The organism is Spiroplasma endosymbiont of Dromius quadrimaculatus (assembly GCF_964031155.1).
Classification (GTDB): Bacteria; Bacillota_I; Bacilli_A; order Mycoplasmatales; family Nriv7; genus Nriv7.
In genome coordinates this window covers 403,700-519,042 of the sequence record NZ_OZ035010.1, presented here as the reverse complement: position 1 = coordinate 519,042, position 115,343 = coordinate 403,700, and the positions used below count along the sequence as shown (strand labels likewise).

Annotated in this window: 130 protein-coding genes, 8 tRNA genes and 2 pseudogenes (2 of these 140 running past the window's edge); 23 read left to right on the top strand and 117 right to left on the bottom strand. The window is 25.9% G+C overall.

Annotated elements, in window-relative coordinates:
- Nucleotides 1-651, bottom strand: partial view of a hypothetical protein gene (locus AAHM88_RS03020; RefSeq protein WP_342263217.1) — the 5' portion only. 63 nt of this gene lie to the left of the window's left edge; the window shows 651 of its 714 coding nt (coding positions 1-651); the start codon lies at nucleotides 649-651; the stop codon falls past the left edge of the window.
- Between the two features lie 27 nt (nucleotides 652-678).
- The gene (locus AAHM88_RS03015; RefSeq protein WP_342263216.1) at nucleotides 679-1,335 is read right to left on the bottom strand and encodes a hypothetical protein; all 657 of its coding nucleotides are present in this window, start codon (nucleotides 1,333-1,335) and stop codon (nucleotides 679-681) included.
- 89 nt (nucleotides 1,336-1,424) lie between these two features.
- On the opposite strand from AAHM88_RS03015, the gene AAHM88_RS03010 reads away from it, so the two are divergent.
- The gene (locus AAHM88_RS03010; protein ID WP_338968526.1) at nucleotides 1,425-1,976 is read left to right on the top strand and encodes an inorganic diphosphatase; all 552 of its coding nucleotides are present in this window, start codon (nucleotides 1,425-1,427) and stop codon (nucleotides 1,974-1,976) included.
- A gap of 3 nt (nucleotides 1,977-1,979) precedes the next feature.
- Here the strand turns inward: AAHM88_RS03010 and AAHM88_RS03005 are convergent, their stop codons facing one another.
- The 11 genes from AAHM88_RS03005 to AAHM88_RS02955 all read right to left on the bottom strand — a co-directional run bounded on the left by AAHM88_RS03005 (nucleotide 1,980) and on the right by AAHM88_RS02955 (nucleotide 11,206).
- Nucleotides 1,980-2,720: a pseudouridine synthase gene (locus AAHM88_RS03005; RefSeq protein WP_342263215.1), complete on the bottom strand. Its 741-nt coding sequence runs from the start codon at nucleotides 2,718-2,720 to the stop codon at nucleotides 1,980-1,982.
- 11 nt (nucleotides 2,721-2,731) lie between these two features.
- The gene (scpB, locus tag AAHM88_RS03000; protein ID WP_342263214.1) at nucleotides 2,732-3,286 is read right to left on the bottom strand and encodes an SMC-Scp complex subunit ScpB; all 555 of its coding nucleotides are present in this window, start codon (nucleotides 3,284-3,286) and stop codon (nucleotides 2,732-2,734) included.
- Entirely contained in the window at nucleotides 3,270-4,037 is a 768-nt protein-coding gene (locus AAHM88_RS02995; RefSeq protein WP_342263213.1) for a segregation and condensation protein A, read from the bottom strand. The genes scpB and AAHM88_RS02995 overlap by 17 nt, the downstream gene beginning before the upstream one ends.
- A 29-nt stretch (nucleotides 4,038-4,066) precedes the next feature.
- The gene (locus AAHM88_RS02990; protein WP_342263212.1) at nucleotides 4,067-5,371 is read right to left on the bottom strand and encodes a thymidine phosphorylase; all 1,305 of its coding nucleotides are present in this window, start codon (nucleotides 5,369-5,371) and stop codon (nucleotides 4,067-4,069) included.
- A complete protein-coding gene (locus tag AAHM88_RS02985) occupies nucleotides 5,371-6,120 on the bottom strand; it encodes a lysophospholipid acyltransferase family protein (RefSeq protein ID WP_342263211.1) in 750 nt (249 codons plus the stop codon). Before AAHM88_RS02985 ends, AAHM88_RS02990 begins: the two co-directional genes overlap by 1 nt.
- On the bottom strand, nucleotides 6,113-6,598 hold the full coding sequence (locus tag AAHM88_RS02980; RefSeq protein ID WP_342189426.1) for a dihydrofolate reductase: 486 nt from the start codon (nucleotides 6,596-6,598) through the stop codon (nucleotides 6,113-6,115). Before AAHM88_RS02980 ends, AAHM88_RS02985 begins: the two co-directional genes overlap by 8 nt.
- Before the next feature lie 2 nt (nucleotides 6,599-6,600).
- Nucleotides 6,601-7,470 carry a thymidylate synthase gene (gene thyA / locus AAHM88_RS02975; RefSeq protein WP_338968514.1) on the bottom strand — a complete coding sequence of 290 codons (870 nt, stop codon included), beginning with the start codon at nucleotides 7,468-7,470 and terminating at the stop codon, nucleotides 6,601-6,603.
- Between the two features lie 153 nt (nucleotides 7,471-7,623).
- Nucleotides 7,624-8,664 carry a hypothetical protein gene (locus AAHM88_RS02970; RefSeq protein ID WP_342263210.1) on the bottom strand — a complete coding sequence of 347 codons (1,041 nt, stop codon included), beginning with the start codon at nucleotides 8,662-8,664 and terminating at the stop codon, nucleotides 7,624-7,626.
- Nucleotides 8,665-8,737: 73 nt separating this feature from the next.
- Complete coding sequence (locus tag AAHM88_RS02965; protein ID WP_342263209.1) at nucleotides 8,738-8,965, bottom strand: ankyrin repeat domain-containing protein; 228 nt, start codon at nucleotides 8,963-8,965, stop codon at nucleotides 8,738-8,740.
- A gap of 349 nt (nucleotides 8,966-9,314) precedes the next feature.
- Nucleotides 9,315-9,767 (bottom strand): hypothetical protein, encoded by a 453-nt coding sequence (locus AAHM88_RS02960; protein WP_342263208.1) that lies wholly within the window; start codon nucleotides 9,765-9,767, stop codon nucleotides 9,315-9,317.
- 347 nt (nucleotides 9,768-10,114) lie between these two features.
- Entirely contained in the window at nucleotides 10,115-11,206 is a 1,092-nt protein-coding gene (locus AAHM88_RS02955) for a DDE-type integrase/transposase/recombinase (protein WP_342262409.1), read from the bottom strand.
- Between the two features lie 235 nt (nucleotides 11,207-11,441).
- Here AAHM88_RS02955 and AAHM88_RS02950 point away from each other — a divergent pair, with 235 nt between their 5' ends.
- Nucleotides 11,442-12,368: an ETX/MTX2 family pore-forming toxin gene (locus tag AAHM88_RS02950; protein ID WP_342262408.1), complete on the top strand. Its 927-nt coding sequence runs from the start codon at nucleotides 11,442-11,444 to the stop codon at nucleotides 12,366-12,368.
- Between the two features lie 258 nt (nucleotides 12,369-12,626).
- Here AAHM88_RS02950 and AAHM88_RS02945 read toward each other — a convergent pair whose 3' ends face one another.
- The 17 genes from AAHM88_RS02945 to AAHM88_RS02865 form a co-directional block, all read right to left on the bottom strand.
- Nucleotides 12,627-13,139, bottom strand: coding sequence for a hypothetical protein (locus AAHM88_RS02945; RefSeq protein WP_342262407.1), 513 nt, complete (start codon nucleotides 13,137-13,139; stop codon nucleotides 12,627-12,629).
- 46 nt (nucleotides 13,140-13,185) lie between these two features.
- Entirely contained in the window at nucleotides 13,186-15,375 is a 2,190-nt protein-coding gene (locus AAHM88_RS02940; protein WP_342262475.1) for a hypothetical protein, read from the bottom strand.
- 265 nt (nucleotides 15,376-15,640) lie between these two features.
- Nucleotides 15,641-16,033, bottom strand: a complete 393-nt coding sequence (locus AAHM88_RS02935; RefSeq protein ID WP_342262405.1) for a hypothetical protein — start codon at nucleotides 16,031-16,033, stop codon at nucleotides 15,641-15,643.
- A gap of 21 nt (nucleotides 16,034-16,054) precedes the next feature.
- On the bottom strand, nucleotides 16,055-16,303 hold the full coding sequence (locus tag AAHM88_RS02930) for a hypothetical protein (RefSeq protein WP_338968164.1): 249 nt from the start codon (nucleotides 16,301-16,303) through the stop codon (nucleotides 16,055-16,057).
- A 128-nt stretch (nucleotides 16,304-16,431) separates the two neighbouring features.
- Entirely contained in the window at nucleotides 16,432-16,689 is a 258-nt protein-coding gene (locus tag AAHM88_RS02925; protein WP_342263207.1) for a hypothetical protein, read from the bottom strand.
- A gap of 6 nt (nucleotides 16,690-16,695) precedes the next feature.
- A complete protein-coding gene (locus tag AAHM88_RS02920) occupies nucleotides 16,696-17,679 on the bottom strand; it encodes a hypothetical protein (RefSeq protein ID WP_342189963.1) in 984 nt (327 codons plus the stop codon).
- Nucleotides 17,680-17,702: 23 nt separating this feature from the next.
- Nucleotides 17,703-17,939 (bottom strand): hypothetical protein, encoded by a 237-nt coding sequence (locus tag AAHM88_RS02915; RefSeq protein WP_342189962.1) that lies wholly within the window; start codon nucleotides 17,937-17,939, stop codon nucleotides 17,703-17,705.
- A 48-nt stretch (nucleotides 17,940-17,987) separates the two neighbouring features.
- Nucleotides 17,988-18,218, bottom strand: coding sequence for a hypothetical protein (locus tag AAHM88_RS02910; RefSeq protein ID WP_342262403.1), 231 nt, complete (start codon nucleotides 18,216-18,218; stop codon nucleotides 17,988-17,990).
- A 3-nt stretch (nucleotides 18,219-18,221) separates the two neighbouring features.
- The gene (locus tag AAHM88_RS02905; protein WP_338982040.1) at nucleotides 18,222-18,383 is read right to left on the bottom strand and encodes a hypothetical protein; all 162 of its coding nucleotides are present in this window, start codon (nucleotides 18,381-18,383) and stop codon (nucleotides 18,222-18,224) included.
- Complete coding sequence (locus tag AAHM88_RS02900) at nucleotides 18,383-18,604, bottom strand: hypothetical protein (RefSeq protein WP_342262402.1); 222 nt, start codon at nucleotides 18,602-18,604, stop codon at nucleotides 18,383-18,385. Before AAHM88_RS02900 ends, AAHM88_RS02905 begins: the two co-directional genes overlap by 1 nt.
- A gap of 2 nt (nucleotides 18,605-18,606) precedes the next feature.
- Complete coding sequence (locus tag AAHM88_RS02895) at nucleotides 18,607-18,933, bottom strand: hypothetical protein (protein ID WP_342189958.1); 327 nt, start codon at nucleotides 18,931-18,933, stop codon at nucleotides 18,607-18,609.
- A 262-nt stretch (nucleotides 18,934-19,195) separates the two neighbouring features.
- On the bottom strand, nucleotides 19,196-19,333 hold the full coding sequence (locus tag AAHM88_RS02890; RefSeq protein ID WP_342263206.1) for a hypothetical protein: 138 nt from the start codon (nucleotides 19,331-19,333) through the stop codon (nucleotides 19,196-19,198).
- Nucleotides 19,334-19,504: 171 nt separating this feature from the next.
- A complete protein-coding gene (locus AAHM88_RS02885) occupies nucleotides 19,505-19,717 on the bottom strand; it encodes a hypothetical protein (protein ID WP_342263205.1) in 213 nt (70 codons plus the stop codon).
- Nucleotides 19,690-21,051 (bottom strand): hypothetical protein, encoded by a 1,362-nt coding sequence (locus AAHM88_RS02880; protein ID WP_342263204.1) that lies wholly within the window; start codon nucleotides 21,049-21,051, stop codon nucleotides 19,690-19,692. The genes AAHM88_RS02885 and AAHM88_RS02880 overlap by 28 nt, the downstream gene beginning before the upstream one ends.
- A 315-nt stretch (nucleotides 21,052-21,366) precedes the next feature.
- The gene (locus tag AAHM88_RS02875; protein WP_342263203.1) at nucleotides 21,367-21,696 is read right to left on the bottom strand and encodes a single-stranded DNA-binding protein; all 330 of its coding nucleotides are present in this window, start codon (nucleotides 21,694-21,696) and stop codon (nucleotides 21,367-21,369) included.
- Nucleotides 21,697-21,772: 76 nt separating this feature from the next.
- Nucleotides 21,773-22,117 (bottom strand): holo-ACP synthase, encoded by a 345-nt coding sequence (locus AAHM88_RS02870; protein WP_342263202.1) that lies wholly within the window; start codon nucleotides 22,115-22,117, stop codon nucleotides 21,773-21,775.
- Between the two features lie 373 nt (nucleotides 22,118-22,490).
- On the bottom strand, nucleotides 22,491-23,594 hold the full coding sequence (locus AAHM88_RS02865) for a DNA alkylation repair protein (protein WP_342263201.1): 1,104 nt from the start codon (nucleotides 23,592-23,594) through the stop codon (nucleotides 22,491-22,493).
- Between the two features lie 168 nt (nucleotides 23,595-23,762).
- Here AAHM88_RS02865 and rnhC point away from each other — a divergent pair, with 168 nt between their 5' ends.
- Both rnhC and AAHM88_RS02855 read left to right on the top strand, forming a co-directional pair.
- Nucleotides 23,763-24,635 carry a ribonuclease HIII gene (rnhC, locus tag AAHM88_RS02860; protein ID WP_342263200.1) on the top strand — a complete coding sequence of 291 codons (873 nt, stop codon included), beginning with the start codon at nucleotides 23,763-23,765 and terminating at the stop codon, nucleotides 24,633-24,635.
- A 38-nt stretch (nucleotides 24,636-24,673) separates the two neighbouring features.
- Nucleotides 24,674-25,192 carry a ferritin-like domain-containing protein gene (locus AAHM88_RS02855; RefSeq protein WP_342263199.1) on the top strand — a complete coding sequence of 173 codons (519 nt, stop codon included), beginning with the start codon at nucleotides 24,674-24,676 and terminating at the stop codon, nucleotides 25,190-25,192.
- Between the two features lie 31 nt (nucleotides 25,193-25,223).
- On the opposite strand, the pseudogene AAHM88_RS02850 reads toward AAHM88_RS02855, so the two are convergent.
- From AAHM88_RS02850 to AAHM88_RS02815, 8 genes and pseudogenes are all read right to left on the bottom strand, one after another.
- Nucleotides 25,224-25,707: pseudogene (locus AAHM88_RS02850) on the bottom strand (deoxycytidylate deaminase).
- Nucleotides 25,708-27,078 (bottom strand): hypothetical protein, encoded by a 1,371-nt coding sequence (locus AAHM88_RS02845; RefSeq protein ID WP_342263198.1) that lies wholly within the window; start codon nucleotides 27,076-27,078, stop codon nucleotides 25,708-25,710.
- A 49-nt stretch (nucleotides 27,079-27,127) separates the two neighbouring features.
- Nucleotides 27,128-28,054, bottom strand: coding sequence for an RluA family pseudouridine synthase (locus AAHM88_RS02840; RefSeq protein WP_342263197.1), 927 nt, complete (start codon nucleotides 28,052-28,054; stop codon nucleotides 27,128-27,130).
- Nucleotide 28,055: 1 nt separating this feature from the next.
- On the bottom strand, nucleotides 28,056-28,601 hold the full coding sequence (lspA, locus tag AAHM88_RS02835) for a signal peptidase II (protein ID WP_342263196.1): 546 nt from the start codon (nucleotides 28,599-28,601) through the stop codon (nucleotides 28,056-28,058).
- The gene (gene ileS / locus AAHM88_RS02830) at nucleotides 28,601-31,342 is read right to left on the bottom strand and encodes an isoleucine--tRNA ligase (RefSeq protein WP_342263195.1); all 2,742 of its coding nucleotides are present in this window, start codon (nucleotides 31,340-31,342) and stop codon (nucleotides 28,601-28,603) included. The genes lspA and ileS overlap by 1 nt, the downstream gene beginning before the upstream one ends.
- 266 nt (nucleotides 31,343-31,608) lie before the next feature.
- Complete coding sequence (locus AAHM88_RS02825; protein WP_342263194.1) at nucleotides 31,609-32,211, bottom strand: deoxynucleoside kinase; 603 nt, start codon at nucleotides 32,209-32,211, stop codon at nucleotides 31,609-31,611.
- 22 nt (nucleotides 32,212-32,233) lie between these two features.
- Nucleotides 32,234-32,587: a hypothetical protein gene (locus tag AAHM88_RS02820; RefSeq protein ID WP_342263193.1), complete on the bottom strand. Its 354-nt coding sequence runs from the start codon at nucleotides 32,585-32,587 to the stop codon at nucleotides 32,234-32,236.
- A 279-nt stretch (nucleotides 32,588-32,866) separates the two neighbouring features.
- Nucleotides 32,867-34,249: an Mbov_0401 family ICE element transposase-like protein gene (locus AAHM88_RS02815; protein ID WP_342263192.1), complete on the bottom strand. Its 1,383-nt coding sequence runs from the start codon at nucleotides 34,247-34,249 to the stop codon at nucleotides 32,867-32,869.
- A gap of 326 nt (nucleotides 34,250-34,575) precedes the next feature.
- On the opposite strand from AAHM88_RS02815, the gene AAHM88_RS02810 reads away from it, so the two are divergent.
- The gene (locus tag AAHM88_RS02810; RefSeq protein ID WP_342263191.1) at nucleotides 34,576-38,454 is read left to right on the top strand and encodes a hypothetical protein; all 3,879 of its coding nucleotides are present in this window, start codon (nucleotides 34,576-34,578) and stop codon (nucleotides 38,452-38,454) included.
- 348 nt (nucleotides 38,455-38,802) lie between these two features.
- Here the strand turns inward: AAHM88_RS02810 and AAHM88_RS02805 are convergent, their stop codons facing one another.
- The 41 genes from AAHM88_RS02805 to AAHM88_RS02605 all read right to left on the bottom strand — a co-directional run bounded on the left by AAHM88_RS02805 (nucleotide 38,803) and on the right by AAHM88_RS02605 (nucleotide 73,263).
- Nucleotides 38,803-39,330, bottom strand: a complete 528-nt coding sequence (locus AAHM88_RS02805) for a hypothetical protein (RefSeq protein ID WP_342263190.1) — start codon at nucleotides 39,328-39,330, stop codon at nucleotides 38,803-38,805.
- A gap of 51 nt (nucleotides 39,331-39,381) precedes the next feature.
- Nucleotides 39,382-41,274, bottom strand: coding sequence for a hypothetical protein (locus AAHM88_RS02800; protein WP_342263189.1), 1,893 nt, complete (start codon nucleotides 41,272-41,274; stop codon nucleotides 39,382-39,384).
- Between the two features lie 15 nt (nucleotides 41,275-41,289).
- Complete coding sequence (locus AAHM88_RS02795; RefSeq protein ID WP_342263188.1) at nucleotides 41,290-41,472, bottom strand: hypothetical protein; 183 nt, start codon at nucleotides 41,470-41,472, stop codon at nucleotides 41,290-41,292.
- 67 nt (nucleotides 41,473-41,539) lie between these two features.
- On the bottom strand, nucleotides 41,540-42,160 hold the full coding sequence (locus tag AAHM88_RS02790; RefSeq protein ID WP_342263187.1) for a hypothetical protein: 621 nt from the start codon (nucleotides 42,158-42,160) through the stop codon (nucleotides 41,540-41,542).
- Nucleotides 42,161-42,163: 3 nt separating this feature from the next.
- The gene (locus AAHM88_RS02785) at nucleotides 42,164-42,412 is read right to left on the bottom strand and encodes a hypothetical protein (RefSeq protein WP_215826579.1); all 249 of its coding nucleotides are present in this window, start codon (nucleotides 42,410-42,412) and stop codon (nucleotides 42,164-42,166) included.
- Nucleotides 42,413-42,414: 2 nt separating this feature from the next.
- Nucleotides 42,415-42,798 (bottom strand): hypothetical protein, encoded by a 384-nt coding sequence (locus tag AAHM88_RS02780; RefSeq protein WP_342263186.1) that lies wholly within the window; start codon nucleotides 42,796-42,798, stop codon nucleotides 42,415-42,417.
- A gap of 231 nt (nucleotides 42,799-43,029) precedes the next feature.
- Nucleotides 43,030-44,010 carry a hypothetical protein gene (locus AAHM88_RS02775; RefSeq protein WP_342263185.1) on the bottom strand — a complete coding sequence of 327 codons (981 nt, stop codon included), beginning with the start codon at nucleotides 44,008-44,010 and terminating at the stop codon, nucleotides 43,030-43,032.
- A gap of 24 nt (nucleotides 44,011-44,034) precedes the next feature.
- Nucleotides 44,035-44,277, bottom strand: a complete 243-nt coding sequence (locus AAHM88_RS02770; RefSeq protein WP_342263184.1) for a hypothetical protein — start codon at nucleotides 44,275-44,277, stop codon at nucleotides 44,035-44,037.
- Nucleotides 44,278-44,296: 19 nt separating this feature from the next.
- The gene (locus AAHM88_RS02765) at nucleotides 44,297-44,431 is read right to left on the bottom strand and encodes a hypothetical protein (RefSeq protein ID WP_338968593.1); all 135 of its coding nucleotides are present in this window, start codon (nucleotides 44,429-44,431) and stop codon (nucleotides 44,297-44,299) included.
- Nucleotides 44,432-44,442: 11 nt separating this feature from the next.
- Entirely contained in the window at nucleotides 44,443-44,673 is a 231-nt protein-coding gene (locus tag AAHM88_RS02760; protein ID WP_342263183.1) for a hypothetical protein, read from the bottom strand.
- A gap of 3 nt (nucleotides 44,674-44,676) precedes the next feature.
- A complete protein-coding gene (locus AAHM88_RS02755; protein WP_338982040.1) occupies nucleotides 44,677-44,838 on the bottom strand; it encodes a hypothetical protein in 162 nt (53 codons plus the stop codon).
- Nucleotides 44,838-45,059 carry a hypothetical protein gene (locus AAHM88_RS02750; RefSeq protein ID WP_342262239.1) on the bottom strand — a complete coding sequence of 74 codons (222 nt, stop codon included), beginning with the start codon at nucleotides 45,057-45,059 and terminating at the stop codon, nucleotides 44,838-44,840. Before AAHM88_RS02750 ends, AAHM88_RS02755 begins: the two co-directional genes overlap by 1 nt.
- Nucleotides 45,060-45,061: 2 nt before the next feature.
- Complete coding sequence (locus AAHM88_RS02745; RefSeq protein ID WP_338982362.1) at nucleotides 45,062-45,388, bottom strand: hypothetical protein; 327 nt, start codon at nucleotides 45,386-45,388, stop codon at nucleotides 45,062-45,064.
- A 606-nt stretch (nucleotides 45,389-45,994) separates the two neighbouring features.
- On the bottom strand, nucleotides 45,995-46,912 hold the full coding sequence (locus tag AAHM88_RS02740; RefSeq protein WP_342263182.1) for an ankyrin repeat domain-containing protein: 918 nt from the start codon (nucleotides 46,910-46,912) through the stop codon (nucleotides 45,995-45,997).
- 53 nt (nucleotides 46,913-46,965) lie between these two features.
- Nucleotides 46,966-47,259 (bottom strand): hypothetical protein, encoded by a 294-nt coding sequence (locus AAHM88_RS02735; protein ID WP_342263181.1) that lies wholly within the window; start codon nucleotides 47,257-47,259, stop codon nucleotides 46,966-46,968.
- A 138-nt stretch (nucleotides 47,260-47,397) separates the two neighbouring features.
- A complete protein-coding gene (locus tag AAHM88_RS02730) occupies nucleotides 47,398-47,802 on the bottom strand; it encodes a hypothetical protein (RefSeq protein ID WP_342263180.1) in 405 nt (134 codons plus the stop codon).
- 101 nt (nucleotides 47,803-47,903) lie between these two features.
- Nucleotides 47,904-48,284, bottom strand: a complete 381-nt coding sequence (locus tag AAHM88_RS02725) for a cell division protein SepF (protein ID WP_342263179.1) — start codon at nucleotides 48,282-48,284, stop codon at nucleotides 47,904-47,906.
- Nucleotides 48,284-49,468, bottom strand: coding sequence for a cell division protein FtsZ (gene ftsZ, locus AAHM88_RS02720; protein WP_342263178.1), 1,185 nt, complete (start codon nucleotides 49,466-49,468; stop codon nucleotides 48,284-48,286). The genes AAHM88_RS02725 and ftsZ overlap by 1 nt, the downstream gene beginning before the upstream one ends.
- A gap of 42 nt (nucleotides 49,469-49,510) precedes the next feature.
- Nucleotides 49,511-50,743 carry a hypothetical protein gene (locus AAHM88_RS02715; RefSeq protein WP_342263177.1) on the bottom strand — a complete coding sequence of 411 codons (1,233 nt, stop codon included), beginning with the start codon at nucleotides 50,741-50,743 and terminating at the stop codon, nucleotides 49,511-49,513.
- A 14-nt stretch (nucleotides 50,744-50,757) separates the two neighbouring features.
- Nucleotides 50,758-51,687, bottom strand: coding sequence for a 16S rRNA (cytosine(1402)-N(4))-methyltransferase RsmH (gene rsmH, locus AAHM88_RS02710; protein WP_342263176.1), 930 nt, complete (start codon nucleotides 51,685-51,687; stop codon nucleotides 50,758-50,760).
- Entirely contained in the window at nucleotides 51,687-52,127 is a 441-nt protein-coding gene (gene mraZ / locus AAHM88_RS02705) for a division/cell wall cluster transcriptional repressor MraZ (RefSeq protein ID WP_342189441.1), read from the bottom strand. Before mraZ ends, rsmH begins: the two co-directional genes overlap by 1 nt.
- Nucleotides 52,128-52,280: 153 nt before the next feature.
- The gene (gene rpmF / locus AAHM88_RS02700; protein ID WP_338967155.1) at nucleotides 52,281-52,460 is read right to left on the bottom strand and encodes a 50S ribosomal protein L32; all 180 of its coding nucleotides are present in this window, start codon (nucleotides 52,458-52,460) and stop codon (nucleotides 52,281-52,283) included.
- Nucleotides 52,460-52,975: a hypothetical protein gene (locus AAHM88_RS02695; RefSeq protein WP_342263175.1), complete on the bottom strand. Its 516-nt coding sequence runs from the start codon at nucleotides 52,973-52,975 to the stop codon at nucleotides 52,460-52,462. Before AAHM88_RS02695 ends, rpmF begins: the two co-directional genes overlap by 1 nt.
- Nucleotides 52,944-54,533 (bottom strand): MATE family efflux transporter, encoded by a 1,590-nt coding sequence (locus AAHM88_RS02690; RefSeq protein ID WP_342263174.1) that lies wholly within the window; start codon nucleotides 54,531-54,533, stop codon nucleotides 52,944-52,946. The genes AAHM88_RS02695 and AAHM88_RS02690 overlap by 32 nt, the downstream gene beginning before the upstream one ends.
- 30 nt (nucleotides 54,534-54,563) lie before the next feature.
- Nucleotides 54,564-56,975, bottom strand: a complete 2,412-nt coding sequence (gene pheT, locus AAHM88_RS02685) for a phenylalanine--tRNA ligase subunit beta (protein ID WP_342263173.1) — start codon at nucleotides 56,973-56,975, stop codon at nucleotides 54,564-54,566.
- A gap of 20 nt (nucleotides 56,976-56,995) precedes the next feature.
- The gene (gene pheS / locus AAHM88_RS02680) at nucleotides 56,996-58,033 is read right to left on the bottom strand and encodes a phenylalanine--tRNA ligase subunit alpha (RefSeq protein ID WP_342263172.1); all 1,038 of its coding nucleotides are present in this window, start codon (nucleotides 58,031-58,033) and stop codon (nucleotides 56,996-56,998) included.
- Between the two features lie 156 nt (nucleotides 58,034-58,189).
- The gene (locus AAHM88_RS02675; protein ID WP_342263171.1) at nucleotides 58,190-59,614 is read right to left on the bottom strand and encodes an MFS transporter; all 1,425 of its coding nucleotides are present in this window, start codon (nucleotides 59,612-59,614) and stop codon (nucleotides 58,190-58,192) included.
- Nucleotides 59,615-59,641: 27 nt separating this feature from the next.
- A complete protein-coding gene (locus AAHM88_RS02670) occupies nucleotides 59,642-60,721 on the bottom strand; it encodes an NAD(P)/FAD-dependent oxidoreductase (protein ID WP_342263170.1) in 1,080 nt (359 codons plus the stop codon).
- Nucleotides 60,722-60,982: 261 nt separating this feature from the next.
- The gene (locus AAHM88_RS02665; protein WP_342263169.1) at nucleotides 60,983-61,729 is read right to left on the bottom strand and encodes an RNA methyltransferase; all 747 of its coding nucleotides are present in this window, start codon (nucleotides 61,727-61,729) and stop codon (nucleotides 60,983-60,985) included.
- A 24-nt stretch (nucleotides 61,730-61,753) separates the two neighbouring features.
- A tRNA-Leu gene (locus AAHM88_RS02660) sits at nucleotides 61,754-61,836 on the bottom strand.
- A 94-nt stretch (nucleotides 61,837-61,930) separates the two neighbouring features.
- Nucleotides 61,931-63,235 carry a hemolysin family protein gene (locus AAHM88_RS02655; protein ID WP_342263168.1) on the bottom strand — a complete coding sequence of 435 codons (1,305 nt, stop codon included), beginning with the start codon at nucleotides 63,233-63,235 and terminating at the stop codon, nucleotides 61,931-61,933.
- Nucleotides 63,236-63,344: 109 nt separating this feature from the next.
- A complete protein-coding gene (locus AAHM88_RS02650; protein ID WP_342263167.1) occupies nucleotides 63,345-64,040 on the bottom strand; it encodes a hypothetical protein in 696 nt (231 codons plus the stop codon).
- 45 nt (nucleotides 64,041-64,085) lie between these two features.
- Nucleotides 64,086-65,579 carry a VWA domain-containing protein gene (locus AAHM88_RS02645; protein ID WP_342263166.1) on the bottom strand — a complete coding sequence of 498 codons (1,494 nt, stop codon included), beginning with the start codon at nucleotides 65,577-65,579 and terminating at the stop codon, nucleotides 64,086-64,088.
- An 18-nt stretch (nucleotides 65,580-65,597) separates the two neighbouring features.
- Entirely contained in the window at nucleotides 65,598-67,097 is a 1,500-nt protein-coding gene (locus tag AAHM88_RS02640; protein WP_342263165.1) for an AAA family ATPase, read from the bottom strand.
- Nucleotides 67,098-67,114: 17 nt separating this feature from the next.
- A complete protein-coding gene (locus tag AAHM88_RS02635) occupies nucleotides 67,115-67,774 on the bottom strand; it encodes a hypothetical protein (protein WP_215826709.1) in 660 nt (219 codons plus the stop codon).
- On the bottom strand, nucleotides 67,774-68,868 hold the full coding sequence (locus AAHM88_RS02630; RefSeq protein ID WP_342263164.1) for a hypothetical protein: 1,095 nt from the start codon (nucleotides 68,866-68,868) through the stop codon (nucleotides 67,774-67,776). Before AAHM88_RS02630 ends, AAHM88_RS02635 begins: the two co-directional genes overlap by 1 nt.
- A complete protein-coding gene (locus AAHM88_RS02625; protein ID WP_342263163.1) occupies nucleotides 68,868-69,401 on the bottom strand; it encodes a hypothetical protein in 534 nt (177 codons plus the stop codon). The genes AAHM88_RS02630 and AAHM88_RS02625 overlap by 1 nt, the downstream gene beginning before the upstream one ends.
- Nucleotides 69,402-69,461: 60 nt before the next feature.
- Complete coding sequence (locus tag AAHM88_RS02620) at nucleotides 69,462-70,073, bottom strand: LPXTG cell wall anchor domain-containing protein (RefSeq protein ID WP_342263162.1); 612 nt, start codon at nucleotides 70,071-70,073, stop codon at nucleotides 69,462-69,464.
- A 47-nt stretch (nucleotides 70,074-70,120) separates the two neighbouring features.
- Nucleotides 70,121-71,650 carry a hypothetical protein gene (locus tag AAHM88_RS02615; RefSeq protein WP_342263161.1) on the bottom strand — a complete coding sequence of 510 codons (1,530 nt, stop codon included), beginning with the start codon at nucleotides 71,648-71,650 and terminating at the stop codon, nucleotides 70,121-70,123.
- A gap of 263 nt (nucleotides 71,651-71,913) precedes the next feature.
- Nucleotides 71,914-72,804 (bottom strand): SPFH domain-containing protein, encoded by an 891-nt coding sequence (locus AAHM88_RS02610; RefSeq protein WP_342263160.1) that lies wholly within the window; start codon nucleotides 72,802-72,804, stop codon nucleotides 71,914-71,916.
- A complete protein-coding gene (locus AAHM88_RS02605; protein WP_342263159.1) occupies nucleotides 72,805-73,263 on the bottom strand; it encodes an NfeD family protein in 459 nt (152 codons plus the stop codon).
- Between the two features lie 200 nt (nucleotides 73,264-73,463).
- Here AAHM88_RS02605 and AAHM88_RS02600 point away from each other — a divergent pair, with 200 nt between their 5' ends.
- Entirely contained in the window at nucleotides 73,464-74,108 is a 645-nt protein-coding gene (locus AAHM88_RS02600; RefSeq protein WP_342263158.1) for a hypothetical protein, read from the top strand.
- 31 nt (nucleotides 74,109-74,139) lie between these two features.
- On the opposite strand, the gene AAHM88_RS02595 is transcribed toward AAHM88_RS02600, so the two are convergent.
- From AAHM88_RS02595 to AAHM88_RS02585, 3 genes are all read right to left on the bottom strand, one after another.
- Nucleotides 74,140-74,658, bottom strand: a complete 519-nt coding sequence (locus AAHM88_RS02595; RefSeq protein WP_342263157.1) for a tRNA (cytidine(34)-2'-O)-methyltransferase — start codon at nucleotides 74,656-74,658, stop codon at nucleotides 74,140-74,142.
- Entirely contained in the window at nucleotides 74,648-75,094 is a 447-nt protein-coding gene (locus AAHM88_RS02590; RefSeq protein ID WP_342263322.1) for a non-canonical purine NTP pyrophosphatase, read from the bottom strand. The genes AAHM88_RS02595 and AAHM88_RS02590 overlap by 11 nt, the downstream gene beginning before the upstream one ends.
- A 171-nt stretch (nucleotides 75,095-75,265) precedes the next feature.
- The gene (locus AAHM88_RS02585; RefSeq protein WP_342263156.1) at nucleotides 75,266-75,802 is read right to left on the bottom strand and encodes a cob(I)yrinic acid a,c-diamide adenosyltransferase; all 537 of its coding nucleotides are present in this window, start codon (nucleotides 75,800-75,802) and stop codon (nucleotides 75,266-75,268) included.
- A gap of 113 nt (nucleotides 75,803-75,915) precedes the next feature.
- Between AAHM88_RS02585 and AAHM88_RS02580 the strand changes: the two genes are divergently transcribed.
- Entirely contained in the window at nucleotides 75,916-76,647 is a 732-nt protein-coding gene (locus AAHM88_RS02580) for a phosphotransferase (RefSeq protein ID WP_342263321.1), read from the top strand.
- Between the two features lie 3 nt (nucleotides 76,648-76,650).
- On the opposite strand, the gene AAHM88_RS02575 is transcribed toward AAHM88_RS02580, so the two are convergent.
- Together AAHM88_RS02575 and AAHM88_RS02570 are read right to left on the bottom strand one after the other, a co-directional pair.
- Nucleotides 76,651-77,070 (bottom strand): DxFTY motif-containing membrane protein, encoded by a 420-nt coding sequence (locus AAHM88_RS02575; protein ID WP_342263155.1) that lies wholly within the window; start codon nucleotides 77,068-77,070, stop codon nucleotides 76,651-76,653.
- A 69-nt stretch (nucleotides 77,071-77,139) separates the two neighbouring features.
- Nucleotides 77,140-77,213: transfer RNA gene (locus tag AAHM88_RS02570), tRNA-Gly, on the bottom strand.
- A 366-nt stretch (nucleotides 77,214-77,579) separates the two neighbouring features.
- Between AAHM88_RS02570 and AAHM88_RS02565 the strand changes: the two genes are divergently transcribed.
- The 12 genes from AAHM88_RS02565 to AAHM88_RS02510 all read left to right on the top strand — a co-directional run bounded on the left by AAHM88_RS02565 (nucleotide 77,580) and on the right by AAHM88_RS02510 (nucleotide 85,161).
- Nucleotides 77,580-77,882, top strand: coding sequence for a hypothetical protein (locus AAHM88_RS02565; RefSeq protein ID WP_342262680.1), 303 nt, complete (start codon nucleotides 77,580-77,582; stop codon nucleotides 77,880-77,882).
- 132 nt (nucleotides 77,883-78,014) lie between these two features.
- On the top strand, nucleotides 78,015-78,857 hold the full coding sequence (locus tag AAHM88_RS02560; RefSeq protein WP_342263154.1) for a rolling circle replication-associated protein: 843 nt from the start codon (nucleotides 78,015-78,017) through the stop codon (nucleotides 78,855-78,857).
- A 10-nt stretch (nucleotides 78,858-78,867) separates the two neighbouring features.
- Entirely contained in the window at nucleotides 78,868-79,230 is a 363-nt protein-coding gene (locus tag AAHM88_RS02555) for a hypothetical protein (RefSeq protein WP_342262683.1), read from the top strand.
- On the top strand, nucleotides 79,230-79,454 hold the full coding sequence (locus tag AAHM88_RS02550) for a hypothetical protein (protein ID WP_338966809.1): 225 nt from the start codon (nucleotides 79,230-79,232) through the stop codon (nucleotides 79,452-79,454). Before AAHM88_RS02555 ends, AAHM88_RS02550 begins: the two co-directional genes overlap by 1 nt.
- Before the next feature lie 160 nt (nucleotides 79,455-79,614).
- Nucleotides 79,615-79,848, top strand: coding sequence for a hypothetical protein (locus tag AAHM88_RS02545; RefSeq protein ID WP_338966808.1), 234 nt, complete (start codon nucleotides 79,615-79,617; stop codon nucleotides 79,846-79,848).
- Between the two features lie 42 nt (nucleotides 79,849-79,890).
- Nucleotides 79,891-80,130, top strand: coding sequence for a hypothetical protein (locus AAHM88_RS02540; RefSeq protein WP_338966925.1), 240 nt, complete (start codon nucleotides 79,891-79,893; stop codon nucleotides 80,128-80,130).
- A gap of 30 nt (nucleotides 80,131-80,160) precedes the next feature.
- Nucleotides 80,161-81,156, top strand: coding sequence for a hypothetical protein (locus AAHM88_RS02535; protein WP_342262684.1), 996 nt, complete (start codon nucleotides 80,161-80,163; stop codon nucleotides 81,154-81,156).
- Nucleotides 81,157-81,194: 38 nt separating this feature from the next.
- The gene (locus tag AAHM88_RS02530) at nucleotides 81,195-81,428 is read left to right on the top strand and encodes a hypothetical protein (protein WP_338966805.1); all 234 of its coding nucleotides are present in this window, start codon (nucleotides 81,195-81,197) and stop codon (nucleotides 81,426-81,428) included.
- Entirely contained in the window at nucleotides 81,428-81,673 is a 246-nt protein-coding gene (locus AAHM88_RS02525) for a hypothetical protein (RefSeq protein WP_342189582.1), read from the top strand. Before AAHM88_RS02530 ends, AAHM88_RS02525 begins: the two co-directional genes overlap by 1 nt.
- A 36-nt stretch (nucleotides 81,674-81,709) precedes the next feature.
- On the top strand, nucleotides 81,710-83,530 hold the full coding sequence (locus AAHM88_RS02520; RefSeq protein ID WP_342263153.1) for a hypothetical protein: 1,821 nt from the start codon (nucleotides 81,710-81,712) through the stop codon (nucleotides 83,528-83,530).
- Between the two features lie 56 nt (nucleotides 83,531-83,586).
- Complete coding sequence (locus AAHM88_RS02515) at nucleotides 83,587-84,012, top strand: hypothetical protein (RefSeq protein WP_342263152.1); 426 nt, start codon at nucleotides 83,587-83,589, stop codon at nucleotides 84,010-84,012.
- A 69-nt stretch (nucleotides 84,013-84,081) separates the two neighbouring features.
- Nucleotides 84,082-85,161 carry an integrase core domain-containing protein gene (locus AAHM88_RS02510; protein ID WP_342263151.1) on the top strand — a complete coding sequence of 360 codons (1,080 nt, stop codon included), beginning with the start codon at nucleotides 84,082-84,084 and terminating at the stop codon, nucleotides 85,159-85,161.
- Nucleotides 85,162-85,324: 163 nt separating this feature from the next.
- Here AAHM88_RS02510 and AAHM88_RS02505 read toward each other — a convergent pair whose 3' ends face one another.
- Complete coding sequence (locus AAHM88_RS02505) at nucleotides 85,325-87,460, bottom strand: hypothetical protein (protein ID WP_342263150.1); 2,136 nt, start codon at nucleotides 87,458-87,460, stop codon at nucleotides 85,325-85,327.
- A 242-nt stretch (nucleotides 87,461-87,702) separates the two neighbouring features.
- Here AAHM88_RS02505 and AAHM88_RS02500 point away from each other — a divergent pair, with 242 nt between their 5' ends.
- Nucleotides 87,703-87,861 (top strand): hypothetical protein, encoded by a 159-nt coding sequence (locus AAHM88_RS02500; protein ID WP_342263149.1) that lies wholly within the window; start codon nucleotides 87,703-87,705, stop codon nucleotides 87,859-87,861.
- 285 nt (nucleotides 87,862-88,146) lie between these two features.
- Here the strand turns inward: AAHM88_RS02500 and AAHM88_RS02495 are convergent, their stop codons facing one another.
- From AAHM88_RS02495 to AAHM88_RS02440, 12 genes and pseudogenes are all read right to left on the bottom strand, one after another.
- Nucleotides 88,147-89,085 (bottom strand): formate/nitrite transporter family protein, encoded by a 939-nt coding sequence (locus AAHM88_RS02495; RefSeq protein ID WP_342189454.1) that lies wholly within the window; start codon nucleotides 89,083-89,085, stop codon nucleotides 88,147-88,149.
- Between the two features lie 134 nt (nucleotides 89,086-89,219).
- Nucleotides 89,220-89,308 (bottom strand) — tRNA-Leu (locus AAHM88_RS02490).
- A 5-nt stretch (nucleotides 89,309-89,313) separates the two neighbouring features.
- Nucleotides 89,314-89,389 (bottom strand) — tRNA-Lys (locus AAHM88_RS02485).
- 10 nt (nucleotides 89,390-89,399) lie between these two features.
- A tRNA-Gln gene (locus AAHM88_RS02480) sits at nucleotides 89,400-89,474 on the bottom strand.
- Between the two features lie 6 nt (nucleotides 89,475-89,480).
- Nucleotides 89,481-89,564: transfer RNA gene (locus AAHM88_RS02475), tRNA-Tyr, on the bottom strand.
- Between the two features lie 10 nt (nucleotides 89,565-89,574).
- Nucleotides 89,575-89,650 (bottom strand) — tRNA-Thr (locus tag AAHM88_RS02470).
- Between the two features lie 3 nt (nucleotides 89,651-89,653).
- Nucleotides 89,654-89,729: transfer RNA gene (locus AAHM88_RS02465), tRNA-Val, on the bottom strand.
- Nucleotides 89,730-89,858: 129 nt separating this feature from the next.
- A pseudogene (locus AAHM88_RS02460) lies at nucleotides 89,859-91,107 on the bottom strand (glucose-6-phosphate isomerase).
- Nucleotides 91,108-91,110: 3 nt separating this feature from the next.
- Nucleotides 91,111-91,515 (bottom strand): S1 RNA-binding domain-containing protein, encoded by a 405-nt coding sequence (locus AAHM88_RS02455; protein WP_342263147.1) that lies wholly within the window; start codon nucleotides 91,513-91,515, stop codon nucleotides 91,111-91,113.
- 135 nt (nucleotides 91,516-91,650) lie between these two features.
- Nucleotides 91,651-92,214, bottom strand: coding sequence for a 5-formyltetrahydrofolate cyclo-ligase (locus tag AAHM88_RS02450; protein WP_342263146.1), 564 nt, complete (start codon nucleotides 92,212-92,214; stop codon nucleotides 91,651-91,653).
- Nucleotides 92,215-92,236: 22 nt separating this feature from the next.
- On the bottom strand, nucleotides 92,237-92,650 hold the full coding sequence (locus AAHM88_RS02445; protein ID WP_342263320.1) for an iron-sulfur cluster assembly scaffold protein: 414 nt from the start codon (nucleotides 92,648-92,650) through the stop codon (nucleotides 92,237-92,239).
- The gene (locus AAHM88_RS02440; RefSeq protein WP_342263145.1) at nucleotides 92,637-93,857 is read right to left on the bottom strand and encodes an aminotransferase class V-fold PLP-dependent enzyme; all 1,221 of its coding nucleotides are present in this window, start codon (nucleotides 93,855-93,857) and stop codon (nucleotides 92,637-92,639) included. Before AAHM88_RS02440 ends, AAHM88_RS02445 begins: the two co-directional genes overlap by 14 nt.
- Before the next feature lie 273 nt (nucleotides 93,858-94,130).
- On the opposite strand from AAHM88_RS02440, the gene AAHM88_RS02435 reads away from it, so the two are divergent.
- Genes AAHM88_RS02435 through AAHM88_RS02425 form a run of 3 tightly spaced genes read left to right on the top strand, consistent with a single transcriptional unit; the run spans nucleotide 94,131 to nucleotide 98,088 of the window.
- The gene (locus AAHM88_RS02435; RefSeq protein WP_342263144.1) at nucleotides 94,131-96,128 is read left to right on the top strand and encodes a hypothetical protein; all 1,998 of its coding nucleotides are present in this window, start codon (nucleotides 94,131-94,133) and stop codon (nucleotides 96,126-96,128) included.
- Between the two features lies 1 nt (nucleotide 96,129).
- Nucleotides 96,130-97,614, top strand: a complete 1,485-nt coding sequence (locus tag AAHM88_RS02430; protein WP_342263143.1) for a hypothetical protein — start codon at nucleotides 96,130-96,132, stop codon at nucleotides 97,612-97,614.
- A 57-nt stretch (nucleotides 97,615-97,671) separates the two neighbouring features.
- Nucleotides 97,672-98,088 carry an HIT family protein gene (locus AAHM88_RS02425; RefSeq protein WP_342263142.1) on the top strand — a complete coding sequence of 139 codons (417 nt, stop codon included), beginning with the start codon at nucleotides 97,672-97,674 and terminating at the stop codon, nucleotides 98,086-98,088.
- Between the two features lie 50 nt (nucleotides 98,089-98,138).
- Here the strand turns inward: AAHM88_RS02425 and AAHM88_RS02420 are convergent, their stop codons facing one another.
- The 20 genes from AAHM88_RS02420 to AAHM88_RS02330 form a co-directional block, all read right to left on the bottom strand.
- Entirely contained in the window at nucleotides 98,139-99,086 is a 948-nt protein-coding gene (locus AAHM88_RS02420) for a 3'-5' exoribonuclease YhaM family protein (protein WP_342263141.1), read from the bottom strand.
- Complete coding sequence (locus tag AAHM88_RS02415) at nucleotides 99,079-100,773, bottom strand: phospho-sugar mutase (RefSeq protein ID WP_342263140.1); 1,695 nt, start codon at nucleotides 100,771-100,773, stop codon at nucleotides 99,079-99,081. The genes AAHM88_RS02420 and AAHM88_RS02415 overlap by 8 nt, the downstream gene beginning before the upstream one ends.
- A 163-nt stretch (nucleotides 100,774-100,936) precedes the next feature.
- The gene (locus AAHM88_RS02410; protein ID WP_342263139.1) at nucleotides 100,937-101,101 is read right to left on the bottom strand and encodes a hypothetical protein; all 165 of its coding nucleotides are present in this window, start codon (nucleotides 101,099-101,101) and stop codon (nucleotides 100,937-100,939) included.
- Nucleotides 101,095-102,039, bottom strand: coding sequence for an alkaline phosphatase (locus AAHM88_RS02405; RefSeq protein WP_342263138.1), 945 nt, complete (start codon nucleotides 102,037-102,039; stop codon nucleotides 101,095-101,097). Before AAHM88_RS02405 ends, AAHM88_RS02410 begins: the two co-directional genes overlap by 7 nt.
- Nucleotides 102,029-102,859, bottom strand: a complete 831-nt coding sequence (locus tag AAHM88_RS02400; RefSeq protein WP_342263137.1) for a hypothetical protein — start codon at nucleotides 102,857-102,859, stop codon at nucleotides 102,029-102,031. Before AAHM88_RS02400 ends, AAHM88_RS02405 begins: the two co-directional genes overlap by 11 nt.
- Nucleotides 102,860-103,010: 151 nt before the next feature.
- Nucleotides 103,011-103,946, bottom strand: a complete 936-nt coding sequence (locus AAHM88_RS02395; RefSeq protein ID WP_342263136.1) for a hypothetical protein — start codon at nucleotides 103,944-103,946, stop codon at nucleotides 103,011-103,013.
- A gap of 101 nt (nucleotides 103,947-104,047) precedes the next feature.
- Nucleotides 104,048-105,778, bottom strand: a complete 1,731-nt coding sequence (locus AAHM88_RS02390; RefSeq protein WP_342263135.1) for a hypothetical protein — start codon at nucleotides 105,776-105,778, stop codon at nucleotides 104,048-104,050.
- Nucleotides 105,779-105,868: 90 nt separating this feature from the next.
- Complete coding sequence (locus tag AAHM88_RS02385; protein ID WP_342263134.1) at nucleotides 105,869-106,957, bottom strand: Mbov_0401 family ICE element transposase-like protein; 1,089 nt, start codon at nucleotides 106,955-106,957, stop codon at nucleotides 105,869-105,871.
- A gap of 14 nt (nucleotides 106,958-106,971) precedes the next feature.
- Complete coding sequence (locus tag AAHM88_RS02380; protein ID WP_342263133.1) at nucleotides 106,972-107,292, bottom strand: hypothetical protein; 321 nt, start codon at nucleotides 107,290-107,292, stop codon at nucleotides 106,972-106,974.
- 370 nt (nucleotides 107,293-107,662) lie between these two features.
- Nucleotides 107,663-109,729 carry a VirD4-like conjugal transfer protein, CD1115 family gene (locus AAHM88_RS02375; RefSeq protein ID WP_342263132.1) on the bottom strand — a complete coding sequence of 689 codons (2,067 nt, stop codon included), beginning with the start codon at nucleotides 109,727-109,729 and terminating at the stop codon, nucleotides 107,663-107,665.
- A gap of 4 nt (nucleotides 109,730-109,733) precedes the next feature.
- On the bottom strand, nucleotides 109,734-110,486 hold the full coding sequence (locus AAHM88_RS02370) for a plasmid recombination protein (protein ID WP_342263131.1): 753 nt from the start codon (nucleotides 110,484-110,486) through the stop codon (nucleotides 109,734-109,736).
- Nucleotides 110,474-110,914 carry a hypothetical protein gene (locus tag AAHM88_RS02365; protein WP_342263130.1) on the bottom strand — a complete coding sequence of 147 codons (441 nt, stop codon included), beginning with the start codon at nucleotides 110,912-110,914 and terminating at the stop codon, nucleotides 110,474-110,476. The genes AAHM88_RS02370 and AAHM88_RS02365 overlap by 13 nt, the downstream gene beginning before the upstream one ends.
- 131 nt (nucleotides 110,915-111,045) lie before the next feature.
- Nucleotides 111,046-111,435 (bottom strand): hypothetical protein, encoded by a 390-nt coding sequence (locus tag AAHM88_RS02360; protein ID WP_342263129.1) that lies wholly within the window; start codon nucleotides 111,433-111,435, stop codon nucleotides 111,046-111,048.
- A 17-nt stretch (nucleotides 111,436-111,452) separates the two neighbouring features.
- Nucleotides 111,453-111,773 carry a hypothetical protein gene (locus tag AAHM88_RS02355; RefSeq protein WP_342263128.1) on the bottom strand — a complete coding sequence of 107 codons (321 nt, stop codon included), beginning with the start codon at nucleotides 111,771-111,773 and terminating at the stop codon, nucleotides 111,453-111,455.
- A 24-nt stretch (nucleotides 111,774-111,797) separates the two neighbouring features.
- Nucleotides 111,798-111,956 (bottom strand): hypothetical protein, encoded by a 159-nt coding sequence (locus AAHM88_RS02350; protein ID WP_342263127.1) that lies wholly within the window; start codon nucleotides 111,954-111,956, stop codon nucleotides 111,798-111,800.
- Nucleotides 111,957-111,959: 3 nt separating this feature from the next.
- Nucleotides 111,960-112,109, bottom strand: coding sequence for a DNA methyltransferase (locus AAHM88_RS07455; RefSeq protein ID WP_425289537.1), 150 nt, complete (start codon nucleotides 112,107-112,109; stop codon nucleotides 111,960-111,962).
- Between the two features lie 60 nt (nucleotides 112,110-112,169).
- The gene (locus AAHM88_RS02345; RefSeq protein WP_342263126.1) at nucleotides 112,170-112,325 is read right to left on the bottom strand and encodes a hypothetical protein; all 156 of its coding nucleotides are present in this window, start codon (nucleotides 112,323-112,325) and stop codon (nucleotides 112,170-112,172) included.
- A gap of 173 nt (nucleotides 112,326-112,498) precedes the next feature.
- Nucleotides 112,499-112,699 carry a hypothetical protein gene (locus tag AAHM88_RS02340; RefSeq protein WP_342263125.1) on the bottom strand — a complete coding sequence of 67 codons (201 nt, stop codon included), beginning with the start codon at nucleotides 112,697-112,699 and terminating at the stop codon, nucleotides 112,499-112,501.
- 148 nt (nucleotides 112,700-112,847) lie between these two features.
- Nucleotides 112,848-113,618 carry a hypothetical protein gene (locus tag AAHM88_RS02335; RefSeq protein WP_342263124.1) on the bottom strand — a complete coding sequence of 257 codons (771 nt, stop codon included), beginning with the start codon at nucleotides 113,616-113,618 and terminating at the stop codon, nucleotides 112,848-112,850.
- A 74-nt stretch (nucleotides 113,619-113,692) separates the two neighbouring features.
- A protein-coding gene (locus AAHM88_RS02330; RefSeq protein WP_342263123.1) for a helicase HerA domain-containing protein crosses the window boundary here: on the bottom strand, nucleotides 113,693-115,343 show its 3' portion. The gene runs 170 nt beyond the window's last position; the window shows 1,651 of its 1,821 coding nt (coding positions 171-1,821); its start codon lies beyond the right edge, outside the window; the stop codon is at nucleotides 113,693-113,695.

Sequence of the window (115,343 nt, the reverse complement as noted above, 5' to 3'; positions counted from 1 at the left end):
TATTAACAATATCAATCATTTAAAACTAATTTTTTGTTTTTTAAACCTTGTTACTAACTGATTAAATTGCTCATCAGTAATTACTGCTGAATTGGATAATAATTCTACTAACGGTTTTTTACTAGGCATTAACGCCTCGGGATGCTTTTTTAAATCTTCTTGATAGATTTTAATTACTTGCTGGGCCAATTCCGTTTCTGAAGAAATTTTAGTTTGTAAATTTTTAACAGAATTTTCTAATGCTAAAATTATTTCTTGATATTTACTTTCACTAGTACCATTTAGATGCTGTCCAAACTTATGATGATAATTATGGTCTTGTAAAATTTGCTGTAAATTAACATTATCATTTAAATCACAATCATACTTACTACGAATATCGGTTAAATATTGATTAATTTCATATCTAACTTCAAAATTAATAAAATCTTTTGAATGGTCTTGATGTAGTTGTGGACTTAATAGTTCTCATTCTTGATTAATATTATCAAGAAATTCTTGAAAATATTCTTTATCAATATGACTAAAACGCGTAATATAATCTTGCAATAACTCTTCTTCTTGCAATAATGCTTGATCTAACTCAATCTCACGATTAATTTGCTCTCGTAAGAGCGAAAATCGTTCCATCCTTGTTTGTTCAATTTTCACTACTACCGCCTCATTTCTCTAATATAATTATAATAATAAAATATAATAACTTGCGTTAGCATTTTTTTCAATTAATGGTCAAGTTGCTGTTACGATTAAACTATAAACTAAAGCTTCCAAACAAAATTTTATTAAATTAAATGGTAAAAAAACTACAAATAATTGATTTCGTAAAGATGCCATCCCATATAATTCCAAAATAAAAGCTCAATTTAAAAAAGTCATTCAAAATGAATTAATGATGGCTGCTAAAAAAATACTAATAATTCAAACAATAATTGTTAAAAATTTACCAGAACTATTTTTTGTTCATCCACAAAATTGAATAATAAAAAATAATGGTATTTGGACAATTAAAAATATTGAATAAAATCCTCCTGTTGCTAACATTAACGCTAAATAAGCAATTGGACCACTAACACTAGTAATTAGCATTAACATTCAAGGAATTAAAAATACTAAAAAATAAGTATAAATAATTCCTAAAAACGGAAAAGCAATAATAATAAAAACATCAATAAACTCTAATTTTAAGTAAGGCAAAAATAAAGGCGGAATAAATTTACTAATATAACCGACTAATAAACAAATAGCTAAAAAATTAGCAATTAAAACTAGCTTTTTAATTGTTAATTGACTATCATTTTTAAATGTTACTCATAACAATCTTGTTGTCTTTCTCATTAATTTATTACTCCTTAATTAATTACCGTTATTTCAACATATTTATTGTATAATATTTTTACAAATAAAGAAAAGGAGAAAATTTATTAATGGAAAATAATATCGTTCCTGTAATTATTGAAATTACTACTGGTAGTAGTAACAAATATGAATATAATTTTGAAACTAAAAGAATTATTTTAGATCGTGTTTTATATGGTGCTAATGTTTATCCTGCCGAATATGGTTGTATTGAAAATACTTTAGACTGAGATGGTGATCCGCTTGATGTTATTGCTTTAGCAACATATCCAACAATTGCTGGATGTCAAGCCAATGTTAGAATTCTTGGAGCCTTAGAAATGATTGATGGTGGTGAAATTGATACTAAGCTATTTGGTGTTTTAGCCGATGATCCGCATTTTAATCATCTTAAATCTTTAAAAGATGTTCCTGAACATACTTTAGCAAAAATTAAAAATTTCTTTATCCAATATAAACAGTTACAAAAAAAAGCAGTTATTGTTAAAGAATGAAAAGATGAACAATGAGCTTTAAAAGAGTTAGCTCATTGTCGTGAACTATATACTAAATATAACGAACTTCTAATTAATGAAGGAAAAGAAAAATTACTAGAAAAATTTAAAGAAATACAAAAATAATCCTTACGGATTATTTTTTTTCGCCATTATTTCTAATTGCTTAACTTCATCATTTGTTAATAACCGATAATGACCTTCACTAATACCACTAAGGGTTAATATTCCCACAGCAACCCGTTTTAATGCTAAAACTTTACCATTTATTGCTTTAATCATTTTCCGAATTTGTTGATTGTGACCATCTTGAATTGTTATTGCTAACATATAAGTTTGTTGCTTACTATTTACTCTTAATAATTTAACTTGTACTGCTTTAGCTAAAAAATCATCATCAATTAAAACACCATTTAATAAATTATTAATCATTGTGGAAGTAATTTTACCTTTAACCGCTACTTCATAAACTTTATTAATGCCGTGGGTTGGATGCATAATTAAATTAGCAAAATTACCATCATTAGTTAATAATAACAACCCACTAGTATAATAATCTAATCTGCCAATCGGATAAATCCGCACAGTAATATCTTGTAAATAATCAAAGACGGTTTTTCTTCCGAGGGGGTCATCCAAAGAAGTAATACAGCCAATTGGTTTATTAAAAGCTAAATAAATATTTTCTTGTTCTGCTGGCAATAATTGACCATTAACAGTAATTTTAGCATTTACTTCAACTTTAAATCCTAATTCCGTAATAATTTGTTCATTAACTGCAACTTTGCCTGCTAAAATTAATTGTTCTGCTTTTCGCCGCGAACAATAACCACGCATAGCGATTATTTTTTGTAATCGTTCTTTTTTCATTATCATTATCCTTAATTAATAAACAAATTAGTGTCTTCATCTTTATCAAAAAAAGATTCTGGTAATGGTGGTAATTTATCTAACGAAGATAAATTAAAATAATCTAAAAAATATTGACTCACACCATATAATATTGGTCGCCCCGGAGCATCACTTCTTCCCAATTCAACAATTAATTCTCGGGCTTTTAATTTAGCAACCATAAAATCACTGCTAACACCACGAATACTTTCAATTTCACTTTTTACTATTGGACCTTTATAAGCAATAATTGCTAGCGTTTCTAATGCAGCCGTTGATAATTTACTAGTTTGCTCAATAACTAATGATTCATAAATATTAAAATGTTCTTGTTTTGTCATAAACTTAAAAACATTATTATTATTCATTAATGCTATGCCTCGCGATTCATCCGCTTCTAACTGCTGTTGGATAGTTATTAACATTTCATTAACAAGATTAAGACTAAGATTTAACTTTTTAGCAATTTTTTGATTACTAATGCCTTCTTCACCAGCAATAAAAATTAATCCTTCCATTAAAGCATAATTATTCACTTTCTTCATTAAATTCACCTCGATATTTTAATGTAATGGGAGCAAACATATCTGCTTGTTCAATGTATATTTGCTGACTACGAACTAAATCCAAAATGGCACTAAAACTAACAACAAGCAAATTATTTGTAATATTATCATTTTCAACAAAAATATCATAAAGATTATAACTTTTTTGGGGATTTTGTTTTAAAAAATTAAAAATTTCTAATGCCCGCTTTTGTGGTGATATTTGTTGTTTAGCCACGCGTGTTGTTATTGGCATATTTAATTGATACCTTTTATACACTTCTTGTAATTGAAAACTTAACTGCTCTAAGTTAAAATCTCAATTAGTTTCCTTCGCTAACGATGCATATTGTTGAGAATTAGAAACAATTGCTGGTCTCGTAAAAACTTGCTGACGAACAATTTCTTGTTCTTTAAAAAAACCAGTTGTTTCTTTAATAGTTTGATATTCTAATAATTTTTGAATTAATTCTTGACGATTATCGGCTTCATAATCACTATTATCTTCTTCTAAATTAGTCTGTTGTAATAATCGCCGTGATTTTAATTCCAAAAGATATGCTGCCATTGTTAAATATTCACTAGCAATATCTAAATTTAATGTTTCCATTTTATTTAAATAATCTAAATATTGCGTTGTAATCATACTAACATCAACAGTAAAGATATCAAGATTTTTTTCTTTAATTAAATGTAAAAGTAAATCTAATGGTCCTTGAAAATTATCAATGTTAATCAGATATTTACTCATATTTAGTTATCCACCTTATCTTAATTATCTTATTGCATTATTTCATAAATAATATTATTAATTAGCGGTAAAGATTGTTCAATTGTAAATAATTCTTTTGCCATTGCTGTAAACTCACTGACATTATTAATATTAGTATATAAAGTTAATACCGTTTCATTAGCATTAACCTTTTCTTGGGTTTTTTTATTAATAAAAATTCCAGCCATATAATCAATTGATGAAGAATTTGTTTCTCTTCCTGCTCCTAAATGCATTGCTAAATTACCTAAACCATAACAGTTATGAAAATTAACAAATCCTGAAACTGATGCCTTAATTTCAATAACAAATTTAACAGCATCTTTTCAAACAAAATTAGTAACAAAATCAATATCACCAGATTGCTGTTTAATAAATTGTTTAAAAATATTCAATGGCGCTAATGATTTTAGTTGCTCAATACATTTTTGTTTTGCTTCATCAAAATTACTACAAATTTCTGCTTGTAATAAACTAATTGCACTTAGAGAGGTTACAAGTTCTAACAATGCTGAATCTTGATTTTTACCTTGTAAAAATTCATACGCTTCATAAACTTCACAAATGTTACCAATCATTCTTCCTAATGGTTGATTCATATCACTAATAATAATAGCAGTTTTAACCTTTAATTCTTGAGCAATTTGTAACATTAGTCTTGCTAATTTTTTAGCATCATTTAAATTACTCATAAAAGCACCATTACCACACTTAACATCTAAAACAAGACCATCACTACCCATAGCAATTTTCTTAGCCATAATACTGGCTGCTATTAAAGGAATGGAATCAACAGTTCCCGTAGTATCTCTTAAAGCATAAACTTTCTTATCAGCCGGAGTAAAATCTTGTGTTTGACTAATAATACTCATTCCGCATTCATTAATTACTTTTAAAAAATCATTTCATTGCAAATTAACATTAAAATTAGGAATCGCTTCTAACTTATCAATCGTTCCACCAGTTTGTTCTAATCCTCTTCCAGAAATCTTTGCTACCTTAATGCCAAAACTTGCTAACAAAGGAGCATAAAGTAAACTTATTTTATCACCAACACCACCTGTAGAATGTTTATCAGCTTTAAAACCACTAATTGATGATAAATCTAATGAATCACCAGAATTAATTAATGATTTTGTTAAATCAAATGTTTCTTGATTATTTAAACCATTAAATCAAACAGTCATTAAAAAAGCACTCATTTGATAATCAGGAATATCACCCTTAGTAAAACCACTAATAATAAAATCAATTTCTTTTGTTGTTAATTGTTGATTTTGTTTTTTCTTATTAATTAAATCTAACATTCACATTATTTTTTTTCATCCTTATTTTTTAAATTAAAATTATTAATAACTTTTTGAATATTACTTTGCATATTTCTTGCTAAATTATCAGTAGTAATATTAATAAAATTAGCAGGGTCTAATGGTTTTTGAATCACAAGATAAATTTTTTTCTTTCCTTGAGATTTTTTATTAAAAACTTCATACGAATTAATAATAGCAACTGGAATAATTGGAACATATGCTTGATATGCGATTCTAAGTGCTGCTGGTTTAAATTCTTGTACTGTTGAACTATTACTTCTCGTTCCTTCTGGAAAAATAACCATTGTTCGTGGGACACGAATTAACATTTTCGCATCACTAAAAACTTCTAATGCTTGCCTTGGATTATTACGATCTAAAAATAACACATCAATTAATTGTACAAAGCGTTTAAATATTTTATGTTCTTGTAATTCTTGCTTAGCAATGAATGCTAAGGGAGCAAATTTACTAAAATCATTAATTAAAAGTAATAATAAAGCATCAAAATTTGATTGATGATTGCCAATCATCACACACCCCTTATTATTAACTCAATTTTCTAATCCTTGGGGATAAACTTTAACATTATATAACCATGCAAAATATCGCGCTCGCTTTTGCAATCATTTATAACGATATTCTTCTGATACTGAATTAGGATCACGAAGCACTTTCTTTGTCATTTTTTTTGCTTTTCTTAAAGTTTGTAGCAAATATGGCAATGTAATTATTACTCTTCATTTATTCATTAGTAACTTTCCTTTCATAAATTAATCCAACAAATTTATCATATTGTTTCTTACTAATTTCTTTAAATTGATGGAAATCAATTTCTGGAAAATAAGTATCGCCTCCATATGAATCATTAATAAGTGAAACAAATAATTTGCTGGCATAGGGGATTGCGATTTGATAAATCAAAGCCCCCCCACAAACATATAAGTCATCACCACTATGCTCATATTGTTTTAAAATCCCTTCTAAATCATTACTCACAATTACATCAGGATGATTAAATTCATAATTAGGATTTCAACTAACAACAATAGTTTTTCTTTGTGATAAAGGTTTAACTTTTAAACTAGCAAAAGTTTTTCTTCCCATTAAAATTGTTTTTCCGATAGTAATTTCTTTAAAATATTGTAATTCTTGATTTAAACACCACGGCAATTTATTATCTTTACCAATAACACCATTCTTATCCATTGCTCATACCAAAATTACCATAATTAAACTGCCACTTGTCCTTTTATCGCCGGATGCGATTCATAATCTAATAATGAAAAATCTTCATATTTAAAATCAAAAATTGAAGTTACTGAACGATTAATTATTAATTTGCCTAATTTTTTTGGAGGTCTTGTTAATTGTTCATTTATTTGTTCTAAATGATTAGTATAAATATGCGCATCACCAATTGTATGCACAAAATCACCAACTTCATACCCACAAACAGATGCTAGCATATAAGTTAATAAAGCATAACTAGCAATATTAAAAGGAACACCTAAAAATACATCAGCACTTCTTTGATATAACTGACAAGATAATTTATTGTCAGCACTAACATAAAATTGAAATAATGTATGACAAGGCGGTAATGCCATTTCTTCAATTTCCTCAGGATTTCAACTAGATAAAATATGTCTTCGTGAATGGGGATTATCTTTTAATTGCTTTTCTAAATTTTTTAATTGATCCATACCATTAAAATTTCGCCATTGTTTACCATAAACTGGACCTAAATCACCATATTTTTTAGCAAATTGCTCATCATTTTTAATTTTAGAAATAAAATCTTGTAATTGCTCACCTTTAAAATCAGGTGAATTTTGATATTTTTTATATGGTCACTCATTTCAAATATTAACATTATTTTGAACTAGTGTTCTAATATTAGTATCACCTTTAATAAATCATAATAATTCATAAATAACAGCTTTTAAATATACTTTTTTTGTTGTTAATAGTGGAAACCCTTTTTGTAAATCAAACCGCATTTGATAACCAAAAAAACTAATTGTATCAATAAGGGTACGATTAGGTTTATTTTGACCTTTTTCTAATATCTGACGACATAAACTTAAATACTGCTCCATTGTTTCACCTCACGATAATTTCTATTCTGTTTTTAATTTTAACATAAAATCTAATAACAAACTATTACGCTTAATAAAAAGTAAAAAGCTAAGGTAATTTAAAATTACCTTAGCTACTATGATTTCTTAGTTATAAAATTTTATTTTTAACAATTACAGGGCAGTAAATTCATCGTCTGGCTTTTCATCTAAAGTTTTACAATTCCCAATGTTATATTTTTGTTTAAATTCTTCAACCACACGATTTAATATACTTGCTAATTGCGAATTACCATATTCTTTATTTCCATTGTCTAATGTTCTAAAATTCCCATTACTATCAAACTGATCTTGATAAAGATTGCACTCATTTCTTTTTGCGACCACTTGTTCTATTTCCCGATTAAGAGTCATTTTCAAATCGTCCATTTCTAAATTAGACTTTGCTCCTTGTTCATTTTTTGCTTGTCAATTTACTGGTTTCATTGCTGGCTTTACAGACACAGGTGGCGCCTGACGCTTAGTAGCAATTCCTTCTTTATTCTTGGTCAATACTGTAGCAACTTTATCATAAGGATTTCAATTATTTCGTTGCGCATTTGGTTGTTTAGAATCATTAACAATCGCATTACGAAGTTCATCACTATCTAACATATTTAATGGTTTCATTGCTGGTTTTGGGGGCACAGGTGGCGCTTGGCGTTTAACTATCGTACATTGTTCGTTTTTGCCCATACCTTTATCTAATTCATCGGGCACAGCTCTTTGTTCTACCTTTGGTTCTGAAAATAAACGATGATTATTTTCTCTTATTTGCATAAAGTCAATAAAACTATTAAAATTATAATTTTTAAATTGAAAATATATTCCATATTCATTATCAAACATAAAATGCATATAGTGCTCTTTAAGACTTTTAATAGCAACGGCTTCAAAATTATAATTTGTTAATTTTTGATACGCTACTTTAAACCCAACAACATCATTAAGTTTAGTTAACCGAATTAAGTTTTCAATTGATTGATTGGTAGCAGAATCATTTTTAAACCGTTTATTAATTTGAGCACACAAAAGATTAATATAAGCATATTGTTTTACTTCTTGACAAGCATTGGTAACTTTTCATAATTGAAAATCTTTCATTTTTAATAAAACATCAAATTTAATATATTCATTGATGCGTTTTGTTATTTCCGCACTAATTTTTTCATTCATAAATATTCTCTCCCTTTATTTTTTAATAAATTACTATTTATTTACTATTTAGATAATTAAAATTTCTTAATTTTTAGATATTTAAATTTGTCCCGTTTGCTAATAAAAGATTAATTATATCTAAATTTTTTCTTATTCTAGGAAAATAAAGTGCCGACCTACCAGCATTATCTTTGATATTAACATCAGCACCCTTTTTTAAGATTAATTCAACCATTTCAATATTATTTTCAAGCACCGCTAGCATTAAAGGTGTGTCATTATTAACAGTTTTATTTTCAATATTAGCGCCACTTGCCAATAATAATTTTGCATCCCTGACAACAATTAAACATTATTGGAATATGAAGCAGGGTATTACCATTATCATTTTTAATATCCGCCCCTAAATCTAATAAAGTTGTTAGACAAGTAAATGCTTCTTCATTATTTTTATTAACATCATAATTTAAAAATATCCTATCAATTATTCTAATATCTACTTTTTCTGACAGGTTAACAAAAATATCATTAAGTTTTAATGAGCAAAATAGTTCGGTATCACTTTACATATAGTTGATGGCATTCTTATTAAATTATTATTTTTACGCATTATAAATATTTTTTCAAGTTCCATTAAATCGTTTCCATTCATTAATTATTATTGTTCTTTAACTATTGTCTTCTCTTTGGAGAAATTGATCAAAACTCTCACCTTGTAAATAGATTTTTTTTATAAAATTTAACATTTTCCTTGTTTTACTCATTAAAAAATCAACATTAAATTTTTTTCTTGAAAAAATTTGATGATAATTTCCGACATAATATTCAATAGCATTATTAACAAAATTATAATTTGTTATTGCTTCATACTTTTCTTTAAATCCTAAAATATTATTAGTTTTAACTAATTTAGAAAGACCTCTTATTCGCTTATAGATCTGAAAGTCAAGTAATTTCTCACCAGAAATTCAACAATAAATATCTTCCACTATATTTATTTCATTTCCGCTTTCATTTAATAATATTCAAACTTTAAAAATCTTCATTTTTGATAAAATATCAAATTTAATATATTCATTAATACACTTTACTTTTTTTTCTTGTTGAATTCTCGCTAACAAATATTCTCATTCCTTTTATTTAATTTTAAGATGTTATTTTAGAAACATATCAATATTTTATTCTTGTAAAACATTAGCTTCCCCTTCTAAATTAAGAAAGGCTTCAAAACTCTCACCTTGTAAATACAATTTTTTTATTAAACATATCATTTTACTCGTTGGAAAAACAATATTTTAATTTCCGGTTCCAAAAATATTACAATAATTTTTGATATCATATTTGATGGCAACATTTTCAAAATTATAATTTGTTAATTTTTGATATTTTTTTTTAAATCCTAAAATATCATTAGTTTTAACTAAGTTAACAAGTTTATTTACAATATGTACTATAGCACAGACATATGTTAGTTTCAAGAGGTTTTTAAAAGTTTGTTTAGAAAATTGAATGGGATGTCTTTTATTGTTCAATGATTCCTTTGAAAGTTATAAAAGTAATAATATTCATTTAAATATCTTTGTAATTCATTAGTATTAAATCTTTTGATATCATCTAACAATAATAAATTATTATAATTCTTATGAAATCTTTCTATCTTACCATTACTTTGGGGTGACCTTATTGGAGTAGTTTCGTGTATTATTTTATTATCTTTTAAATATTTACTAAAGGGTCTTTCTTTTATCTTATATTCATTTTTATTACTTCAATTAGTAGTGGTAAATTCTGGAGCATTATCAGTTCTAATTCTATTAACTTCTATTCCAAACTTCTTAAAATCATATATTGCTCTTTGCACAGCATTAATGGCGTTGTTAGTTCCTAAACTATCATAAACATAACCAAATACCATTCTTGTCTTTTCATCAATAAAGTCATAGACATACATATTTTTTTCTACCGGATATTTTGACTTGGGAAAGTGTTTAGCATCCATTTGTATTAATCCGATTTCTTTTACTTCATAACGGTTATAATAGCGTTTGTTTTCCTTAATTTTTTGTCTAATTTTATCATAGCGAGGGTCAGATTTAATTCAGCGATAAAATGTTCTAATATTTCTTGGTAAATCATATTTATGGGCGTCATGTTCGCCTCTAAGGAGATTATTATATAATGACCAAACACCACCAGCTTTAATGTTTTTGTATTTGTAAAATAAATCACATATTTTTTTACGACTTTCAATGTTAAATTGATAATGTGGGTTCAACGGTTTTGTTGATTTAATTATTAAATTACTAAAATTATTTTCATAGTAACCAGTAATAATTTTTTTAGCTCAACGATAAAAAGTTATGTCAATATTGTGAAAGTGTTTTTTAATTAATGATTTTAAAGTATTTTTTTCGGTATAAAATTGTTTGCATAGGTTTAAATAATTATTAATTCGTTTTTTAGTTTTATGATAGTTTTTATCTCGGTAAAAACCCTTTAATCAGCATTGTAAGCGTGCTTCTAAATCTGATAATTGATTTTCGGCGATAATATATTTCATTGTTTACAAACCTGCTTTCTATTTAATTATTTTTGTTGATTTAATCTCATTATAAATTAGTTGTTACTTGATTAAATTTTTTCATATTTTAATGCCGTAAAAATTAGAAATTTTTGTTTGTTAGTGTATAATCAAATTCCAAGGTAAGTAGATTTTAGAATAAGATTTGGAGAAAGGAGAAAGTGATATAAATTTTTATTAATTAGTAAAAATTCACGAAAGGAATTTAATTAATATGAAAAAATTATTAAGAATTTTAGGAATCATAATAATAACTGGAAGCGGAATGTCTGGTGTTGTCGCTAATAGTCCTTATATAATAACTGTACCGAAAAATAATGTTTTAAGTAGTAATTTAAAATTCGAAATATTACCACCAACAAGTGTAGAAAATATTATTCAAACTTTTATGAATGGTACACAGGAAGCTTTTGAGCAAAATTTTAGTTATTGAGTTGATACAGCAAAAGACAAAGTTTCTGAATATTATAATAATTTTTTAATAAATAGAACTGGGAGTTTATATACAAAAAATATGACAGCAATATCTGATAATGTAGTTCAAACATTTGAAAATAATTATATAAATAACACTAGTTCTTCTCAAACTTTTCAAACTCAATCTTATTCAAAAACTATTGGAAACACAAATTCTTTTACTATTTCTTTAAATGAATCAGCATCATTTGAAACAAGTTTTAATTTTTTATTTTGAAACTCATCTATAAATGTTAATGTTAATTCAAGCCAAACATGAGATAAAACAACAACTACAGAAGAAACAGTAACTGCACCCAGCCAATCATTTATTGTGGGCTCTAATTCAAAAGGAATTGCACAATATATAATCCGACAAGGTACATACAAATCAGATGGAATAATAAGGTATTACCTTCCTTCGGACTTTAAAATAACTTCACCAAAATACAGAGGCAAAGATGGTTTAAATCATTGAAATACTGTTTTTTTAACAAGAACTATCAAAGAAATTGCTTCTAAATATCCTGACATGCTTGCAATGGATTATAAGGGAAATTCTGTTTTATCAGTTAATGATATAAATAATCCAACAATAATTATATTCAATATACCAATAACTTGAAATTCACAAGGAGGCAAACTTGATGTTAATTTCAGTGAAAATCCATTAGAAAATCAATAATTTTTAAATTAAAATATTATTACGCATTTTAGAAGCAATCAATTTAACAACAAGTATAACAAATTTTTAATCTCTTGTTAAGAATAAAAGTATAAATTGTATATAATAAAATAAAGTTTAAAGGCAGTAATTAATTAAAATTACTGCCTTTTTTTACTTTGTCAAAAAATGAAAAAGTTGCTTAGTTATTTAAGGGCGCCGTCATCATAGAAAACCACCTTCTAAGGCATTAATTTTAACGGTTTTTAAATTTAGTTATTAAGGATTTTCAATTTTAATTTCAAAATTATTTGTTTTATTTAATCTATAATTGTTAGTGTCGTCATGTTCAAAAGTTAATAATTCTGTTCCTTGTGCTTTAATTCTTATTGTTTTATTGGGTATATTAATCATTCAGGTATAAAAATTTAAACCCGAAGTATCTATTTTTGTTCCATAAGTATTTGTTATTTTTTGAAAGTCTTTTTGTTTAATTCTGTTATTTACAAGCTCTGCATTAAACTCTAAACTAAAAATTTTTCCATTTTTTAAATTTGGTAATTGTTTATCTATATTTGCATTTATATTTTCTTCTGTTCTTATCTCAACTTTTAAAAGGTCATGGTCTTGCCTTTCCGTTAAAAATCTTATTTTTTCTAAGTTTCTAATTTCAAAATCATAAATTTTGTTTTCGTTATCTTTTTGTTCTACTGGTTCATTTGGTTTTTTAGAACAGCCAACTATTGGTAATATTGTTAATGTAGAAAGAGTTATTATATTTAAAATTTTCATTATTTTAATTCCTTTATTACTTTATTTTTTCAATCATATATATATATTACACGAAAATTCTTAATATCATTAGAAAAATGGCAAAACCGATTAAAAATTGAAAGGTATAGTAAAAAGCTGGTACCGTTTTAAAAACTGGAAAAATGGCGGTTGAAAAATTAACTGTTGCTTTGGCAATAATTGCTAATGGGCGTAAAATGGTAATGATTTGTGAAGCTATCAGCATTCAGTTTAGCATTTTAATGCCAGCATTCTGAATGGCACAACCAATATCATTAAAGGTTGGTATTCATCGTCCGGAATATTTACAATTTGGTGGTGGAATTAGGTCATCCCATTCTGAATTGGTGGAGCCGTCAGGGATAAATGCTGTGGAATTAAGGACATTAAAGTCATAAATTTTAAAATTGTAGTTAGCGGTATTTTGCTTATGGTACAAAGGAAATGTTAAAGTAAAAATATTAATACCGTAGCGAATATCAATGTCGGTGTTAAGATAATTAATACTATTGGCAGTTTTACTGACTGATAATTTAATCAGTTTATTGTCATAAGATTTAAGCACATTAAAATCAATTTGATAAATGCTATTGTTGTTTTTAATGGTATTATAATTCTCTTGGTGTGTTTTTTTGTCAAAAGTAAAAAAATAACTTCTTAGTAGTAGTTCTGAATTACCAGTAATATTAATTAAATATTTTTTGGGATAAAAGGTAATTAACGAACGATAAAAGAAACCAATTTGAATAAAGTAGTCCTTATTATAGTTACCTACGCCTTTAAAATCGATTTCGGTATGAGTTTTTTCGTCCATATCAAAAGTCGCATAAAATAAACTAGCAAAGAAATTGCCAAGAATTTCATAGATTTCATCAAAAACATTTTTGTAATCGCTGTTGTTAATACTAGGAATGTTATTTTTAAAATATAGGTAAATATCATTTTTTAAATCGGGGTCATATCGTAGAAAACTAAATTTAACATTGAGGTAATTTAAGGTTCCGAAAAGGTACTTAATTAGGTAATAATCGTTAGCTCTTGTGGTGTCATATTTTCATATTTCATTTTCACCGTGTAATAATTGTAAATAGTTATTTCCAGCAATTAGGGTTTTATTAAATGCCTTAATTTTGAGGACATTATCGTTGTTATCATCTTGTTTCGGAATGACCATTTTAATCGTATTTGTTCCTTGCAATTGTGTGCTCGTTTCAATTGCGGTGAATTTAACGGTAAATGTTCTGTCAGCGACATTGTCTGTTGTTAAATCAAAAGTAGTGCTATCGTCTAAGTAATTGTTGTCATTATCTTTAATTTCTGTATTATAGTCGATGCCTTCAATTGCATTATTTACGCCAGCAAGATTGTTAATTTTTTCATTAAGTCTTTTTTTAATTTTTTTTATAACTTCAATTTTGGTTGCATTTGTAGGGTCGATTATTTCTGAATTTGGTAAAATAGTTGAAGTCTTATGATAAAAATAGCTCTCGTCTTTAAAGCCGTGATTTTTAATCGTAAATTCTTTGTAATAACCTTTTTCTAAGGTGTCAATGAAATTAAATACTGGTGTTCAATAAAGATAAGAATAATTGAATTTGTCAAAATCACCGCGATGAATCATTAAATAGTCAAGGTTATCAACAACATCGTTATAATTATGGTTACCATCAAAATCGGTGGTTGTTGTCGGTAATTCAATATCAGTACTATCTTTTTCAATTTCAATTTCAAAATTATTTGTTTTATTTAATCTATAATTGTTAGTGTCGTCATGTTCAAAAGTTAATAATTCTGTTCCTTGTGCTTTAATTCTTATTGTTTTATTGGGTATATTAATCATTCAGGTATAAAAATTTAAACCCGAAGTATCTATTTTTGTTCCATAAGTATTTGTTATTTTTTGAAAGTCTTTTTGTTTAATTCTGTTATTTACAAGCTCTGCATTAAACTCTAAACTAAAAATTTTTACATTTTTTAAATTTGGTAATTGTTTATCTATATTTGCATTTATATTTTCTTCTGTTCTTATCTCAACTTTTAAAAGGTCATGGTCTTGCCTTTCCGTTAAAAATCTTATTTTTTTCAAGTTTCTAATTTCAAAATCATAAACTTTATTACTTTGTCTTTTATTTCTAATTAGTGATTGTGTTGTTATTTTATCATTCTTAATGTTTTGCGGAGTAATAAAAATATTATTAAAACCAATAATTAACACGGTAAATATTTTCATAAACATTTTTATCACTCCTTTTTAAAATATTTTATTTTTCATTATTCTTTTAGCTTTAATCTTTTTTAATATAAAACGAATTAAACAGTTTACTATTTCTGTTATGGTTACTCATACTAAGGAATAACCTATAATCATTAATTTACCAATTGGTCCAAAATTTTTAATAAATTGTTGCAAATTTTTAATATCTGTATGTAACAATAAAACTATACTTAAAGATATGAATATAATGTAATTAAATATTATTCATCAACATTTTTTTAAAGAACTAATTAATTTGCTTCATTTCATTTTTCAAGGCTCTTTTTGTTTTAATTTTTTGAATAATCAAGCGGATTAATTTTTCAAATTTAATTGCAAAATATATTGCTCCGCCTCATCAAAAAACAAATATTCCTGCAAGCATAATACCACTATTGAACTTGCCGAAGAAATTAACCATTTCTTTATTCATAAAGTCATTAAATTCGTCACTTGTTCCGGTTATTCATTTAGCACCACTTACTGTTAACGCACAAATTAATAAGCTTATAAAGATGAAAACGATACTTAATACTATTTTTAACCACCGCTTTTTAAAAGAATTTTTAATTCTTAATTTTAATGGCATTTTTTCTTTTGAATTATCTTTTTTAAATAATTTTCCTAAAAGTTTTTTCATTTTAACGCTCCTTTCATATTTTTATCGTCCTTTAATAACAATAAATAAAGCAATAAGTACACAAGTAACGCCAAGAATGGTGAAGATTGGATGTTGCGAAAATGTTCGTGCCATTGGTTTAAATAGTTCTAAAATTGTTAAATTGCTAGTAATAAACTTTTTAAAATTGGCAAGACCCTCACTAATATAGTTCGTTAAAGTTTCAAAATGACTACCAGCCAGAAGTCCAAGAACAGTTATTAAGATAAAAATAATAATTAGTTTGAACATATTTATTTACTCTTTTGATTTCACGATTTGAAATTTTTATTTTGTCTAACTGTGGTAATTTGACCGCTTTTTTTGTGGTGAAAATTACCGACTTGTTTCTCTTGTTTGTTAATTCTAGCGGATATATCTTATTGGTGTTTTTTAACTTTTCCTCAGGCACTTAAACGGCCACTATTTTTAACGGCATATCGGCGTTCTTGTTCTAAATTAACTTGTTGACTACCAAAACCGAGAATAATTGCCATAAGAAATTCTACTGCAAGCATTAAGAATAAAGGAAATATTAGTTGAATTTTTGTTCCTGGTACTTCTAAACTTCAAATTAAGTCAAAAACTTTATAAAGCATTTGAGCGAGAAAGTCGGCCATTTTTGCGAGATTTTCCATTTTTCATTATTCCTTTTCTTTCATTTTTCTTAAAAATTTGCTAAATTTATCCATTTTTAAGTATTCTAAGTCTTCTAAATCAATTGCTGTGTCAGTATAGTATTTATCTTCATAGTCAGGATTTACTTTTGAATTTAAGTAATCTCTTAAAAATGCTAGATAAAAAGAATTGTAAGTGTTCAATATTGGTAGAGGAATTTTTAGTTTAAAAAAATAAATATCAAGTTCAGGAATATCGCGATATTTAATGCGACGACCCTTTTTATTATTTTTAGCATCAATTAAGGTGTTTCGTCAGCGTTCATATTCTTCAATGCTCGTAAAGGTGCCATAAATGACTTTTAAGTAGGGGCGAAAAATATTAACTGGTTTTTTGCGAATTCCCACAATCACATTGTTGGCAATATCACGAACTTTAACTCAAATATGTTTATCTCTTTGACCACTAGCGAGAACAATATGACCGAAATGGCGTGCAAGAGCGAAATACTCTTGAATACCAGTTTCTTCGTTTTTGGTATTATTTTTTTCTCAATCGGTTCCTTCTAAAAATAAATTGGTTTCATCTCACAACAGTAAGGTTTTGTCTGGCAATACCGGATAATCAAAGTCTAATAATCCCATATGCCCTAAGCTTAATTTTTGGGTTTCTAGTAATGGGAAAGTTGATGCGATGTGATATTTCTTCTTTTTTAGTAATTTTGCTGCATATACTAGAAAGGCGGTTTTTCCAGTTCCTAACGAACCAATCACAATATTTAATGGTGAGTTTTTTAAGAAGTTAATCACTTTGTTAATTTGTGTGAAATTACCGATTTTAAAAAGGAAAACTAAAATACAACCGGCTAAAAATAAATAGCTCACAATGTTTTTGAAATAACCGTTGTAAATGTATCAAATTGCTCCTCAATGTCATAAAATTAAAAATGAGGTGCGATTCAATTCAATAAAATGGTTATTTTTTTCTATTATTCATTTGCAAAATTTCATCTTGCACCTCACTTTATTTTTTGTTAGCGGACTGCGCCAAGTAATTTTTCAAACATTTTAAAACAAATAAAGAATATTGCCAAAATAAATGGAAAAATGAAGATTCAGTAGTCAGCAAAGAAGTTACCGACTTGTGGCATATTAACGGCAATAATTTCTCACATTTTAGTAAATGCTGTTATAATTGCATTTCACAATTTAGTCATCGCATCGCTAGCTGTTATTTTTGCTGGTGCCTCAGCTAAGAAAGTTGTAAACATATAATCACCCCCTTTCTTTAATGTAACTTCTTGACATTAATTTCGCTTTTATCTAAATACTGATATGGTTTTCCAAATTAGCATTAGAATAAATCAGACTATAATCGCTGTTAAGAATCAAAAAGCAATGTTTGCTATTAAAAGCCAAAGTGGCGCTTCGATTAAATTAATTTCTTTACCACCAGTAATATGAGCGGGAATGGTTGTAATTTGAATAAATAAATCTCAGAAAGTTTGTTTAATTTGTTCTCAATTAAATTCTTTTAAGTTTATTGTCATTTTCTATCTCCCAAAAATCATTTTTATTGGTAAATACATAATTGAAATTAAGGCGAAAAGAAAAGTGATGATAATAATTAATCCGGCAATAAATGCAACTTGTGCAGGCATTTTTTCTATCGGAACAAACAATTTTAAGAACTCCATAATAATTTCTCAAAACATTATTTTTTATCCTTGTTATTTTCTTTTAAATTAGGAGTTTTAACTCATTCTTCAAAGCGGGCAATAAATACTTTTTCGTCTTTTGTGAAATTACCAGTATTATTTTTAATGACATTTTTATATTTAATTCTAATTTTTATTTTGGCATAAATTTTATAAGCAAAATATGCCGATAACATTATGCTGATAATAATAAACATTAGTCCAATTGCGATATTCATTTTTAAGCTCCTTTAAAATAGTTATAATTTGTATCTTTTTTGTTGTTTTCTTTTTCGGCAATGAAGAAACTTAATAATTCTTGGCCTTTAATTAACTTGGTTTCTTGCTCTTGTTGATTAATTGAAATTACTTGATATTCACTATTTTTGATTATTCCAATACAAATTGAATTTTCGTATTTTCCTTTATAAACAAATCGCTTTGGAAACCAAATGCCGATTTGTTCATTAAATCACGGAATTTTTGGTGCTTTAATTAAAATTGCATTTTGGGTTTCTTTTAAGAGATATTTTTTAGTATTTAAGAAAATGTTTTCAATGTTTTTCATAGTAAATTACCTTTCTTATTTGTTATAAACTAAGTTATTTAACTAAGTTTTTTAAACATTTATATATCGCAGATTTGAATGTTTAACAATTTTTGTTAGTAAACTTCGTTTACTAATTAACTTAGTTTGATTTCATTGGTGCAAAAAATATAAGGCATAATTAAAAATAATAAGTGTTAATTTAACCTTATATTTCTTGCAATAAATAAATGAGCTCATATTTATTTATTGATTTTGTGTAAAACTAACATAAGTGTGTGCTTTACACAAGTTTATTTACAATATTTATTGTTTTTGAATTAATTGTTGTACCCTTAGGAATTCAAATGTTAACATATGTACAAATATTTTCTTTGTCTTGATTTTGATTTATTATTGTTCAAGTTTCAAAGTCTTTCATTTTTGATAAAACATCAAATTTAATATATTCATTAATAGAACGAATTTTTTCTTCATAAACTCTATATATATATTTATTTTTGCTATCTTCTTTACTAATATTTTGTCCGATATATAATCTCTCCCTATCTAATTAAAGAGCATTACTTTGCTAATTACTTTAAATTAAATTTTAATTAAATGAAGACATTTCTTTTTGTCTTTTTTCTTTACTTCTTTTCTCTTTTTCTTGTTGTTGCTTTTCCTTCGCTTGTTGTGCTAGCATTCTTCTTTTTTCTTTTGCTTCTTGCATTTTTTCATATTGAACTAATTTATTTTTCTGTTGTAATAATTCTTGTCTGTCTCGTGCTTTAGTTCTTACGTCCCATTCTCTATCTGTTTGCAATTGTTTGAATGATGTTGCTTCTTTTTTAGTTGTTCTGTTTCTCTTGGTCGTGCTTGTTGTTGCTTGCCTCATTCTTTAACACTTTTGTTGATGAACTTTCTTGTTGGTTCTTTTTTGCATGTTTGCAAAGAAATATCTTTAAGTTTAATAGTTTTTAGAGTAGCATTCGACAACTCAGATAAAGCACAACCTTGTTCAACTTCAAAATCCATTTGACAATCATCACCAGCACCAACTTCAAAATCCATTTGACAATCATCACCAGCACCAACTTCAAAATCCATTCGATAGTTATTAAAATTACTAAGGGCAAAATTCATTGTATCAGGTTGAAAATCTTCAATTTCATTTTTAATTGCCAATGGATTTGCTATTGAACAAGACGACGGTTCTAAAAAAGCATCTTCTGAGAAATCTACTACTACGCGCTCGCTTTCTTGCTCAAACCTGTTCCTAGCATATTGCTTGGCACTTAATTTTCTTACTGATTCATTAACTGTTCTTAGACTACTTTGCTGTTCTAATGTCTGAATTTGTGATGCTTCATCTACGGCTCTTTTTGCTAACTGTTCAATATTAATTTTGTGTTCATTAACTACTTCTGTAATTGCTTTTTTACCGCTTAAAGATCTAGAATCAGCAATTAACTTACCAAAATTCATACCATCGCGATTCTTAATATAAATATTAGCGCCACGATTCAATAAAGTTTGTACATTGATAAGATAATTTTCCACATTATGACGTGAATAACAAATGAGATGTTTTCTTGTATTTATTAAAAGGGCAGTATCACCAAATACATTTTGAAGATTAATATTAGCACCATTATCTAACAAAAGATTTATTTTATCACTATTTTTAGCTAAATGAAGTGGATTTCTACCAAAACCAGAAAATGCTACGGCATTCGGGTCAGCCCCTAACTTTAATAAATTTTCCATACATTTTAATGAATCTCTATTATTTGACTTCGCTCAATAACAAAACTTATAACTAATTGTCATATTAGTATTAGTTAATTTTCCAGCAATACGCTTATCAACCGCAATGACTTTAAAATTTAATTTTATTTGTTCAATATCTTCATCCATATCTAAAAAAAGCAAATAATCATTACGAAATTTATAATATTCATCTTTAATAATATTAAGCATTTTGTAATTCTCTTTGTTAAGTTTTTTTATTCGTTGTTCAGTTTCATAACTAATAATTTTTTCTTTAAATTCATCTCAATTAAGATTCTGAGATAAATCTAAAAATTGATTGAAAAACTTAGGTATTGGGATTATTTGGTTAATTCTGCGCATTAAAAATACCTTATTTGGATCCACATCTAATATTCCTTTCTGATTACTATATAAAAAATAAAAATTAAAAGCACTTTAATTCTTAACTAAAAATTAAAGTGCTAATTTTTTTAAAGATAAATTAAGTTATCTTTAAAATTAAACAAACTTTTTTATTGCAGAGTACATGCCTGAACTGCTATAGTTTTTTAAATAATTTTAAAAAACTGGCTATCTTTACCATTGGAGTAGACCAATCCAATTTTTAAATATAATTTATATAATTACTACTAAATTACACTTTTTATTATGTAATAAAATAATAAAAATATCAAGGGTAATAATTATCAAGCATATTATTTATTCAAGAATATAATGACCAACCCGCATGATGCGATCAGCAATAATTTCTAAATAATGATTCTCATTATCTTTATATTGAAATGATTGAATTCTAGCTTTAATAGCAACCATCGTATCAATTACTAAAAATGATACGATATCAGCAATTAAATTATTTCATACTTTAATAACAAGATAATCTTCATCATAATGACCTAATTTATTTTTAAAAGGTCGGGTTACACTAATAGCTAATCGCATCATTTTTGATGTTTTTTCACCAGTTTGATTATGAATAATTTCTGGCGGATTAACAATTCTTCCTACTAAAACAAGATTATTTAACATTATATCACCTACCTTTCCCATTTTATTGTAAAAGATAGCAGCGATTTTTAAGTTAAAAGATATTACTGTCGTATATTTATAATGTTAATATTGCCATACCAACGGCATATTCTTTTTCATGACTAATTGATAATCAACTATTATTTTCAAATCCAATCCATTGTAATTGCTTATTTACTAATTGAATATTAACTTCGCAAAAAATTAAAACCTCATTAACATTATTTATTGCTTTATACAATGCTTCTTTTAATGCTCATCTTCCTGCTAAAAATTGTTTTTTTTCGGTTTCACTTTTAATTGTTTGTAAATAACTAATTTCTTCTAAATGTAATACTTTATTAATAAATGATTTTTTTAATTGCATTCGTTTAATGCTAACAATATCAATTCCCACACCTTTAATCATTTTTATTGCCATCCTTTTAAAATAATATTATTTAAATTATAACAAAGAAACAATTTATAAATAAAACTCTTAATTAATATGATAGAGTTTCTATTTTGGTAGATTATGTTGTAAAAATGTGTTCCAATGTCTTAATTAGAATTCACGAGCTTTAAATTCTCTTAAATTATATCATTTGTTTAATTTAAAATGGTGAAAAATAATCAAAATATGAATACAAAAAATATTACTTTCGTAATTAATAATAGATTTGTTAAGTTTTTAATTAAATTAGAAAAGAGTAAAGAAGTTTTTAGCTTATTTACCTGTTTTTGAACCATTTTTAGTAATAGGTAATTCGTACCTATTATCAATACCAACTTAGTTTTGTGTTTTTTTGTGAATACTATTTAGTAGCTAATATCTCAAAATCCAATGTATCTCATTTAGTACCATTCACAATAAGCGTAAGTGAATGAATACCTGGATAATGCTTTCTTGTGCTTACATCTGCAAATGAATGTTTTTTTGTATAAGATTTCTTCGTGTTTGCGTTTAAAGATATCTCGGAGATTTGGAATATCTTACAATTTCGTTTACCATTTGCTTTCACATAATCAATACCATATTCTAATCGTAACTTGACCACTTTTTTTGATTCAATCTTAAAGGAAAAACTCATCTCCGCTCCAATAAAAATAGACTCAACACTCAAAGAGAAATCATCCACATTCACGCAATCAATATTTTTAAACCCGAATATGTCCAGTGCATCCCTATTGCCTTTTTTTAGAAGTGTTCTACAACCATGCTTTACAATCCAATCAGTACGGCTGTTTTTACCATACCATTCCCTTGCAATTTTTGTAACTAGATTAGGATGTGTTTTGGAAATATCATTTAAGTTATTGGCTACACTTTTACGAACATATAGTGACGGATCATCTTTTAATTGTTCTAAAATATTAAAGATTGGGTAAGGGTTTTTTTTGAAACTTGCTAATGATTGGCCTCAAGGTAATTGCGGGCGGCAACCTTCGCTAGCAAGTCGTCGCACATGTTCATTCTTATGGTTAGACCAAGCGAGCATTTGTTGCATCATACGCTTTTCATGATTTATGATAAATTGTCTCACTGCAAATTCAGAAGATGAGGATTTAGTATACCGTTCTAATGCAGTTATTGACAAATTCCAATGCCCTTCATTCTGTCCGTAGATTTCAACAAAATCAGGGAAGTACATTAAAGTAAAGTCATTAAACCCTACAGGATAATGAGCTATGATTTTATCAATAATTTCAAGTGCTTGTTCATAATCACTTGGCAAATACCTTCCTAAATTCATAGTAATTTTCCTCATACGAGCTTTCAGTTCTAACTTATCTCATGTTTCGTCTATAATGTCATTAATAAAATTATCAATCTTAAACAAAGGATATACAGCTCTAATTCTCAAAGCTAAATCTTGAATTGACTGGTAATTATACCTGTTTTTTAGTAGTTCGGGCATATATTTCTCCTTTTAAATCTCTTTAATAAAATTAAAAAATAAATAAAATCGTTCATAATATTTTATCATTCTTTATCCTCCTTTTTGCATATAAAAAGCAATAAATTTTGGGTTATATTTATACGCCAACAAAAATTATGATAATATTTAAGAGTGAAAGAAGGGAATATGATGGCAACTTACAGTTTACAACTGAGTGAAGAAAATAAAAACCAAGTAATAACCTATTATGATGCCTATAAAGTGCCTGTTAATAATCCTAACATTATTGCTAAATACAAATACCATAATATAACTATTTTATTATATCGTTCTTTAAAAATCGTTTTCCAAGGTGGTGATGAAGATGAAGTTAAAACACAATGAAACAAATGAAAACCAGATATGATATTAAAAGAACAAATTAATATTATTGGCAGTGATGAATCAGGCGTTGGTGATTTTTTTGGTCCCTTAGTAGTAACAGCCTGTTATATTAAAGAAAAAGATTTAGCATTAATTAAATCATTAAAAATTCGTGATTCTAAAGTCTTATCAACAATGCAAATTAATATTATCGCTAAACAATTAATCCAACAATTAGAATATAGTACTATCATCATTAATAACCGCCAATACAATAAGTTATATGAAACATATCAAAACAGTCATATTTTAAAAACCATTGGGCATCATCAAGTAATAAGAAAACTTGCCAATAAAGTTAACTGCAAAAAAGTAATTATTGACCAATTTGTTAACAAAAAAAAATATGAAGAATATTTAAAAATTCTTAATGTTGCTGATAATGATTTAAAGTTATCATTTACAACCCACGCCGAAGATAAATTTCTTGCTGTCGGATGTGCTGCCATTATTAGTCGTTACTTCTTTTTAAAAAGTATTAAACAATTAGAACAAGAATATAACCGGATTTTTCCTTTGGGTGCTAGTACAATTGTTGACAAAGCCATTGCGAAAATAAAACAAGACGGTCTTGAAGATAAGGCAATTGATTTTGGAAAATTACATTTTATAAATTGAAAAAAAGTAATAAAATAAATTAGTAATAATAAATCTACTCATCAAGGAGGAAAAAAATGAATCCCAATATTCATAGTCTATTAAATAAATATGCTGATGACCATAACAAACTACAACTAGATTGCTATGTAATGTCTTCCGTTAGTAACACGCTTGGATTTCCCGGAGCAAGTACTTGATTTCAAATTCAAGCACAAGATGAAGTCTTACATACAAGAAAAATATATAATTATTTAATTGGTCGTGATGAAATACTTATTGTTAATCCAATCCAACCAGAAGCGCATCACGAAAAAAGTTTATTAGAATTAATGGAAAAATATCTGACTTACAAGTTGCAATTTATTGAAAAAACTAATACTCTAATTGCAACCTGTCAAGAAGCCAAAGATTTCCTAACAATCAAATTTCTTGACTGATTCCTAATTGATTTCTACGAAGAAGTTGAACTCGCAAAAACCTATATTGATAAGATTAAAATGTCTAATAATAACTATTATGGTATTGATAAGCACCTTGCTAAACGCGAAGAACCTGATACTCTAAAAGTTATCCTTCCATATAGTGACAAATAAAAACTACGCTATAGCGTAGTTTTTTTACTAATTAAACCTTTATTGTAATTCCGCTAAACGCCAATTTCTTTAACACCACATTAGCATCACCTAACATTCTTTTAGCAGCGATATTATTTTCGGTATTTTCATATTTATCTTCTTCATAAATAATGGTTTGAATTCCTGACTGAATAATTGCTTTTGCACATTCATTGCAAGGAAATAAACTAACATAAATAACACTATTTTCTAATTTAACTGTGGCACTTAAAATCGCATTCAATTCCGCATGAACAATATATGGATATTTTGTTTCTAAAAATTTTCCTGTCCGATCTCACGGATAGTTGTCATCATCTAAAAGTCGTGGTAAACCATTATAACCAGTAGCAATTATTTGCTGGCGGTCGTTAACAATACAAGCACCAACTTGCGTATTAGGGATTAGGGTCTTTACTCCTTAAAGCAGAAACTTTAGCAACACTCATAAAATATTGATCTCATGTTAAATAAGATAAGCGTTTTGACATCATCTATCTAAATATACCAACAATATCTAATTTTTCCTGTGAAATTAAACGTAGCTTAACATAATCTTCAAGAATTGTATGAGTTCAACCATCTTCATCAGTAAAAAAACGATTATTAGTTAAATATAAAATTAATACCACTAACACTAATAGTAAAACAGCAACAACAGCAACACCGCGCTTTCATTCTCATGCTTGTTTAGTATAACCTAAAAAATAACTAATAAAAAAACTAACGAAAAAAGTCAAAACTAATGGCATTGCTAAACGGTCACCACTTGAAATAAATGTTACAAACATAAAAACTGTTGGTAAAATTAGTCTTCTGCGAACAACAAAAGCTGAAAAATCCTTTTTAGTAAAACTAAAAATATAAAGTGGTGGAATTACCATTCATGCTCAATATAAAGGTCCTGTTAAAATATTTGGTATCTTTTGCGACTTAAAATGATACATCGCACTAGCAACAACTGAATGAGTAAAGCCAACAATTACTGTTGTACAAAGAATAATTAACCCTAACTTTCATGGTTTATAAAATGACTCAACTAAACGAGCACAATAAAAAATAACTAAACACGATAAAAATAAATTAAACATATTGTCACCCGCTAATGGATAAACTATTCATCGCCAAAACTGACCAGCTTGAAAAATTAAATGTTTATAAGAACCACCTAACATTAATTGTGACTCGAATCCTCCATCAATTAAACTATTATCATTTTTTCCTTGCAAAATCTCACGAATTTGTGGCACAAAAAATGGCACTAAAATTGGTAATAGCAAAGGAATAAATGTAAACACATAAGCTAAAAATATATTTTGCTTAGTTGTTAAATTATGAAAATCCTTCATTCGTTTTTGTAATAACGAACCTTCTTTTAAATCATCACTAGTAATTGACTTCGGGTCAAAAACTTCGTCATCATTACTAGGTTTTTCTTGAAAAGTAATGGTTTCAATTTGATCAATTTGTGAATAAATTGGTTTCAATTGCGCAACTAAAGTTTCTGGATTAACAAAAACAATCCCATCGTTATTACTAAAAAGCAATGGTTCATGAATAACCTTAGTTAATACAATTGTTAATACTTGTAATTTACTATGACTACTAGTAGCTATTTCTTTACGAAAACTATCAATATCTAATTGATTTTGTTTTAAATCTTTTGCCGATCACATCTCTGAATGATTAAAATAATCCAAAATCTTAATAACTTGATAACTCTTATTAAATAAATTAATTAAATATAAATTATGTTCTTTATTTCGCTTTCAGCGTCATTTCCGCTGATGAATTTGATATTTTTCAATTTGTTTAAAATACTTAACTAATTGCATTTTTAAAATATCAAATGTATTTCTTTCCATTGTCATACTCCCTTATTAGATAAAGCTTATCACTAAGTGATTAAAAACCTTATTGTAAACTATCTAACCTTGTTTTAAAAGATTCTGGTAATTCACAATTCAACTGCATTTTCTTACCACTAATAGGATGAATAAATGCAATCTCATGAGCATGTAAATATTGTTCATAAGGTTCATCTAAATCTTGTTTAATTCCATATAAATGATCTCCTAAAATAGGATGTTTAATAGAACTTAAGTGAACACGAATTTGATGTGTTCTTCCTGTTAATAACTCACATTCAAGAAAAGTAATATTACTTTCTAAAAATCTTTTAATAACATTAAATTTAGTTTGAGCTGGTTTACTATTTTTAAAAACAATCGCCATTCGTTTACGATTTTTAGGATCACGACCAATGGGACCATCAATAAAGCCATTCTCTTTATTAATAATACCACGAACAAGAGCAAAATACTTTCTAGTTAAAGATTTATTTTGTAACTGACTAGTTAACTTTTGATGAACAGAATTACATTTAGCAATAATAAGTAACCCTGTTGTATTTTTATCTAAACGATGGACAATACCTGGTCTTGCGATATCATTATCAGATAATTTAATATCTTTAGCTAATAAAATATTAACTAGTGTATTATCTCAATTACCAACTCCGGGATGAACAACAAGATTTTTTGGTTTATTTATTACCAATAAATACTCATCTTCATAAACAATATCTAAATCTTTTTCATCAAGATTTTCGCCTTGTCAAGATTTCTCTTCTTGAAAATTAATTGTAATCACATCATTTTGCTTAACATTATAGTTATTAGTAATAATTTGATTATTAACAATAACTTTTTCATTAGTAATTAATTTTTGAATTTGGCTACGAGAAAGTCCTCTAACCGCAGAAAATTTTAATTGCAAATACTTATCAATTCTTTTAATACTTGGTGCATCTTCAACAATAATAACTAATTTCTTTTCCATCTTATTGTTCTCAATAACTAGTTATTGGTGTTAAAATAATTGCAAAAATAATTACCACTGTTCCGCCAACCACAAACATATCGGCAATATTAAAAATTGAATATGGTGGAAATAATTGTCAAGAAAAATAATCAACAACGCCTCATTCAACAATTTGATTTGAAAACCGATCACCAAAATTGCTTAATGCACCAGCAACAATTAATGCTAAACCAATATTCATCATTGTTGTTTGGGCAAATAAAAATCCTACTAAAATTAACAAAATAATAATACTTTGCACAACAACCATTAATTGAGGATTTTCAGCACCAATTCCAAATGCCGCTCCTGTGTTATATACTAACTCTATTTGAATAAATCCTGGTAAAAAATTAACCATTTCATTTTCATTTAAATTATTAATAACAACATTTTTAATTACAAAATCAATTAAAATCAGAATAAAAATACCTATTAACAATAATAATTTTTTCTTTAAATTTCAAGTATAATTACTGAAACATTCCTTAACTGAATTTTTTCACTGTTTTAAATGACGATTCATTATTTATTTTCCTCTAATTTACTAATAACCTTTTGACAACGAGAACAAAGTTCATCCATCGTAACACTCACAATCATTCAACAACGAACACACTTATCACCAAGTTTTAATTTTACCGCAATTTTAGCCGTTGGATACTGAACACCCTCACTTAAATTGTTAGTAACAATTAACTCACTAATAATAAACATTTGTCCTAAACTATTTATTGTTGCTAACTCTTGATAATTATCATTTAACTCCATAATAACTTGAGCTTGTAAAGACTTACCAATAACCTTTTCATTTCTTGCTAGTTCTAATGCCTTATTAACATCTTCGCGTAATTGTAAAAGTTTATATCCAATATTTTTAATTTCCTTAATATTTTCAAATGTTGGTAAGACGACCATATCCATTAAATGAATTGAAGATAATTTATTTGTTAACGGTAAATGCTCATAAACTTCTTCACAAGTGTGAACTAAAATTGGTGCCAAATTAAACAATAGCGTTTGTAAAATATAATAAATTGTTGTTTGTACTTGTTTTCGACGCATACTATTTGCTTCTTCAATATACAAAATATCTTTAGTAAAATCAAGATAAAATGCTGAAAGACTATTAACAATAAAATTATTTGTTAATACATATACTTCATTAAAATCATAATTATTATATGCTACTTGGGTTGCTTGATGATATTCTTGAGTTTTAACTAATAAATACTGATCAACTATTTCATAATCTTTAACAATATGTTCTAATTTAAAATCAAATAAATTTCCTAACATAAAACGCATTGTATTACGAATCTTACGATAGGTTTCACTAACTTGTTTTAAAATATCATTACCAATTTTCATTTCATCAGTGTAATCAACTGATGAAACCCATAATCGTAAAATATCACTACCATAAGTATTACATACTTCCAAAGGGTCAACAACATTACCTAATGATTTTGACATTTTTTTACCTTTTTCATCATTAATAAAGCCGTGAATAATTACTTGTTCATAAGGAGCTCGTTTTAATGGACTAATAACACCCGTAGTTAATGAAGAATTAAATCATCCCCGAAACTGATCACTGCCTTCTAAATAAAGATCCACAGGATATTTTCAATGCTTTTGTTGCCACAAGTTTCAATGCGAAATTCCACTATCAAATCAAACATCCATAATATCAGTTTCTTTACGAAACTTACCATTAGGGGCTTGATGATGCACATAATTTTTTGGCAATAACTTATCTAATGATCAACTTCATCAAATTGCTGTTCCATATTGCGCAATTAAATCACGAAAATGTTTAATTAATGCCACATCATAAATCGGTTCATTATCTTCACCATATAAAATAGTAATCGGTACTCCCCATAATCTTTGACGCGAAATACATCAATCATCACGATGCATAATCATCTGACGCATTCTTTCTTGCCCTCAAACTGGTAAATATTTAACTTGATTAATTTGTTCCAATAATTGTGATTTAATCGTACTAATAGCAACAAACCATTGTTCAGTTGCACGATAAATAATTGGCTTTTTAGTTCTTCAATCATGAGGATAAGAATGCTTAATAAAAGATAAAGCTAATAATTTATTGTCAGCTTTTAATCTGGTAGTAATAATTTTATTAGTATCTTCATAAAATTTACCATATAATTGTTCATCATTAATTATATCAGTAAAATAACCAGCATCATCAACACTAACAATTGGGGGCGTATTATTTTGTTGACCAATAATAAAATCATCAACGCCAAAACCACAAGCAGTATGAACTAATGCTGTCCCCTCAGTTAAAGTAATATGATGTCCTAAAACTACTTTATTAATAATATTGCTATATAACGGATGAAAATAAGTAATACCAACTAAATTAGCACCAATTAATTGGTTAACAACTTTAACATCTAATAACTGACATTGTTCACTAACTTTTGCTAATAATTCTTTAGCAACGACCAATTTACCTTGGTTGGAGTTAATAACAACATATTCAATATCTTTACCAACAGCAATAAATTGATTACTAGTTAATGTTCACGGTGTTGTCGTTCATACTACTAATCGCACATCATTATCTAAAACACCATTACCAGCTTTCAAATCACAAGCAACAAAAATACTTGGTGATGTCTTTTCCATATATTCTACTTCTGCTTCAGCTAACGCTGTCTGACTACTTGGTGACCAATATACAGGTTTTAATCCCCGATAAATAAGCTTTTGTTCAATCATCATTATTAAAAAATCAATTTGATAACCTTCATATGTGGGAACACAAGTAATATATTCATCATTAGGAATATTTAATAATCCTAAACGAGCAAATTGTTGCTTTTGAATTGCTATTTGCTCTTGAGCATATTCATAACACTTATTACGAAATAAAACTGGATCTGATTTTTTTCACTCAATATTTAACTTAGTAACTGCGGTTTCAATTGGCAATCCATGTGTATCTCAACCAAATAATAATGGTGCATAATAACCATTAAAACTACGATTTCGCACAATAATATCTTTTAAAATTTTATTCAAAGCATGACCAACATGAATACTACCATTAGCATAAGGTGGTCCATCATGTAAAATAAACTTTTTACCAAATTCATTTTTCAATAAAATTTGTGACCATAATTGTTCTTTTTGCCACTTTTGCTGATAATGCAATTCTTTATCTTTTAAATTAGCTCGCATTTCAAACATAGTTTGTGGCATTAACAAAGTACTTTTTCAATCACGCATCTATAATTCTCCTTTATTTTTTAGTAAGAAAATTTCTTACTAACTTCAATAAATATCCAAAATCTAGGTTATTGGACATAAAAATGTCTAACAACTAAAACAATAATATCACATTTATTAGCGACATTAAAATACTCCCTAAATGAATTTATCGTGCACAACTAAGCAATCATTAGATAATCATTTCACAATAAATTATAACACTAACCTAAAATAACAAAAAGTAGAAGGTAAATATTTATTACCTTCTACTTAGTGATTTATTTTTATTTTAATTTACTAATAATAATATTAGTTATTTCATCAATTGACTTATCATCACTTTCAATAACTAAAAAATTAAACTTAGTTTTATATTTTTCATATCATTGTTCATACTTCTCATTTAATAAAACTCAATAATTTTCATCAACTAATAACTCACCAGTTCGGCCACGAACTTTTATGCGCTGAATCGCCGTTGATGAAGACACACGCAAAAAAACAATTAAGTCCGGAGTAATTAAATTATCTAAATAAATACTTTCTAAAACCACATTGTTATAAAAGTCACAATAAACTTGATAATCAATATCATTAATAAGTTGTAAGTCTTTTAACACTTCAACAAAAATAACATCTTCCATCACACTACGATCAAAAATTACATTTGTTTTACCCTTAGTTAACTTTAATTGTTGACTTCGTGCCATTAACATATATACTTGCATTTTAAAAGCTGTTTGTTGCGGATTACGATAATATTCATCCAAATATGGATTTTCATTTACTGGCTCATTCATTAATAAATAATCGGCATATCTTTTTGATAATTTTTCACTAATAGTTGACTTGCCAGCTCCCACAACTCCTGATAATATAATTCGCATTTATTTAAACTCCTTATTTATGTTAATCTTGACTTTCATTTTTAAATTTATCACTGGCACCCGTCGTTTCTTCAGTTGTTGTTATTGATTCTGATTGGTGAAGTAATATTTGTTGACAACTGCTTTTTGATGTTAAGAAAACCAAATTCATTATGACAATTATTTTATTTAAAATTAATTTGTTAGATTTTTCTGCTTGTTTTTTAGTAGAAAAAATTTTAACTAAATTACTACTTATTTTTAATAAAACTTTACTCATACTTCTTCTGATTAATGAACAATAATTAAAGATAATATCCATTTCTGCAAGTTCTACTGTGCTACCAGCGATAGCAATAATTGTTATGTTGCTTAACAACTTTAAAATTTTTGCCATTTTTTATCCTCCCAAATAAATATATTTATCTAAATATTATTATTTATTTTACATTTTTTATCATTTTTTAGCAATATTTTATTTAAAAAGGTCGCGTTTAGTTTTCTTAGGTATTGCTTTGAAGAAGTAAAACAATCAGCTAATTATATTATTTAATTACTAAACTAACCCTGCCTTTCTTGTTATTGTCATTTTTATTCTTTTTCATTTTATCATATTATTGAATTTTTACACAATAAAAAATTATTAATTTTATTAAATTTTAACTAATATTTTTACTTACTTAAATGTAATATATTTATTTGTATATACAATATTACCTTTATTAATTCAACTATCATCATTTTTATTATTATATTTATTTCACAATGAATTTTTATATATTTCTTTTCTGATTTCTATTTCTGAATTAATACTTTCATTAATGTAATGTAGTACATTTAATTTGTTTAAATTTGCCATTCTTAAATGTAATAGATTATTTAAATTCTTATGATTATATATTTTTGCTCCATATCCTAATTGTTGTTTTATTAAATGTGATACATCACTTTCAATGCTACAACCAATATTTCATTCTAAATTTTGATTATGAATACCATGCTTATTATTACTGAAATAATTACTCGCCTTTCTTAAATTTATTTTAATATCTTTATTTAATTCATTTTTAGCAATATTACGAATGTTTTTGATTAATTCTTGATGATTTCCATCCTTATATAATCTAATTCAACTATTTAGTGTTACTTTGCGATTTTCAAAAATAATATTAAATGCAGTTTGTTTTAATTTTTTAATAGCGTGATAACCATCTAAAATATATCTAACATTACCGAAACTATTGGCAATTTCTCTAATTCAAGCATCACCATCACCACAAACAATTATTTTGTCATAATTAATATTAACATAATGTTTTTGCAATTCTTTAATTAATAAATTACGATAATCCATGGTATTTATTCGTTTACCAACTTTTAACATTAGAAAATGACCTCGTTTATTTTCTAACTCTCTACGAGCATTTTTATAATTTTTTTCTTTATGCCCGGTATGAAAAGTAACTAAACGAATTCTTTGGTCTTGTTTAACTTTCTTATCTAATGTCGCTAAAAATGTCTCATCTAGTTGAATATATAAATCCTTATTTTTGACATCGATTCTAGTTTTAGTTTCTTTTTCTGCTAGTTGAAAATATTCAGCAATATCATATTTATTTAAAATGCTCGAAATACTAGCTTTTGAAATATAACAATGATTTAGAACATCTAAAACATCACGATAGCGTTTACCATCACCTAGAAGACTTAAAATTTTAAATTGGACATCAAAATAAATGCGTTGTTTAGGCAATAAACCAATTTCTTTATCTAATAAACATACATATTCAAATTTACCGGATTTTTGATTTCAATATTTATATCGGCGTCGTTTAAAAGTAACATCACCAAAAATTGTAATAATTGTTCTTGAGGCAAAATGAACTACTTTATACCCTTGTTTTAACCGATAATGATATTTATATAAGTATTCATCTAATTTTTCGTATTCATTAGCTAGTTGTTCGCATTTGTTGGTGTACATATTTTTATGGGTTGCGAATAAACTGAATCAATGCTTGTTTTCTAAGGTTTTTACATTATTATTAATTTTTAACATAAAAAATCACCTTTCTTAATATTAATTTTAATAAAGTTTAATTTAGTTAGCTTATTTTTCTTTTTTAAAGATAAATGTTTTTCTAAAATTTATTGCTATTTTATAAATTTGTTTGTACGATCATAGTAATTTATTCATATTTAATGACTTAAAAAAGTAGAAATTTTTGTTCAATGGTATATAATAAAATTCCAAAGTAAGGAGATTCCAGAATAAGATTTGGAAAGGAAAGGATTAGAATTGTTTAGCTACCTCGCGATTTGTGAGGGGATATTATTTTAAACATTGACACATCCATAGGTAATAATAAGAAAGGAAATAACGAAATGAAAAAACTTTTAGAATTACTAGGAACAATCGCTATTTCTAGCAGTGCCTTGCCAACTATAATTGCTACTAGTCCTTATCAAAAACAAGAAAAAATAAAATCAAATGTTGAAATTAAATATCGACAAGAAAATAATTTAGAAACTTTAAATAGAAATAAAAGATTTAATAATATAATAACTAATTTAGGTCAACTAGATCTAGATGGTAGTGATGATGACATTAAAAAAATTGCAGACAGATTTAAAGAATATAATGCTCGTTTTGGAAGTTTTGTAATTTTTAGCACTACAATAATTTCAGAAAATTCAGCCACAATAAATTGTAATATAAATAGTGTAATAGATAATGTTACTGTAAATTTTAATGTAAAAATGGAAATGGATAAAGAAGTTATAAAGTTGGGAGTATTGCCAAATAATAACAATGAAACAATATTAAATATGTTTATTTATTGAAATCCTTTATTAAAACAAGTAAAAAAAACAAAAATTACAGTTACTAATATAACTGACACAAGTGCAACAATTAATTATTATGAAGGTAAAAAAATATATAAATCGTTTAAAGTAAGATTTAATATCGAAGGTTTAACTATTGAAACTCAATTTGGTAATTCTGTATACTCTGAAAATTTGGATGAAATATATTTAGGTCAAATATCATCAGATCAAGATCTTAGTGCTAAAACATTAATTAATAAAATAAAAACCAGCCATATTTTTGGTTTAGAATTATATCAATTTTCTTTAGAATATTTTACAGAAGATCATGCAATGTTAAAAGTAATATATATTAATTACGATACTAAAAAGCTATCAATTAGTTATATAAAAGTGAGTTATAAATTTTTAAAAAAAGAAAATCAAAGAAATAATTTAAATATAATAAATTTAGGCATTGTAGAATCTAATACCTCTGAAAACATAACAAATAGGTTGTGTGAAGTCGCGAAAGAGATGTGTTCAAATGAAATAAATGTAGAAAATATTACAAGAAATCAAGCAAGAATAAGATATTATTCAAGAAGAGCAAATTCAAACAGATATTTTGTAAGAACTAGATATGTATCTTTTAGCTCCAGAAGAACAAATATAGCTTCAGTTATTCGAAATACAAATTTAGGAAATTTAGTTAATTCTGAGCCAGAAACAATTTTAAGACATCTTAGAGAAATAAATAGAGATACTTTAACAGGAGATTTACTAACAGAAAATAATTTAAGAGTTGTAAATATTCGCTCTCTTGATAATTCTTATTGAGCAACAATAATACCTTCACCAAATAATTCATTTGGAAACAGAGTTAACTTTGACTATTTTGGACATGTTTTTGTTAGATTTAATGTTATAACAACAAATGATAGTGGAATTTCGCCAGAACCACCAAATAAAAAACAGAAAATTGATAATCAAGAAAATCAAGATTTTATGGAAAGCGGAGCATCAACGGGCATTAATATAAATAGCATTAATCGAAATTTAGGAAATATAGAATATATTTCTACTAATAGAATAACGCAAAGATTTCGAGAAGAAAATAATAATTTAAATAACTACACCATAAATATTGAAAATTATACAAATAATAGTGCGGTAGTAAATGTCGTTGGAATAAATACAAATAATTTTCATTCATTTGATGTTAGTTTTATTATTAATAATAATTTACAATCAGAAAATGATATAGAAAATACTGATTTAGGTTATATTGATAATAATAATCGTGATATAATTATAAGAGAGTTTCGTGAACAAAATAATTTAACACATATTAATTCAAATTCATTTAAAGTAACATATATAACTGAAGATTTAATAATAATAGAAGTTAATGATAGAAATATAAATTATTTTGATTCTTGAGAAGTAACTTTTAATACAAGAGAGGAAAATGTTGTTCAACAACTTCCTAATAATTTTGATTTAGGAGAAATAACTAATAATAATCCTAATACAATAATAAATATGTTTATACAAAGAAATAATTTATCAAATATAAATTTAGAACAACTAAATATTTTAAATATTACAAATAATAGTGCAATAATAGAAGTTAATGATAGAAATATAAATTATTTTGGAAGAACTAGAATTAATTTTCATACTAATATTCATACATTAAATTCTATAATTAGAAATACACATTTAGGAGAAATTCTTTCTATTGTTATTGGCAATCATCTTACTCCCACCAGACAACAAATTATAAATAGAATTTTTCAGTTAAATGAAAACAATAATATAAACCATAATGAAATAATATTTACTGAAATTTATGATTCAAGGGCTAGATTTTATTCAACTAACCCGCACATCATCGGACATGTAGAAGTTGATTTTAATTTTATTAACAATGAAAATGAAGAAGAATGTGCTGATCCAATATCAGTGACTTATAATAATGAATTTTTGAATTCATGTTTAAATAAAAATAAAACTGAAAGAAGTTCATCAAATAATTTACAATGTAATAACGCAAACACTCTTTATTATGATGAAAATAATGATTATTTTAAAGTAATAGGTAAGTCTGGCCATGATAGAGTTGAACTTAAATTATCATTAAAAACTGCTGTTGCTATTTGAAAATTTGTTCAAGGACATAGTAAAGAAGAAATCAAAAAATATTTAAAAAATTTAATACAAAAGGTTAATCAAAAAAATGAAACATGGGCTGGCGGAAATATTTTAGAAGAAGATAGAAAACTTATGGAAAATTTGATTTATGATGGTTATTTAAATTTTCATAGTGAATTATTAAAATGAGTTGAAAATATAAATGATAATAAAAATTCTAATATTAAAAATGATTCAATGTTTGTTAGAACATGAAGAGCTTATAATTGAAAAGATTTAGGAAATTCTCAAAATAGTGCTTTTTATATTAGTAAAGAAAGTAAAGGAGAAAATGATAATAATTTTAATGCTCTTAATGAATTAAGAACTAGTAAAAATAATCAAAATCAAAATAATTGTTTAAATAAAAATAATCCTATTTTTGAAAAGGATAATGATTATTTTAAAGTAATAGGTAAGTCTGGCCATGATAGAGTTGAACTTAAATTATCATTAAAAACTGCTGTTGCTATTTGAAAATTTGTTCAAGGACATAGTAAAGAAGAAATCAAAAAATATTTAAAAAATTTAATACAAAAGGTTAATCAAAAAAATGAAACATGGGCTGGCGGAAATATTTTAGAAGAAGATAGAAAACTTATGGAAAATTTGATTTATGATGGTTATTTAAATTTTCATAGTGAATTATTAAAATGAGTTGAAAATATAAATGATAATAAAAATTCTAATATTAAAAATGATTCAATGTTTGTTAGAACATGAAGAGCTTATAATTGAAAAGATTTAGGAAATTCTCAAAATAGTGCTTTTTATATTAGTAAAGAAAGTAAAGGAGAAAATGATAATAATTTTAATGCTCTTAATGAATTAAGAACTAGTAAAAATGATGAAATTTTAAATAACCATCATAAATATAATTTACAAGAAAAAATTAACATTTCTAATGTTTTAATTTCATTTCCATTAAATTTTAATATTAAAAATATGGAAGATTTGAATGAAAACAAATTATTATCAGCAATAAAATTAAATTTTTTAGAGCAATTAAAAAAAATTGATAAATCTTTAACACAAAATGATTTTAAAATTAATATTTTTGAACATAAACAAATAAATTTAATTCAACAAAATAATGGTAACTGAATACGCGTAATGAATATTGATAATGAAGAAATTTTAAGAAATACAAATGTTTTAGAACATTTAACAACATGTCCAAAAAAACATTTAACAATTAATATAACTGGTAAACAGAAAACAACTGGTAAAACTCTTTATTTTACATTTTGTTTAAATTAAATATAAAAAAGCTTTTAATTTTATAGAAAACTCTTGATGAAGATTATCAATTTAAAATATAGAAACAATTCAAATATTACAAAAAGATAATTTATTGCTAAACGAAATTATTATCAATGAAGACAATAGTATAACTTTTAATGGGAAAACGGTTTTATCATCAATAAAAAATGGTAAGCCTGAATTAATTCTAAAAAATTACTTTTAATTTTAAGAGTAATAACTTTATTTGGAACAAGTACAACAATTTAATTTCTTGTGAAAAATAAGAAAAATATTCAAACCAGTAATTTTAATTACTGGTTTTTATTTTGTCGAAATAGGAAAAATGAAAAAATTGTTTAGTTATTACGGATTTTCAATTTTAATTTCAAAGTTACTTGTATTTCTTAATGTATAATCTATTGTATTATCATCGCTATTGTCTCAAGTTTCTAACTTTGTACTTTGTACTTTGATTGTTATTTTTTTATTAATTATTCAAAGCTCATGTGGCTTTATATTAGGACCGTTAGGGTCAGTTATTTTTTGCCCATATGTAGTTATTAATTTTGTAATTTTATCTTGTTTATCTTGTTTATTGTAAAATTCTTTTGTAAATAGGAAAATAAGTTTGTTTAAATTTTTTAATTCTGGTAATTTTTTATTTAGATTGATATTGTCTTTTTGATACATGTTAATCTCTCCAACTCTATTTTTATCTCTTAAAAGATGAAAATATACTTTTTCTAAGTTTTTGATTTCAAAATTATAAATTTTATCTTTTTTATTGTTATCTTCATTTTTTTGTTCTACTGGTTCATTTGCTTTTTTAGAACAGCTAACTATTGGTAATATTGTTAATGTGGAAAGAGCTATTGTATTTAAAATTTTCATTATTTTAACTCCTTTATTTTTTCAATATATATATATATATATATATATATATTATACAAAAATTCGTAAAATCATTAGAAAAATGGCAAAACCGATTAAAAATTGAAAGGTATAGTAAAAGGCCGGCACTGTTTTAAAAACTGGAAAAATGGCAGTTGAAAAGTTAACTGTTGCTTTTGCAATGATTGCTAACGGTCGTAAAATCGTAATGATTTGTGACGCTGTCAACATTCAGTTTAGCATTTTAATACTAGCATTCTGAATGGCACAACCAATATCATTAAAAGTTGGTATTCATCGCCCTGAATATTTGCAATTCGCCGGCGGAATTAGGTCATCTCATTCTGAATTGGTGGAACCATCAGGAATAAAGGCCGTGGAATTTAAGACATTAAAGTCATAAATTTTAAAATTGTAGTTAGAGATATTACTTTTGTGATAAAGTGGAAAAGTTAAGGTAAAAATATTAATACCATAACGAATATCAATATCGGTATTTAGATAATTAATACTGTTAGCAGTTTTGGTGGTGGTTGGTAAGACAATGAGTTTATTATCATAGGATTTAAGGACATTAAAATCAATTTGGTAGATATTATATTGTTTTTTAACCGCATCGTAATTCTCTTGATGTGTTTTTTTATCAAAAGTAAAGAAATAACTTCTTAGTAGTAATTCTGAATTACCAGTAACATTGATTAAATATTTTTTGGGATAAAAGGTAATTAACGAACGATAAAAGAAACCAATTTGAATAAAGTAATCTTTGTTGTAGTTATCTATGCCCTTAAAATCAATTTCGGTATATGTTTTTTCGTCCATATCAAAAGTAGCATAAAATAAACTGGCAAAGAAGTTACCAAGGATTTCGTAGATTTCATCAAAAACATTTTTGTAATCGCTGTTGTTAATACTAGGAATGTTGTTTTTAAAATAAAGGTAAATGTCATTTCGTAAGTCGGGGTCGTATCTCAAAAAACTAAATTTAACATTAAGATAATTTAAGGTACCAAAAAGATACTTAATTAGGTAATAATCGTTAGCATTTGCAGTGTCATATTTTCAGATTTCACTTTCATCGTGTAGTAATTGTAAATAATTATTTCCAGCAATTAGGGTTTTGTTAAAAGCTTTAATTTTTAAAGCATTATTATTAATTTCATTTTTATTATTAGAAGTTTTGTGATAAAAATAGCTTTCGTTTTTAAAACCGTGATTTTTAATGGTAAATTCTTTATAATAACCTTTTTCTAAGGTGACAATGAAATTAAATACTGGTGTTCAATAAAGATAAGAGTAATTGAATTTGTCAAAATCACCACGATGAATCATTAAATAGTCAAGATTATCAATAACATCACTGTATTTATGGTTACCGTCAAAGCTAATAGTTGCTGTTGGTAATTCAATGTCGGTACTATCTTTTTTAATTTCAATTTCAAAATTACTTGTATTTCTTAATGTATAATCTATTGTATTATCGCTATTGTCTCAAGTTTCTAACTTTGTGCTTTGTGCTTTGATTGTTATTTTTTTATTAATTATTCAAAGCTCATGTGGCTTTATATTAGGACCGTTAGGGTCAGTTATTTTTTGCCCATATGTAGTTATTAATTTTGTAATTTTATCTTGTTTATCTTGATTATTGTAAAATTCTTTTGTAAATAGGAAAATAAGTTTGTTTAAATTTTTTAATTCTGGTAATTTTTTATTTAGATTGATATTGTCTTTTTGATACATGTTAATCTCTCCAACTCTATTTTTATCTCTTAAAAGATGAAAATATACTTTTTCTAAGTTTTCGATTTCAAAATTATAAATTTTATCACTTTCTCTTTTATTTCTAATTAGTTGTGCTGTTGTTTTGTCATTGTTAATGTTTTGTGGAATAGTAAAAATGTTATTGAAACTAATAGTTAGCACGGTAAATATTTTCATAAACATTTTTATTACTCCTTTTTAAAATATTTTATTTTTCGTTGTTCTTTTAGTTTTAATCTTTTTTAATATAAAACGAATTAAGCAGTTTACTATTTCTGTTATGGTTACTCATACTAATGAATAACCTATAATCATTAACTTACCAATTGCTCCAAAATTTTTAATAAATTGTTGCAAATTTTCAATATCTGTATGTAACAATAAAACTATACTTAAAGATATGAATATAATGTAATTAAGTATTATTCATCAATATTTTTTTAAAGAATTAATGACTTTGTTTAGTTTTATTTTTCAAAGCTCTTTTTGCTTTAATTTTTTGAATAATCAAGCGGATTAATTTTTCAAATTTAATTGCAAAATATATTGCTCCGCCTCATCAAAAAACAAATACTCCTGCTAGCATAATACCACTATTGAATTTACCAAAGAATTTAACCATCTCTTCATTCATAAATTTATTAAATTCATCACTTGTTCCGGTTATTCATTTAGCATCGATTACTGTTAATGCACAAATTAATAAGCTTATAAAGATAAAAATGATACTTAATACTATTTTTAGCCACTGTTTTTTAAAATAATTTTTAATTCTTAATTTTAATGGTATTTTTTCTTTTGAATTATCTTTTTTAAATAATTTTCCTAAAAGTTTTTTCATCTTAATTTTCCTTTCCTGTTTAAAAATTTTTAATTTTTGGTTTTCAATTATTAAGTCTGATATTTGATTAATATGAATAGTATTTCACTTTTCTAGTTCTAAAATTTCTTTATTTTTTTCCATTATTATGTATTTAAGAGTATTAACACTATTTTCTAATATGACATTAACAATTTTTAATTTATCATTCTCTATTTCTAATTCTTGTTTTTTAGTTCATTTTTCCATTTTTTACCTACCTTTAATTACAATAAATAAGGCAATAAGTACACAAGTGACACCAAGAATGGTAAAAATTGGGTGTTGCGAAAATGTTCGTGCCATTGGTTTAAATAGTTCTAAAATTGTTAAATTGCTAGTAATAAATTTTTGGAAATTGGCAAGGCCTTCGCTAATATAATTCGTTAAAGTTTCAAAATGACTACCAGCTAAAAGTCCAAGAACAGTTATTAAGATAAAAATAATAATTAGTTTGAACATATTTATTTACTCTTTTGATTTCACGATTTGAAATTTTTATTTTGTCTAACTGTGGTAATTTGACCACTTTTTTTGTGGTGAAAATTACCAATTTGTTTGTCTTGTTTGTTGATTCTAGCGGATATCTCTTGGTGGTGTTTTTTAACTTTTCCTCACGCACTTAACCGCCCACTATTTTTAACGGCATATCGGCGTTCTCGCTCTAAATTAACTTGTTGACTACCAAATCCAAGAATAATTGCCATAAGAAATTCTACAGCGAGTGTTAAGAATAAAGGAAATATCAGTTGAATATTCGTTCCCGGCACTTCTAAACTTCAAATTAAGTCAAAAACTTTATAAAGCATTTGAGCGAGAAAGTCGGCCATTTTTGCGAGATTTTCCATTTTTTATTATTCCTTTCATAGAGTAAAATTTTAAAATTTTTAAAAGGTGCTTGAACTCTTGTATATAAGATATTTGAGTTTTTATTTGGTTTTACACCAATGGCAATTTTTTTCTGAATTATGATTGTTGTTGGAATTGCACTGATAATGAAACAAAAATATAAATAAAACTTAACTTAATTTAATTAATGTCCAAATAATAATTGTCGCTAATAAAAACAGAGTTAACCGTTATTCTTCTTTCATCTTTCTTAAAAATTTGCTAAATTTATCCATTTTTAAATATTCCAAGTCTTCTAAATCAATTGCTGTGTCAGTATAGTATTTATCTTCATAGTCAGAATTTACTTTTGAATTTAAGTAATCTCTTAAAAACGCTAGGTAAAAAGAATTGTAAGTGTTAAGTATTGGTAGAGGAATTTTTAGTTTAAAAAAATAAATATCAAGTTCAGGAATATCGCGATATTTAATGCGACGACCCTTTTTACTATTTTTAGCATCAATTAAAGTGTTTCGTCAGCGTTCATATTCTTCAATGCTCGTAAAGGTACCATAGATGACTTTTAAGTAGGGGCGAAAAATATTAACAGGTTTTTTGCGAATGCCAACAATCACATTATTGGCAATATCACGAACTTTAACTCAAATATGTTTATCTCTTTGACCACTAGCGAGAACAATATGACCGAAATGGCGTGCCAGGGCAAAATACTCTTGAATACCGGTTTCTTCGTTTTTGGTATTATTTTTTTCTCAATCAGTACCTTCAAGAAATAAATTGGTTTCATCTCATAAAAGTAAGGTTTTGTCTGGCAATACCGGATAATCAAAGTCTAATAATCCCATATGTCCTAAACTTAATTTTTGAGTTTCTAGTAATGGAAAGGTTGATGCGATATGATATTTTTTCTTTTTTAGTAATTTTGATGCATATACTAGAAAAGCAGTTTTTCCAGTTCCTAATGAACCAATCACAATATTTAATGGTGAATTTTTTAAGAAATTAATAACTTTGTTAATTTGTGTTAAATTACCGATTTTAAAAAGAAAAATTAAAATACAACCTGCTAAAAATAAATAGCTTACAATGTTTTTAAAATAACCGTTGTAAATATATCAAATTGCTCCGCAATGTCATAAAATTAAAAATGAGGTGCGATTCAATTCAATAAAATGGTTATTTTTTTCTATTATTCATTTGCAAAATTTCATCTTGCACCTCACTTTATTTTTTTGTTAGCGCACCGCTCCAAGTAATTTTTCAAACATTTTAAAGCAAATAAAGAATATTGCCAAAATAAATGGAAAAATGAATATTCAGTAGTCAGCAAAGAAGTTACCGACTTGTGGCATATTAACAGCAATAATTTCTCACATTTTAGTAAACGCTGTTATAATCGCATTTCATAATTTAGTCATCGCGTCGCTAGCTGTTATCTTTGTTACTGCGGGCGCATCGGCCAAGAAAGTTCCAATCATATAATCACCCCCTTTCTCTTTAAAACATTCATCATTTATATTCAAAGTTTTTCTTAAATTTGTTAAAACCACGGTTAACCTTAACACGATTATATTTTTTCCTAATTAATTTTGAATTTCTTTGGGAATGCATCACAATGTAACTTCTTGACATTACTTTTGCCTCTATCTAAATACTGATATGGTTTTTCAAAGTAACATGAGAATAAATCACACCATAATTGCTGTTAAGAATCAAAAAGCAATATTTGCTATTAAAAGCCAAAGTGTTTTTTGGGTTAAATCAATTTCTTTACCACCAGTAATGTGAGCCGGAATAGTTGTAATTTGAATAAATAAATCTCAGAAAGTTTGTTTAATTTGCTCTCAATTAAATTCCTTTAAGTTTATTGTCATTTTTTATCTCCCAAAAATCATTTTTATTGGTAAATACATAATTGAAATTAATGCGAAAAGAAAAGTAATGATAATAATTAATCCGGCAATAAACGCAACTTGTGCAGGCATTTTTTCTATCGGAACAAACAGTTTTAAGAATTCCATAATAATTTCTCAAAACATTATTTTTTATTCTCATTATTTTCTTTTGAATTAGGAGCTTTAACTCATTCTTCAAAGCGAGCAATAAATACTTTCTCGTCTTTTGTGAAATTACCAGTATTATTTTTAATGGCATTTTTATATTTAATTCTAATTTTTATTTTGGCATAAATTTTATAAGCAAAATATGCCAATAACATTATGCAAATGATAATAAATATTATTCCAATCGCAATATTCATTTTTAAGCTCCTTTAAAATAGTTATAATTTATATCTTTTTTGTTGTTTTCTTTTTCGGCAATGAAGAAACCCAACAATTCTTGCCCTTTAATTAACTTAGTTTCTTGCTCTTGTTGATTAATTGAAATTACTTGATATTTACTATCTTTTATTATTCCAATGCAAATTGAATTTTCGTATTTTCCTTTATAAACAAATCGCTTTGGAAACCAAATGCCGATTTGTTTATTAAATCATGGAATTTTTGGGGCTTTAATAAGCATTGCGTTTTGTGTTTCTTTTAAGAGATATTTTTTAGTATTTAAGAAAATGTTTTCAATGTTTTTCATAGTAAATTACCTTTCTTATGGATAAACTAAGTTATATTAACTAAGTTAGTTAACTTAGTTTTTTAAACACTTATATATCGCAGATTTAAGTGTTTAACAAGCTTTGTTAGTAAATTTTATTTTTTAATTAGATAAAGATTTTAATAATTTTAAACTTAGTATATCCCCTATATAGAAATTTCTACACTTTAACATCCGCATCCTACCCTTGGAACTAATTTAATAGCGTGTATATTTTTAGGAAATCCACCCATTCATTTTTTTATTGCAAAACGAAACAAATTGCTATAGCTAATAGGGTGTTATCTATCAACTGGTAAACTTCTTTTGGTTATGGCGACCACCCACAATTTATCGTGCTTTAATACATACCAACATTATTAATTCACTTGTATTTAATTTTCAAAGAACAAATTTTAACACCTTATAAAATAAAAAGACAATCATTGCTGACTGTCCTTAATACTTATTCAAACCTTTTCCCACCTAACAAAACTTTATGCGTCCTTTAAAAATATTATTTAAAAAATTAATCACCTTAAATAAACTTAATTACAAATATTTTATCGTTCCAACACTTGTGGTATTTTAATTCAAACTGTTTCGTTATTTTGAATCTTGTCCTATAATATCCTTTAAAAATTCATTTCATTTTTGTTGTTCTACTAATTGTGATTGCTTAATGACAAAACCATCATTAACGAAAACCTCAGTATCATTATTTTGTTGTTGTGGTGTTGTTATATCCTTTAAAAATTCATTTCATTTTTGTTGTTCCAATGCACTACTCTCATAATGAAAAATATTATTAAAATCAATTAATTCACTATCTTGCGAATTAACCGCTTTTAATTTTGAAAAACTGCCATATTTACCACCACATTTTAACAACAGATCATACTTTTCACCAGTTGCAAGATCTAACGGCGTTTTACCTTCAAAATTCTCAATATTAGTATTAGCATCACGAAATAATAACATTTTAATAACAGTAATATTATTAGCATAATGCAGTAAAGTATTACCAAAACTATCTTGTGCATTAACATTAGGATAACTTCCTAGTAATAATTTAATAACATCAGCATTAACATCAGTAGAATTTTCTAGTAATAATTTAATAATAGCAGCATTAACATCAGTACAATTTTCTAGTAATAATTTAATTGCATCCCTACTAGCATTAACACTATTGCCTAGTAATAATTTAATAATATCAGCACTCTTACTTTTAGGAATTGATTTTATTAAATTATTGTCAATATTAGAATTAGCACCATTTTCTCTTAATAACTTAATAATATCAGAATTCCTAGTTTTCTGAATTGGTCTAATGCCTTTATTATTGACAGCATTAACATCAGCACCATATGCAATTAAAATTTTAATATTAGCAAAATTTTTAGCTCGATGTAATGGGGTCTCACCCAAACTATTTTTAATATTAATATTAGCACCTAATTCTAAAATTATTTTTAAGGATTCGATTGCAGATTTATTATTTTTAAACCTTCACCCTAACAATTTTTCATTAATAATCTTAGGGAAATCATCAAATAAAGAAATTTTATCTAATTTTAAAATTTTATAAATGCGATTTGTAGTAGCAATAATTTTAAAATCTGCTGATTTTTTTTATATTCTACTAATGAAATAATAAAACTATTAAAGTCTTGTTTGATTTCCAAACCTCTTTCTTTAGAAAATCTAGTAATAAACTTTTGCAATTTATTTTTAGTTTCATTTGCGATCAACAAATTATAAAGTTCATCAAATTGCATTTTAGTATTTATTGTTATTATTTGTGATATCATTTCAGGAACCTTTATGATTCTTTTGGCAACAAAAATTATAAAAATATTTTCATTCATTTTTTAATATCCTCTCTAATTTAAATTTATAAACAAAATAAAAAAATAACAAAATCTTATATAAACTTGTTATTTTTGCTTTTAAGTTACAATACCATAACTTAATATTAATCAATTATGCAATAAAAATTGTTAAAATTATGAATTATTTTTAACTAATTGTAAAGATGCCTCTAAATCTTGAAAAACGCGATGCGATTCATTAGCATTTACTAAAAATGTTTGTTGCTGTTTTTCTAAAAAGTTATCAATTAATTTTAACACCATCACCGGATCAGTTTGTTTACTTTCTAAATCTAATCATAATTGCTCTAATTCAATTTTAAAGTTATAAGCAATATTAATGGCTTTAGCAATAATAACATTAGCATTTTGATTAGCATTATTAATAATTTCATTTTGTTTAATATGCAAATTTCTTTGCAAATCATTAATATATTTTTCTAAAGTATAAATTCGTTGTTTTAAAATATTATTTTCTTGTTTTAATTTATCAATCACCATTTGTTTCTCATTCAATATATAATCTCTGGAATAATTCATAATCATCACCTACTAAAATCATAACATAAAAAATAGACACCAATTATGTCTATTAAATATTTATTTTACATAAAAATCTCTGATCGCTAAAATAATAACTATTAAAAATTTTCATTACTAATAAAAACATAAGCACAAGCATCAATTTTTTGAGCTTTACCTTGCAAAGTATAAATAACGCCACCTAAAAACTCTAAAGTACGTTTGCGATCAATTGGTGATAAATTTGCAACATTAACAATTAAATTTTCACCAGCAACTAAACGGTCTGCTAAAGCAACAACTTGAGCATAAGCTTCTAATTCATATTCTAATAATGGTTTTGTTAAATTCTCATCAACTGCTAATGACTGCACAGTAGGACTTAAATCATTATCTTGAAGTCTCATTGTTGAATGCAACTCTGACAATACTGGATTAGAATGAATGTCATCATTTTGAACTAATATTGCTGATTTTTTTTGTCTTCTTTTGAACATCATTATCGCCCTCTTAAAAATGGTGGTAAATCATCATCATTACTTAATTCCTCTTGTAAACCATCTGGTGATGGTTTAAAATTACCAACTCGTTGCGGTTTATAAATAACATTTCGTTCTTGCAACTGATCATTTTCATAACCAAAATTAGACAAATTTTCTGCTCCTACGGGGCGAAATCTTTTTAATCGTGCTTCTTCAATAACCTGAGGATTAGCTTTCTCAATTTGTCTTTCATCAAAACCAGTAGCAATAACCGTAACAATCATCTCATCATCTAAATGTTCGTTCACAGCAACACCAAAAATAATATTTACTTCACTACCAGCAGCTTGACGAACAATATCAACAGCATCATTAGCATCAAATAATGACATAGTATTACCACCTGTAACATTCACAATCGCATTTTGAGCCCCTTTAATTGATGCTTCCAATAATGGTGAAGAAATCGCTTTATTAGCAGCCTCAATAGCTTTATTTTCACCAGTGCCAATACCGATACCAAATAAAGCACTACCCTTACTTTCAATAACTGTTTTAACATCAGCAAAATCTAAATTAATTAACGCGGGAACAGCAATTAAATCAGTAATTGTTTGTACTCCTTGTCGTAAAATATTATCAGTTTCATTAAATGATTCTGTTAAAGGCACACCACCAATTACTTGCAATAACTTATCATTAGAAATAATTATTAATGAATCAACATGCTTTCTTAATTCTTCAATACCTTGAACAGCATAAGAACTTCTTAAACGACCTTCAAAAGTAAATGGTCTTGTAACAATCGCAATTGTTAAAGCACCCAAATCTTTAGCAATTCGGGCAATAATTGGTGCAGCTCCCGTACCAGTTCCACCACCCATCCCAGCGGCAATAAAAACCATATCAGAATTTTCTAACATCTTTTTAATTTCCGGTTCAGTTTCAATTGCTGCTTGCTTACCAATTTCTGGATTAGCACCTGCTCCTAAACCTTTAGTTAATTGTTTGCCTAAAATAATCTTTTCACGAGCTTTAGAAACGCTTAATACTTGAGCATCAGTATTTGCAACAATGAAATCAACACCTTGAACTCCTGCCTCAATCATGCGATTAACAGCATTGTTTCCAGCTCCACCAACACCAATTACTTTAATATGAGCTACTTGATCATATTGTTCTAGTTGAGTATCATTATTCATTTCTCTTCATCTCCTCTTTATGAATTAAACCGGCAAATATTACTAATACTTATGAACATAATCTAACTTATGATCCTTAGGTATGTTCGGATATTGTGGTTCTCTACTTATTCTATCAATTGAAAATACTTTTTCAATAGTATTTTTGTTTAATAAGTGTTGATAATAAGCATTACCAATAAGTCCTGACCAAATTTCATCATTAGCACCAATAATATTAGAATTATAAAACCGTAATGATGCTAAATTACTATTTTTATTAATATAATTAACAAAACCAGCAATCTTCATTACTTCACCCAAAAACACAATTGGCAAATTTCTTGCTTTCAAAATATGTGCCAAATGCTCCGTAATTTTAATTAAAACTGCCTCAACACGACTAATAATAATATTTTTTAATGTTTGATGACTATACTCCAAATATTTCTTTTTCTCATAATCATATTTAGAGTAAATAATCTTATTATCCAAAAAATTATTATCAATATTAATAATTTTATGTAAATAGTCTTCAGCAACATCTCATGGACATTGCAAAGCATATTGTAAATCAGCAATAAGATTTTTAAACCCATAATCAATAATATTTAAATCATATAGTGTTTCTTTAGCAAAAATACTTACTTGCGTATTATCATAATTTCAATCAATAATAATTGCTCCATCTTGTAATTCTTTGCGAGAAACTGTTGCTCAAGCATGACAAAAAGGCATTAAAACTAAAGATAACAACTCTAATTTACTATAATTTATTGCTTCTAAATGTGAATTATAAACTTCTTTTTTAATTGTATAAACTAACGAATTAACCGCAACACTTGTTGCTAACTCATCAATTGGCGGGTATGGTAGCTTTTTCTGCCCATTAACAATAAATTTATATGGTCGTGTCAAACAAATAACTTCATCATTAGCAAGAGAAATATTTTTACTCATTGCAATCAAATTACTAATATCTTCATTAGTAATCCGATGTTGTTTGCGATTAATTTCAATTATTGCTTGTCCCTGACGAATAGTTAAACCATTACTTACTAAATTCAAAGCCACGCGTTTAATTTGAATTGCTAATTGCAAATTAGCCTTTTTAACCATCATATTAATAAGTTTACCGACAATTTTAGGTTCTAATACAACACCATTATCACAAAAATTACCATTTTGCATATGATTAAACAAAACATTAAACTGTGATTTATGATAACTAAAAACCATAAATTTAATGCGTTTAGTATCTATTTCAATAACTGCATAAAGCTCTTGATTAATCACTAACAATACCTTCCTTAAATTTTTCTGATTGCCCTTAATTTAGCACTACGAGCACGAGAATTTTCTTGAATTTCTTGCTCACAAGGCGAAACAGCTTTTTTAGTTAATAATTCAAAACTAGGGTCCCATTTGATTGAGATTGGTAATTTAGATAATAATGGATCAAATTTAGGAACTACTTGTTCTTTAAATAATGTTTTAACAATCCGATCTTCCAAAGAATGAAAACTAATAACCACAAGCACCCCTTTTGATTTTAATAGTTGCAAAGATTGCTTTAACGAAACTCGCAAACTATCTAATTCATCATTAACGGCAATTCTTAATGCTTGAAATGTCTTTCTGGCTGGATGTTTAGCCTTTTTTAAAATTTTCATTGGTAAGGCACTCTTAACAATATCAACAAGTTGTAATGTTGTTATAATTTTACTATTTTCACGATATTTTACAATAGCTCGTGCTATTGTTCTTGCAAACTTTTCTTCACCATAAATTCATAAAATATTAACAATATCTTCAAAACTTCAATTATTAACAATAACTTCTGCCGATAGCGTTTGGTTTTGATCCATTCGCATATCTAAAGGACCATCTTGATGATAACTAAATCCTCGCTCTGCTTCATCTAATTGTGGTGATGATACTCCTAAATCATAAATAATACCATCAACTTGTAAAATATTTCTTAATTGTAATTCTTTCTTTAAATGACGAAAATTAGTGGCAATAATTTCATAATTATGAAATTTATTTAATATCACTTTAGCATCAACAATTGCTTGTTTATCTTGTTCTAAACAATATAATTTTCCAGTTGTTAACTTTTCTAAAATTTTCTCACTATGTCCTGCCCTTCCTAAAGTACAATCCACATAAATACCATCAGATTTAATATTTAATAAGTCTAGGGTTTCTGACAATAAAACTGGTTTATGTTTTAACATTAATTTTTCTCCTCAATATTCATTATTAAATTTTGAGCAGATTGTTCTAAATTATTTTCAGCATTTACTAAATAATTTTCTCAGGCCTTAATGTCTCAAATTTCTATTTTATTGGCAAGTCCAATAATCATAACTTCCTTCTTAATATTAGCTAATATTAATAAATTTGCCGGAAGATTAATTCTTCCAACTTTATCAATATTAAGTTCTAAAGAATTAGCAAAAATTTGTCGTTGTAAGATACGACTATCCTTTAAACCTTCTGAACTTAATAAAATTTGCTCTTGTCATTTAATAAACACATCATACGCTCTTAATACTAAACAACCATCAAATCCTTTAGAAATGACTACTTGTTCACCTAGTTTACTACGAAAGCGTGTCGGAACTATAATTCTGCCTTTATCATCAAGACTATGTTTAAATTGTCCTAACAGCATATTATAACCCACTTTCTCCCACTAGTAAACACATTATATTCCTAATTAACAAGTTTTTCAATAAAATTTAACACAATTTATTAAAAATTTTAAAAAAAGCACTGCTATTATAAGCAATGCTCTTTTTTTATCATTTGAAATTAAATACAAATTTTACTCACCAATTTTAACTGCTTCTTTGCCTTTGTAATAACCACATTCTTTACAAACACGATGGGGCTTAATATTTGCACCACAATTAGTACAACTAACTAATGTTGGATGTCATAACTTAAAATGTGTTCTTCTTTTCGCTTTTCTTGTTTTTGATATACGTCGAAACGGAACTGCCATTATTTATCCTCCTTAATACTTTCTAATTTCAATTTTTTTAAGGGCATTCAACGACTATCTTGTTCTAAAGAATTATAAACTTCTTTTTCAGTAATAAATTGTCATTTCTTACCTTTCTTACATATTTTAACATCTTTTACTGTTAAATTGATAGGGGTTATTGCAAATATTTCATCTCACAAATACTTATCTAAATAAAATATTTTTTCATTAATAATATAGTTTAAATTACAATTAAAATAATCAAAACCATACTCATCCTTTCAATTTCATTCATTAGTTCAACTAAAAGGTTGTAAACTTAAAGCACACAATAATGTTATCGTTACTGTCACTTGCACATCAATAATTAATGAATTAACTTGTGAGTTATAAACTATTGTCCCTTTAAGATGCGCATAATTAACTTCTTTAATATGACTATTACTAGCTCTTATCACTTCGGGATTAATCGTAATAACATTATCCAAATTAATAACTGGATTATTTTTTAAATAACTTTGTGAATATTTCACTACTCTTCCTCACTTTTTTTGCACTATTTAATTTTAAATAAGAACGATATTTTTTTCAAGTCATAATTAATATTGGGATTGATATCAAAGCTGAAATTGGTGCTACCAAACCTAAAAATAAAAAATAATAATGAGCATTTTTAGTTACCAAAGCAACGAAATAACCAACAATAATACAAGGTATAAAAACAATTATTGAACGAAGCGCCGAAAAAAATAATGACATCTTAGGACGACTAATTGATTGATAAAAAATAATCCCAACATATGGCACAACAACTGTTGGATAAACTAAATAACTTAACAAGAAATATCACCGATAAGTCGTATCAACATTAGAAATAAATAGACTTAACATTTCATTACCAAAAATACCAATAATTAATTCGGTAATTATTAATATTAAAAATTGCACTAAAATTATCCTTTTAAGAATATCCCAAATCCTTTGATAATCTTTAGCACCATAAGAATAAGATAATAATGCCCTTCCGCCTTGACTAACACCAATTAAAGGAGAATCAGTTAACGCAATTCATGGCGCAATCCCAGCAAATAACTGTACAACTCATGGAACAGTAAAACCCGGCCGAGGTAATTCACTACTTAACATTGAAACAAAAAAATTAGATAGTGCTGATGTCACAGCAACTGAAATATTAATAAATAATGGTGTCATTCCGATAGTAATAATATTATATAAAATCGTTTTTTCAATTTTCAAATCTTCTCAATAAATTTTTAACTTTGATTTCGGATCTAAATAGATAACTAATAATGCAAAAACAATATTTCAAAATCACGAAATAACTGTCGCAATCGCTGCCCCTTCTAATCCTAATTTACCATAAACCATTAATACAATATCTAAAACAACATTAACAATTACTGAAGTAAAAATAATAATTGTTGCTCAAAAACCTTGACCTTCAGATCTTAATAAATTAATTAAAAAATTACTTAATAATACAAAAAATAAAAAGAAAATAAACCACTTCGTATAACCAACTGCCAACTGCAAAGTAATTTTATATACTTCGGGATTTGTCATTTGCGAATTTTTTGATTGCAAAGCAATTAGCGGTTCATTAGTAAATACTAAAATTGGTGTTAAAACAATAGCAACAATAATCATTAAAGAAATTCCATTACCAATAGTTCGTGATATTAATGGATTATTTCTTTCCCCATAAGCAATACCAAACCTTGTTGATGTCCCAATAGCAATAAATAAACTAAACGCTGTCAATAAACCAATTGTTGAAGAAGAATATTGGGTTGCTACATTAATAATATTTCGAGCTAACATTTGTAAATTATTTTGTTCAATTAAAGGATTATTTTCTAAAAATGTACTAATAACATAACTATCAGCAAATTGTAATGCTAAAAACTTATCAATCAAATTATATGTTGACATAATAATCATAATTATAACCGTTGGCAAGCACATAAAAAATATTGCTTTTCAAGGATTATAATTACGAATTACTATTTCTCTTTTTGTCAATTGTAATTCATCATCATTTTTAAAATTATCATTAATTATTGTTTTCATTTTTATACCTTTCTAGTTAATAAATAACGATTAACGCACCATAACTTTTAAATCTTTCATTGCTTTTAAAAATAAATCATATTGCTCTTTTAAATCTTCATCAGTAAGTTGTTTTCTTGCATCATTAAAAAATAATCGTAAAGTTCAAGATTTTTTATCTTGACCAAGTTTATCAACATTTTCATACTCATTAATAAGTTGCAAATCAACTAACTTATTACTAATATTTAATAATGGCTTAATAATACTATCATAGTTTGTATCTTTATTAACTAAAAGCGACAAATCAAATCAAGAAAACATATTTCTAATAATTGTCTGATATTTAATATCGTATTTAAAAAGTTCATTAATTAATGTCATATTTAATGAAATAATAAAATTATCATCTTTAAAATCTAATTCTTGTTGAATTTTTGGATGCACTTTACCAATTGTCGCAATTTGCTGATTTTTTATTACAACATTAGCTTGTAAATGCGGATGCAAATCATCGTATGTTGAAGGAACATACTGAATATCTTGATCATTAAAGTTTAATTTCCGCAATATTCCTTGCAATAATCCCTTAGTATTAATGAAATCAACAGTAATTGCTTGTGGTAAATAAGGAATATCCATTCATTTACCTTGCAATAAAATTGATAATTGTTGATGATGAAATTTTAAATCATCATAAATATCTTCATAACTATAAATTTTAATATCATTAATTTTTCGGAAATTATTATATTGTGCTATCGTTAATAACCAATTTACTAAATTAGTTCTTAAATACTGATGATTTAACGACATTGGTTGTAATACCTTAACAGGTTTTGTAACATTAAAAAAATTAAAACGATTTAAATTAATACTTGACTCTAAATTATAAGTTTTTGTTTCAAAAATATTTTGATTTAATAAATAACTAATAATTGTTTCTAAAATATATTTACTTCAATTTTTTTCTTTAGTTAATGGCATAAATAATGGCATTATATTAGGAATATTGTTATAACCATATCTGCGAGCAATTTCCTCACTAATATCAGCCTCATTCATAATATCAAGGCGATACTTAGGGACAGTAATTACTAAATCATCATTAACACCAGATTCCGAAATTAAAAACCCTAACGGTTTTAAAAATTCAATAATATCTTTTTTTGTTAAATCACTAATGCCTAAAATACTTTTCTGGGTTTTTAATGATGTTTTTATCGTTACATTTTCTATCGCTAACACTTTATTATTAATTATTGGTGATACTTGTTTAATAGTTACAATTGATGTTAATAACTCTAAAAACCTTTGGATAGCAATTTCTAAATTATGCCCATTTGATGGTTTTGACCATCGTAATAAATTATTAGCATTAAGTAATGATAAATATCTTTTCTGTTGCTCATACATCTGCTTCTCATTTAAATGTAATGCTAAAACCACAAATTGTTTAGTTGCATTAATAATTTCATATTTCTTGTTAGTCATAACACCTAACACTTCAATAATATCATCACTAACAATGACAAAATCTTGTAAAGATATCTCTTGGTTATTAACTTTCGTTTCTGCCTTCGCTTTTTGAATTGATATTTCACCATTAATTTTTGAATAATCATACCCTACTAATGGTTGTCCGGTTTCTCAAGAAACATAATTTAGTAAATCTTGAATTAAATTATTTGGACGAATATTAGCATAACAAAGTCTTGAAAATAATCACTTTGGCGTAACGGCACTACTATCAATTAACACGGTAACATTTTTCATCGCTTTAACAAGATTATTATCAATTTTAATATCCAATGATAACTTATCATTAACTAAATTTCCTAAATGAGAAAAATCATCAGTTATTAACGATTTTAAAGGCAATTTAAAGAATGCTGCTAGCTCACGCGCTAATTCATAAGCACTTAAACAATCACTACGATTATAGGTCAAATTAATAACAAAAGCAGTATCATTTTCAAAAATATAACTTAAAGGATTAGTATTACCTAATGGATAATTAACATCCTCAGGAAATAAATAAACCCCAACAGCATCTTGATTAGCTAAAACTTCCTTAGGGATTCCTAATTCTTGTAATGAACAAATCATTCCTAAGGAAGGCTTACTAGCAATCATTCTTTCTTCAATAATCATGCCATTGGCTAAATGAGCACCAATTTTAGCAAAAATAACAAAACGATTTTCTTCAACATTATTAGCACCACAAACAACAGGAATCGGTAACTCTTCATTAATATCAACCATACAATACGATAACTTATCAAAATTAGCAAGTTTAACTTTTGATAATACTTTACCAATAACAATATTAGTATTTAAAGTATCAAAACTAAAAACTCTTTCAACTTCAAAACCACTATCATTTAATGCTTGTTCAATATCTTCATTACTAATATTTTTTAAATCAACATATTCATTTAAAAATTTACGAGTAAAAATCATATATACGCTCTCCTATTATTCTAAAAATTTCTAAATTGCTTTAAAAAACGATAGTCATTATTATAAAAATGACGAATATCTTCAATACCATATTTTAACATTGCAATCCGCTCAATACCAATACCAAAAGCAAAACCTTGTAAAGAAGCAACAAGATTATTTTTAATAAAAACATTCGGACTAATCATTCCAGCACCTAAAATTTCTAATCACCCTGTATGTTTACAAATACTACATCCAATACCAGCACACTTAGTACAACTTACATCCACCTCAACTGATGGTTCCGTAAAAGGAAAATAACTAGGGCGCAAGCGCATTTTACTTTCTTCGTTAAATAACCGTTTAATTAAATAATTTAAAGTTCATTTCAAGTTAGCAAAGGAAATATTTGGTGCAACTAAAAAACCATCAATTTGCATAAACTGATGACTATGCGTAGCATCATCATCATCACGACGATAAACATTACCAATAGAAACAATAGCTAACGGTAAAGAAGCATCTTTATATTTTTCTAAATAACGAGCCGTAACATTAGTACAATGTGTTCTTAACAAATAATTACTATCTAAATAAAATGAATCTTGCATCTCACGAGCTGGATGATTTTTAGCTAAATTTAACCTTTCAAAGTTATATTCATCAGTATCTACTTCCTGTCCTTGCACAATTTCATACCCTAACTGTTCAAAAATTTCACTAATCTCACAAATAATTAAATTTAAAGGATGACGATTAGCAATCAAAAAACTATTCACTGGTAAACTAACATCAATTGTTTCTGATTTTAATTCTAATGCCAAATTTTCTTGCTTTAAAAATTTTTCTTGAGTTTCGAATAAACTAATTATTTCCTTCTTAAAAACATTAACAATCATTCCTAAAGCAATTCTTTCTTCATTTTTTAAATTACGCATTGTTCCTAATAAACTATCTAATTGCGATTTTTTACCTAAATATTTTATTTTTAAAGTTTGTAAAAGGTCTAAATCTTGACATTCATTAACTTCTTTTTTTGCTTGCACTAATAATTCCTGTAATTGTTGTTCTGTCATTTACTTCACCCTACTATCATATAATAACTTGTTTAATTATAACAAATTCTATGTAAACCCTAATAAAAAAAGAAATTATATTTAAAATATAATTTCTTTTTTTATCTTTCTTTTATCACAAGTAAATATTAAATCTAATTATAATAACTATAAATTCTATTCATTTTCATTATCATGATACGATTTATTTCATACTAATGATAATAATATACAAGCACTTACACCACAAACTATTAAAAATATAAAGGTTGCATCCCAACGATTGCTTAAACTTTGTAATCCCGAACCAATAACAACTTTAGATATCACAGCATCACCAAAATAACCAAATATCCCCGTAAAACCAGCAGCTGTCGCTACAACTCTTTTATTTGATAAATCCATCGCTTGCATCCCAATAAACGCAACTGGACCATAAATACAAAAACCAGCAATTCCCATAAAGAGAGCAATTTGTCAAATACTTTGATATTGAGCTTGTCATAAACCAACAATTGATAATGTCGTAATAGCAATTGCTGCTATCATAATCGGTGTTAATCTTCCTTTAAATAATGTTTTAGCGGTAAATCCCATTAATATCGTTCCTGGAACCGCCATTCATTCAAAAATACTTCATAATCATTTACCTTGATTTTTAACATCAAAATTATGCTGTTCTTTAAAGAAAGTTAATGTTCAATCAGAAACACCATTTCTTAATACATATATAAATAAATTAGCAAAAGCAATAATTCACAAATTTTTATTTAATAAAACATATTTTTTAAAATAATAAAATCAAGTTTTTTCAACAAGCTTATTTTTACTACCATTAGCACTAACAAATTTTTTAACTTCAATATCTAATTTTTCAGGGTAATACTTTTTATAATGTTCTTCAACTGATAACAAACCTAAACTTTCTGGGCGGTCTTTCATAAATATACAAATTAATATTCCTCCAACTAAAGCAATAGCACTAGGCAAAATAAAGTAACTTGCAATACCAATATATTCTTCTAATAATGAATGCGATATTATAATTATTATCGCAATTATTGCTGTTCCAAAATTGTGCGATGTATTCCAAAAAGTCATCCGCATTTGTTTTTCTTTCGGAATAAACCAATTAGTCATACTTCTAGCACTAGCTGGTCATCCCATTCCTTGAAATCAACCAATTAAAGCCATTGAACTCATCATTAATACAATATTAGTAATATTAATACCAACCGTTCATCCCATTACAAAATTCATTAATGATGACAAAATTAAACCGATTCCTAAGAATCAACGCGCATTACTACGATCACCAACAGAACCCATTACAAATTTAGAAACCCCATAACTAAGTCCCATTGCCATACCAACTAATGAATAAATATCTTTCGTCATTAAACCATTATTAATTAAATCACTTCCAGCAACACTTCATTGTCTTCTAATAAAATAATATAATATATATGATATTATTGCTATTCAAAATACTCGCTCTTGATGAGATTTAAAATATTTTTTAATTAAAAAATCTTCAGTTAATTGTTCTTTTGCTTTTGCTGGTTTCATAAACGCAAACATTTTTGCAAATCAAATTTTCATATTTTTTATTACCATCCTTAATCATTATTAATTTTTATTTTTTAATTCTTTTTCTTGGATCATATTAACAACATATTTAGCAATCGCCGGACTTGCACTTAAACCAGGACTAGATATACCAACAACATTAATTCATTTTTCAGAACCCCATTCAATATGAAAATCATTTTTTGCTTCAATTGACCTTGAACCAGCAAACATACTCGTAATGTTAAAATTTAAATCAGGTTTTATTTTTTTCCCTGTTGCAATTAATTCCTGAATAGTTTCTGTTTTTAAATCAATTGTATTGTGATTATGATAATCATTATGATTTTCTGCTGTTGGACCAATAATTATTTTATTATCAAAACTTGGAGCAACCAATATCCCCTTTCCTAAACTAGTTGGTGGTAAAAAATATACCACATCAATATTATCTTCATTTTCACAAACTAAATACTGACCTTTTCTTAATGACAAACTAAAGTTTTTTGTTTCTTCAATATTAAACTGAGCCCCATGACCAGCACAATTAATAATTAAATCAAAATCAGATGGGATAACATCTTTATGACCATCAAAAAATAATTTAGTTGTTAATGCCACAAAACTACAATTTTTAATAATTTTAATGCGATCATTATTTTCTCATTGTTTAAGCAATAGCGTTACATATTTCTTAACATTTAAAATATAAGAATCAACGCCTAATAAATATTTGCTAACATTTTTATTACTAGATAAATTTGCATTTAATGTTAACAAATTACTATTAATACCATTAACAATTCCTTGCTTTAAAAGCCGATCTAATATTTTAACATCATCTTCATTAAAACCCAATACTTGTGAAGGAGCATATTTTATAATCTCATTATTAGCTTTTTTATCCGCCAAATATCTTTTTTTTCAAATATTATGACCTTGCATTCCCAAGATTGCTTTTAAAGTTCCTGGTGTTGCGTCAAAACCCATATGAATAATATTTGAATTTAAAATTGATGTTTCGGAACAAACATCTTGATTTTTTTCAATAATTGTTATTTTATTATTAGATTGTGCTAATAATTCCTTTGCAAGTTCAAGACCAACAATTCCTGAACCAATAATTAATATTTTTTTCACCCTAACATTCCTTCTTTCGTTACTAATTAATTTAATATCTTAAAGCTCAGTTTTATTTTAATACACTATAAAGTGAAAAAAACTTTTTTCTTTGAAACATTATTTCATTATTAATTTATTATTTTAAAATTTTTATTTTTTTAATTAAGCATTTAATTTATATATCGTGGTAGTAATAACAATCATATGCTATCTTCTTAACGATTTTTATTTAATAAGTTCCTCTCTAAGACATAAAAAAATGCAAGTAAAAAAGTTACATTAATTTTGATTCATTATTTCATAAAGACTAATAGTTAAAGCATTAGCAACATTCAAAGATTCTACTCCATTTGATGTTGGAATATAAAAATTATCATCAATTAATGGTCATAAATGAGGATTTATTCCTTTACCCTCATTACCAAATAATAATGCTACTTGACTACTAAATTTTACATCTCGCAAACGATTATTAGCTTCTTTAAATACTGTACCATAAACTTTAAAACCTTTATCTTTTACACTAGCAATAATAAGTTCCAAATTAGTTTTAATAATATTTAAATGAAATATCGCCCCCATTGAAGTTCGAATTACTTTATCATTATAAATATCAACACTATCATTACTAATATATAATGTTTGGACATTAAAGGCAACACAACTACGAATGATGTTTCCTAAATTAGTCGGATCTTGAATCTTATCTAACATAACAACTAAATTTTTATCAACTTCATAACTATCTAAAAAACTACAAACACCAATAATTGGTTGTGGGTTAACAGTTGTAGATATTTTTTTAATAATTTGCTCATTAACAACAATTATATTACTAAAATTTTCTATTTTATTAGCAATATCTTGTGTTGTTAAAATCATTAATAACTTATTTTGTTTCTTAGCCTCTTCAATTAAGTGAAACCCTTCAATAAGAAACTGTTCCTTTTCTTTACGATACTTACTCTCTTTTAACTTAACTAAATCCTTAATTAATGAATTATCTATTGAATTAATTATTTTCATATCAAAAATGCTTTCTAAAATTAATGGTGCCCAAGATCGGACTCGAACCGATACGGATTAACCGATGGTTTTTGAGACCATTGTGTCTACCATTCCACCACTTGGGCCTTATTTTTTTAATTATATAGTATTTTAATAAAAAATCAAATATTTTCCCCAAGAAAATCGCCTATTACTTAATAATAACAGGCAACCAATTAACTATTCTCAATTTTCAGTTTTATTATTTGTTAATACTTCAATTTCAAACGAAGCATAAGAATTTCTTACTTTAATAATTCGGAAAATATAGTTATTATATTGAAATTCTGGACTTTTCTTAGTAATTTTTGCTTCACCGCTAATTTCACGATATCATTCATTTAATGACTTAGCATTCGTTACAGGTACTGATTCATTTAAAGTTTGAAATAACTTTTTTAACTTAATTGTTCCTACTACTTGAAATTTATGATGCCCAATTTCATAAATTTTTCCTGTTGCATCATGCTCATCATAAATTTCGCCAACTAATTCTTCAATTAAATCCTCCATTGTAATAATACCAATAAAATCTTTTTTAGTTTTACTACTTGTTACAATTGCTAAATGCATCTTACTCTTTTGCATTTTTTCTAAGGCAACACTTAATTTGGTATTTTTAGACAAAAATAACGGTTTTTGCAAAAGCGCTGGTATCGTTAATGATTCATTATCAAGGGTATTAATAATAATATCTTTAACATTAAGAATTCCCTTAACAACTTTAGTATTAGAATTTATTACAGGTACTCTAGTAAACCTCTTTTGCCGATATAAAGTCTTAATATCACTAATAGAACTATTATAATTAATTGTTATTACTTTATCTCTTGATTGCATTGCCGTTTTAACAGTTTTTTCATCAAACATAATTGCTGAAGTAATTAAATGACGCTCTTGTTTTTCCAAAACTCCTTCATTTTCAATAGTTTTTACAAGTTCTAATAACTCTCTTTCTGTTGTTGAAGGATGCTCTGATTTTAATTTAATTTTTGAAAACATATAAGCTAATGGGTAAAAAATTAACCGCACCACAACAATCACTCATGAACAACTAATAGCTAACTTTTCAGGAATTCATCGTGCAATATTTTTAGGAATAATTTCGCCAAATAACAATACAATCACTAAAGAAAACATTGTTGATATTATTAATGATCAATATGTTGGTAAACCCAATTGATTATCAAAAAAGAAAGTAACAAATGTCGCTAAAGCAATGTTAACTAAATTATTAGCGATTAACAGCGTTGTAATCGTAATACTATAATCTTTAACTAAAAGATACACTCTTTTAGCTTTTTTTGCCTGCCTTTTATTAGTTTTTGCTAAATTTTTAATCCTAATAATATTAATTGAAGTTAATGCTGTTTCCATTGCTGAAAAAAAAGCACTTAAAAATAATAAAATAAATATTGTTGGTGCTAACCAAGATAATGTAATTTGTCAACTCATATTAAAAATGAGCCAATCATCAATTTCCACTAGTTATTAATTCCTCCTAAAAGATAGTTTCTTTAAATATGGACTATAATTATAACATAAAAAATCCATTGATATTAACTAATTCTTAATATATATCCTACACTAAATTTTATTCCTTAACTTTATCTTCATAATATTTTTTATTATAAGAAGAACTTTTAGTTTGCTTCAATTCTAAATTTTGCGAAATGATATTACCATTTATATGAGCACAATCCAATGCTTTTTTTAATTTTTGTAAACGAATTTTTAATTTATCAACTGCAATTAATAATTGTTCTTCTTGATTAATAGAATTTTCTTTATTTAAAGCATATTTAATTTGATTTAAATGTTGTTGTTTATTCTGTAAAAATTCTAACAATCACTCATAGCATTCATAAGTAATGCCAATTACAAAAGGAATAAAACCAATAAAAACCATTCAAACATTCATAATTTTTAATCCATCATTAGTAACGCTAATAATCGTAATAACACAAATTATTAAACTAACACAAATTAGTAATATTAATGATGCTAATCGTCAATAGTGATGATCATTTTTCATTCAATAAACAAAAGGAATAATTGCTAAAGAAAATAAAAATCCTCATAACAAAAAAGTTATCAAAGCCACATTTGATGATGAAGTTAATGGCGAAAGACTTAAAATATATGCAAGATTAATTTTTAATAATTGGTTACTATTAGAATTATCAACAATCAAAACACACAATGGTAACGAAAATAATAATAGTATGCACCCACAAAAAGTTAAACTAAATGATTTTTTAAAAAGTATTGCCTTAAATTTTATTCACATCAATGAATTCCTCTTTTTTCTAAAAAATTAGATCTTAAATATTTTTTATTCACTACTTTTACTCCTAGTTTTAATTTCTAAATCCGCAATAATATCATTTTTAGTAAAAGGATTTTGCGGGTCATATATTCAATTATTATCAAAAAATCTTGTTACTTGTTCATTCCCATTATTACCAATAGTTATTGAATGAAAACGATTACGATTATTATGAAGTTCTTGAATTTGATTAACTAGTTTTGATGATAAATCAATTGTTAAAAAATCACTAATAATTAATACATCAGCATTTTGATATTTTTTATGATTCATCACATTAATAGTTTGAACAATAGCAGGAGTTATATTCGTACTACTATGAAATGAATGTGATAAAAATTTAACTAAAGTTTTTAATGATGATTTAACTGTCGTTAAATCAAATACTTCTAACGAATCAGAAAAATTAATCATATAACAATCTCGCCTTTGCTTTAAAGCAAGTTTAACAATTGCTAAACTTAATGCCTTAGCAATATATTCCGGTTCACCACGCATTGAAGCTGAAGTATCAATACACAAAATAAATGGTCCATCAGTTTCTGGAAGTGGATGATTACTTTTTGCTTTTGTTATTGTTTCAACATTAACTACATCATTAGAAATAAATTCAAATGTTGATAATTTTTTTTCAAGAAATTTTTTATAAAAAATTGGTTGTAAATTAGGAATATTTAAGTGAACTAGTTCCATTGGTAATAAATGTTCTAAATCAGCACTTTCGGTAATCCCAATAATTTCTTCTGGTCATTTACTAGCAGGACGAATTTCATATTCAATATTAATCTTTTCAGTAATTACCGCTTCTAATTTATCAGATTGCCCTTTTAATCGTCCTAATAATTTAGCAATCGTCATAATTGCCGGATCAGTCTGCAAAAAATTTGCCAATTTTTGTAATTGTGTTAAATCTAACTTTTCAAGTTCTTTAACATTACCATCTCAAAAACGACCAAAAAAATTTCAAATAAATCCATATAAACGACGAAATTTTTTAACAACTTCAATGCGGTCATATACTTCGCGTAAATATTTTTTTCTTAATTCATTAATTGATGCTAATTTAAAATCAATAACTCGCTTTATTAATAATTGTTCTCAATTATTAATAAAATTTTGAAAAATAAGTTGTAAGTCTTTCGTTTTATCATTCAAAAGATAGTGATAGTAATTCATTTTCATTACAAATGGTGATAACACCTTTTCTAAAGTAAAATATACTTTTTCATAATTATCTTTTAAACCTTTAATGCCATTTTCACGAATTCAATAATATAAATAAATTTCTTGTTTAATGTTAACCGATAATGATTGAGAAATAATTTCTGATTCAATTTGACTCGCATAAAAATGATTAATCTCATCATCAAATGCTGTTGCCAATCATTTAAAATTAGTTTTAAAAGTTTGAAATGATGCTATATTTTTATCAACTTCTTTTAATCGTAAAATTTGCTTTTTTAATTCTAAATCAATAGTATTTTCTAAAAACTTTATCATTTGTAACAACTCTTTTTCTTATGAATCAATTTGTAAAATATCAAATTTTTCTTCATCAACAGTTTCTAAATCATTAAAAGCAACATCTAAAATCATTTTATACTGTTCATCAAAAAATATTGCTGATAAAGAATATAAACGGTCTTTTTCATTTTTAAAATCTTTTGTTAAATTTTTAATTTCTTTTTCCGTTTTATCAACCTCTTTTGTTATTTTTGTAACTTGATTTAAAGTTGATTCTAAATCTTCAATTTCAATCGGATAAATATTTTTTTTGCTATCAATTAACTTATTATCGGTATGATAAGATAAATTGACTTTAATATGACGATTTAATTGATTTAAGGTTTTCCCAAAAGATAATTTAATAATTTCAAAATTATCAAAATTTTTTCTAATTTTTTGATAATCAGCTAATGAAAGAAAACAAATCGGCAAATCTTTATTTGTTACTAATAAGCGATGATAATTACCAACTAATTGGCCTTTAAAAGGATTAGTATATACTGAAAACCTAATATTTTCTAATTGAACTTTATTTAATTGTTCATTTAATTTATCTAATCGATTTTCTAGTTGCTCTTGTTTTTCTTTTAACTCATATGTTAATGCATTAGTATAAACTTCATAAAATAAACTAGCATATTCTTTTTGTTGTTCTACTGTATCTCAAATACAATGAACAATAATAATTCAATCTGGTTTATCAGTTTCAAGACGAGCATTAAAAAAAGCTGATGCTTTCATCAAAAAAGCAATCTTATTTCAACGACGATCAGAAATATATGCTTTACCTGCAGTTACTAAATATAATTTTTTCCGGAACCGAGAAATAAACTTTAATGATAAATCTGATAATTTTACTTTAGCAATTTCTTGTAACCAAGTATGATACTCACTATTAGTAATTTGTAATTGTTCATCAACAATAACATCTAATTTAGTTGCTGATTCAATCATAGCATTAAAATTTTCTTCATTAGCAATACCGTGAACCACATAACGAATAATAAAGCGATCAAATAATGCTTCTAATCCTTGATTAACTTCTGGCAATTCATTTGATGCTGATATTAATAATTTTAATGGTACCTTATAATCCTTCCCCGCATTACGAAATATTTTTTCATTAATAATCGTTAACAATGTATTTTGAATTGAAGGTCCAGCTTTTCAAATTTCATCCAAAAATACAATATCCGCACTTGGCAAATAATTTGTTGTTAACCGCCGATAAATACCATTTTGTAAATCAGTTATTGAAATTGGTCCAAAAATTTCTTCTGGCGTTGAAAAACGATTCATTAAATTTTCAAAAACATTGGCTTGACAAAATAAATATTTCATTCGCCGCGAAACTAACGACTTAGCTACGCCTGGTTTTCCCAAAAGAAAAATTGATTCACCAGTTAACATTGCCAATGTTGCCAATTTAAAAACATTTTCTTTCTCAAAAATACCAACTGATGCTTGTTGCATTAACTTTAAAATTCGTTGCCTAAGTTCTGTATTTGCCATTATTTTCATTCTCCTTTTTATTCAACACTTATTTGTTGTTTAATATCATCAGCTTTGACAATTAACACCGCAGCACCAACAATTCATATTACTACTAAAATAAAAATCATTGTTAAATAAATTGCTAAATTAGTCGCGACTAATTTAAAACTAGAAAAAACTACTAAAGCCATCACAATAAAAACCATCATTATTAAAAAATAAAAAACAGCAAAAATAATATATGCTATCGCTCAACCAAAAATAGTGCCCGCACGCCGACAAACGGCCATAGGAATAAAATATAATAATGAATATAATGTCGATAAAGTTAAAAAAATTATTCCAATTATTTTATCAAATGATACTTCTAAATCTGTAATAAATTGAAAATCTAATTGATCAGCTAATAATAAAATTGATTGCCCAAGAATATCGCGACCAAAAAAATACGAAATAACTACTAAACAAATTTGTGCGAAAATAATTAAAATCCGAGCACCTCTTTCTGATTTCGAATCTCAATACATTTTTCGTTGCGACAAACTATTTTGAAGCGGATTAACATATTGAAATCGTTGTTCATCTAATTCATTTAATTTCTCAGTTGGCGGTGAAGCATTATATTCTTGTTCTAGTTTATCAAATTCTGGGAATTGTTCACTAAAACTAAATAATTTTTTTTCTTTTGACACCATTATTTAACTTCTCCTGTATTCATTTTTAAATTCGCAACATTGTCAGCCTCAGATTCAAAAATAATAATTTCTTGTGGTTGAAACTTCAATTTTACTTCTAATTGCTGATCATTAACAGTTAATAGGATTGTTCCTAAAAAAGTTGGTGGTAAACTAGGGTTATTATCAATTTGTTTTCTTCCTTCATATTTAGGTAATTCCTTAATATTAAAATTAATATTTGTTTTTGATAAATTAACTTGTAAGTTTCTTAGTTTAATATACAATAAATTTTGTTTATTAAAGCTAAAACTATCTAACTGCTTTAAACTATTAATATATTGCGTATTATAGTATACCTTAAATTCAAGTTGATTTTGAAAATCTTGATGAATATCATTAATATCATAATTACAAATTTCAAGAAAATGATTATTTATAAAATTATTTAAATCAAAAAAACTAGGGAAATTTTTAACATATTTTTGGATTAATGTTTTTATATCAATATTATTTATCTCATAAGTAAATAAAGATCTTTTATTTAAAATTATTGGTTTCGGATGTTCATCAGTATATATAACTATTTGATATAAATAATTAATTTTTAAATTATACCAATAGTTATTATGACTAAGATTAACAACACCATAACTATTCATATTATGTCTAACTGGCAAAAGTTTCAGATACTTAATTTCCTTTGCTTCATAAAAAAACTTTAAACCATCTTTTTTAATATTTAATTTATCTAAGAATTCCTTTCGTAAACTATAATTAAATAAAGATAAACTATTAACTAGTGAACGTTCATTAAATTCTTTAACAATTGAATTTGCTAAATCTTTTGTTAAGAAATTTTGTTCGTTAGATTTTTCAGCAACAAAAAATTTATGTTCTTTGCCAGATAAAAAAATATTATCAATATCTTTTGAAAAATTAATCCAATCTTTATTATAAGGATTATATTCAAATGACCAATCATAAGATTTAAAAATAGTAAAACCAATACTACTAATAATAATTAAAATTGAAAAAGAAACTGATAATTTTAAATAAAGATTATTACTAATCGTTATTTTTTTCTTTTGTGATTTTTTAGCTTTTTTTGTCATTATTTTACTCCAATTTTATTATCATTTTTATATTCAAAAGATAACTTTAAAATTTTTTGATATTTTATTTCCTTAAATAAACAAATGGTACTAACTTCTAAAATAAGAAAATTTAAATTAAAAATAATAAAACTAGTTAATAATCATTGTGGTCAACAGTTATTTAATAAACTAATAGTAAAAACTATTAAAAAATAAATTATTCATAAAACAGCAATTATGATGACTCATATTTTCAAAAAATTTTCTTCTTTAACTTTTAACATTACAATAAGCGTAATTAATGTTAAAACTGCTGTCAAACCACAACTACTTAGTCCTAAATAATATGAATTTTTAAAAAATTTTCTATCCGCTATTAAACCAATAATAAATTTATCAATTTGCAAATTTTGTCCTCAACCAAAACCAATGAAATAACTTAAGCATAAAAATAAAACAACATTAATAATTATTAATAACCGCAATGTTATTTCTCGTTTAGTATTTCATCAAACTTTTAATGTTGGTTTTTTTATTAATTTAAAACTCACTTATATCACCACTTTTCATCATCTTTTATAACATTTTAAATTTAATGTTCAAAATAATATTTAAAGAAAATAACTTTCAATAATTGCTTTTTCTAAACCACGCGACATATTTTTCACTTTCCTTAATAACAATATCGCCCCACTTATTAATAAAATAAATCCCACAATACTTAAAATAATACTATTATTTGTTCCAATACTATAATTTCTCAAATAAATACTAAATGCAAAAATAAGAGAAAAAATAATACTACCAGTTAAAATAAACACAATTGACCAACTTTTAATACTAGCAATAGTTTTACACACTAATAATGGAATAATAAAAAATAATGATGACAACAATGCCATAATCGTTGAAAAAATAAATATTATGGAAATAATAATCATTCTAATGGTTGTTGTGACTTCACTATTAAAATCTAAAAATCATTTCGCATAATTAATAGCATTCAAAAAAATAGTAACAATAAATAAAACCTGACTTAAAATTAATATTAATCGTGCCATTATTTCTAAAAATGAACCATAGTAAATTCTTGTGGAATTAATATCTTGCTTTAAAGTAATAATGCGATTATTACTTTGATCTAATCGTTTTTTACCTAATTCATAAATATCATTACTTTCATTTAAATCATTTCTATTTAACATTTTTAACCATTCTTTCATTATTTAATAACACAATATTTTTAGCAACAATACTAACAATAATTTCTCTAAGCAAAAAAACTAATTCCCGTTAAAATAATTTCTTCATCATTAAACCCAATAATATTCATAGTATATTTGTAGGCATTAAAATTAATCTGCTTAATTTCAATAATGTTTAACTTCCTTTTTAAATTTAATAAATTAGGATATTGATTTTTCGATAATATTGGTAAACTAACATCATCAATAATAATATTAAATTTTTTATTAGTTACAAGATAATTATAAAGATAATTATAAATTCCTTTTTTTACCCTATCTTTTCAATTATCATTTAAAAATTCTCAATCTTGAATTTTCTCTAAAACAAGTTTTGGAAATGAAATAGCAAAAGCAATATATTCAGCAATAGTTTTATTGCGCTTCTGTTTCAATCGATTCGTGGAACTAATTAATAATTTCTGACTAGCAACTTTATTAGTATAATGATTAGTTACAATAAAAGGCTGAATTGGCAATTGCTCATAGGATTCATATAACTTATCAACTTTAATATTAGTACTAATAAAATAAATATAAATTACTAAATCAGAATGATAAATTTTATTTTCTTCAATAAGAACTTGCGATGCATCATATAACTTTTCTCTAAAAGTATCTCAATCATTAATACTAGCACACTCATTAAGACATTGTGTAGTAATTATTGGTTTAATCTTAATATCATTATCAAACTCAATTGGATTTGCAAAAATAAAATCTCTTAACGAATCATTTACTTCGCGATAAATTTCTTTTCCTAATACTTTATCAGTAAACAATACCCGTTCACTAGTTAAATAACCAGTAGTAGCATTAGTTATATTATTTTGAGAAATTTGCTCTCTAGACCCTTGAAATGAATAAAAGTCAAAATAATTTTTATAAAACACATTTGTATTAATAATTTTTAAATTAAAGGATAGTGAAAAAATATTAGCATTAACAACTTCATAAATATCAGGGCGATTAATCTCATATCTTTCAATATCTTTAACTAACACTTTTTTTACTTTCACATCATCTTGAATAAAACTATTATCAATTTTTTTACCATTTTCAGCAGTAAGATATTTATAACGATAATCAAATTTTTTATAAGTTTTATTATTTGTCTGTAAAAATTTATTATTTTGAACATAATTTTTAAAATATTTTAATACTAAATTCTCTAATTCAATAAGCCGTAAACTTTTAAACTTATCATAGTTTTTAACATTAATTTTAGCACCATCTAAAAGTAACCTATCATTAACAATCCCCGGTGCTGAATCATCATCAGGAATTGGTTTAACAGTTAACCCTTCACCATCATCAGGATTAAGGATTTTAGGGCTAATATCCGGAATCTTTTTACTTTCACTATCTTCTAAATTAATGGCATTGGTAAAAACACTAACCATATCTAATGTTAATAAATATACACCAGGAATAATTATCGCAATAACTGTAAAAGTTAAAATTAATCCTAATCACAATTTATTTTTACTAGCAATAGTTACTTTTTTAGTAATTTTATTAATATTTTTTCAATGGTTAGAATTTTTTTTAATCAATATCATTTTCTCCTTTCAAAAATTATTAATAGTTTTTAATTTTATTCAACATCTACTTTTTAATTTTATATTTTTTATCAATTTAATGCAAATAATAACAAAATAAAATTATCCATTTTTATTTATTTAATAAATAAGAAATTGGAAAGTAAAAACATTTTAAATAATTTTAATTATTTAAAATTACTAAATAATCTATTTAATTATTTAAAATATGCCCTTAATTTTATTATGACATAAAAAAATAATATTTTTTAAAAATATTATTTTTCATTTTTATTATTATGTTGAAAAATTTCCTTTAAAATAGTTGCTGTTGAAGCAATAGTTGCTAATTCTGATGGCACAACAATTTTAACAGCATTGCCATCAGCAACTTTTTCAAATGATTTAAAAGCTTCCAAAGCAATATATTCCTTTGCTGGCTGAGCATCATTAATTAACTTAATCGCTTCTGCTTTAGCATTAGCATCTAATTCTACAGCTCTTGCTTTACCTTCTGCTTTCATAATTTCTGATTGTTTAATTCCTTCAGCTTCTAAAATTTTTGATTGCCGAAAACCTTCTGCTTTTAAAATTGATTCGCGTTTTTCTCGTTCAGCTCGCATTTGCTTTTCCATTGCTTCAATAATACTATGTGGCGGAATAATATTTTTAACTTCAACACGAATAACTTTAACGCCCCATGCATCACTAGCCTCATCTAAAATAATTCTTAATTTATTATTAATTTTTTCTCGCGATGTTAAAGTTTCATCTAACTCTAATTCACCAATAACATTTCTTAAAGTCGTTGCCGATAAATTTTCAATCGCACGATAAGGGTCTTCAGCCCCATAAGCAAATAATTTAGCATCAGTTACTTGAAAGAAAATTACCGTATCAATTTTCATAATTACATTATCCTTAGTAATAGAATCTTGTGGTGGAAAATCCATAACTTGTTCTTTTAAATTAACATCGCGAACAACACGATCAATAAAAGGAATTTTAAAATGTAAACCAGATGTTCATGTTTTAAAATATTTTCCTAATCTTTCAATAACATATTGATGGGATTGCGGAACAATGCGAATTGAAAGTCCTAATGTAACTAAGGTAATAATCATTATTAATGCTAAAACAATTATTACTGCAATACCAATGATATTCATTTATTTTTTCTCCGTTTCATTTGTAACTAATAATTTAACACCTTTAATAGCAATAACTTTAACATATTGTTCTACTTTTAAAGGTTCATTATCATTAGAAGTTATTGTTCATAATTTACCTTCTGCTTTTGCTTCACCATTAAGGCCTTCCTCATCAAATGTTTTAATAACCTTTATCGTTTGACCAATTAATAAATCAACATTAGTTTTTGTTATTTGAATTTTTTTCATTGTTTTACTAATTAATGGTTTTAAACTAAGCAAACAAATAACACTAATAACAGCAAAAACAAAAATTTGTCAATAAAATGGAATTTGAAAGGCAGCACTAAATAAACTTGCCATCGCACCAATAGAAAATCAAATTGATGTTAAGTCTAATGATACTAGTTCAAAAACCAAAAATGAAATTGCAATTATTAATCATCCCACCATAAAGATAATATTTATAATTTCCATATTAGTTTCCTCCATTTGCTTTTCTATAATTTGAATTATATCATTATTTTTAAAAATCTATAATTATATAAGGTACCTAATTATTATTAATAAATATTCTAACTATTAAATACCGGTATTTTAGTTATCATATATATAACAAGAAAATAATAACTTTATGTTATAATGGTTTTGATTTTATTTTTATAGAGGTGAATTAAATGCAATTTAAAAAAATATTGAGTATTAAAAGCAGTTTTATTTTAACAATATTACCTATAATATCTGTTACTGCGTGTAATAGCAATTATGATGAAATAATATTAAAAATTAAAAATAAAGAAACATTTATTGGTTATATTGGATCAGAAAATTGTCCAGGATGTCAAACATTATCAAAACAATGAGATCTTTGAATGCAAGAAAAAGATTGAGACAAAGATATTTTGGATTTAAAAGATGAAAATTTAAAAATTAATCGCTATGCTTTTGTTAGTGATTATGACTTTAAAGGTGCTAATGATAATACTTGAAATAAAACTTTTTTTGAAACTAAGTGAGTTAAGAATACTTTTGAATGATTAAAAAAATCACAAAAAAACTTATGAGCAACCAACGAAAACATTAAGAACGGCTTTGAACCAGATTATCTCCCTGGAAATGGTATTCCCACAATATTTTTTGTTAAAAATGGTGAATATCGCTGATTTATTAATAAATGAGGTGACGCTGTTGATGGTATTGATGATATGTTAACTAGCAACAGCGACTTTAAGCAAAAACCAGCATATAATCGTAGTACTTTAACACGACTAGTTCGTGACTTTATAATTAATGATTTTAAAGATTTTTATACATTAAATTAAACAAAAAGCTGGTAATTCAATTACCAGCTTTTTAATTTTGTAAATAATCTTTACCTTTCTGAATTTCATTTAAAGATAAATCTAAATAATCTAATTGCCGTAAAACCTCATAACTTACAGTACAAACAACATTAGCAACATTAAGACTGCGAGTATTAATACTCATTGGTAAACGAAAACATTGATTCAAATGCTCTTGTAATATCGTTTTTGGAATACCCGACGATTCTTTACCAAATACTAAATATATTGGTGTTTCACTTTTTGTAAAATCAATGGCACTAGGTGGTTTTTGACCATATCTTGTGGAAAAAAATAAGTTAGCATGAGGATTTTTACTAAGAAAACTATTTCAATCTGCATAACTTTCATATTGTAAAAATTCAAAATAGTTAGCAGATGACCGAATAATAAAACGATCATCTAAAAAGAACCCTAATGGTTCAATTAAATGCAGTTTAGCATTAATAGCAACACAAGTTCGCATAATCGAACCGACATTACCAGCAATTTCTGGTTCATATAAAACAATGTTAATTTTAGTATTCATTATTATCTTCCTTATTTATTCAATTAAGCATCTTTTGGATTGCTATGGCACGATGTGATATTTGATTTTTTTCTTGTGCTGTTATTTCACCTAGCGTTTTTTTATATTCTGGTAAATAAAATATGGCATCATAACCAAAACCATAATTACCTTGGCGTTCACTATGAATTAAACCATTTAACGAACCGACAAACACTTTTTCAATATTTTTAGTAACATCAACAAAAGCAAGAGCACAAACATAGCGACAATCTCGGAATTTAATATTCATCATCTTTTCTAAAATAACATTAGACGCTTGCATAAAACCATCAGTAGTATCCAACCAACGCGCCGAATAAATTCCCGGGAAATTATCTAATGCTAATATTTCTAATCCAGAATCATCACCTAAGACTGGTTTTTGTAATAATTTGCTTAAAGTTCTTGCCTTAATTAAAGCATTTTCAATAAATGTCGCTCCTGTTTCTTCAATGTCTTCAATTTTCAGTACCCAGAAACTGCTTAATGTCTAAAAGTGTCTTTACATCGTATTTTTGCCCTAATATGTTTTGAAATTCTTCTAACTTATTAGCATTAGTAGTTGCTAAAAATAATTGTTTTATCATTAATACTCAATACCCTTCCGAGCCCAAATACTCTTTTCTGAATAATGTCTTGTTGGTGTTACCTCACTAATTAAATCAGCAATTGATTGTAATTTTTCTGGACAATATCTTCCTGAAAGGGCAACTTCAATATTCTTAGCTTTATTTTCTAATGCTAACACTAATTCATCTTCATAAATTAATTGATTTTGTAAACAGCCTAAAATCTCATCAACGATAATTAAATCAATATTAGAATTTTTTAAAGTTGCTACTAAAACTTCAAGACCTTTTCTCGTTTCAACTTTTAATTCTTGTTTTTCTTCATCATTCATTTCTCAAAAAAATTTTTTTGATGAATGATAAAAATCAAGAATTGTTAAATTAGTATGCTTTTCAAAAAATATTAATTCACCTGTGGGACGATTTTTTAAAAAACGAAAATATACTACATTTCAATCATTTCCTAATGCTCTAATTGTCATTCCATTTAAAATACTAGTTTTACCTTTACCTTCACCACAGTAAATATGAAGATATCCTTGTTCTTGATTCATTACTTAACCTCCAGATAATATAATATATTTATTGATTGTCATTATATAATAAAATTAATTACTTGGGAGGTATGATATGAAAATAAATTGAACTAAAGCAAAATTAAGATTATATTATTCGTAAATCACAACCATTTTGTGATATTTTCTTAGACCGTAAAACTGAACAACTAGTTTTACCATTAGTTAAAAATATTAATGTTCCGGTTATTGATTATTTTCAAAATAATAAATATTTCTTTTATATTACTAAACATATTAAAGATGCTTTAAATTTAACGCAAATTAAAATAACTCCTTCATTAGTTAAGAAAATTGCTCATCTTATTAAAGATTTACATCAAATAGAAATTCCTACAACTATTAAAACTTGAAACTGAAAATCACAATTAGAACTATTTAAAGGACTTGTAAATACTTCCCAAAAAAATTTAACTAGTGATGAACAAAAAATTATTAATTTTTTTACTAACTATGAACCCCAAGAATTAAAACTTTGCCATAATGACTTAGTTCCTGGCAATATTTTAATTACTAAGCAACAAATTTATATTATTGACTATGAATATGCAATGAAAAACGACCCCTTATTTGATATTGCTTCTTTTATTAGCGAAACTATTTATCGTAATAACAATTTAATTAATCATTTTTTACACGAATTTAGTTTAACAATAACTGATGTTAAAACGATTTGATGATGAATTCAATATCAAAACCTAATTTGATGCTATTGAGCCAATTACCTATGAGAACAAACTTCATCATTAATCTATCAAGAAATATTAAATGATAAATACGAAGAGTTACAAAAAGGTTGAACAAATGACTTATTATTTATTTAGTTATTATTCTTTATAAAAATAATTTGTAATTGTCATCACAATAATTGTCATCACTAAAGTTCCTAAAATAGCTAATGAGATTGCAATAATAAAGCGTCAAAAAACTGATAATAATCATAAACTAGTTAAATATAACACAACAAATTCTAACATCACAATAATACTATAAATAAACTGTTCTTGTTGATGATAACCACATAAAAAACAAACTAATGTTGTAATAAAAGCATATAGTAGCATTCCCATTCCAATTAAAAACATATATCCAAAAGCAATACTATCTTTAAAATTCAATTTTAATAAATTTAATTGCGGATCTAAAAGTAATCAAATCATCAACCCCGGGATTAGTGCTTGCCACAAAACAAAAAAAATACTTCTTAACTTATTATCACTTCGCATCTTTTCATTACTTAACATCACTATTCCCTCACTCTTATAAATTATACAACAAAAAACTAGACTTCTAAAAGTCTAGTTTTATTTATCTAATGGAGCGAGTGATGGGAATCGAACCCACACAATCAGCTTGGAAGGCTGAAGTTCTACCATTAAACTACACTCGCATAATGTAAGTTCATTACAAAATATATCACATTTAAAAATAAGAAGCAATAAGTTTTACTAAAAAATCTGTAGAAACCACAGATGTTTTGCACATTTGGTTTTTATAAATTATTTGGGGGTATATTTTTTTGGCAGTAATATTTTGTATTGAATGCGACAACGAAAGCTATATCGTTGGTAATAAAAATACAGTTGGAATCTGTAATTCTTGTGATGAAAACGGTTTTTAATTTTGAAAGAAACGATAAATTATAAAATATGTCGCTGGTGTTTGCATATTAGAAACTTAGGGAATCAAGATGTTTGCGACCAAAAATTTACTAATCATATTAAAAAAATTTTAAATCCGAAAGGGAAAAAGAAAAATGAAATATAATGTTAAGTTAGTTAGTATAAAAAGAAAAATATTTAAAAATAAAGATGGTTCTACGATGTCAGGTTATTCTGCCGAATTTTTGCGTTATGAAAATGACTTATTTGAGCCTACTGGCGAACAAAAAGCCTTATGAATTGATGATAACAATTTAGAACAACAAGAAATTTATAAACTGTTAAAAGAAAATGTTAAATCATTTTTTAGTTGCGAATTAACTTTTGAAAAAAACCCCAAAATAGTTAACTTGCAAAAAATTGAATTATCAAAAAATCAAAAAAACTTGTCCAGTTAATTGATAATCACTTCGGTCTGCGAAGCGGTGCGGAAAGCGTATGCCCCGCCCGCTAGCGGGTTAGTCGGCGAAGCCGACTATTACTTGATTAAATAACACAACTGGCGAAAATCTAAAACGGGAGCATAAAATATGAATTTACAACCTCAAAATCCGACTGATTTTTATATGAAAACCATTTATTACGGTCAATATATTCGTAATATTGTTATGCCTTTAGAACGCATCAAAGCAAATAACCGCAATGTTAGCGGTTTAAAAAATAAAGGTAATTGTGATACAAAACTGCTTAATAGTAATATTCGTGCAAAATCTAATGTTATTCGGAAGGCATATCATAATTTTTGAGACTGTAAAAAACTTACATTCTTAACTCTTACTTATGCTGATGTTAATGAATTTGACATTAGAAAATGTAAGCGTGATTTAAATAAATTTTTTAAAAAATTAAAATATTGATTTAAAGTTAAAAATAAAAATATTAAGTATTTGTATACATATGAATATCAGAAAAGAGGCGTTATTCATTTTCATATTTTAATCACCGAAAAAATACCCCATAAAATTATTTTACAATTTTGACCTTACGGAATTAATAAAAATATTAGAGTTCGTGAAAACACTAATGAAATGGTTGTAAAATATTGCTCCAAATATATAACTAAAAATGTCCTGAATGAAAAATCATTAAATCAGTATGATTTAAATATCAAGGCTTATCAATTCTCTTATAACTGTCAAAACCCCATTACTAGAAAACAAATATTTACCGATACTTTGAATAATATTGTTAATAGAACCGTAAATTCTGAATTTGTAAAGTACTTAAAATCAAAAGTTAATAAATTTAAAACTAAAATGTGCGGAGCAATCTATGAATTTAAAAATATTAATTATGTGGGCTTTGAAAGTGAAAATTATACTTCGTTAGAAAGTTTAAGATTTAGAAATCAACTAAGAAAAACGAAACATTAGGAGTTAAAAAATGAAAGAAAAAATGCAATTAAAAATAAGAATTAAAAATTGATTTAAAAATCATTGGTTAAAAATATTGCTTAGCATTGTTTTTATCTTTATAAACTTAATACTTTGAGCTTTAACTTTATTGGATACTAAGTGAGTGATGGGAACAAATGGTGAATTTATTGATTTTATTGAAAAAGATATGTATAAGTTTTTTGGTTTAAATACCGCAATTATGTTGCTTGGATTATTTGTTTATTGATTTGGTAGTGCGATATTTATTGCTTTTCAAGTTGAAAAATTAGTTTGACTTATTGTTAAGAAGATTAAGGAAAAAAGAGCTTTGAAAAATAAAACTTTAAATAGAAAGGAAATTGAAAAATAATGGCAATATTTAGTCTAATATGTTTTATCTTATTAACCTTATTACTCGCTTTTGCTGTTGCTTGGGGTTTGTGGCGTTGAATGAACGATGTTAAAAAGTATGGTAAACAAGCAAAAGAAATTAAAGGGGATTTTAGTAAAAAAGAAAAACGCTTCATTGTTAAATTATCTTATTTAACTGAAAAAAATGACAAACAAAATCAAGAAACTCAAACGAAAGGATAAAATAAATGTTAAAAGATTTAATTATTAAGTTAATTGATTTACTTTATCCAACTGCCGATTTACCGCCCCAAGTAGTATTTTTGTTCTCAATTCTTGTAATCATTGTGTTATTTGCCAGTTTCATTGGTATTCTCTTTCTTCCGATTAAGTGTTTATTTCAATGTTTCTAGTTGTTTGAAAAGATTTAAATTGAGAACAAATTAAACAAACTTTCTGAGATTTGTTTATCCAAATTACAACTATTCCAGCTCATATTACTGGTGGTAAAGAAATTAATTTAACTGAAGAACCACTTTGACTTTTAACAACCAACATCGCTTTTTGATTACTAACAACAGTTATTATCTTATTTATGTTGATTTTATTTTATAAAGTTAAATCTTATTTTTGTTAATAAATATAGGATAAATATTTTGAAAAGAAAGGGGGTGATTATATGTTTACAACTTTCTTAGCTGATGCACCAGTAGCAATTACCGGAAAACAAGCCATTAGTAATTTGTGAGATAGTATGGTAGGACTTTTTGGAAAAATCTGAAGCGACATTATCAGTGGGCAAATGCCATTAGTAGTAGATTTCTTTGCTACTTATTGAATTTTTTTATTTCCGGCAATTGTTGGATTATTCTTATTTGCTTTTGGAATGTTTGAAAAACTACTATTAAGAGTTCGTTAATAGTAATTAAAAAAATAAAGGAGTGCGATAATGCTTAAATTTCTAAAAAATATCTGTGAAAAAATCAATGACTTTGTTAGCTTAAATCGCACTTTCTTTATTATTTCTTGATATTATTATGCTTTTCTTGTTGTTATTAATCCACAATATTGAGTTTCATTTTTTCATATCATCGGTATTATCTTAAATTGTTTAATTTTAATTACTAAATTTATGCAATGAGTTAATCGTAAATCTTTTATTAATTTTTTATTCAAATCACCATTAAATATTGTGATTGGTTCATTGGGAACTGGAAAAACTGCTTTATTAGTTTTTGCTTCAAAACTTTTATGTAAGAAAAAATGAAAGACGGCTTCAACATTTCCAATTTTAGACCAACAAATGTTATCTTTGGGGCATATGTCGTTATTGGATAATGAATATCCAATATTAGAAGAAAAACATTTATTGTTATGAGACGAAACCAATTTATTTTTAGAAGGAACCGATTATAAAGAAAATGATAAATCAACCCAAGGTTTACAAGAATATTTTGCTCTTGTTAGACATTTTGGTCATATTGTTCTAGCCAGTGGCCAACGCCCTGAACATATTTGGGTTAAAGTTAGAGATATTGCTAATTCAGTTATTGTTGGTATTACTAAGAAATCAGTTAATTTTTTTCGCCCCTACCTAAAGGTTGTCTATGGCACTTTTAAATCTGTAGAAGAATACGAACGCTGACGCACGAGTTTAATTGATGCTAAAAATAATAAAAAAGGTCGTAAAACTAAATATCGTAATATTCCGGAATTAGATATCTACTTTTTTAAATTAAAAATTCCAATGTCCGTTTTAGAGTGTTACGACAATAAGTATTTATCTTTTTTACGCCCCGTTGCTAATCGCATTGTTGTTGACACTTATGAAGATAAGTTTTATGAAACTACTGAAGTTGATTTAGAAATATTAAAATACCTTAAAATGGAAAAATTTAGTCGTATTATGGAATTACTAAAAAGTAATTTGAAAGATAGGAATTAACTATCATATTATTTTAATCTAAGAAAGGATACTTAATTATGGCAAATCTAGAAAAAATGGCATCATTTTTTGCAGATATTATTTATAAAGTTTTTGATTTAATTTGAAGTATGACTATTCCCGGCACCGGAATTCGGATTATCATTATTCCTTTAATCTCTTTAATTGTTAACTTTGTCTTTGTTGCTATTTTAGGTATTGGAATGCAAGCCAAAGAAAGTTATAAAAAGACAAGAGCTAACAAATCTGTTAAAGAGTGAGGTAAAAAATAATGTTTAAACTAGTTATAATTTTTCTTTTAATTACCGTTTTTTCTATTTTTGCTTTTGATGAATTTCTTGGTTTATGGCGTTTTGTAAATGAAGGGTTGGAATATTTTAATAAAGTTATTGTGGCTAACAGTGAATTTCTACAATTATTTAAACCAATGATTAGATTATTTTCGCAACACCCAATTTTTATTATCATTGGAACAATTGGCATTTTATCAACAATATACTTTATTTTAAGAAGTTAAACGCAAAAGAAAGGACAAATAGATATGTATAAATTTATGTCGTGGTTGGTTATCGCTTTTATTGGTTTAGTCCCTCTAGGTGCTTTCTTTGATACAAAACAATCACCAAATCCTATTATGGAACAATCCTTTATGAAACGAGAAAAACGAGCCACCAATCCTGCTCAATGTGGAGATAGTTGTGATTTGGAATTTGGTAAAATTTTGAATAGTAATTTTACGAGTTCTACTAGCAATGATTGAGGCGGATGATTAAATATTAGTTCTATTAAAAATGAATTACCTTTTGATGTTTCTAATTCTGCGGAACCTTTAACTTCTTATAAACCGATTGATGGTTTTAAAGAAATTCGCATTTTTTATGAGCGTAATGGTAAAAGTGAAAGTAATAAATATACTATTGATAAAATTGTTAATGTTAAAATTACATTTTCTAAAAATAAAGATTTAGGTTTTAGTCAATATTTAATAACTTCATTCTTTGCTGAAATGCCGTCTCTACCTGAGAAAGATAAAGAGCAACCGTTACCCTCAGAAATAACCAAAAAGGATGGTGAATATCAGTATAATCAGTTTCAAGATAAATTAGATTATTTAATGGTACAACGACGAGATTTTGATAAATTTAATTACTCTTATCTTTATTGAGTCCCAATTTTTAATTTCTTTGATGATAATTTTAAATACATGAGTGAAATGTCAATTAAATTAAATGGTTTTAAACAAAATAGTAAATTTACTTTAATTCGCAGTTTTGAACCTGAAAACTCGTTATATTTTTTTGATAGCTTAGAATTTTCTAGTTTTAGTGATGTTTTTAGAATTGAGATTTCTTTAGGAATGGTTACTTTTTATTTAAATGATAAACAATTAATTAAATTTATTTGAAAGAAAGGTTGAACTGAAGATTTTATTAATGTTTTTTTTGGACAAATTAGTTATTATGATAATACTTTTCATTTTCTACGCTATGATGATAAATCAAAGATTGATTTTAAAGATTTTATGTTTTTTTATTTAAAAGATTTGACAAGTAAATATTATTTTAATTTATTTGATAAAATTTATAAAATTTTGGGTGGTTTTTTTACACAATTCTTTTATGCTAGTTTTGATATGGATGCTTCTACTTATGTAGAATTAGATTACAAAGGAATGCAACAAATTCCTAAAAATGTTTTACAAATGGGTTTTTTCTATCGTTCCTTAATTACTTTTTATCCTAAACAATATTTAATTAACTTTGGTTCAACAGTAGAAAATAGTAAGAATATGATTTTTCGTTCCTATTTTTTTGTTAAAGATAAACAAATTGCCAATGGTTTTAACACCGGTAAAAATTCTTATCAAATAGATTTTAATGTGTTAAAAGCGTATGATAACCAATTATGAGATGCCACTAGTAATAAACTACATTTTTACAATGCCAAAGTTGATGTGATGTATGGAATTAATATTTTTACGCTAACTTTTCCACTATATAAAAAGAAAAATGAAAGTACTGAATATCATTATTCTTTATACGATTTTAACATTTTGAATTCAACAGCTTTTATTGGCGGTGGAATAAGTGGTAATATGGATGACTTAATTCCTACGCCCAACTGTTCTTATTGAGGTTTATTTAGTGCCATATCTTGTGGCATTCAGCACGCTTCTGTTAGTATGTTGAACTGATTACTTGGTCTTTCAGGGATTAATCTTTTAATTCGCCCCCTTGCGGATATTGCTAAAACAACGATTAATTTTACCAAAACTGCCTTTCCGGTGTTTGAAGTTGTTCCGGCATTTAAATATCTTTTTGAATTTTTAATTCCCCTAGCAATTTTATTAATAATAATTAAAAAGTTCTCTTAAATATTTCCAATATTTTTATATAAAATATAATTCCTTTGAAAGGAGGATTTTTCTTTATGCGAAAATTTTTATCAGCTTTAAATTTAGTATGTATAATGTTTATTTCTGGGTGTAATAGAGGTAACAATACTCTAATTACTGATAATGCAAAAAAATATGAATTAAACTTTATTGAAATTTTGAATAGTAATTTTACGAGTTCTACTAGCAATGATTGAGGCGGATGATTAAATATTAGTTCTATTAAAAATGAATTACCTTTTGATGTTTCTAATTCTGTGGAACCTTTAACTTCTTATAAACCGATTGATGGTTTTAAAGACATTCGCATTTTTTATGAGCGTAATGGTAAAAGTGAAAGTAATAAATATACTATTGATAAAATTGTTAATGTTAAAATTACATTTTCTAAAAATAAAGATTTAGGTTTTAGTCAATATTTAATAACTTCATTCTTTGCTGAAATACCTAATAAAAATTAGTAATTTAATAAATATTATTGAAAATCGTATTTTTGTAATACGGTTTTCTTACTTTAAGGAGTTTTAAAAATGAAATATGTTATTTGCCAAGCTGATTTAGCCGATTTAAAAGCAAAAGTCCAAAGTTGATTAAGAACAATTTATAATCACAAACATTATCACAAAACTAAAAAACGAGTTACTAGTTATTTAAATTTATGTAATCAATTTTATTTAGAACCAATAACTTTAAATAAATTAGTAAAAAAGCATTTTCACAGTACACGAAATACATTTTATCAGTGAGCTAATAAAATTCTTACTGCTTATCAAAATGATGATTTTAATAGTTTAATTTTCAAATATAAAAAACCTAACAAAATTAGTTATCAATATGATTTAAATTCTCGTGAAAAAGTATGTGATTTATATTTTGATTATAGAAATATTCAAGCTGGTGGAATGTGGTCTTTATTTAACAATTTAAAAATGGGTTTTCATGATATTGAAAATTCAAAAATTCCGAAAAATATCAAAACTTTTTATCGTTGAATTAAATCTGACCCTCGTTGAAAAGAATTAAAACAGAAAATCAAACAAACAAAACGCCAGTTTAAGCGTTATGAAGTATCCGATATTGGTCTTTTACAAATGGATGCCAAAATTATTACCACATCAAATTTTCCAGTTGATAAAAAATATTATATTTATGATTTCATTGACGAAATAACACGGATAGTATTTGGTTATGTTTATGATAGTTTAGGAACCAATAACGCAATTAATGCCGTGCAAAGAGCAATGAAAGATTTTAGTGAACTTGGCATAACAATTAAACGCCTTCGCACTGATAATGCTCCGGAATTTACTACTACTAATTGAAGTAATAAAAAAGCATACAAAGTAAAAGAAAGGCCTTTTACAGCCTTTCTTTCAAGGAACGGTGTTACCCATGAAACCACTCCAATTCGTTCGCCACAGAGTAACGGTAAAATCGAGCGGTTTTATCAACATTATACCAAATTATTTTATGCTAAAGATAAAAAAATAAATCAAAACGAACTACAACATTTCTTAAATCAATATTATTACTATTACAACTTCCAACGCTGTCATTCAGCATTACAAAATAAATCGCCATTTCAAAAATTACAAGAATTAATAAATTAATTTTTCTTTTTTTAAAATTTTTCTTGATTGTGCAAAACATCTGTGGTATATTACATTTACTAAAAAATCTATTTTTCTATAAAATATTTACAAAATAAAAAGAAAGAACATTATGTCCTTTCCCTACTTAAATTTTATAGCCACATTAATTTTATTTAATAAACTAAGATAATTTAGCAATTTTTACAGTAATAGTTTTTTCACCTTCAAGTTTTGTTTTACCAGCATCACTTGCTTTAACTGTTACACTTACAGTAATTTCCGTTGCTAAACTAGTTGTAGCATCTAAGTCATCTGTACCATTTTCTTTTTTCACAGTAATTTCTAAATCAGCAGCTTCAACAACAGTTCCATTCGGTAAATTTTTAACTAATTTTAAAACTTCTTTTTTAACAGCAGTTTTAATCATATCAGCACTTGTATTAGTACTTTCAGTGGCTTCAACAGTTATTGGAGAATCAATCGCTTCTAACTTACTTAAATCTGCTTTTACCACTACTGGTGTAATTTTAGCAATTTTTACAGTAATAGTTTTTTCACCTTCAAGTTTTGTTTTACCAGCATCACTTGCTTTAATTTCTACATTTAAAGTAAGACCATCTTTTAAATCAATTGAATCACCAGTTAAATTATCATTACCTTTTTTCACAGTAATATCTAAATCAGCAGCTTCAACAACAGTTCCATTCGGTAAATTTTTAACTAATTTTAAAACTTCTTTTTTAACAGCAGTTTTAATCATATCAGCACTTGTATTAGTATTTTCAGTGGCTTCAACAGTTATTGGAGAATCAATCGCTTCTAACTTACTTAAATCTGCTTTTACCACTACTGGTGTAATTTTAGCAATTTTTACAGTAATAGTTTTTTCACCTTCAAGTTTTGTTTTACCAGCATCACTTGCTTTAATTTCTACATTTAAAGTAAGACCATCTTTTAAATCAATTGAATCACCAGTTAAATTATCATTACCTTTTTTCACAGTAATATCTAAATCAGCAGCTTCAACAACAGTTCCATTCGGTAAATTTTTAACTAATTTTAAAACTTCTTTTTTAACAGCAGTTTTAATCATATCAGCACTTGTATTAGTATTTTCAGTGGCTTCAACAGTTATTGGAGAATCAATCGCTTCTAACTTACTTAAATCTGCTTTTACCACTACTGGTGTAATTTTAGCAATTTTTACAGTAATAGTTTTTTCACCTTCAAGTTTTGTTTTACCAGCATCAGCATCACTTGCTTTAATTTCTACATTTAAAGTAAGACCATCTTTTAAATCAATTGAATCACCAGTTAAATTATCATTACCTTTTTTCACAGTAATATCTAAATCAGCAGCTTCAACAACAGTTCCATTCGGTAAATTTTTAACTAATTTTAAAACTTCTTTTTTAACAGCAGTTTTAATCATATCAGCACTTGTATTAGTACTTTCAGTGGCTTCAACAGTTATTGGAGAATCAATCGCTTCTAACTTACTTAAATCTGCTTTTACCACTACTGGTGTAATTTTAGCAATTTTTACAGTAATAGTTTTTTCACCTTCAAGTTTTGTTTTACCAGCATCACTTGCTTTAATTTCTACATTTAAAGTAAGACCATCTTTTAAATCAATTGAATCACCAGTTAAATTATCATTACCTTTTTTCACAGTAATATCTAAATCAGCAGCTTCAACAACAGTTCCATTCGGTAAATTTTTAACTAATTTTAAAACTTCTTTTTTAACAGCAGTTTTAATCATATCAGCACTTGTATTAGTATTTTCAGTGGCTTCAACAGTTATTGGAGCATCAATATTTGTTAAGGTGCTTAAATCTGCTTTGATAACAACTTCTTCTGCTCCTTTTAATTCGGGAAACACAATCCTTTGTGATTTATGTATTCCTTTTAATTTTGCAGTTTGAGTTTTAATAACTGTAATATCAAAAGTTCTATCAAGAGCAGTTTTGCTTGTCAAATCATAAGTACCCGTAATTATTTTACTATCTTTTTCAATTTTAATATTATAGTCAACTTTTAAATTAGTTTCAGTAACAATTTGATCAATGGCAGTTTTAACAATTGTATTCACAACAGTAGTAATTTCGTCTGTTGTTACAGCAGTTTTGTCTTTAACATTATTAAAAGCTTCAATTTCAGGGGCTATAATCCTTAATTTATTTAAGTCTCCTGTTTTTAATTTTGCTTGGTCATCTTTAGTACTAGGATTACAAGCAGCAACAGCAAAAACTGGTGACATTGTAAATGCTAACGCAACTAGCAGTTTTAACATATTTTTATTTGATTTTATCATCAACGATTAACCTTCCTTTTATTTTTGTCTTTTAGTTATTTCTGAACTAATAACTACATTTATTATAACTTATTAGTATAAAAAATTATCTAAAATATTATAATTTTTAAAACATCTTATTAATACTCCTTTCCAATGAATAAATCAATTATATATATATATATATATATCAATAAGTAATTACAAATATTGTTATAACTAAAACCATAAATAAAAAAATATTTAATTATTAAAAGTTAATAATGCTGTTATTTATAAAATTTAATCGCCCTACTAATCAACTTAATTTAAAATCACAACAAATGCAATTAGACTTCACGATTAACACATTAGACAAAGAATATACCCAACTAATTCTTAAAAAAATTCAAGAAGCTGGCTATAATGTAATAATTAGTTAGCATTGCTAACCATTCAATTTATTCAATGTTATAATGAAGGAAATTAAAAGATTACTAAATATAATATTGAAATTGAAAGGACTACATAATGACTTGTCTTATTTGTGAAAAACTAATTAGCCCCAAAGAGCTAAAAGAATTAAAGGAGCAATATCATCACTTAATACAAATGCACGAAAATAAACTTTTACAAACTCATTTCCAATGTGCAGGTGATGGTATCATATACTAATAAAATGAACCACGGATTACTCCGCGGTTCATTTTCATTCTACTTAATTAATACTATAATTTAGTTCCTTTAAATTTTCCAGCAGCGATTTCTGCATTAATTCGTTTTTTAAATACTAATAAATAAACCATTGGTAATACCACACTACCGCCAATAAAATTACCTAACAATGTTGGTAGCATATTCATTATTGAAAATGTTCCAAAATCTTGACCAACCATACCATTATTTAAAAATAAACCAGTCATTCAAACATAAGCATTAGCAACAATATGTTGAAAACCAGAAATTCCAAATGCTAAAATTACAAAGAAGCATAATAATACCTTAGTTGCTGAATTTTTAACAGACATATTCATTCAGAACAACCCCGCAATTAAAATATTACAATAAATGCCACTAACAAAATTTTTTAAAAAAACTGTCCAATTGAGATTACTCGGACTAGAACCGATTTTCTTATCATAAATATACTTAAAAGCATTATAAAACTCAGAATCAACTTTCATATGTCCCATTAAATAAGTTGATATCGCAACAATTAATGCTCCTAAACAATTACCAACTAATACTAAAGATAAATTTACAAGCATGCGACGCAGTTTTGCTTCTCTTTTAACTATTGGTAATAATGTCAATGAATTAGAAGTAAACAATGTCCCTCCAATAAAAATAACCATTAATATTGCTGGCGTAAAAGTTAGTCCTGTAATTAAAGCAATCATACCAGAAGGCATCCCATTAGGTTTTAAATTTCCATTACTGTCTTTAATAATAAATCCTGATAAAGCAACAATAACAATAACATAAGCAATTGCTACAAAAAAACCTGCCATAATGCCAAATAGAAATGTCTTATATCACGGATCGCGTAATTTTTGAAAAGCATATTCAAATACTTCAACAAATGTCTCTTCATGTGAAATATGATCTTTAATAAGGACAGCATTACTATCATCAAAACTATGTAATGGTTTTTCTTTTGAACTCATTTATTAATCTCCTTTGAAGCTCATATTAAAAAATAAATAAATATTTTCAATTATTTATATTATGTAATAAATGATTAAAAATTACAAGAAAAACAAAATAAAAAAAGCAGAATATTCTGCTTTAAATTTCTTTATGGTACCTAAGGTCGGACTCGAACCGACACAAACTTTAACATTTACTGGAGCTTAAATCCAGCGTGTCTACCAATTCCACCACTTAGGCATTAATGGTACCCCGTGCAAGGCTCGAACTTGCGACCCTCTGGTTAAAAGCCAGATGCTCTACCAACTGAGCTAACGGAGCATATTAAATTTGGCTGGGGAGGGTGGATTTGAACCACCGCATCAAGGAGTCAAAGTCCTTTGCCTTACCACTTGGCTACACCCCAACATTATGGTGGAGGGAGAGGGATTCGAACCCCCGAACCCTAAGGAGTTGGTTTACAGCCAACCGTGTTTAGCCACTTCACTATCCCTCCAAATAATTTATGGTGCTGGCTATAGGAATTGAACCTACGACCTACCGCTTACAAGGCGGTTGCTCTGCCTGCTGAGCTAAGCCAGCAAATGGTGGGTTGTGACGGGATTGAACCGCCGACCGCTCGCTTGTAAGGCGAGTGCTCTCCCAGCTGAGCTAACAACCCATTTAATTTAGGACTTTATAATAATATAAAAAAACATTCTCATTGTCAATTATTTTATCTTTAAAAATCCTAAATATAATAATAATTTTAAAGTATTAATTATTTAAAAATTAAATAATCCTTTAATTATTAACTCTTACCTAATAACTTAAACATTTTTTTCTTATATATTATATACTTCAACACCCGGTTGATTAAAAGGATTAACTTCTAGTAAATAAGCACTCATTGCACAAGCTTTAAAGAAAAAGTACACTAAGTAACCAAACATTATTTCATCCATTGTTTCTAACTCTAAAATAATATTAGGAACTTTCCCCTCATTACTATGCGCATCAATTGTTCCTTCTAAAGCTAAAGCATTAATTTGATGTAAAGAATAATTAGTTAAATAATTCAATTGATCTACATCATCACTATTAGTAGCAATTTTAACATCCAAAGAGGACTTTTTAACTTGTAAAACTGTTTCAAATAAAACTTTACTTCCCTCTTGAATAAATTGTCCTAAGGAATGTAAATCAGTAGAAAAATTAACACTAGCAGGTAAAATTCCTTTACTATCTTTTCCTTCTGATTCACCAAATAACTGTTTTCATCATTCAGCCAAACTAGACATCTGACTTTCATAACTAACTAACATTTCTACAGGATATTGCTTTTCTTGATGTAATATTGTTCGCACAACAGCATATTTATATGCTTGATTAGCTCCCAGCATAACCTTATCAATATCAATTCCGGCCATTGCCATTACAAAAATACCAACAGGCGTTAATACTGAAAATCTACCACCAATATCATCAGGAATAACTAAAGTTTCATAACCTTCTTGATTTGCTAAGTTTTTTAAAATCCCATTTTTAGCATCAGTAGTAGCAATAATCCTTGTTTTAGCAATTGCTTTACCTTTTTGTTGCTCTAATAAATCTCTAAAAAGACGAAAAGCAATCGCTGGTTCGGTTGTACTTCCTGATTTAGAAATAACATTAATAGCAAATTCTTTATCCTTAACATATTCTAAAACTTGATTAGTATATGTTGATGATAATGTATTACCAACAAATATTATTTCTAATGAATCTTGGGAATATAATCCTTTAATCATATCAATAGCTGCTTTAGCGCCTAAATAAGAACCACCAATACCAATAACAATTAAAACTTGAATTTCAGGAATTAATCGTTTAGCAATGACTTTCATCGCTTCTCATTCAGTTTTATTATAATTTTTTGGCAAATCAACTCAACCTAAAAAATTACTGCCAAGACCTTTCCTTTCAGTAATCATTGTTTTATGAATTGAATGAATTTTATCTTGATATTTATTAAGTTCTTGATTTGTTAAGTGTGTATAACTAATATTTGTTTTAATCATCTATTATTCGTCACTTTCACTGATTTGTTCACTATTATCAATTCATTGCGATAAGTTATTAGATAAATCTTCAAATCCTGCTCCTGATTCTTTAATATGTACGGACCCACGATTTTGTTCTTCTTTATGAAGTGCTTTATGACTTAAACTTAGTTGCTTTTTATCAACATCAAAATTTAACACTTCTAAGCGATAGACTTTTTCAACTTCTGCAAATTCATTAATATCTTTAACATATCCATCAGAAAACTGACTAATATGACACATCCCAGTTACTCGCTCTGGTTTTGAATGTGAAGAAGTACTGTCTTCATTAACATTATCAACGATGTTTTCAATAACATAAAATACACCTCATGGTAAAACAGCAGTACACTTTGCTTCAACAATGTCACCTTTTTTATACATAAAATCTCTCCTTTGATTTCAGTAAATATTTTCATATATTCACATGATACCTAATTATAACATTGAGAAAAATAAATATTCATTTTTATTTGCAAAAAATTTACTTTTTATAAAAAATATAAATATCTTTAAAAATTAAAATTTTTCAATTCCAATTTCCGTTATTACTTGATGCATTAAAATATCATTTTTATCAACTGTTATTTCTTCTATAGTTTTTTGTCAATTATAACCAATTCCAATAATTGGATTTTTAAAATCTACTAAAGTTCGGTCATAATATCCTTTCCCATAGCCAACTCTAGCGCCGGTACTATCATACGCTAAAAACGGTAAGAAACAAATATTAATTTCCGAAGTCATTAACATTTTACATTGCAAATTAGGTTGTAAAATATTGTAATTATTATCAATTACTAAATCATCAAAACTAGTAATTTGATAAAATAATAAAGAATTATCATCTTGCATTCTTGGTAACGCAACAATCTTGTCATTATTAAAACAAAAACTAATTAAAAGATTAACATTAACTTCTCCCCTAATAGGTGAAAATAAACCAATTATTTTTGCTTTTTGAAAATCGTCGTTATTAGTAATAAAATTAATAATTTTTTGATCATATTGTTCTTTATCATCTTTTACCATTGCTAATCTTACTTTTAAAGCTGATTTTCGTAATAAATGTTTATCAAACATCTAAGCACCTCCTTATAATTTATTATAACATCATTAAAAATCCACTACTTGCTAATAATGAACATTGCTTACGATTTGGTTGCTTTTTAGTATGAGTAAATACAATTAAGTCTTCTAAAATATCACTATCATAATCTTTAACATTAATCATTAATGAATAATTATTTAAAATTGCTATTGCTTGATATTTTGATTTATTAGTAATGGTTTGACAAATCAAGTCAGCACTAGAAGTTGCAATTGCACAAGCATAACCCGTAAACCGAGCTGAAACAATAACATCATTGATAACTACTAACTGTAAATTTAACTGATCAGCGCAACTTAAATTAGGTTGCAATCGCTCAATTGCTTGGTTATGTTTAATAAAACCTTGATACTGAGGATTTTGATAATGATTAATAATTATCTTTCTTCATTCATTATAAGAAATCATCAATAAAATTACCTCCCGTTTTTAATGCGATAATTAATTTATCAACATCTTCTTTAGTATTATAAATATAAAAACTAGCTCGTAATGAACTTTTAACACCAAGTACTTGATCAATTAAACTAGCACAATGACTACCACTACGAAGACAAATATTGTAGTTATTAGCTAAATTAACTGATACATCGTGAGCAACAACATTATTAACATTAAAAATTAAAATGCCACTTTTAGCATTAGGATTATAAATTGTTACATTTAAATTTTCTCTTCGTATTTCATTAACAGCATAATCTTTTAAACTAGTAATATGATTATGAATTGTTTCTAAACCAATATTTTGTAAATACTTAATCGCTTCTTGTAAACCAAAAATACCAGCAATATTTTGCGTTCCTGATTCAAAACTCATATATCCTTGTAGTAAAGAATATGTTCCGTTCTCATTAATAATAGCATTATTACCGCCACCTAATAACATTGGTGCTAATTTAGATAACATCATATTTTTTCCTCATAAAATACCAATACCCGTTGGCCCTAACATCTTATGACCAGAAAATACTAAAAAATCAATATCTCAATCTTGAACATCAGTTTTAATATGACCAACTGATTGAGCACCATCAATAATAACAATAATGTTAGGATTATATTGTTTAATTGCTTGACAAATCGCTTTAGTATCATTAACAGTTCCTAAAACATTACTTATATTTGCAAAACTAACAATTTTAGTTTTCGGTGTTAATAATTTTTTAATATTAGTAATAGTAATCGTTAAATCTTCCAAACCAATATATTTAATCTTTGCTTGTTTAGTTTTTGCTAAACGATACCAAGGTAATAAATTAGAACTATGTTCAGCCATTGTTAATAAAATCTCATCATCCTTAGAAATTAATGCTTCTAACCCTAAAGCCAATTGATTTAATCCAAAAGTAGTTGAAGGAATAAAGATAATCTCACTATCCTTACCATTAATAAATTCAGCAACTAGTTTACGAATTTTTTGAATATTCTCATTACAATCATAGGCTAGTAAAAAATCAGTATTATGAGGATTAGTAGAATATTTTAAATAATAATTAATAATATTATCAATAACACATTGTGGTTTTAAACTAGTAGCACTATTATCTAAATAAACAATATTTTTATTTTTCTGAAAAAAGGGAAAATCTTTCTTAATATTTTTTATATCTGTCATTAATTAATTTCTTCCTTTCTATCTTTAACTATTTTAATAATTCATTTAATTATTTGTCTATCTACAAATATTAGATATAAGAATTTTTAATAACTTTAAGAAATTATTATTTAATTAACTACTAGTATATTTTACCTAATTTAGGCGATAATTGCTATCCTTAACATAAAATGCCCGTATTTTAGAAATTACATTTTTACTATATAGTGTATAATATGTATTGTAAAATTAAATATTTTATGAAAACTAATATTTAAGGAGTGATCGAGATTAATGAAGAAAAAGATAGTTTTACCATTTACTTTGGTGTTATCAATAAGTCCAATAATGACATCAGCAGCTTGCTCCAATAAATGAGAATTTATTGGTGATGATGGTTCGCAAGTACTTCTTGACCTTCCAACATTAAAATTTAAAGAATTAGATGATTTTTCAGGAAAATTAGATCGAATTACAATTGATCAACTTTTCAATAATTTCATTAACAATAATGAAATTAAAAAAGAACAATTTGTTGAGTTTACTAAACGCTTACAACTATCTGTTCTTAAAAGCAAAAAAAATGATCCGATATTTAAAAAAAGTTACGATAATATGATGACCAATTTAAATACTTATATTGAAGGAACTTTACATAAACAATGAGGAAATAATAAAACCAAAGAAGAAGCTAAAGAATATAAAAAATGAGGCGGTGCAGAAGGATTTAAAGATCATTTATTATTAGATAATTCTACTCCCAATAATGTTTATGAAACTTTTCGAAAAAAATTTATTAATGACTTTCAAATTGATTATGATCGCTATAGTATGGAGCAAATTAAAAGAATTGCCAATGATTTAATAAAGAAAATCAACAGCGATGGTGATAATTTTAACATTGATTTATGATATGGTAGTAAAACCGAAACCGAAACTCGGAACCGAGCGTTAAGAAAAGCATATGAACTTAATGATAATAATGAATTAAAAGAAAAAATTAAAAGTCTTTTCAATACTTTTGCTATCAAGCCAGAAAATCTTGTTAAATTTGATGAGAGCAATAAGGTAATGATGAACCCTGATGCTCAACAATCAAATAAATTAAGTAAAGAGCAAAAATTTATTGCTGAACAATGATACTTTAATTTAAAACCGTTATTAGTTTCTCAAATTAATTTTAAATATGATGGTAAAGACAAAAATGGTTTAGAAGATGGCATTGAAGCAAAAGATTTTGATGAAAATAAGAATTTAAAAAACATTAATGATTTTTTAAGTGATGCTAAAAGTAAATCTTTTGAACAATTGGCTGGTTTATATAGCGATGATAACAAAACAACCTTTGGTCAATTACCTAATTTATTAACTTTAGATAGTTCTAATGATAAATTTAGTCCAATGTTTAAAGCAGCGACTTATGATTTAGCATACGATGGTACTGATGGCGGAAGTATCCCAACTGACTTTAATGCCCTTTTAAAGGATTTAAATGATGAACGAAAAGATAGCAACAAAAATATTATTTTTAAAAAAATTAAAATTGGTACTGATAAAGTTGTTTTTATTGCTGATACGAATGAAGTGCGTTTTATTAAAATTAATGGTTATGACGACTTATGAAAAGGTTATGATGCTGAAGGTGATATTGGCGAAAATCAAGAAAGTGACGGCAAATATCCGGCAATAACTTCACCTATAAATATGCGTCTTGCTAAAACTCCCTATTTACAATATTTATTTGATGAATTTAAAAAACGCGTTGATGATAATCCTCAAAGTGAAAGTTCTGGTTTTAATCCTTTGAATGAAATTAAAACTTATACTGATTTTTCCCAAAATAATATTGACAATAATGAAAACTGATGATTTTGATTTTGAGATATGATGGCGTGATTAGAACGAGATGATGATAAACCAAATAATGAATGATATAAAGAATACATTGAATTTGACCAAGATAAATGAAGTGCTATTTTAGGTAAAATATTTAAAACTTCTCGTTCGTCACTGTTAGGAACTAAAATTAATATTTTAAGTAAAAATCTAAATGATGAAAATGATGCCATTAATAAGATTCCTTCCAATAAAAATCAAACTATTGGAGCATTAATTGATGTTAATACAGTTATTAATGATAACTTTATGAATAATAAAGATAACTTATGAACTATTAAAGGGAATATTCCCACATCTATTAAACCTAAAAACAACCATTCTTTAACAGGGAACCTTTATTCATCAACAGAAATTAGTAACTATTGATTACCATTAGAAAAGGAGAAACATTAAGATGCAAATACTAAAGAAATTAGTCAGTTTCACGAGTACAATTTTAATCTCATCTTCTCCTATTATAACTGTTATTGCTTGTAGTAAATCTAAAGACCGCATTGATACTAATATATCTGAAAAAACTCAAGAAGAACAATTTATTGAATTATTAGAAATAACCGATAAAAATAATATTACTGGAAAAGCATTATTTGATAAATTTAAAGGTAAGATTAGTGATTATGGTTTTAATGCTATTAAAGAGATTATTGCTCGTAATGAATTTGTTACGATATATGCGAAAATGCGAGGCAAAAAAATTGAAAACTTATCTGAGACAGAAATTACCAATTATTTGCAACAATTTGATAACCTTTGAAACCAAATAGCAGGTGATAAATTATATCAAGAATACTTAAAAGCAAGATTAAATAATAGTTTCTTAGAAGCAACAGTTACTAAACAAGGATACGACATTAAGCAATCAGCGAAATGACATATTTTAGGAACTTGAGATGAAGAAAAAGATGAGGCCTATACTGATACAATTCAACCAAGCATTAATGACTTAATGACAGCCGAAATCACAAGTGCCAACAATGAAACCATAAATTATAAAGTTAAAGTTCGTGAACGATTTGCTGATTACTATAATGCACAAATTAAACCTACTATTCTTGATAATTTAATGACAATGACTTGATTACAAGATCGGATTTTTGAATTAAAAAAAGATGGTAATTATTCATTGCCAATAAGTTGAACTGTTCCTAAAAGTGTACAAACATTTGATTCAGGTAATGTTTGAGATAGTAAAATAAAAATGGTTTGAGAAGTAAAAGTTAAAAAGGAAAATGAAGCAAATTTACCTAGCGATGATGTTATGTTAATTCCAGATACTGATTTCAAAAATAAATTTAAACCTGATAATAATGAAGTCAAAACAATTTTTGATCCAATATTTAACATGGCCGGTTTTCGTGGTTTTGTTGCTTATGGTAATGATAATAATCCTTATGGTGATAACACAATGGAAGATTTTTATAAAGAACAAGTGAAAGAGAGACAAATTGTTGGCTTTGCTAGTAGTAAAGCCCCTAACGATTCTGAAATAAATAAATTTTATACTGAAGACCGTCGTTATGTATCTAAAATTTATGTTCTCCCAATTTTTGTCACTGATTTGTTTAAAGGTTATAAAATTGATGATGATAAGGAAATTCAAATTGATAAGGGAATAGAATTTGAGTGAAAAAATAATACTAATAAAACGGGAACTAAAAAAAATAGTGCCCGCAATAATACGGGAATGCAAAATCTTCCTAATAATCAAAAAACATCATTAATTAATGAATTATTATTTACAATTTCCAAAGATGATAATTTAAAAAAGAATGCTAGTCAATATTTATATACAAAATACATTGTAACTAAGAAAAATATTTACGATAAAAAGATATGAGAAGATTTATCTACTTATTTCCAAGATGAAGAAGATGATTAATTTACAAAAAAAGAGAACAGTTAACTGTTCTCTTTTTTAAACAAGGAGGATTATTAAATGAATGAACAATCTTGTTTATTTTGCAAAATAATTTTGCACGAAATTCCTAGTCATATAATTTATGAAGATGAACATACAATTGCCTTTTTAGACATTATGCCCCTTGACAAAGGACACACCCTAGTTATCCCTAAAATTCATAGTACAAATTTTATTAATACTAATGATGACATCATTTCTTTTGTTAATATTACTGCTAAAAAAGTCGCTCAGCAAATTGAAGTGCAACTTAATACTTCAGCATTTAATTTTATTTCTAATAATGGTATTCTTGCTGGACAAACTATTGAACATTATCATTTACATATTATCCCTAAATATTCTTCTCACAGTGGTTTACAATTACCGAAAAGTCAAATCGTTGTTGACAGTAAAAAACTAATAGCATTACAAAAAAAACTTAAATTTAATTAAAAAAAGAATTCCTAGATTTGTTAGGAATTCTTTTTTTAATAATTAATTATTTAATTTTCACTGTTAAAATAATTGTGACGATAAAAACTACGATTTTCTAGTCCGCCAATGCGTTGTGAAAAAGCTTCATTTTCAACTTGTTCTAAACCACTATCAATCGCATAAATTCTCGCATCTAAATTATCAATATGATGCAAAATTTCTGCTTCCATAATTTGTGGTAAAACTGGCGAACCATATTCATTTTTACCATGACTTGCTAAAACCATATGTTGTAATAAAACTACTTGTTGCATATCTAATTGTAATTTCTCGCCAATGGTAGCAATTTCACCAGCCATAATTGAAATATGTCCTATTAATTTACCTTGCACACTATATTCAACTGTTAAATCACCTTGTAATTCTTTAGTTTTTCCCATATCATGTAAAATAATTCCCGCATATAATAAACTTTTATTAATTTTACGATCATTATAAATTTCACAAATCGCTTTTGCTGTTTGTAACATAGTTAGTGTATGTCACATTAATCCCGAATGAATATTATGATGATGTCTAACCGCTGCTGGAGAAATTTTAAAACGATCTTGTTGCGTCTTTAAAATTTCTTCAACAATTTGTTTTCAAACATTATTTTTAATCTCCCCAATAAACTCATTAATTTGTTCTCACATTAAACTTTCACTAACTGGAGCACTTTTAACAAACAAATTAAGATCTGCTTCTTGTAAAGGAATAATTTCATAATTATTAATTTTAACTTGTAAACTTCTTTGATATTCTGAAACTAAACCATTAATTTCAACAATTACTCCTGCTTGTAATCTAATTGCATCTTCGCGTTGTGAATTTCATAAGCGGGCTTCAATAAGTCCTGTTTTATCTTTTAAAGTTACTGTTAAATATGTTGCTCCATTACTTGCTGTTCCTTGATTAACTTTTTCAACTAAGAATTTATCAAGAACATTACTATTTGCTTTTAAATCTTTAATCATCTAATTTCCCTTTCTTTAAATGTAAATAATTTTTTTCTAAATCGGAAAACATTAATTCCATTTTTATTTTTGCTGCTTTCACTGATTTATCAACACAAACAAAATAAAATTTAATTTTTGGTTCGGTACCACTAGCCCTTATCGCCAACCACGAACCATCATTAAAATAAAATTTTAATAAATCTTGGGGAGGCATATTATATAAACCTTGCAAATAATCTTCTTTTTTTGCTAATTTAATATTATTTAAACTAACAATTGAATCTTTTCTTAACTTTGCTAAAATCGTCTTAATCGCTTTTTCCCCACTAGTACCTTTTAAAACAACATTAACGGTATTAAAGTAAAAATACCCATATTTTTGATAAATATCTTCTAAAACATCTACTAATGACTTATTTTGTTGGCGATAATAATTACAAGCCTCAGCAATAACCATTGCTGCGGCAACACCATCTTTATCACGAGTTAAATCTTTAACAACATAACCATATGCTTCTTCAAAACCAAAAACAAAATTTATATTCCGTGTCTTTTCTTTTGCCATTTCATTACCAATTCATTTAAAACCAGTTAATGTTTTAATAACTTCACAACCATAAGATTTTGCTACCAAATCACTTAAATGACCAGTAACAAAAGTATTATACATTACTGGATTAGATGGCATAATTTTTTGCTGTTGATAATGACTTAATAAGTATTCTAACAAAATTGGTGCTGTTTCATTACCATTTAATAAAATATACTCATTATGATGTAAAACTGCAATGCCAATTCTGTCACTATCAGGGTCATTAATAATAATCAAGTCAGCATTATTTTTTTTAGCATATTTAATAGCTAATGTAAAAGATTCAGCAACTTCTGGATTAGGTGATGGTGTGTTACTAAAATTAGAATCAAAATCTCATTGTTCTTTAACAGGAATAACTTGATAATTGCTACTTTGTAAAACATTCATTACTCAATCACGACTAGTACCATGCTGATTAGAAAAAACTATCTTAATATCCTTTTGTTCATTAGGATAAAATTGTAATGCTTTAACATCTTTAATATATTCTTCTTCAACAATAACGGGAACAGTTTTTATTAATTGTTTTTGAATTGGTTTTAGTAACTTAAAGACATCCTCAATAGCAATATTTTCCATATTATTACCAACTTCATCAGTAACAACTGGTAAAAATTGACAACCATTTTCATCATAAATTTTAAAACCATTATATTCTGGCGGATTATGACTAGCAGTAATTACGGCACCAGCTAAAGCATTTAATTTTCTCACACTATATGATAATAATGGTGTTGGTCGTAAATCATTATTAGTAAATAAGTATACAGGAATACTATAACTAGTAAAAATATTAGCTACTTCTTGACTAAATTCTAATGAATAATGACGATTATCATGAGCAATAACAATTCCTTTTTGTAATTCATCCATTTCATAATGTTTTTGTAAATATTGGATAAAAGCAATTGTTGCCTTCCTAATATTATAAATATTCATTCTGGCAATTCCAGGCCCCATAACCCCACGAATTCCTGCTGTGCCAAAACTTAATGAATTACTAAAAGCATCAATAATTTCTTTTTCATTCATCGCAATTAATTGTTCTCTTAATTGTGGTTCTAAATCATTATTATTTAATCATTTTTGGTATTCTTTTTGATACGCCATATTTTCCTCCTATTAATTGTTAATCCTTATTAATTTTACTATAAATTTAAAGTAATATCTTATTTTTAATTTATAAATTAATTAAAAACAAATAAAATAGTACTCTTTACTAAGAGTACTATTACCAAAATTTTCTATCAGCTTTTAATCAGTTACTTGCTAATTATTGATTTTGTAAAATTATTTTAATTGTTAACGCTTTATTAATTTTCTTTTGATATTCTTTAGCAATTTGCAATGCTTTGGGCAAAGAAAAAACCTTATACAATCATTTATCATTATGCATAATTCGAAATAAATTTAAGTCTTTTTGTTCAATAATTAACATTCCAATATCACATCCTCATAATATTCTTGATAACTAATAAATGGTGAATAAATAACTCTTCCTTGTCAATAATCAGGCCTATCCAACTCCATTAATCAAGCCAATGTGGCTGTAATATCATATTGAATAGTTTGTTCTAAAAACTGCCCTGTATTTTTAACACCAGCACCATAAAAGAACACTGGTACTTTAATCTCATAATCATTAAAATTACCGTGACAATCATCACCTTGACCTTTACCACCATGATCAGCAATAAAAACAAATAATGTATTATCTTTCATTTCGGGAATATGACTAATCGTTTCTAAAACCTGTTTAACTCACAAATCAACTTGCATCGCCATTGCTTTAATTTCTGTTGTTTGATGACCAATCTTATGTCCAACAGTATCTGGTTCATTAACATAAACAAAAGATAATTCTGGTTTTTTAGCAATTAAATATTGACAATAATCATCAATAATCATCTGATTAGGTTTAATGTTATCATTACTACTAATTCAAATAGTTTTCTTAGTTGATTTTCAAGAATCAACATCTTTAACCATCACATTACTTCAATAATCTAATGAATTAACATCTAAAATATATTGGAATTGCGATCATCGAAAAAATGCTGCTGTTTTCAAATTAGTTTGCTTTTTAAATAATGTAAAAATACTAGGGACATTTTTATTATTCACATAATCATAAACACTTTTTGCGTCACCCGTTTCGGAATCTCATTGCGTACGCCCATGAAAATTAGGTGCGGTCCCACATAATAATGATGTTCAGTTAACACTAGACATAATCGGAACAACACTCCGACTATTTAACGAATATGCGCCTTTTTCCATTAACATTTTAAAAGTACTTCCGGCATCATCTTCTAGTAAATATGATCCATAAGCATCCGACCCAAAAATAACAATATACTTAATATTATTCAACATATTTTATTCCTACCTTATGCAAAACCTCATAAATATTAGTCGTTGAAGCTTGAACTAAATCAACACCAATTAAATAAGCAATTATTGATGCAATATCAACATTACTAGTTGGTCTAACAATTTTATGAGTTTTTCCTTGTAAATGACTATCAATTATATTTAAAGGAATAACTAATTCACGCGAATCTAATCCGCCTTGATTCTCAACTCCTTGATGATATCCACCAGATGTTGAAGTAATAATAACTGTTGATTGGGGATTTTTCAAAATCATTTCATTAATAGCAATAACTTTTTCTTGCAATAATGAAGCATACTCATTAGTATTAAAACCTTGTTTAATACCAATATCATACATTTCATCATCATAAATAGTTAATAGTTGATATTCATTAATATTAACATCAACATAATTAATGGTATCCTTAACAATAAACTCATCTAACAAAAATTTTTCCAACATATTTTCAATCATATGAAAATTAGTAATTACACTTAATTTATAATCAGGCTTTTGCTTTTTAATACTATAAAAAATTGTTGGATACATATTATCCTTAGTATTCAAAACCGCCGTAACCAAACGATTGTTTTCTCAATTAGTAACCCCATGAAACTCCAATGGCGCGCCTGTTAAAATTGAAGCCATATTATATGGTGGTAAAGTTGGTAAAATGGCACGATGCTGTTGAAAATAAATCATATTTTCTTTTGGTAATGTTTGCTTTAAACTATTAATTTTAGTTGTTAACCCTGCAAGAACTATTAAAATAATATTTGTTCGTGGTTTAACAATCTTCTTAGTTTTTTGATAAAGCATTAAAAGTCTCCTTCCTTCTATCTAGTTGCTATTATAACGTAAAAAAAATGAAAGAAAATTCAAAATTAATAATATTATCCCACACCCAAATAAAAACTGCTTCTTATTTTTATTAAGAAGCAGTTTTGAAAATTATTAAATAATAAATTACTTAAAACCGTTGGTGTTGTCTTTTAGTATCAACATTTGATAAATCAATGACTAGCGGTTGATCATCTTTTTGAAGTAATGCTTGAAATACTTGATAAACAATAGTATACATAAAAATTAAATTTATCGTTGCTCCAATATTACTAAAAAATCCACGATTTTCACGACTAAACATTTGACTTAAATAACCAATAGTATTAATTGCAAGAACAATAAGCATTTTAAGTAATATAAAAATAAGACTAAAACCAATCATTAACTTAGCAAACTGATCATTAAACGACTTTACTGGCACATTTTGTAAAGAATTACTATCTGGTAAATTAACATTTTTTAATTTACTAATTGACAATAAGCCCATCACCCCAAATAATAATACCCCAGCAACACTTAAAGTAATAACAAAGGGTTGTTTTATATTGACAATTTCAGTATTAAGATTTTTTGTCAATAGTAAAACAGCAGTAAAAATTATTAACATCGCACCTGATAAAGCAAAAACACTTGATTCATGTAGTGCCATTTTTCTTTTCGCTTTAATACCCGTCTCAATTCTTTTTTGATCTAATGAAAGCAACATAAATCCAGTAAAAAATGTCATATTAAAGAAACTATAAACTAAAATTAATCAACGATGTTTAATAAATTGCTCATCATTAAGTGATATTGCTCATTTAATAATTAAAGCACTATAAATTAATTGCATTGCTCCAATATAAATAATTAATGCCATAACTGGAAAATAACCCTTATTTATAATATCAGTAATTACCGTACGAAAATCATTATCATAGGCTGTTAACTCCGTAATCTCATTTCTTAATGCTGCAATTGTATAAAAAGTAATCATTGTTAACACAAAGAATGCGCCAATAAACACAAAAACATTAGCAAAAATTATAAAAAAACGGCGAAATGAAAAATTAGAATTTCTCATTATAAAAAACCTCCTTTATTTAATTTATATCCTATCTTGTTTAAAAAAGAAAAACAAAATATCTAAACTAATTCTTGACATTTTTTAAAGCATCTAGTCAACTAGCAAACAATATTATAAAATAATACCGTTCCTTGAAGATAAATAACAAAGTGAAAGATTTTTGCAGCATTAGAAAAATTAACTACCACTTCAATATTAGAATCAATTTTTTTTAAATCATTATTAATTTTTTCTGTTAAATCACCAAGATTTTTAAGATTAAAAAATATTTGGTTATCTTCAAAATATTCATCAATTAATCTTCGCTCATTTTCAATATTATATTTAATATTTTTTAATCTTAACTTAAATATTTTTGTCGGATTGTTAACTAGTATAACTTCTAACTCATCTCTTAAATATTTAAAACGCCGATTACCATCATCACTGTTAATATTAATAACCTTTAAGTTAGCAATCTTTTGTTCTAATTGATAATTAATTTTTGCCAAAATATCATTAATATTACTAGTCGGGGAAACATCTAAATCATATTCTTGATTAAAAAAATCTTCAACTTCATCAATATCATTATTACCAACATTAACTTTATTAATTGTAATTTTAAAAATAAATTTATTAATGCCAAAATTAAGACTAAATTCTAAATCATTATTAGTAAAAGCTTTAAGTTTTGTTGTTGCTTCACCAGCATTAGTTAATTTTAATGTCATTTGCGAATGAATTTTACTTTGCAGATTGCTTTGAATCTTATTCACAGCAATTGCTTTAGTATCATCACTAGTAAATAATAAAACATCCGATTGAGAAATATTATTCACAAATTCTTCAATCTTCTCATAATTAATAATATTTTTTAATTTCACTAAATATCCATAATTTAATATCTTAATTGATGATAAAGACTCATTATATTTAACTAACTTATCAGTAACAGTAAATATATCTTGTTGTTCATTTAATAACCGATTTTCTGGTTGTAATTTTGCAATTTCTTCATTACTAATAGGATTTACAATAGGATATTCCTCATTTGCTAAAAGTTTGATTTGATTAATATAATTAACATCATTTTGTAATTTATTACCCAAAATACTAATAACATCCGCTAATGAATTTTTTGTTGTTAAATTTAAATCTAAAGCATTCGTAAAAAAATTATTCATTAATTCCGCAAAATTTGCTTCATTAATCAAATTCGTGAAATTAATTATTTTTTCCTTTACAGCATTACCAAAATTAACTTTTAATTCCATTGGCGAAAAATCAGAAATTATTTTTGCATTTGGTTTATAATGAACGACAATGCTTAAATCCTTACTCAGATTAGTTTGTAATTCAATATTTACTTTATTAATAAAATCAGTAATCAAACTACCAGCATATAGTGGCATTTTACTTATTTTTTCTAACTCTGTATCAACTTTTTCTCATATTTTATTAATTTGCTTATTAGGAATCAAAATCGTTAATGTTTTTATTAATAATTTCTCATTAATTTTAACAACAAAATTAATATTATGACGCCCAGAAGCAACCAATTGTTGCAATTTAATATTATTATCTTCATATGATACTGCTAGTTGCGAATAAATACTTTTCATATCAGAAGTAACTATTTCTAAAAGATGTTGATAAGTATTAATATCATCTCAATTATGATAATGGGAGCGTTCAAAATAGCGGTTAATATTGCCTTCTACCTTTCAAACTTCTTTAACCATTTGATGGAATAAAATATTCGTTTGGTGATGTCTTATTTTAACAAATATTTTATCTATTAAAATAAAACTAACTAAGGAAAAGACAAATTTATCTTTTTTAACCATCTTGATAATAACATAAAATCACAAAATTACAAAACAAAAATAATAATTTATAAAATTATTTAATAAATATTTATTGAATTGTTTTATATTTTAAATAAACACGCTTGCTTGTTGAGAAACATTTTTATTTATTAAAAATTGGTGATTAGCGTTATTTTTGAAATAATAATTATGTTCTTTTTGTAGGTGATTAGCATCATTTTTAAAATAATAATTATGTTCTCTTTGCAATTTTTTATTTAACTTATTAAGATAAAACTCAATTAAATTAACCCCGTTTTCTTTCGCCATTTTCATTGCAATCATATTTTTGAAAACTTTTTCACTATATGATTTAGAGCCATATCCTTTTAATCATTTGACATTATGTGAAATTTGTGATTCAGTGCAAGACCCTTTATATCAATCTTCTTTATAAACCTTAATCCCATCTTTTCTTTTATTAATATAATTAATAAATTTTTTTATATCTTCTTTTTTATCTTTCAAAAATGGATGTTCTTTAATGTTCTTGATTTTTATTAAATTTTTTAAATATTTTATCGCTTCATCAGGGTCGCCACTTTTCAATAATTTATTCATATCTAAATAAATTTGTTTTCTTATTTTTTCGTTATCAGCTAAATTTTTGGTAAGTTTTCTTCTTCGATAAGGAACTATTGTTTTTAATTCTTTCATTAAGTGAAATTCATCTAAAATATAAATTGCACCAATTTCATTAGCGAATTTTTGAATTCATGTTGCTCCATCACCTGCCAGCGTTAACTTACAATTTTCAATATTAAAATTTTGATTTAAAAAATGTAAAAATTCTTTTTTATATTTTTTAATAAGATAATATTTATTTTTTACTGATTTCATAACAATAAAAATCTTTTTATCTCTTAAAACATTTTTGTTTTTAGTACTTTTTATTTCATCATATCCAGTATGGAAATATGCTACTCTAAACATGTTTTTTTCTATTTTTTTATATTTTGTTAAATTACTAAAAGAATCGTCAACTCCAGCATATAAATATGGTGTTTGAACATTTATTTTTTCTGTCTTTGTTTTTAATTGTTCTTTAAATAATTTATCAAAATTAACCTCTTTATTAATATTTGTGATTGTCATATTGGATATGTTTAATTTTGGATACATATCCTTAATATCTCTTTGTCTTTTAGCACTATCCATTTCTTTTCAAATTGCTATTTTAATAAAAATGCTAATTCTACTTCATTTTTTTCTCCCAATTTTTTTATCAAATAAAAAAAAACAAATTCATATTTATTAGTATCTTTATTGTAAAAACGAAATAATGTTCTATAAAAAGTAATATCGCCATACTCTGTTTTTTCTGTAAAAGGTCTTTTCCCTCACATAATATAACCATTTTGACCATTGCAATTTTGTTTTCTTAATTCTTGATCAGTGCTTTCTCATTCTTCTAATATTAATCTTTTTCCTACTTCATTAACATCAATATTTACTTTTTCTCTAAAATCAATAGTGTTAAAAACATTCAACATATAATTTTCTCCTATAAATCATCATTGTATGATAGTAAAATTTTATACTGCTTTAATTAATTTGTCAGCAATCGTAATCATATTTTTTATTAATAGAAAGAGAAAAATTTATTAATCTTACTATCTTTCTTTTTTTTCACTAGTTATTTGTTAAATAACTTTGTTGCTTATCCTCTTTTAGGCATAGTTTCCCTTAGGTATGGTTTAGTTAATCACTTGCGACTACTCTTCTGCCCCATGTAGTACTAATTTAATTAGTTGATTAACCTTATCAGATATCCTCCCACTCCGTTTATTTTTTAGTGTTCCAGGTTGACCACTTTGTGAAATCTTACTATTTATAAAAAATAATTATTCCTTTTCAGAATAATTATTGGTTTTCTTGTCTTTTGATTAACTCTGTTTCAAGGTTTTTAATTTTTTGTAAAAGTAAATTTATCATTGTTTTATTTTGAATAGATTTATAGTTTGTTTTTTCATATTCTGTTAATTGGATTTTTAAATTATTAATATTTGTTGTAATTTCTTCTGTTGTTAAATTGGCAAATTCATTAGTTTCATTTTCTTTCATTTCTTTTTTATTATTTTTAATATCATAAAAATATTCTTTATTAAAATTGATATATTCAATTTCTTTTAATTGAAATGGTTTTGTTTTTTCTGATAACTTTAAATCTTTCCATAGTTTTAAAGTTATTTTCATTGGGTTATAGCGTGATATTTTAACAATCCCTTGTCCTTGTTTTAAATTTGCTAACTCACTAGTTAACATTAGCGGATGGCTTTTTAAATTTTTTGAAACACTAATATTACTTTTATTTTCATTGATACTAATTTGTTCGATTGTTTTTGTACCAAATAATTCGCTATAATATTTAATTGTTTCTAAATCGTTGGTGTGTAAGAAAATATGCATTCCACAATTATTTAAAATAATTTTTGCTATTGTATCACCATAATTTAATTTTAATTGGTTGATATCTTGTAATATTAATTGAAAAAAGATGTTTCTACTGCGTGAAATGCTAACTCATCTTTCAAAATTATTTATTTTTGTTAAATTAGCAAATTCATCTAAAATAAAATATACTGGTTTTTCTAATTTTTGTTCGATTGTTTTACTTGCGTGATTTGTTAAAAATTGATAAATTTGACTAATTAATATTGCTATTAATTTATAATAATTATCATTTTCATCGCTAAATATAATGTATAAAACTGTTGGATATTCGATAAAATCATTGTAATTAATATCATTTTGGGATGTTAAATTACGAATAAAATCATTGTTAAATATTTCTAAACTTTTTGCAACAGTAATTAAAATACTATCTAGTGTCCGATTTTCTTTACTATCAACTAAAGCCTGGCTCGCGGTGATTTTGGCAATGCTGGTATTTTTTCGATTATTTAGTCATTCAACTAAATCTTTTTTAAAACTAGCGATTGCTGCCACTGATGCCATATTAAATTTGTTAAAAAATAATTCTTGGTTTAAAATTTCTTCGATTTCTGTTGTTAAATTATTTTTGTTTATTTTATCTTCATAATCCTCTAATATCGCCAAAATAATTCCTTGAACAATCATGCTTGTTGATTCATTTCAAAATTCATCTTCAATATTTATATTTTTGTTAATTAACATACGACTAAGTGATCTAATTTTATCTTGATATTTTATTTTTCACTTTATTTTTTCTTTTTCATTATCTGTTATCATCATTTTAATAAAGTCATCGTAAATTAGTTTTAATGGATTTCAAGTATTTCCTTTCTCTAAATTACGAAAATCAATAACTTTTATTTTATAACCATTTTCTGCTAAAAACTCACTGGTTAAATTATATAATTCCCCCTTAGGGCCAGTGATAATCATAGTTGGTTTAGCGGTTGATTTTCCGTTTAAATAAATTGTTGGTAATACTATTCCTTGTGTTTTTCCGCTTGCTGTTGAGCCAACAACAACACTATGAATATTGTTTTTTAAATTAAACAATAAATCTTTTTTGTTTTTATTACAATTAAAAACAAAGCCTGTATTTTTATAATTATCTTTGATATTAACTTTTTCACTAATATCATCAATTTCTTTTATACTTAATCATTTACTATCACCAAAATCTATTTTATCGGTTGTTTTAATTGCAGTTTCTTTATTCTTCACTTTACTAAATAAAACAAAATAAAAAAATCAGTAATAAAACGCTAAACTTAATCCAACTGTTATTAATAATCCGTATTTACTTTTAATTATATAATTTCATCAGGATAATATTTTAAATTGCTTAATTTCGTTGATAAATATTGTCATTTGTTTTCAATTATTAAAAATTGAATAACCTATTCCAAATAATGTTAAACAAAAAATAAAAATGATTGGAACAAAACATAAACCAATCAATAAACTTATTTTTTTCTTTTTTATTTTATTTCACATATTTTTATAACTCTCTTTCTAGGCTGCTCACCAAATCATAACCTTTTTGCATAATCGGATTGATTTTAAAAACCATTTCATTAAATTCTTGTTCAATTAAACTCATATTTTTAAAATCTGCTGTTTTTGGATTAGCAACAGTATTTATAATTTTGTAGTATTTCATTTTTTCTGCTAAATCTAAATATTTAGTTAACTGGTTTATTTCATAATCTGTAAAATTATTTTCATATCTTAAATATTGTTTAATTTCATAAATTAAACTATCATAATCATCACTAATACTTTTAATTTTGTTAAATTCTTTAATATTGTCTTTGGTAAACTTGTATTCATTAAATATATTATTGATTTCATTTTCCAAATTATTTCGTTCAAACTCTTTAACTTCTCGAAAATTCATCGCATTATAACTACCTTTACCACCAATTTCACCAGGCTCTATTTCATAACCTGCTTTTGTTAAATAATTAGCATGATAATTATTAAATTTTTGTAGTTGTTTTTTACCACCAAAAATCCTATTATTACTAATTATGTATCTTTCTTCATTAAGCTTTTTTGAAAAAACTTTACTAACAGGAATAAAACCAAAATGAATATGGGGTGTTGTCTCGTCCATGTGAACTGTTGAATACAAATACCCCATATCTGTTTTAAGATTATTTTTCATTCATTGTTTCATAAAATTTATTTCAATATTAACTCATTCATTTAATTTATAATAATTTATACTCTCAGGAATTAATTGTCCCATTTTACGCGTATCTGTTTTTTATCTCATACTTGAATATCTGTAAATTCACATATTCCCATTTTTTCAAATCATTCTTGTCTTGTTGCTGGCAAAACAATTTCTATGTAAGTATTATGTTTATTACAAAAATCTTTAAAAGTTGATTTTTGTGCTTCACTATATTTTTGTTGTTGTTTATTTCAATCTTCTTCTATATTTTTTAATAATTCAAATCTTTTATTATTTGCTAACTCAAAACCTTTATCATTTATAATTTTTTCTTTTTTATCACCAACATAATAAAAATTATATTTTGTGAATTCAGGGTTAACATTTTCCGGTATTCCAATTCTAAAATTATGCCTTATTAGTTTATTAACACTTTTACTACTATATTTTTTAAATGTTGCAATCGGCGGTGATGACCTAAATTTATATTCTTTTTCCATGTTTTATTCCTCCTTATTTTGGAAATTTTTACCATTTAAAATTTGTTAAATTTAGAAAGCCAAAATGCTTGCTCATCATACATTTTGGCTTTGCCAAAAAATATCAAAAATTTCATTTTTATTTTGTCTAATTAATTTTCTTTTTTCGGAAATTTATTACCATTAAAATATTTTAAATTTTCTTGGTGTATTTGTTTTTTCTCAGATTTTTTAATTAAACATTGTTTATCCATCACCAACAAAAAAGGGTGCAGTTTTTCTCAATTAACATCACCCTCAATTTTTCCATCTTTATTTTTGATATAAAAGTTTTGATTTTTAAAAATTATAATAAAACAATATTCCTTATTATATTGTAATTTACAATATTTATTATTTATATTAATACTTGCATAATGATACAATAAATCTTTTATCCTTAACTCAATTCATTTAATACCTTTATTATCATAATAAGGTTTTGTTAAAATTAAATTACTTGTCATAATTTGATAACTTATATATTTTTCTGTTTCTTTCATTTTGATATTTCCTTTCTCTATAAAATTATTTTTACTCTTTTTATAATTTTTAATGTTAATAAGTAAAATATTGGCAAGAATATTGTATTTATAATTAATACTCCGATAATTATTTGTTCTATATTTAAAACACCTAAATTTAATCAAAAAATAACAAAATCAATCGGAAGATAAATAATTATGTTTGCTAATAAAATTAGAATAATTTTAATAATATGATTTATTTTGATTCAATTAATTAGTTTAATTAAAATTGCCAATAAAACTATGCCGATATTTCAACATAATGATCCCACAGTAAAACATCATAATGTTAAATCAGATAGAAAATATCCCATAAATCCGACTAATAAACACCAATATTAATTTAAAATAAGTCTGCTTAGAAAAATAGGGATTAAAAATAATAAAATTGTTGTTCTTGAAATAATTTGGATTCGCATAGTTTGCGATAATACAACCATCATGGCAATTAAAATTGCCACATAATTTATTTTTTTAATTAATTGAAAGTTATTCATTTTTTAAAAACTAAATTTAATTTGTATTTTCTTTAATCGTTTTTGTATCATTGCAAAATAATTATTATTTATTTCACAACCTAGTCATTTTCGGTTTAATTGTTCACAAGCATATGCGGTTGTACCACCGCCTAAAAAACAATTTAAAATTAAATCGTTTTCTTTGCTATATTTTATAATTAAGTCAGTAAATATATTTAATGGTTTTTTTGTTTAGTGTTCTGTTATTTTATAAGCTGAGCCGACTGAATCTTTGAATATTATTTTTTTATTTTCATAATTATTTTGATAATTTGGAATTGGATGCTTTTTAGAATAAATAATCATACAATATTCTTTATCTTGCAAAATAAAACTATTAGTTGGCATTGGATTTGTTTTTTTCTCATAAATAAAAATCAAAATTCATATTATTTTTATAAACTCAATCTAAATAATCTTTAATTTGTCATCTATTCATTCAAATTAACATAAATTTATTTTTTGAAATTCGATAAAACTCATCTAAATAAGTATTTATATCAAATGAATTATGTAGATTATTATCCATAGATAGCGTTAATATATTTATTTATCCTTTTTGATATCCCATTTTCACTTCTTTGCTCGTTTTTTCTTTTTGGCAAATTATATAAATAAGGTGGATCAGTTAATATTAAATCAACGCTATCATTTTCTAATTTTTTGACAAAAGATAAAACATCACCATTTATTAATTTTCCTAAATTTGTCTTAAATATCATTAACACCACCTCCTCCTTTCTAAAATAAAAAAATGTTTTCTTTGCTATTTTTAAAAAATAGACAAAAATAAACATTTTCTTTATTTTTTATTAAAATTATGTAAAAAAATAACTAAATTTAATCATTTTTAGTTATTTTTGCATTATTTTAATTATCTTTTTTTCCAAATCCGGCTTTTTCTTTTTTGTTTGCTTGGATTTCAATCCGATATCTTTCAAATCCTGAAACAAAAAATAGCCCTTGTCCTTTTACACTACGAGCAATATAGTCTTTTTCTGTTGATGTTAACCCCCCATAACTTTTATATAAATTAATTACTTTTTCTAAGTCGTTGGGTTTTAACCCCATAATAAACGAATATTGACTATTATTAATAATTGCTGTTGTTTTCTTTAAAACGGTTTCATTTTCTACAAAATCAGCGATGTTTTGTGTTGCCACAACCAAAGCACCATTATATTTTCGAATTCTTTTTGTCATTTGGTACATAAAATTTAAAGCAACTGGATTATCTTTATCGATTGCTAAATGAGCTTCATCAATAATTATCACTATTTCATTATCATCTTTGAAACGATTTTCTTTTACCTCTTTTTTGATAATATTTAGCATTAAAATTAATTGTGCTGCGTTTGTTTTTTTGTCATCTAACTCAAACAAATTATAAACATCATAAACAACAAAATTATTTTTAAATTTTATCGTTGTATGTCCATTTCAAAGTGCTTGATATTTTCCATCATTTAAAAAATCGGTTGCTATTAAATCCATAAATTCTTTTAAAAGTTGATTTTTATTATTAATATATTCTTTTTCTAATAAGTCATAAAAATCACTCATAATTGGAAAATCATTGTTATTAATTTTGTTAATTTCACTATTATTTGTAATGTTAAATTGGTGATATAATAATTTCAAATATTTTGTTAATAAATTAATTTCTCGCCCGTTAAAATCAGGATAAAGCGTTTTAAATCACTGTTCTAAAAATCTTAAATGATTTGTGATAGGGGCGATGAATTGGTATTTTCTAATTCATCAATAAAGTTATTATCTAAAATTTGTAAGGGGTTTATTTTTCCTATCGAAGCATCTCCTGCGTCAATTCAATTTCCATCATAATAAACACATAATGGTTTGTATTCTCGTTCAGGATCAATAACAATAACTTTACGCCCCATCATGATATGATGATTTATTATTTTTTTTAAAAAATATGTTTTTCCCATTCCTGTTGTACCGAGAATAAACATATTGTGGTTTGTTCTTTTGCTTGTAATTTTAAATTGATCTCACAATACGACATTCCCCATATTGTTTATCCCTAATCACATACCTTTTTTATCATGTAAACCACTATCAATAAATGGAAATGATGCTGCTAGGGTACTTGTTGGCATTTCTCGACCATATTTTTTTATTATAACCTTATTGTTATAGGGTATAAAACCTTTTAAACCACTAAATTGTTGATATCACAATGGATTAAGTTTAATATCCATTTCTTTTAATGCTTTTGTTAATCGTGCTTGTGCCTGTGATAATGTTTTTTTATTTGTTCCATAATTTAAAAATAAAATATTAACATTTTTTAATAATTCACCGCCACCATTAACCTCATCAATTAGATGGTAGTATGTTTCTAATTCATAGTTATTTTCATTTGTATTAACATATGATTTTGTCATTACTTGTCGTGTTTGGGTTGTTTGAATGGCACTGTTGATTGCTTTTTTTGTTTCATCATAATTTAAAGGATTTATATTTCAAATAATAGTTTGCTCATTTGAAAATAAACAAGCTCCTCATAAATCATTAATAAATAAAGGATAGTCCTGAATTGTATTAATTGAATAATATAAATCATTTGCTATAAAATAATTTTTTTTAATATTTAGGTAGTTAAATTGCAATAATTTTCCTAAATTATCTTTATTTTTATTAAAATCTGTTTTATTTAATGGTTTTTCATATGGATTTCACATTAATTTTAAGATTTTTGTTATTTCGTAATTAGATAAAATATTACAATTAATTTTTCCTTTATATAATTTATCTTCTAAAAATAATATTTTTCCATTTAAATCTTGTTCACTATTTCCGTACACAAAAAGAAAAAAACATTTCTCAGTTTTAATTTCATCGTTTATTTTAATTAATTCTTTTTTAAAAAAAGTAATATTATTTTTAATTTGTTTTGTAATTTTTATAAATTGATTAAAACTAATTTCTTTGTTTTTATAACGGATTTGCGTTTTTTTAATTTGTTTTTGTAAATATTTAATGTTATCATCAAAATTTAATGGTAATTCCAACTTTAAAAAAGTTATTGGAAAATTAGCAAATTTAAAAACATCTTGCAAATCTCGTAATCTTAATCTTTGCTCTTCACCGCTTAATAAAGTAATGTCAAATCCTTTTATTTGAATTGCTCCAATTAGCGTCTTTTTTAAAGTACCTTTTAAAATTCCGTGAGTTGTAATATGGTTATTACCAATAACTTTATTATATGGTACCAGTAAACTTGTTTTGTTTTTACTATATTTCTTACAACTAAATAGGTAATTTATTTTATAATATAAGCATTGTCATCCTTTTAAATTAATTTTTTTATTTGTAATAATTAGTGGTAAGCTAATTAAA